Source organism: Pantoea rodasii, from assembly GCF_002095465.1.
In the GTDB taxonomy this organism is placed as follows: Bacteria; Pseudomonadota; Gammaproteobacteria; order Enterobacterales; family Enterobacteriaceae; genus Pantoea; species Pantoea rodasii.
Genome location: NZ_MLFP01000013.1, coordinates 1 through 115,343, shown reverse-complemented (window position 1 = coordinate 115,343; position 115,343 = coordinate 1). Strand labels below are relative to the sequence as shown.

The window sequence follows — 115,343 nt, the reverse complement described above, 5'->3', positions numbered from 1 at the left end:
AATGCATATTCGGCCGCGAGTGCGTCATCATGTTGCTTGTTGTTGTTCATAGGCCCACGCACTCCCGAAGATGCTCCATCGCACGACGGATCCAACTTTTCACTGACCCAACCGGCTGTTGTAACCAGGCAGCAATATCGCTGTGCGACATCCCCTGATAGTAAGCCAGCGTGACACTTTGCCGTTGCTCACTGCTGAGGTGCTGCAAGCAATGTTGTAAACGGGCCGCCTGCGAATCATCAAACGGCTGCTCTGTACTATCAGCATCCGTTTCCTGAGTGCTGTCACTGTATTCCTCTGACGCCAATGCTTCACGCGCCTGCCCGCTGCGCAACCAGTCGATACAGCGGTTACGCACAATATGCGTCATCCATGTCATGGGTGCGCTGAGTGCGGCATCATAGCTGTCGGCTCGGTTCCAGATAGTGAGGAAGCAATCATGCAGCACTTCTTCCGCCCAGGCTGGCTGGCGCAAAGTGCGCAATGCAAGTGCAAATAAATGCGGAGAAGTGAGTCGATACAGTTGTTCAAATGCCGGGCGATCGCCTTGCGCAATCGCCCGCAATAATTTCACCTGCTGTTGAGCCAAAACGTTATCCATGTTTTTCCCGGAAGGCATTGAAATGCCTTCCGAGTATAGCCAATTACTTAGGCATCAGGACGGTGTCGATGACGTCGATCACACCATTTTTCTGGTTTACATCATAAGTACTGATATTGGCCACATTGCCCTGGCCATCTTTCAACTGAATATTGTGAGGACCGTTGCTCATAATCCATAAAGGCTGACCGTTAACGGTTTTCAATTCCGCATGACCGCCGCCTTGTTTGATTTTCATTTCCAGCGCTTTCATATCGTATTTACCGGCCACGACGTGGTAAGTGAGGATGCTGGTGAGCTTGGCTTTGTTTTCTGGTTTCACCAGACTGTCTACGGTGCCCGCAGGCAATTTGGCAAACGCGGCGTTGGTTGGCGCGAAGACGGTAAAGGGACCTTTACCCTGCAGCGTGTCGACTAATCCCGCCGCTTTGACTGCTGCGACCAAAGTGGTGTGATCTTTTGAGTTGAGGGCATTTTCAATGATGTTTTTCTGCGGGTACATGGCGGCACCGCCGACCATGACAGAATCAGAATTCATGGCTGCGAAGGTGGTGGCAGTGAACATTAACGCGCCTGAGATGACGGCAGTGGTGATTAGCTTTTTCATCATAAATCCTCGTTGTAGGGGAGCGAAGGAGTTGCTCACAACGGGATATACGTAAGGAGGGGCTTAACTGGATGCAGGCTGGCGAAAATAATTTTAAAAAAATCACAAGACGGCCAAAACAGCCGTCATGTGTGCAGTTACCTGCGGTTAAATCTGGTCTTCAGGCTCAAGCGCGTCCTGAATCGCATCCGCCAGGTTGGAGATCTCATTAGCAACCGCCTGAAGATCCCACGACGCTTTTGAACCGCTGGCGGAGGTTGAGGCACTGACGGATTCCTTCGCCACAGCTAAAGCGGCCGCCACAGCGATGGTCCGCTTGTGTTGTTCCGGCGTCATACCCATTGGGGGTGGTGCAAAGTAGTCATTGACCATTTCATCTCTCCGTTTACAGCGTTCAGTAAAAAAATCCTGTGTGTATTATCAGGATATTGAGCGCGAGTGCGACTAAAAGTTCATACCGGGCTTCTGACAGTTGTGCAGAGTGGCGACATCACTTGCCATACATCCACAAATGAGCTCGCCAACACATTGATCTCTCTTGAGGCTCAATTTAAGAGCCAGTTACATAGATATAATTGCGCCAACAGAGTATCGACGGATGTAAAAAAAGCCGTATCCTCCAGGACACAGCTTTAATTGAAGCCTTAAATGAGTTTTCACGCGCCCTGTGAATGATTTGTTGCAGCGATTTACTCTGGAAATCTAATCTGCCGCACTCAGCGATTAAAATGCTGCCTGCAATAAACTGCTGTCTGTATGCGGCTTTTGATACGGTGTTTTGCGTGCTTAATCACTGCCATCCACATAGGGTGAGCGGTGTTTCTATTAAACTTTTCGAGAGCCGTGAGTAGTTCATCCCATTTCACGACCTGCTGTGCCTTGTCTTTGCCCAAAGTCTCTTTCATATGCTGTATAGTCGCATCCACCTGCATTTTTACTTCAGTAATACTTTTTCCTGACTGGTGAAAAGCCGCCAGTTTTCTCAACTGGACCGCATAAAACTCAACGTCTAAATCCAATGCGTTCAAACGCACCTCAACAATTATTTTTCTGAAATTAAGTTGTAGCTCTTTGTGGGTAATTTGAAAGGCTAACAGGAAAATAAATATCCTCAACATGTTTGTAGCATTGCTATTCAGAAAAACCAAAATTGTATGAACGTACAAACTTCAAGGTCTCTATCGAATAAAGCCAAATTGTACAATTCCGAACTGAATACCTTAAAAATTAACCACTGATAAAAAAAATTATTTTTTCTTTCCAATTCATCATGCGATCCATCAAAAAATGAGATAAAACGTCCATTATCACAACAAATGATTAATATCATTTCATTAAAACAAAAAGGTAAATAGAATACACCTCATACCACTCTGAATTTATCATTTATCGTTGTACAAGTTTAAAAATTCTGTATAAGTTTGTCGTGCGATTTAAATCGCTCGTAACGAATGATGCATTGCATCGCCTCTGTAAGTGTTTTTGGATTTCCACTTACAGAGGTATTTTTACACCGTGCGGTATCTTCGCCCGCCATGTCGAGCGTTTATAAAATTTATTATTTACAGCATGAGGCTTTATGGACATTACTGCGACACGTGAGTCTCAGCTCTTTGAAAACTCCAGTATAAACAGTGGGCAATATCATACCGAACTCGCTGTTTTGCATGAGGTTCGTCTGGAACTCACCTCAAGAAAAAACGCATTACGAATAAGGATATTATCCTTGCTCTTATTCTGAGGCTTGAAACAGAACATGATGAAGCCGTGCAGAATATTTACCGAAATGCACTGGAGATGGTTGTTTTGAGTACTCAGAACGACACCCAATCCTGAGATGTTTGTTGTGTAAAATTTTTAGTGAATAAGGACGTTTGTCTTCTCGTATACCAACAAAATTTGCCCCAGAGAACTGGGGCTTTTTGATCTGATTTAATCACTCATCAATTGCAGGCATCAACGTTCACTAATCCTTAAATAAGATTTTCGGAGCTTGCCGCCATTAAGCATTCCTGGATATTACTCTGCTATCACTTAACTTCGCTTAGCGAGTGTGATGGCAATAAACACGCTCATGATTTCGACTACTGACAGATTCTGTCACAACCCTCTCGTACTCTACAGCGGTAAACACACAAGGAGAAAAACCATGTTCACTGCTGATATGACCATTCTGTACGTCCCGAACGTTGTGAAGAGCGCCGACTTTTATGCATCGCTGTTTGATATCAAGCCAATTAATGTCACGCCCACTTTTGCGATGTTTGTTTTTAACAACGGATTCAAACTGGGTTTGTGGTCGAAATACACCGTTCTGCCGTCTGTGGATACCCAGCAGTTCACGCCCAACGGCGAAATCACTTTCAAGGTGCAACACAAAGCGGACGTGGATTTCCTTTACAACGAATGGGGCGCCTTCCGTGAGATCACCATTGTGCAGTCGCCTGCAGTGATGGATTTTGGCTACACCTTCACGGCCATCGATCCTGATGGACACCGTTTACGCGTGATGTGGTTGCAGCTGGAAGAGTGATGTTCTGGGGCGGCCATGCGGCCGCCCATACTCAAAGCTAACCTTGCGGCGGGATAAATGCCTGCACCGGCGTCAGTTCTCCGGCGTATTTGCGCACCTGAACTACGGTGATCTGTCCACTGCATCCCTGCGTCAGCGAGGACGTGCCAATATCCAGCGTCAGCACATTGGGGTTGCCGTGACGACATAACGGACGCAGCGCGGTGGGATCCACCGGATCGTACCAGGCACCCGTTGGCAACTGCACCACGCCCGGCATCACGCTATCGGTCACGCGCGCACTGGCCAGCACGTGGCCGCGCGGGTTGTACAGTTCGATAATCTCGCCGTCATTGATACCCAGCGATGCCGCATTATCAGGATTCAGGCTGCACACCTCACGGCCATCGCGTTTGCCGCTCAGGCTGTAATCACCGAAATCCAATTGGCTGTGCAAACGCGTGGCGGGCTGATTGGCGATAAGCCAGAACGGATGATCGGCATCGGGCTTTTGCTGCGGCTCTCGCCACACCGGATGTCCCGGACAGTTTTCATAATCAAAACTGGCGATGGTCGCCGAATAGATTTCGATTTTTCCGCTCGGGGTTGGCAGTGGTGATGCCTCGGGATCGGCACGGAAGGCATTCATCATCCGCCCACCGTCTTTGAGCTGCGGCAACTCCAGCACGCCCTGCTGCCAGAACTGTTCGAAATCGGGGATTTCAACCTGATGCATCGCCAGCTTTTGTTGTAACTGCGCGTAGTGATGTTCCAACCAGCCTCGCGTATCGCGACCTTCGGTAAACGCCTCTTCGCTGCCTAGCAGACGTGCCAGCTCGGTAAAAATCGTGTAGTCATCTTTGGCTTCACCGTGCGGCTGCGCGACCGGCTGCATGGCAAACAGATGACGATCGGTGGGCGCCCCGCCGACATCTTCGCGTTCTAAGGTCATGGTTGCGGGCAATACGATATCGGCATGGCGCGCGCTGGCGGTCCAGGCAATCTCATGCACAATCAACGTATCCAGCTGGCAAAATGCCTGGCGGAGTCGCGCCAGATCCTGATGGTGATGGAACGGATTGCCGCCCGCCCAGTAGGCTAAACGAATATGCGGATAGGTTAAGCGGCGGCCATTGTAATCGAACGGTTTACCGGGATTGAGCAGCATGTCCGAGATGCGTGCCACCGGAATCAGGCGATCGATGCCATTTTTACCCTGCGGCAAAGCGGGAAAACTCACCAGATTGTGGTGTTTGCCGTAATGACCCAACGCGCCCAGCGCATAGGTGTAACCGCCGCCCGGTAAACCCGGTTGACCCAGCGCGGCGGCCAGCACCAGCCCGAGCCACACCGGTTGTTCACCATGCTCAGAACGTTGTAGCGCATGCGCAACGGTAACCAGCACGCGTTTACCAGGTAGCTGGCGAGCAAAATCAGTGATAAATGCCGCGCTGACGCCGCAAATCTCCGCTGCCCAGGCGGCATCACGCTGTGTGCCATCCTCTTCGCCGCGGATATAGGCGACCATCTCCGGCCAACCCACGGTGTAGCGGCTGAGGAAGGCTTCATCCGTCAGCTGTTCATCAATCAATACGGATAAAACACCGAGAATAAATGCGGCATCGGTGCCTGGACGCAAGGCCAGCCACTCACCTTTGGCTTCCGCAGGGAGATCACTTTTTAGCGGGCTAACCGAGATAAAACGCGTGCCGCGCTGGGCGGCCTGCTGCATAAAGCCGCGCTCGGTGTGCTCGCTTAATCCGCCGCTCGCCACCTGTGAGTTTTTTAACGCCAGACCGCCAAAGGCGATGACAATTTCACTGTGCTGGGCAATCTCTTCCCAGCTCACGCCGCGTCGTGCAATCTCATTCATGTCGCCGACGATATGCGGCAGCAGCACCGAAGCAGAGCCGGAACTGTAGCTGTTGACGGAACGGACGTAGCCGCCCAGCGTGGTATTCAGAAAGCGGTGCACCTGACTTTGCGCATGGTGAAAACGTCCAGCGCTCGACCAGCCGTATGAGCCGCCAAAAATGCCTTCCGGCCCGTGAGTGTCGCCCACGCGCTTCAGCTCACGCGCCACTAATTCACAGGCTTGCTCCCAGCTCACGGCCACGTATTCGTCGTTGCCACGGCGCTGGTCGGGGCCTGGCCCATCTTCCAGCCAACCACGACGCACCATCGGACGCGAAACGCGCGCCGGATGATTAAGTGCCGTATGGAAATTTTGCAGCAGCGGACTGGGATCGGGATCGCCGGCGAAAGGTTTAATGGTGAGGCGATCGCCCGCTTGCTGGGCATGAAAAGCACCCCAGTGGGCGCTGTGCATTACCGGTTTTGCGTCATCACTGTTCCTGGCTATCAAAAATGAAAAACGGTGCTTAGAGCACCGTTGCAATAAAGTTTCTTACGCGCCCGTTTTCCGGGTCATCGAGGACTTGCTGGGTCGGACCGGCCGCCACGATTTTGCCGTCTTCCATAAAGACAATGTTATCGGCGACCTCGCGCGCAAAGCCAATTTCGTGCGTCACGATTACCATAGTGATGCCAGAGTGGGCCAGCTGTTGAATCACCTGCAATACTTCGCCCACCAGTTCTGGATCCAGTGCCGAGGTTGGTTCATCAAACAGCATTACGCCGGGATCCATCGCCAGCGCACGGGCGATCGCCACACGCTGTTGCTGTCCACCGGAGAGATTTTGCGGCCACTCATCTTCACGCCCTGACAGACCCACCTGCTTGAGCAGCGACAGCGCTTTGCTGGTCGCCTGCTGGCGGTTCTGTTTTTCACACGCATCGGCGCATCAACGATGTTTTGCAATACGGTGCGGTGCGGGAACAGGTTGAACTGCTGGAACACCATGCCAATTTGCGCGCGTTGACGCGCAATCTCACCGCTGCTTAACTCGTGCAGCGCCTGGCCTTTCTGTTTATAGCCAATTATTTCGCCACCGATGCGAATGGTGCCGCCATCCAGCTTTTCCAGATGGTTGATGCAGCGCAGCAAGGTGGATTTCCCCGAACCCGAAGGACCGAGGATCACCGTGACCGAACCGGCGGGAATATCCAGATTCACTTCATCGAGGATAGTGACGCCGGAAAAGCGTTTGGTGACTTTACGTAAGGCGATCGCTTCAGCCATTGCTTACGCTCCTTTCAGGTTTTTGCGCGCTAAAGCCCGGCAAGGATTTAAACAGGCTGCGTTTTTCGCGGCGCGTAACGCCACGGCCAAAATAGCGTTCAACATAGAACTGACCAATCGACAGGACCGAGGTCATCAGCAGATACCACAGTGTCGCCACCAGCAGCAGCGGGATCACTTCATAAGTACGCTGATAAATAATCTGCGCCGAGAACAGCACGTCCTGCAGTGAAATCACTGATACCACCGCGGTGGTTTTCAACTGGCCGATAATTTCATTACCGGCGGGCGGCATAATGGCGCGCATCGCCTGCGGCAACACGGTATGACGAAAAATCTGCGATGGACGATAGCCCAGCGCCCGCGCCGCTTCCAGCTGGCCGTTGCCGACACTCTGGATACCCGCACGCACAATCTCAGCAGCATAGGCTGACTGGTGCATCACCAGCGCGATCACTGCCGCACTGAATGGACTTACCAACGCATTGGATTGGGTGCTCCAAAGCTCGCCCAGTCCTGGGATAGAAAGTGAAATCGTCGGATAGAGCGCGGCGATGTTGTACCACAGGAACAGCTGCACCAGCATCGGTACACCCCGGAAGAACCAGGTGTAGAACCAACTGACGCCCACCAGCACCGGATTGGATGAAAGGCGCATCAGCGCCAACACCGTACCAAAGGCGAAGCCCAGCACCACCGAAATCGCCGTCAGCTGTAGCGTCATGAGAACGCCCTGCAGGATCGATTCGCCGGTGAAGTTTTCCGCAATCACACTCCATTCGAAGCGTGGATTGTTAATCATCGAGTGGGCCATCGCCACGACGCACAACAGTACCACCAGCGCACTCAGCCAGCGTCCGTAGTAACGTTTGCCGACGATCCGCAGATCGTCAGTGTGGTCACGAACATCACTCATTGAAAGATTTCCTGGTTACGTTTGGATTCTTTGACTGCGCCAAAACCGATGCCCCAGTTATCGAGGATCTTTTTGTAGCTGCCATCTTTGATCAGCGAGTTCAACGCGGCCTGCACGGCTGGCTCCAGCGCCGAGTCTTTCGGGAAGGCGACGGAAACCGGCGCGTCATGCACGGTGATTTCGCCGCTCAGCGTAATAGGCTTAATCACCTTCGCCTGCCACAGCAGACCTTCGTACGGGCCCAGGAACATCGGAACACGGCCACTGACTACGGCTTGCACACCGGCTGGACGATCCGGGAAGACTGATACTTTAATCGGCTGTTTACCCGCCGCTTCACAAGCTTTGCTGGCTTCTTCCAGACGCGTCACCTGCGTGGTGCCTGAACCGGCGCCCACTTCTTTACCGCAGACCTCGTCCAGCGTTTTGAATGGCGCAACGTTGGCATCTTTGCGCGAAATAATACCCAGCAGGCTGGCATCGTAATAACTTACGAAGTCGATGATCTTGGCGCGGGTTGGCGTGGCATTGATGTTGGACAGCGCAACGTCATAACGACCGGTTTTCAGACCTGGAATAATGTTGTCGAAACCGCCGGTGTCACGCCACTGGACCTGAATCCCTAAACGTTCGCCCACGGCGTTCATTACGTCGATTTCACGACCGGCCAGGGTTTTGTTGTCTTCTTTATAGAAGGTGGTCGGCGGCGTATTGGGGTTGGTTCCTGCCACGATGTAACCGCGCTTAACCACATCTGCTGGCAGCAGGCTTTTCAGCGCAGGATCGGCCTGAACATGGAGTGAGCTGTCGGTTGGAACGGATGGATCGGCGGCAAACGCGGTGTGCGCACTCAATGCGAGTGCAAGCAAGGTGATACCTTTGGCGAGTTTCACTGGAACCTTCTCCTGATATATATAAATGTTTCCCTAAAGGGAAAAGGCGTTGAGGTAGCGATGTATTTTTCTTCTCTCTCGCCTCACGGCGGAAAGAAATTTTCATCCTCTAAACGTCCCGCAGTCATTCTCAGTAAGATATGCAGCGATCACAAATGCGAAAAACGGATATCTATTGCCAGATTTCGGGAATAGCTCGTGACGCGCAGGATTACAGGGATGACCGCGCCAACGATGGCGCGGTGTCAGGTGAGGTATTCAGAATCAGTCAGGTGTTCAGAGACCTGCTTTAACCATGGCTTATGATCGTTTTCTTCTTAGCAAGACATTATCGTTCTAAGCGTTTGCGTATCGGCTCAAACTCTTTGGTTGCGTGGCGCGGAATGTTATCGGGTAAATTTTGCTCAGCGGCCTGCCAGTATTGCCACGGCACTTTCTTGTCGCCCAGTTCGTAATCCATGCCATCCCAGCTGTCTTCACGAAAACTGTAGAACGCCCAATGCGCCAGCTGCTGATCCAGCACCGTTAACACATCCTCCAGATATTGTGTGCAACCTGACAAGCTGCGTACACAACCGAACTCCCCTACCACCATTTGATGACGTGCCACGCCGTGTGCTTTTGCCCACTCGAACGGCAGCGCTAAATATTCTGCCACGCGTGGTGCATCCCACTGTTGCTGAGCCCCCGCATAAGGCACCTTGCCGGGATAGGGCCACGGCGTTGCCCGTTTGGCATTGGGCGCGCTGGTGGCCGAATAGGGTTCATACATATGCACGCTATACAGCACGCGCTTGTCCTCTAGCGCCTGAGGCCAATAACTGAAGGCATCGGCGGCGGCAAACCATCCGCTGTCCACCATCACCGGGGTGTAGGGATCCACTTCACGGATAGCCGCAATCACACTGCGATAAAACGCCGGTAAATCACGAGCCGATCCCTGCTGCTGCTGATACCAGCTTTTCATGGCGATCGCGGGCGCATGTTCATCGAGGCCGCTCATTTTTTCCGGGGCCGGCTCGTTGATAATGTTATAGGCCGCAATCGCCGGGTGGTCTTTCAACGCTGCCGCCAGATCTCGCCAATAACGCGCGCTTTGTTGCCAAAAGGCTTTGTCTTGCCACAGTCGGTCGTCGAACTGTCCACCGTTGTTTTGTGACCAGCGCATGCCCGGCAGCGATAACGGTGTAATGACGACTTTTAGCCCTGCTGCCTCGGCGTGGTCTAACACCGTTTTCAGCGTGGCCAAATCTTCCGACACAATTCCCTGATAACGGTCAGCATTGCCCAGCAAGAAATCGCGCTGTTGCGTTGGCCATTTATCCCAGGACAGACGTACCCAGGAAGCACCGTAACCCTGCAGCGCTTCGAAATACGGCTGCTGAGGCGGAATACGATTAAAACTGTTTCCGCCATGTTGCGGTTGCAACCAAAAATCCATCTTTTCGCTGGCTTTAACGAGGGAGATTGTCATGGAAATGACGAGCAAGAATGTAAAGGTTTGTATGACAAGGCGCACACTTTCTCCTTAATTATCGAGGATCCATCGCACCCTTTTTGGCGCGGACTCGACGTTAAACTCATTCCCAGATAGTTACTGTGCGTTACCACTGTTTTTAGTGAGCTGATTTGTAAGGAATTGATGACACTGTAATGAACTCCCTTGCCCTGGATTGCTTTCTGACACTTTTCACTCCTCCGCTTTACGTTTCTTCACGCTTCCTGCGCATTTAGTGCCAATCGTGGAGAAATAAAGGAGACGGCCTGTTCGTGGATATACAATGATAAGCATTCTCATTATCATGCGCATTTGCTTACATATGTTAATACTTCAGGGAGAAGATTTAAGTGAATGTAAACTTGTATGTCAGGAAACGTCCAATTGCGCTGTTTGTAGCGACCTTACTCACCTCACCGGCTTTCGCGGCAGAACCAACAGAAAAACTGGCTGACGATGAATCGATGATCGTCACCGCGGAACAGGGTTTGAAACAACAGCCTGGCGTTTCCACCATTACCGCTGAAGACATCAAGAAAAGCCCGCCGGTTAACGATCTCTCCGATATCATCCGCAAAATGCCTGGCGTGAATCTGACCGGCAACGGTGCCAGCGGCAGCCGTGGTAACAACCGTCAGATCGATATCCGTGGCATGGGCCCGGAAAATACCCTGGTGCTGGTAGATGGTGTGCCGGTGAGTTCCCGTAACTCTGTGCGTTACAGCTGGCGCGGCGAGCGCGATTCTCGTGGCGATACCAACTGGGTGCCCGCAGAGATGGTTGAACGTATTGAAGTGATCCGTGGCCCAGCGGCTGCGCGTTACGGTTCTGGTGCGGCTGGCGGCGTGGTGAATATCATCACTAAACGCCCGACCAATGACTGGCATGGATCGCTGTCACTGTTCACCAATCAGCCTGAGAACAATAAAGAAGGTGACACGCGTCGCGCCAACTTCAATTTGAGTGGCCCGCTGGCAGGTGATGCGTTAACCATGCGTCTGTATGGCAACATCAACCGCACTGATGCGGATGCTTTCGACATCAACACGGCAGAAAATGGTTCATACGCGGCCGGTCGTGAAGGCGTGCGCAACAAAGATATCAACGGTGTGTTGTCATGGAAAATCACGCCATTGCAGGTGATTGATTTCTCCTACGGCTACAGCCGTCAGGGCAACATCTACGCCGGTGATACCCAGAACAGCAACAGTAATGCCAGCACCGACGGATTAGTTGAATCACTTTACGGCGATGAAACCAACCGTCTCTATCGCCAGACCTACGGCATTGTGCATAACGGCATTTGGGATTGGGGCACCTCGAAATTAAACTTCAATTACGAGAAAACCAATAACACCCGCCTGAAGGAAGGCACGGCGGGCCGTACCGAAGGGATGATCAATACTGACGAGTATGCTACCAGCCGACTGGAAAGCTACCGTGCAGGTGGAGAAGTTAGCTTCCCTCTGCAACTGTTGGTGGACCAAACCGTGACGCTCGGAGCGGAATGGAACCGTGATGAGCTGAACGATCCGGCCTCAATGCTCACGCAAACCGCCACCGGCGTAACGCTGCCTGGCAGCTCAGGCGATCCGTCGCAGCGCAGCAGCAAAAATGACGCGACCATCAGTTCTCTTTTCTTTGAAGACAATGTCGCCGCCACCGACAGCACCGAGGTGATTCCTGGCTTGCGCTTCGATTATCACGACCAGTTCGGCGCAAACTGGAGTCCAAGCCTTAACGTGTCTCAGGGCTTAGGTGAAAACTTCACGCTGAAAGCGGGTATCGCGCGCGTCTTTAAAGCGCCAAACCTGTATCAATCAACGCCGGGTTATTTGCTTTCGACACGTGGCAACGGTTGCCCAATCGGTTTGACACAATGTTATTTGCTGGGTAATGGGGATCTCGATCCGGAAACCAGCGTTAACAAAGAGATTGGCATTGAGTTCAGCAACCAAGGCTATGTGGCGGGTATCACCTACTTCCGTAATGACTACAAAAACAAAATCGTCGCGGGCACCGATCCTGTCTATTCTGAGGCGGGCTACAACGTGCTGCGCTGGGAAAACGGCGGCAAGGCGATTGTGGAAGGACTGGAAGGCAACCTGACCATCCCATTAGTTGTCGATACGCTGGAATGGCGTACTAACGCGACCTATATGTTCCGTTCGGAAAGTAAGGACACCGGTAATCCGCTTTCTATCATTCCAGAGTTCACCATCAACTCTCAGCTGGAATGGCAAGCAACACAGGATCTGAGTGCCAACATTAACTGGACACAATATGGTCGCCAAAAGCCACGCCAGTTTGCGGAAACTAATACTGATGTAACGAACATGACCACGAAAGAGATCAAGCCGTACTCTGTGTTCGGTCTTAACGTTAACTATGACATCACGAAAAACTTGCGCGCTAATGCGGGTATCAACAACCTGTTTGATAAACAAATTTACCGCGAAGCTACCGGTGCTATTACCTATAACGAACCAGGCCGCGCCTATTACGCTGGCGTCACCATGTCGTTCTAAGCCCTGATGGGCGGCCTTCTCAAGGCCGCCCCAATTTGTTCTTGCGTCTCACATTCCTATCCCTCTGTTAACAAATCAATTACCACTCGAATCCTCACAAATATTTTTTGAAATTTAGCCTGCAAATTTTGATGGTTTTACGTCAAATAACCGCTCGCGGCAGTGAAATCCATCCGTTAATTTCATCGTTATCTCCCCTACAGGACATAACAAATGATCAAAGAAGCGTTTTATCGCGCCGGACAGCCCGCGCCTAAACTGGGCGTCAGCCCACTCTCCTGGGTGAACGAGGTTTTGCATTACCTCGGCGCGGGTACATCCGCCGCCACATGCTTACGCGAGGCCAAACAAGCCGGCTATCAGGGCGTGGAATTGAGTCGCGTATTTCCGCGTGAGCCAGGTGCATTAAAACAACTGTTGGCCGAGCATCAGTTGCAACTGGTTTCCGGTTGGCACGATGGATTCCTCACTGAACGCAGCGTTGAGCAGGAGTTAGATGCGGTGCATAACCATGCTGCGCTGCTGCAGGAAAACGGCGCGCAGGTGATGGTTTACGGTGAATGTGGCTGGATGGCGGATAACGCACTCGATGTGCCGCTGAATACCCGGCGCCTGCTGCCGGAAAATCAGGTCACCGCTTACGCCGCCCGCCTGTCACAGTTTGCCGATGTGCTGTTTGCGCAATACGGGCTGCGTCTCGCTTACCACCATCACCTGATGATGGTGGCCGAAACACTGCCGGAAATCCGTGCACTATTGAGTGCCTGTTCGCCCTCTGTTGGCCTGCTGCTGGACACCGGCCACGCCACCGCCGCCGGCTTCTCCTACACGCAACTGATCGATGAATTCGCCGACCGCATCTGTCACATCCATTTAAAGGATGTGCGACTGGATCGTCTGCAACAGGTGCGAGCCAGCGGCATGACCTTCAACGAAGCGGTGCTCAATGGGCTGTTTACCGTACCGGGTGATGGCGGCATCGACTACCGTCCGCTGGCTGAGTTTATCGCCCGCAGTGGCTATCAAGGCTGGATGGTGGTGGAAGCGGAACAAGATCCGGTAAAAGCGCCACCTCTTGAAACCGTCACTCGCGCGCAACGCTTTGTTGCACAGCATATTTTACCTGCAAACGCATAAGGAGCCGCTGATGGCTGGAAAAACACTGAATGTTGGCCTGATTGGATCAGGCTTTATGGGCCAGGCACATGCTGATGCATGGCGTCGTGCGGGATTACTCTATCGCAACCTGGCGCTACAGCCGGTTCTGCATACGCTGGCGGATGTAACCCCTGCGCTGGCCGAGGAAGCCGCTCGTCGGTATGGCTTCCAGCACAGCACGGCGGACTGGCAATCGATGGTGAACAATCCCGAAATCGATATCGTTGATATCACCACGCCCAATAGCATGCATTTCGACATGGCGCTGGCCGCGATTCGCGCAGGTAAACACGTTTACTGCGAGAAGCCGCTCACCGTCTCGTTGCAGGAGGCACAAACGCTGACGCAAGAGGCCGAACGGGCTGGCGTCAAAACGATCATGGCGTTCAACAACATCAAAACGCCGGCGGCGCAGTTAGCCAAACAGATGATTGAACGCGGTGATATTGGCACGCCGACCCGCTTTCGCGGCTGGTTCGATCAAGGCTTCTTCAACGACCCTAATCTTCCGTGGAGTTGGCGCTGTTCACGTGAGCAAGCCGGATCTGGCTCGTTGGGTGATTTAGGTTCGCATGTGGTGAGCGTGGCGCAATATCTGATGGGCCCGATTAAAAGTGTGGTCGGCCAGGAACAGTTATTTATCGAAACGCGCCCCGCAGCGGGCGGTGGTTCTGGTTACGGCGCTCAGGCGGATAAACAAGCTGCACAGCTCAACGTGGAGAACGACGACCAGTTCCAGGCGCTGGTCACTTTCGAGAACCGAGCAGGAGGAGTGATCGAATCTTCGCGCATCTCAGCAGGTAAAGTGTTTGGTATCGCATGGGAAGTATCGGGTACGGAAGGCACCATCATCATGGACGGCGAACGCTTTAACGAACTCAAGATTGCTCGCTATGGCGATGCGAAACACGATCGCGGCTTCAAAACCATTTATGCGGGCTCGCAAGTGGAGCAGTTTGGTGGCTTTTTCGGTTTCGATTTTGCCGGCGGGGGCCTGGGCTACTTCGATGTCAAAGTGATCGAAATTTACGATCTGATTAAAGGCCTCAGCAGCGACGCCGGTTGTTTCCCGGACTTCCGCTTTGGCCTGGAAAATCAGCAGATCATTGAAGCGATGGTACGCTCATCTGCCAGCGGGGAACGCGTGGAGATCGCCAGCCTGCGCAGTTAAGCAAAGAAGGCGTGCAGTGCCTCGGCCAGCGCCTGCGGTTGCTCATCCGGAATGAAGTGACCGCAGTGCGCGATTTTGATACCTGAAACCTCCGCCGCAAACTCTCTCAACGGGATCGCCATATCCGGAATGGATCCTTGATCGGCACTCACCGCCAACAATGGCACTGTCAGCTTGCCATTATCGCGTAACAGATCGCGATTCTGAGCCGCCGAGACACTCACTTCCCGATAGGCTGCCATGCCGGCACGCAATGCCCCATTTTGCTGGAGTAAACGCGTGTATTCCGCCATATCCTCATCGCCAAACACCATCGGACTGGCGGCTTTACGTTTCAGGAACCACTCAAGATAGATCTCTTCGCGGCCTGCAATCAAAGCTTCCGGCAGATCGGGCAACAAATGAAAGGCAAAATGCCAGGTTTTCCAGGCTTTCTCTGGGGTGGCAGGCAGCGCTTCAGGCAGGGTTACGCCGGGAATGCCCGCATCGAGCAACGCGAGTTTTATCACCTGATCCTGATACAGCGTGGCGAACGGCCAGGCAACCCAGGCACCGACATCGTGTGCCGCGAGATAATAGCGAGTAATCTCCAGTTGCTGCAGTAAACCCTGCACCGTCTGCGCCAGCGAGAAAGTGTCATATCCGCTGTAGGGTTTATCAGAGTCGCCCTGGCCTGGCAGATCCGGTGCCACAATAAAGTAGTGCTCTGACAACGTGGCCATGACGTGACGCCACGCAAACCAGCTTTGTGGAAATCCAGCTAGCAGCACCAGCGTCTCACCTTGTGTGTTTCCCCCGCTGACATAGTGCAGCCTTACGCCCTCAACCGATGCGTATGCGTGGGAAAATCCGGGTAATCCGCTGACGGGTTCAGACCAGCGCGAAGTCTGCTTCAGTTCCGATACGTTCATCCTATTCTCCATACATTTAGGAAATAATCATTTCCTTATTAGATAAAAAATTTAATCGAGTAGTTTTAGCGCGGTGTTTATCAGCTCATCATGCGCCGGTAAATTGTGCATTTTCCCCGCAACGCGCATCCCTAACACAATGCATAAAAGAATGCCGCTTAATGCCTCGACATCACGTTGCTGATTGATGGAGCCGTCTTGCTGGCCAACCTCAAGCAGTGAAATAATACCGCTTAAGTTACGTTGTAACGCCGCTCGTACTAATACAGCCAATTCTGCATCCAAAACTTGCAGTTCAATCGCACTGCCCACCACTAAACAGCCGCGACGTCCTTCAACATCGCTGGCGGATTCCAGGTAGAACCGCAATAGCTCAGCGATTTTCTCGCGCCCATTTGGCTGTTGCTCCAGCCTCTGGCGCAGATGCTGGTTACGCAACGAGGTGTAGCGGGCAAACACCTGCAAAAAAGACCGCGTTTATCGCTGAAGGCTTTATAGATACTGCCAGCGGTGAGATCCATCGCCGCGCCGAGGTTGTGAATAGACGCGCTATGAAAACCTTTTTCCCGGAACACCAGCATGGCGCGATCGAGCGCCCTATCCATATCGAACTGGCGTGGTCGCCCGCGTTCGCGCGGCGGGGTTTGCAACTGTGGCATGCAAAGTACCATTTAGGAAATGATTGATTCCCAAATGGTACAGGATTGCTTCAAGGATTGGCAAGCGGTGCGGATAGTGACTTAACCGTTGAACACTTAGCGCGTATCACGATACTGAACAAAATCTGTCTTCGTCGCCATCTGATCATATAGCGCTCGGGCGCGGTAATTGTTCTCACGCGTCATCCAATACACCTTCGAACAGTTCATCGCCTCAGCGGCTGTGTTCACGGCTTCAATTAGCGCGCGGCCCGTGCCTTTTTTGCGCCCATCGGCGCTGACGAACAGATCCTCCAGGTAACAATAGTCGCCGATGCTCCATGTGTTGCGATGACAAATAAAATGCACCAGGCCGGTCAGCTTGCCCTGCTCTTCTGCCACCAGGCAATACATCGGCTCGCCTTCTGTCAGCAAACGGCTGAATGTGGTGTTGGTGATCTCTTCCGAGATTTCGCTGACATAAAAATCCAGATAATCCTGCCACAGCGATTTCCATTGCGCGTAATCATTTTCAGTCAGTTTTCTAATCATCAAATCCATCTCTTTCTCTCCATTGTTGACGAGTGATCGTGAACATCAAACTGGCGGGGGGATCTTGCGGATTAAACACCCTTTCCCGTAACGTCATGCCGACCTTTTCGAGCACGCGGCGCGATGCGGTGTGATTCTCTCTCACCACGCCGACGATTTCGCCGAGCCTGAGTTCTTCAAAACCATATTGAAGGGCGCGGGAGGCAAGCTCAGTCGCGTAGCCTTTTCCCCATGCATCCGGTTCAAAACGATAGCCGAGGTTATTAATTCTCCGGCCGTTGAATTCGCTGACAAATACTCCACCAAATCCAATCACGTGTTGTGGCTCGCTTTTTTCGGCGATCGCCCAGTCATCAAAACCATGAATGGCCCGGTCTTTAATTCTACGTAATAGCACCTCACGCGCATGACCGATATTCGGATAGGGTCCGCGCGGATTAAACTGGTGCGTTCTGGCATCACCATAGATGCGAAACAGCGCCTGTAAATCCGACCGTATCACCGGTCGGTATAGCAGTCTTTCAGACTCCCAATACATACCATCCCTCGCCGATTTTTGCTGTGCAGCGAAGTAACATAGCACTGCCTCACCTCTCTGACTGTTAAGAATTTTTGTTATGATGTCAGCCTTTCTTTCTAATGATTGAAGCTTAACCATGCGAACATCGGACTCGTTGCGACTTCTGATGCTGGCGGCCATCTGGGGTGCCAGTTTTCTCTTTATGCGTATTGCCGTTCCGGCATTAGGTGCGGTGAATACCGCCTTTTTACGCGTGCTATTGGGTGCGCTGGGTTTACTTATCGTCATGGCGGTTTTGCGTATTCCGCGCCGTTTCGAGGGTAAATTAGGCTGGGCGATGTTGCTCGGCATGATTAACTCGGGTTTACCTTTCCTGATGTACTGCCTGGCCGCTCGGGTGCTGCCCGCGGGCTATTCCGCGATACTCAACGCCACTACGCCATTAATGGGCGTAGTGATTGGTGCGGCATTCTTTAATGAGAAGCTGACGATCAGCAAAGTGCTGGGCATGCTTGTGGGTTTTACCGGCATCATTTTGATCAGTACCACCGGTGAAATGGTGCTGTCGCACGCGCTGGTGCTCGGCATTGCAGCCTGCCTGGTGGCAACCACCTGCTATGGCTTTGCTGGATTCCTGGCCAAACGTTGGATTGGCGCGCGCGGTGGATTGGATGCCACCAAAGTGGCCCTTGGCAGCCAACTCGGCGCGTCTGTTTTCCTGTTGCCGTTCTTTGCCTTCAGTGCGCCGCAAACGCCCGTTGCCAACTGGCAGATACCTGAAGTGTGGGCGTGCATTCTGGCGGTGGGATTTATCTGTACTGCGCTGGCTTACATTATCTACTTCCGCCTGCTGGCTGATATTGGTCCGCTGCGCACCCTGACGGTGACTTTCCTGATTCCGCCTTTTGGTATCCTGTGGGGCTGGATGGTTCTGGGTGAAGAGATTAATCAGGGCTTTATTGGTGGTTCACTGCTCATTGCGCTTGCGGTGTGGCTGGTCACCCGCAGCGGTATCGCCAAAGCGACGACCGCCAGTCTCAGCAGCAAGTAACGTTATTTTTGCTGGTCGGCTTCAGCGATCGATTGAGATCCTGAATGCGTTTCATGGTTTCACCGTTCGCGACGACGTCGCTGAAGCCACCGACAGTATCAACATCTCAAGACACACCAGCACAGTGCCGTGCAGCGGCATGCGGCCATTTTCCCCTCCGCGCGGCACGTTAATGATCACATCCGCCTCTTTGGCGAAAGCCGAATCCAGCGCATTGGTCAGCAGAATCACCGGCATTCCTAAACGCTTTGCCTCTTTCAGCGTGGTGAGCCCTTCTTTGTGCGCTGATTTCTGCGCCATCATGATCAGCACATCGCCACGTTGCAGAGTGATCAACTGTTCCGCCAGGGCGATTCCCGAACGGTTCAATGTCACTGCGGGAATGCCGATGCGCGTAAACAAGCGGGCGCTGTAATCCGCCAATATTCCTGACGCATTGATGCCAAACAGCGCCACCTGACGCGCATCAATCAACATCGCCACGGCTTGTGCCACCGCCTGTCGGTTATGCGGTTCCGATAGCGCATCGCAGGCGCGTTTATGGCCGCCCAGCACAAAATCAATTCCGGAATTAATGTCGCAGGACAGCTCACTGACCGTCGCGCTCATCTTCTCTTCGGAATTCATTGCCGGACCAAACCAGGCCGTAAGCGTGGTTTTTAAATCGCGCAAACCGGCAAAACCCAAAGCCTGAACGGTGCGCACCACGGTGGCATCCGAGGTGTGAGTGGCATCGGCTATTTCCATCGCGGTGGCATCTAATATTGTCTCACGATTGTCGTGGATATATTGCGCCACCGTTTGCAGGCTGGAAGATAATGAGGGTGCACGTGCTCGATATCGTTCGCCTAATACATCTACCCGGTTTTTGATTTTATTCATCGCCATATTTTTCGCTGTTTCCCTTCTCACCCGGTAACGTGCCCCGACGCCTGACCTGAAGATGTAGTGACATTTTTGCATCCTTTCAGGCTTACAATCCGGACTCATGATGTCCCGCCTTGGAACAAATTCACAGGAATTCTCGTAGAAATAATACTAATTTCAATAATTTAAACTTACTTCTCGTGATGGCGAGTCGATAATTTCCGATGGAGCTTTGCTGTAGTATTCACACTTTTATTTCGATTTACTACTACATTTTTTCATGTTTGAATGATTCTCAATAACATTCCGAAGCCCGATTTGGCGCGGGATGATGCGCATAAGAAACAGCATTCAAAGCACATTTCATTGCTGCATACCGTAAACCCTAGCTTCGTTTCACGGACGAAACTTAATTCCGCACCAACACCAGGTTTATTTAAATGAATAACAACAAGCCGTTCGTTTTTAAAACTCAATGCCATCCGGCCATTATTGCCGCGATTTATGCCGTTAGCGTGTTAACCGCCGCCAGCAGTATGGCAGCGGATAACACCCTGACCGTTAATGCTCAGGAAAGCAGCCCACAAGGCTATAACGCCACCAGCAGTTCAGTCGCCAGTAAAACGCCGACGCCCCGCATAAATGAAGCGCAATCGGTTAGCGTGGTGACGCAACAGCAACTGGAGGATTATCAGGCGGCGAATCTTACTGATGCGATGCGTTTTGTCAGTGGCGTTACCGAAGGCAACACGCTGGCAGGCACCGAAGATGGCTTTGTGCGCCGCGGTTTTGGCAGCAACTCTGATGGTTCGATTTATCGTGATGGCATCCGCAGCAGCCAGGGATTGAATTTTGATGCCACCACCGAACGCGTGGAGGTATTAAAAGGCTCAGCCTCCCTGCTCTACGGCATCCAAAACCCGGGCGGCGTGATTAACCTGGTGAGCAAAAAACCCCAGTATGACTGGCACACTAAAATCAGCGGGCGCTCCTCCAGCGAAGGCGGTGGTGCCGGAACGGTGGATGTCACCGGCCCACTCGGCGATGGCTTTGCCTTTCGCTTGATTGCTGAAAAGCAGAATCAGGATTACTGGCGTAATTTTGGCAGTGAAAAACACACGCTGATAGCCCCTTCTCTGCAATGGTTCGGCGAAAAAGCCAGCTTCCTGATCAGTTACGAAGATTATCAATATGACATTCCCTACGATCGCGGCACCGCCTTTATCAACGGCAAACCGATTGATATAGGTTATAAAGATCGTCTGGACGACACAGCCAACCACGCCTGGGCCACAACAAAACCCTGAACGCGCATTACGATTGGCAGTTCAGCGATGACTGGAGCACGCGCGTGACGTTTGGCATGAATCAGCGTCAATATGACAACAACGAAGTGCGCGTGACGGCCATCAATCCAACCACCGGTGTGGTGACGCGTCGTGCCGATGCCAACCGCGGCTTCAACCACAAAACGAAATATGTTTCTTGGGATCTGCTCGGATCGCAACAGCTGTTGGGCATGACACACGATGTGGTGATCGGCACCGACTATGAGATGAACCAGACTTATCGCGCGCATCAGTATCAGGGCAAATCCAATACCGGGTTTAACTTTACCGATCCGCAATGCGATATCCTGTCACCGGTCACGGATAGCAGCACTGAAAACACCGCCAACGCCAATAACCTGAACCGTATCCACAGTCGTTCGGTTTATGCCAAAGACAGCATTTCTTTGACGGAACAATGGATTGCCGTGCTCGGGGGACGCTATCAACATTATGAGCAGCGTGCATCCAAAGGCTTTGATCCGGTGGTGGAAACGCTAAACAGTGAAGGTAATAAGTTTCTGCCACAGGCGGGTCTGATTTATAAAATCACGCCGGACGTTTCGCTTTACTCCAGCGTCAGCAAATCCTTCACGCCATCCACTGATGTCGACGATGACGGCAACGTCGGTAAGCCGGAACAGGGCACGACCTGGGAAGTGGGCAGCAAGTGGCAGATTTCGCCTAAACTGTTCGCCAGCGTTGCGCTGTACCGCATTGATGAACGCGATATGTCGCTCAGCATCAATGGCACCACGCGTGCGATTGATAAAGCGCGTTCTAGCGGTGCAGAGTTCGAACTGAACGGTGAAGTGCTGCCGGGTTGGGATTTGAGTGCTAATTACAGTTACGATAAAGCTGAAATCGTCGATGATGGCATCAATTCCGCGAATAATGGTAACCGTCTGCAAAACGCGCCGCGTCATTCCGGAGCACTGTATCTCAGCCACAATCTGAGTATTAACGGCATTCCAGGCGACTTCCGTGTGGGCGGCGGCGCACGATATGTCGGTTCGCGCGCGGGCGATCCTGAAAACAGTTTCACCATGCCGGATTACGTGGTGGCCGACAGCTTCGTTGCCTGGAACAATCAGCTATTTGGTGAAAAGACGCAGTTGAAACTGAATCTCAACAATTTGTTCAACAAACATTATTACACCTCCAGCGGCGGTAACTTGCGCGTGCGTGAAGGTGAAACCCGTAACTTGATGGTCGAGGCCAGCGTTGAGTTCTGATTCTGTTGTTAAAGCGGGCGCACGGCGCGCCCCTTTCCTGTTAGGACCTTTTTTGCGGGTGTTGGCCTGCTTTTTACTGGTGTTAAGCAGCGCTGCGCTGGCAAAAAACGTCACGGATATTGATGGTAATCAGGTTGAGATCCCCGACCATCCGCAGCGTATCGTGCTGGGTGAAAGCCGTATGCTTTACACCTTAGCGATGCTGGAGCCGGGCAACCCGTTTCAACATATCGTGGCGTGGCCGCAGGATCTGAAGAAATACGACAGCCAGACGTGGAATAGCTTCGCGCGTCAGTTTCCGCAAATGCTGAAGATCCCTTCGCTGGGTTCCGGGGGCCCCAATGCCATCAATCCAGAGCAAATCCTGTCACTCAAACCGGATGTGGTGATCTTACCAAGCCTGGCGCGATACGACGACGCTGACCTGCGCCTGGTTAGCATGTTGAAAGCTGCACATATTCCGGTGGTGAAGGTCGATTTACGCGTTCATTTGCTGAAAAACACCCGTCGCAGCGTTGAGATATTTGGCGAAGTGTTGAATCAGCAGGCGCGTGCACAGGCGTTTAACCGCTTTTATGATGCCCATATGCAGGTGATACGCGAGCGACTGGCGCGCTATGAAGGGCCCAAGCCTTCGGTATTGCTGCAACTTCACCTTGGCCGTCGTAACGAATGCTGCGTGACTGCGGTCAATGGCAGCCTTGGCGAATTGTTGAATGCGGCGGGCGGCGCAAATATCGCCGCGCAAACCCAACACGGGGTGTTTGGTCGCCTGAGTGAAGAAATGGTGATCGCAGCACAGCCAGACTATTACTTTGCGACCGGATTTGGTGACAGCCACGCCCAGGGATTATTGAAACTCGGCCCCGAGGTTGAGGCACCAGACGTGCAAAGCAGCTTTACTCAACTGACCTCTCAGCAAAACGGTTTACGTGAATTAAACGCACTGCGTAACGGCCACTCGGCAGTGATCTGGATGAATTTCTATCTCAGTCCCTGGCACATCGCCGCCACAGAATTCATGGCAAAAACGCTTTATCCACAACTGTTCGCCGATGTAGAGCCGGAGCAAACGCTGAAGCAAATCTTCCATGATTTCCTGCCGATACCTTACAGCGGGACGTATTTCATGCAGATCCCTGCCACTAAATAGCGCATGCTGATAATCGAAGCGTTAATTACGCTTCGATTTTATTTTGTTTAAATTATTAACACTCAGCAATTCATCCGGTTAACTAATTATATTGCGCTAATTCTTCCCAGCCTGATAAATTCGCTGCCGTCGCGCTTGTTAATATTGCCATCAGCACTAATCTTAATTCTGCAGTCTGGACATAACGTGTGACGTTAACCACGATTATGTAATCGCAATGCATGATGAGGACATTTTATGGCCGAGCATAGAGGCGGTTCAGGTAACTTCGCTGATGATAAACAAAAAGCATCTGACGCGGGTAAAAAGGTGGACAAAGCAGCAGCGGTGGGAATTTTAAAGATGACCGCGAGAAAGCTTCCGAAGCCGGTAAAAAAGGCGGAAAAAGCAGTAACAAAGGCTCGTAAATCCTAAAGGGCAACATCATCGCCCTACCGACAAGGACGCCGGATTGCTCCACTGGAAAAGAATAAGTGCAATGACGATATTTGAATGACGTCTTGCGCTTATTCTCTCACTTCATATTATTTCCATTCATCACCTGACGTAATAACTTCCCTCTTCAATTTCACGCTCATATTTCAACTGGTCAATTTTTGACGTGACATAACTCACATTTATGCCAGGCTTATAATATCAATCGTTCAGAACAAGGAGATCACGATGAGTTCATTTACTAACAAAACGCTGATTACGCATCAATATCCAACGCCTCCTTTTAAAAAACAATTACAGGAATTCCCTGGGCTGGCTAGCAAAATGGAACCTCGCCCGGATCACGGTGAATCCAGTTATCGCGGCACCGGTCGTCTAACCGGTCGTAAGGCGCTGATTACTGGCGGCGATTCAGGTATTGGTCGTGCAGTGGCGATTGCTTATGCGCGAGAAGGTGCTGACGTAGCGATCAACTATCTGCCAGAAGAAGAGCAGGATGCAACCGAAGTCATTCAGCTGATTGAAGCGGAGGGACGTAAGGCGATAGCCATCCCGGGCGATATTCGCTCCGAAGCCTTTTGCCAGCAGCTAGTAAAGGAAGCGGCCAGTAAACTCGACGGTTTGGACATTCTGGTTAACAACGCCGGTCGCCAGCAGTTCAATGAGTCGATTCGTACGCTTTCCACGGAAGATTTTGATGCGACGTTTAAGACTAACGTTTACGCCATGTTCTGGATAACCAAGGCGGCGCTAGAGTACCTGCCAGCGGGTTCATCGATCATCAACACCTCTTCAGTGCAGGCCTATGATCCTAGCGCTATCCTGCTGGATTATGCGCAAACCAAAGCCTCGATTGTGGCTTTCACGAAAGCGCTCGCTAAACAGTTGGGTAAAGATCAGATTCGGGTGAACGCAGTGGCGCCAGGGCCGTATTGGACTGCGCTGCAGGTATGTGGCGGACAACCGCAGGAGAAAGTGGAGAAATTTGGTGCCACTGCTCCGCTGGGACGTCCTGGTCAGCCAGCGGAAATTGCGCCTCTTTACGTGACGTTCGCGGAAACCACCAACAGCTTCACCTCCGGACAGGTCTGGTGTTCTGACGGCGGGACCGGCACGATTTAATTAACTTTTCCGCATGTTGTGGCGGCCCGCAGGCCGCCACATCGGATTATTGCTTTACGGTTTCAACCGCGGTGCACGAAACACCAACATAATCCCCAGCAGTATCGCCACCATCCCAAGCATGCCTGACCACGGTAACTTATTACCCAGCAGCAGATAATCCAGCACCGCCGTTATCACCGGCACCAGATAGAATAAACTGGTCACGTTAACGATGCTTCCGGCACTCAACAGTCGGTACAGTAACAGCTGCGCCACTACCGAAATCATCACGCCAAGAAACAGCGCCGAAATCCAAAAGTGCAGCGTAAATTCAATATGGAAGGGTTTGACGGGGAGCAGCAGCACGCACAGCACTAAGCTCACCGCATATTGCAGCGGCAGTATCTGCGCAGGATGCTGTGAGACTTTTTTCTGCATGATGGCGCCAAACGTCATACACAGCAGCGCCGCCAGCGCGAACACAATCCCGCTCAGGGGCAGTTGCGATGCCGCCAGACTGCGCCATACCAGCATAATTAATCCTGCCAATGCGATCGCTAATCCCAGCAATCGCATGCCCTGCATACGCCTTTCCACCACGCAGAGCGTAAGGATCGGTTGAATGCCCATAATGGTGGCGATTAATCCAGGCGTGACCCCTTCTGCCATTGCCTGGAAGTAGCACACGGAATAGGCACCAATCAAAATCAGCCCGGTGTAAACCACGGTTATACGGCTGCCGGCATCAGGTAACCAACGACGTCGAAACACACCCACCAGCAGCAAAGCCGTGAGTGCCACGCTGAAACGCACAATTAAGAGTGCCATCGGCGAAGCGTTGTCTAACCCGAGACGTGAAAAGATCGCCGCGCTGCCCCAAAGCAACACGAAGCCCGACGTCGCAGCTTGCGACGTCAAAGATGAAGAACGCATGAAAATGCTCCTAAAACAAACGTTGTAAAGTTAAGCGGGAAAAACTTTCGGTTCTTAGCGAACCGCAACGATTGCAGGAGGTGGCGGCGGACAGCAGATCGCATACAGGCCATGTTCGTATGACGTCGAAGGTGCGGCAGAAAGTGTCATTTACGCAGGCCTGTAGTGAAAATGGGGAGTTAAGAAACAAAAAGTTAACAGATCGTCGCAGCCCTGTCATCCATTGAGTCGTGCCGGAAAGACTTCTCGTAGCCAATCGATAAACACGCGTAGCCGTTGGGTTAAATGGCGGTTCTGCGGATAAACCGCGTGAAAAGGATAAGACGCGGGTTGCCATTCCTTGAGGATTTCCACCAGCGTTCCGGACGCTAAACTGTCGGCGGACGCATAACGAAACGTTTGGATGATACCCAATCCTGCTACCGCCGCCGCCAGATGGGCATTGCTTTCGTTAATGCCAATGCGATGATCGATTTTCATTTCCTGTTTTTGGTTGGCCTGCATGAAGCGCAGCGGAAATGCACGTCCGCTTTGTGGGGATAAATAGCTTATCCAGCGATGCCCATTTTTCAGCTCCTGCGGATAGGCTGGTACGCCATAGGTTTTGAGATAGCCGGGTGCCGCGCAGGTGATCATCTCTGCATCACCAAGATGACGCGCTACCAGCGATGAATCACCGAGCGGCCCGCCGCGAATTACGCAATCGACATTGTCGCTGATCAGATCCACAGCCCGGTCGGATACACCGAGGTCGAGGCGAACGTCTGGAAATCGCGCGACAAAATCGGGTAGCAATGGAATAAGCACATCTCGCGCCGTCGAACCTCCGACATCAATGCGCAAGTAGCCACGCGGCGCGCCATTTACCGCGCTAAACGCCCCGTCGATATCTTCTAAGTCCCGCACGATACGCAGCGCTTTGTCGTAATAATCACGTCCTTCAGGCGTGACGGTGACGCGTCGTGTGGTGCGCTGTAACAGGCGAACGCCAAGATGCCCCTCCAATTCCTGCACCAGTTTACTCAACGTGGCATTGGGCATATCCAGTGAATCGGCGGCTCGGGTAAAATTCCCCGCCTCCACCACGCGAGCGAATGCTTTTATAGCCAAAAGCTGATCCATTTTGATTATCCATGTACAGGAATAATGATTTCGATTTTACACCATTTATCACTAAGCCGCGCACGGTTACATTGCCTCCCATGCACTGCAACGCAGTCATCACACACTTAAATCCATTTGGGAGAATACACATGAACACATCATTAAACGGTAAAATTGCGTTAGTCACCGGCGGCACCAGCGGAATTGGTTTAGCTTCCGCTCAGGCGCTGGCAGCTCAGGGAGCGCGCGTGTTTATCACCGGTCGTCGCCAGCCAGAACTGGATGCTGCCGTCACACTTATCGGCGCACAGGCAACCGGTATTCGCGCTGATGCTTCTGTGTTGAGCGATCTGGATGCGGTGTATGCGCAGATTGCACGCCAGGCGGGTCGCCTGGACATTCTGTTCGCCAATGCTGGCGGCGGCGATATGTTACCGCTCGGTGCTATTACTGAAGAGCATTTCGACCGGATCTTTGGCACCAACGTGCGTGGCGTGCTGTTTACCGTGCAAAAAGCGCTGCCGCTGTTAAGCGACAAAGCCTCGGTGATTTTGACCTCTTCAACCACATCGATTCAGGGTACGGCAGGATTCAGTGTTTACAGCGCCAGTAAAGCCGCGGTGCGCAACTTTGCCCGTTCATGGGCGCTGGATGTGAAGGATCGCGGTATTCGTGTCAACGTGGTGAGCCCCGGTCCGGTGCGCACGCCAGGTTTGGGCGATTTAGTGCCCGAAGATCAGCGTCAGGGATTGTTCGATGCGTTAGCTGCTCAGGTGCCCTTGGGCCGACTGGGAGAACCCGGCGAGATTGGTAACGTTGTGTCATTTCTCGCATCCGATGCTTCCAGCTTTATTAATGCCACCGAACTGTTCGTGGATGGCGGCATGGCACAGGTATGAGTTGAAGATGAGGGAAAGACGTCCAGATTAGGGCAATTTTCCTGTAGCGAAGTGCGTAATGGATGACGCGCTTCGTCAGTTAATCCATTTGAATCTAATTATTCCTCGCACCCTTTCACATCCCCGCAAAAACACACATAATTCAGCGCTGTTTGAGCCTAAACAGTTTCAGAATACGCCAGGAAGGCTATCAGGCAGCGATGACTTGCTGTCTTTCAATATTTAGTTTTTGATATCTTTTATTGCCTTAAACCACTAAGGAAAGCGTGCAGTGAAGTTAAAGACTTTTGCGTTTATCGTTCTGTCATTGTGCACCGTGTTCGGCGCTCAGGCTGCTACGCGGGTCGAGTTGCTGGCAGGGGCCAATAATATCGATCTTAACCAGGATGGCGTCCCGGATTTGCTGGTCTCTGCGACCTTTGACAATAACACCTCGCATCCCAGCCAGACGCTATCTGCATTCATTAATAAAAACGGTAACTGGTATATTTTACCAGTCCCGGATGATGATGGTTTTACCTGGTCGGATTTTCGTCTGGCGGGTTCGTCTGACAAAATCATTGGCTTTGAACTGCATAATATTCAAGGCGTTTATTACCTGATTCGCGCGATGAAATTCTCATCAAATCAGGACAATGATGACATGACGGAGGCCGCGAAAATAAAATTCTCTCGCTATCGAGTGGCAGAAAGCAGCGAAGAGCCGGGCGCTCCTGTTTTTTATTGGCAACTGTCTGGCAGTTATACCACCTCACAAACGTATGACGATGTTGATCAGGCTTTCGCACAATTGAAAATAGATGAATTTAAATAGCACAGTACAGGCGTTAATCCGCCTGCTCATCAATCACGCACTTCGTACTGCACCGACAACTCACCCTTCTTTTCTTTCACGCGGGTAATCACGATGTCACCCACTTCGCTGGTGCGCTGCACGTGCGTGCCACCGCAGGCATAAGGTGTGAGTTCGCCCCAGCTGACCATTCTGCGTCCGGCATCATCTAGCAGTACACGCGCTAGATCCTGCGCCACCAGCGCGGCGACATCTTGAGCGAGTGCCTCTTCATCAACGGCTTGCGGCTCGCCCTGCGGTTTGAACACGATACGTCCATTGCCGGGCCGATGATCGCCTTTGTAACCTAACCAGCCAAACTTCTCGCCTGCGTAAGCAATCAGATGGCCCGCAGAATGGTAACGGGTATGCAACTTACGCAGTGCCGCATCAATGTGAATGTGCACGTGTCCCAACGCTACTTCGCGGTCGGTAATATGGATTAATTCACCGTCTTCCTGAATGAGCTGTAGCACGCTGGCATCGCCTATCGTGCCCTGGTCAGCGGGTTGCCCACCACCCTGCGGATGGAATAGCGTGGCCGACAATTGCACACGAAACTGCCCATCATCCTGCGCTTCACAACGCACCACTTCGGTGTCCATCTCCAGCAAATCGCTGAAATAATAGGTTCTTTCCGTCATCTCGACTCCAATAATCACTTAAAAGCTTGCAGCGCGTTAAGGGTTGCCGTGGAACCGCCACAGACGATAACCAACACGTTTTCGACACTCGCTAACGGCAATTTTTGTCCATACAGCAGCGCTAGCGCCGCGCCACAGGCGGGTTCAACCAGCGTGCGATGGTCATCAAGAAAAGCCAGACAGGCATCGACGGCTTCCCTATCGCTCACTTGTGTGCCCACCACAGTGCGTGTTTTGCTGACGTCAAATGCACGCTGGCAGACCTGACGTGCCCCCAATGACGTCGCAATACCGCTAAGATGGTCCACAGCAATGGGATGTCCGGCGACCAATGCCGCGTGATAAGACGCCATGCCAGTAGTTTCAGCGATATAAATCGGCACCTGATGTAATCCGTGCTGTGTTAATCCTTGATCAATCCCCGACAATAAGCTGCCGCCACCTACCGAGAGCACCACCGCATCAGGACGCACACCGCCCTCCACCACTTCATCGATCAACGCCGCAATGCCTTGCCACAACAATGCATCATCAAAAGGATGGATAAATGCGTCCTGTTCGGTCACCCATGACTGCGCCAACTGATTGGCGTCTGCCCAGGTTTTGCCATGGACTTTCACCTCTGCACCTTCCAACGCCAGCAGGTGAAGCGCACGATCGGACGTCGATTCCGGCACCACCACCACTGCCGGTATGCCAAGTTGACGACCCGCATAGGCCACCGCCAATCCCGCGTTTCCGCCCGATGAAGAGATAAAACGCTTCACCCCACGCGCAGCATGCTGCTGACAGGCAAATCCAATACCGCGGATTTTGAAGGAACCAGAAGGCTGCATCGCTTCCATCTTCAACCACACTCGGGTTTGATTGAGTTGGCTGAGCGGCAAAGATTCGAGCAAAGGCGTTTTAATGCTCAGCGATTCAGCTGTTTTCATTTTTGATTTCATCCAGATAGTTGTAGATGGTGTAACGTGTCACGCCGAGCGCCGCAGCGGCTTTCTCAACTCCGCCTTTAATCAGAAACAGCCCCTTCTCCTGCATATGCTTCACCGCGAGCAAATTAGCCCGCTTGGTGTCATTACGATTGTTACCGGGATGCTGTGCGGAGGTGGTGTTGATGATATCGCTCATCAGATCTTCGATAGTGTCATGCTGGGTTTCCGCTGCCGATTCGGCTACAGAGATCTGCACATCGGGTGGACAGATCGCGGTCATGGAGTGCAGCACGCGCAGTGCCTGCTCTATGTCTGCGTTATCGACGTTGATGCAGAGCGCAGCAAAGGGCACTCCGTGGCGATCGCGATAGATTGCTGTGCTACTGCGGAGCGGCTTGCCCTCGCGGGTAAAAGTGGGATAGTCGAGGAGCAGGGAAATGGCTTCCTCTTTTCGCTCCATCGCACTGATAAATGCCCGGTCGGTGCGCAATCCGGCTAGTACGGAATCACCCCGTTTGCGGCCTGTCACGCCAGCATTCACGATCTCAGCAATGGAATATTCCGGCTGACGCAGATCATGCAGTACCACTTCGGCATTACGCTGGATCACGCTGCCGATGACCTTGACTGCGCCAGCCAGCATGCGCATTAAGTCGGCAACATATTGCTCATCGGTAATTGAAGACATCCCGGCACCATTATCTCTACATTTTGTAGAAAAATAGCATTCTGGATATTATTGATCAACTTTTTGTTGATCAATAATTCTATTCCTCTTATTAAAACCGCCATGCCAGAAATAAAACACCGGTTAGCTGATTGGCTTGCTGAGTGACCGGGCTATCAGCTGCATCTGCCTGCAGTCGTTGTGCGCTGACGCGCGCACCTACCAGCCAGGATGGCGTCACTTCATAATCCATGCCGACATCCCAGCCAATCTTCTCAATACCGGCATCAGCCGTGTAACGTGACAGGCCGCTGCGCGCGGACTGTACTGCGGTAACACCATACTGCGTTTGCAGGTAATCACTGTCAGCCCAACTTAGCGTCGGGCCAGTGTAAAACCGCAGATTGTCCATTGGATGCCATTGCAAATGCGCATACGAGGCAAGTTTGAAACCCTGCTGGTTACCGCCAATATCTTGAGTGGCGATAATACCGCCTTTGAACCAGTCGTTTTCGTACGTGGCAGAGGTGAAGGCACGTGGCGTCATATCAATATCGCCAAGCCCGCGCAGATGTTCATCATCGGACTCCTCGCGTGGTGAGATATCCGTCCCCGCGCCCAGCGCGAAGGTCCAGTGTTCGGTTTTCAGGACATCCCAGCCTAAGGCAACCAGATCATCGACCCCACCGACGAATAACGGACCGTATGCCAGTTTGAAAGCAGGAATAAAATCCGTTTTAATATCTTTAGCTCCTGAGTAGTTCGGCTTCACGCCAACACCACCCCCTACGTAGCCAGAGAATTCATGGTTATCGTTTGCGGCTAGAGCAGATATCGGCGTTAAAGAGAGCAGGCAAAATAGCGTCACAGGTTGAGCCAGAGTGAAGCGCATCAAATTCATCCTTTGGTTGCAATAGGGCGTGAGTTAAGCCCAATGATTGCAACACTCCCTTGTAAATCCTGTTTTTATCCCCGGTAAAGTTATGTAACAGCGAGCGGAATGCGTACATTAAAACAGGCACCGCCCCCAGTACGATTCCTCAGTGTGATACTGCCTGCATGGTATACGGTGATTGAGCGAACTAATGCGAGACCTAAGCCGGAGCCGTTACCACTTCGGCTTAAACGATAGAACGGCTCAAAGACCTGCGCATGTTCCGCTTCCGGGATCCCTGGCCCACGATCTTTTACTTGTAGGATAAAGTGACCATCACCGTTGTCATTGAGTTCGACCTGAATATTACGTCCGGCGTAATGCACCGCGTTTTCGATCAAATTTCGCAGGAGACGCCGCAACAATCGCGCATCGACTTCAGCAACAATATGTGCGGCGTTCAATTCAACCTGCGCACGCGCGCACTCTTCAGCAGCAATGGCTGTCACATCAACACATTTCAGCTCACCGTTGATCACATTGGGCGATAACTCAAGGCGGCTTAATGTGAGAATTTCTTCTACCAGAGCATCTAATTCCCCCACGCTGCGTTGTAATTCACGTCCTGGGGCAGAATCAGTTTGCTCTAGCAGGGCTGCTGCCATTTGAATTCGCATCAAAGGCGAGCGTAGTTCGTGTGAGGCATTGGCCAACATGGTTTTTTGCGATTGCACCAGTTGTTCGATCTGGGTGGCAGAACGGTTAAAGCTCTCGACTAACTGCGCGACTTCGTCTCGTCCGGCCACAGACATGCGTGTTCGAAGATCCCCTTTACCCAGCGATTCAACACTGCGCTGCAGGGATTCCAGTCGCGCCGTTAAACGCCGGATGACTGGGAAAGAGATCAGTGCAACGCTGGCCGCGAGCAGCAACAGCATCAGGATAAAAAACCACGGGCGCTTCTGCCGGTCACTACTGAACTGAATGAGCAATACGCGTTTATCTTTAAGCTGCCAGACAAAGCGCATCCCGTACCAATCATCAAACAACCCGCCATGTAAGACACGTTTTGGAAATGACAGCGGGGGACTCAGCGGACGGCTCAATAGCGTGCCATCAGCGGCGAATAGCGCAAAGCGTGTATGAGCTCGTGCGATCCATTGGTCAATGGCGGCGGATTGCACCTCAGGAGAAGCGGTCGCAGGGGGTAAATTTTTCTCCACTAGCTCGGAAAAGGTGGCGAAGGCGTCGATATGGCGGTTGTTATCATCACTCCATAACCAGAGCGCAATAGTACATGCCACAACAAGCAACAGCGCGCAGCTGAAGGCGGTGAAAATTTGCAAATGAATGGGTAAATCGGTGATGCGCTTCATGCACCAGGCAACGCCGAAAATACATAGCCCACACCACGTACGGTGATAATACGTTTTGGCACACGTGGATCGTCTTCAATCAATTGCCGAATGCGGCCAATGTGCACGTCAATCGCACGGTCAAAACTTTCATAGCTTTCACCACGGACTGACTGCCAAATCTGTTCCCGGTTCAACACCCTGCCGGCATTCCGGGCTAATGAAACTAACAGGTCAAACTGCAATGAGGTCAGAGAACAGGTATTCTGATTCAACATGACCGTGCGCGCAGCAGTATCAATTTCCAGTGAGCCAGAACGAATTAAACCTGTTTCACGAACTCCGTTGCCCGACTTAATACGTCGCAGCACCGCACGCATGCGCGCCAGCAATTCACGGGGCTCAAAAGGTTTTGGTAAGTAATCATCTGCACCGACTTCTAGCCCGATAATCCTGTCTGCAGGGTCGCCTCGCCCCGTCACCATAATGATGGCGGGTTCATGCAAACACTGGCTACGAATGTCACGGCAAAGCGCCAGACCGTCAGCATCACCTAGCATCAGGTCTAACAGCACCACATCGTAAGCGTGCTGCTTCATTTTTAACTGCGCATCCTGCGAACTGGCACTGTGTTCAACCTTGAATTCATACTGCGTCAGATACGGCAGAATCATTCCCGCCAGCCTGAGGTCATCTTCTATCAACAGAACCGAGTTCATCGCTCATCACCCAATGTAGGTACACCGATGAGTTACAGACAGCAGTGCCAGTCTATAAGTTTCCTGTTTATCTCTGTACCGCTGGAATCTCATCGATATCGCTGAATATACTCAGCCCCAAATCCCTGGCGACTTGCACATCCTTATCCGCGCCTGTTGAGGCGCCTGGCATGCGTAAAATGGCATCACAGCTCTGAATTAAACGATGCGCAACGGGATAGAGGAAGGCTTCACTGATCTCATCACCGATTTGCTGCGAGCCGGCCGCGCTGGCAAGCGGTAACGCCAGCCACTCACCTATCACGGGAATATGACCTTTTTGATAAACCTGTAATGCCATGTGATCGAGTTTCTGCATGTTTTGCTCAATCAGTTTCAGGTCGCCGTTAGTGCCACTGCGAACCGGTCCTGCAATCAGGATCATCATTGCGCTTTCTCCTCAAATTGAATGTTCAACGCCAGGTGTTGAAGCAACATAATGGTTTTGGCATCTTCGATTTCGCCGTGACGAACCGCCGCCATGGCGCGAGCGAAAGGCCATTCCAATACTTCGATATCTTCCCCTTCTTCCTCCAGACCGCCGCCCGCATGCTTTCTGTCGCCTTCGGTATATTCCGCGATATAGAAATACAGCTTCTCCGTGACCGAGCCGGGGCTCATGTAGGCTTCCATTACCTTTTCAACATTTGTCACTGTGTAACCTGTCTCTTCCTGTGCCTCAGCAATAATGCGATCCTCCGGTGAAGCGTGGTCCAGCAAACCGGCTGCTGCCTCAATCAAAAAACCTTCATGCCCATTGATAAAGATGGGAAAGCGGAACTGACGCGTTAGCACCACCGTCTGTTTGTGGCGGTTGTAGAGAAGGATCACGGCTCCGTCGCCGCGGTCATAAGCTTCACGGCTTTGTTCTTGCCAACTGCCGTCGGCACGCTGTAAATCGAAGGTGTACTTTTTTAAGGTGTACCAGTTGTCGGATAACAGTTGCTCACGAATATTGCGCACTTTTTGCTGCATGTTTAATCTCCCGATGGCTGACAAAACAAACGCTATCATGCATAATCGTGCAAATACAAGCAAAAACACGAACGAGAAAATCATGCTTTCCAGTCAACGCAAACAGCAGATATTGACGATTCTTGCCGATGAACAGCAAGTGATGTCCAGTGAACTCAGCCAGCGATTCAAGGTCTCTGAAGACTCTATCCGCCGCGACTTAAGGGAGTTAGCCAGCGAGGGATTACTGCAACGCGTGCACGGGGGTGCGCTGCCGGTTTCTGCCGCTATCGCCCCTTTTGAAACACGCAAAAACGTGCAAATAAGTTCTAAGCGCCTGATCGCGCAAAAAGCCGTTCAGCTGATTCAGCCGGGACAGCTGGTGATCATCGATGGCGGCACGACCACCGCGGAAATGGTGCAACTGCTGCCCAAAGAACTGGCCTTTACCGTGGTGACGCACAGTCCAGGTATCGCTGTAGCACTGGTGGATTTCCCGTTAGTTGAGGTGATCATGATTGGTGGGCAACTTTATCGTCACTCGGTGGTGGCCGTAGGATCAGCGGTGCTCGAAGCCATCGCGCGCATCAATGCCGACCTGTTTTTTATGGGTGTCACCGGCGTGCACAAAACAGCAGGATTAACCACGGGCAATTACGAAGAAGCGGGTGTGAAGCGTGCCCTGGCGGCTCGAGCGGCAGAAACGGTGGTGATGGTCTCAAAGGAGAAACTCAATTCAGCATCGGCGTTTGCCATTGGCGATCTGTCACTGGCCAGCACGCTGATTGTTGATGGAGAACCTGACGCTGAAATGCAGCAACTGCTGCAACAAAAGCAGATCGCTCTGCTGTAAGCCGCCAGTTTTTGGCAGCCTTTGATGATGATTCCGCACCGCCATTTTTCTATCTGGCCGATGGCGCTCTCATCATTCAGTCACAATGCCAGGATGTAATAGTGGGTTTCGCTGACCCGAAGAGCAGCACAGGATAAACAGGAGAATAGCAACATGTCTGAGTTTCCAACCATTGCCCTTGTCGGACCGGGTGCCATCGGCACCACAGTGGCTGCCGCGTTGCACGAACGCGGGCGCACACCGGTGCTGTGCGGACGCACCGCCCATGCCCAATTACTCCTGCGCCATGATGACGGAGAAGTCGTGGTGCCGGGCCCGGTGCTGACCGATCCAGGCGAGATTGCTCAACCTTTCGATGTGGTATTCCTGGCCGTGAAAACCACGCAGGTCGCCGAAACCGCGCCATGGCTGGCGGCCCTTTGTGATGAAAATACCGTGGTCTGTGCGTTGCAAAACGGTGTGGAGCAGGTTGAGCAGCTTTCGCCCTACGTAAACGGGGCAACGGTGATCCCTTCGGTGGTGTGGTTTCCGGCGCAACGCCAGCCGGATGCATCCGTGTGGCTGCGCGCGAAACCGCGTCTGACTTTACCCGATGTCGCTAAGGCGCAGCCGATTGTGCGGGCATTACAAGACACGCGCTGCACGGTCGAGCTGGAAGTCGATTTCCTGTCGATCGCCTGGCGCAAACTTTTGCAAAACGCGGTCGCGGGCTTGATGGTGTTAGCCAATCGTCGAGCCGGCATGTTTCAACGCGAGGATGTGACCGCACTGGCGCTGGCATATTTGCGCGAGTGTCTGAGCGTTGCCCGCGCCGCAGGAGCCAACCTGAGCGATAGCGTGCCTGAGGAAATTGTCGATGGCTTCCATCGCGCCCCGGCAGATTTAGGCACATCGATCCTCGCCGACCGCCAGGCGGATCGCCCACTCGAATGGGATATTCGTAATGGCGTCGTCCAGCGTCGCGGCAAAGCGCACGGCATCGCGACACCCATCAGTGATGTGGTGGTTGCGCTGTTGGCAGCGGGAAGTGATGGACCGGGTTAATGGTCTGCATGCGTCAGTACAAATAGGTCATTGATTCTGGCGCATGCATTTTTTCAGTAGTGTTTACATTCACAATAGTGGCGCAAGGCTAGCTATCGGGATAAAAAATTTATACTCATCATCTTCAGTTTTGAGCGGGATAAAACCCATTTTTTCACAGTAGAATGGTATAAGGCTTTCATCCTTTGCTTCGACCATCACGGCATAAATCCCGACAGCGTCGGCAGCAGCGTAAGCAACTCGAAGAGCATGAAGCACGAGCTGTGTTCCAAATCCCCTTCCTGCAATACGTTCATCCACTGCCAGGCGGCCGAGCGTAATGCATGCTGTTTCACGATAGGGAACTTGCTTTTGATATTGACGCGTCATGGTGGACTTGGCATAACTGCCCCCCGAAACGGTGTAATATCCCATCACTTCAGGAGTAGGATCATTTGTCACCAGCAGGTAAGCTTTTAACACATTTGCCGTGTGTTGCCGGATAAGTTGTTTTTTTAAAAAAACGTCCAACTCTGGACGTCCGCAACGAAAGTTCTCTACATTAATCTGCATAGTCGGTGAGAACTTCACAATTTCTAGTTTTACCTTTCCCATTCCCAGGTTGACTCCTCACGACTGACAGCGGCCGCGCGACGGAGTCGTTCACTGGGCGCCGGTGGATTCTCAAGTGCTGCCATCACAGCATTCCATGAATCTTCAGACAGCTTAATACGACTGTGTTCGCTGATGACCGATTCTGCACGTTGCGCAGCTGAATCTGCGATGAACTGAGAGACGCTAACGCGGCTCAATTGTGCAGCAGTTTCAATTTCGTTTTTAATATCTGGACTGATACGTAATTCCAGTCTTTCAGTTTTAGCCGATGAGGCCATGCTGTGTTCTCCCGTTGTATCTCGTTTAAACGAGAAATTTTCGAACCGGTAGCATAGCAGGGTTCACTGCCTGTACGGGATAGTTCCGTACAGGCAGTATTGTATGTTTATTACTCGATAATTTCAATCCAGTGACTGATCATCATGTGTGAAGTCACACATCGCTGCGAGCCCTGCCTGAAATTTGGGATCAGATACCGCTAACGAACATTGGCGGGTCGAACGCGGTAATCGCTGGCAAGGAACCTTGCCAAAGCTCAATGTCCACCCAGCAGCTCTGGGCGCTACAGCCTTGTCCTAAGCGCGAGCTGCCGCGATCTTCGGTGAGCACATTGGGATTACCGTGCTTATCGAGTGAGTCCGGCTGTGTCGGGTCTTGTGGGTCGTACCATGCACCGGTGGACATTTGCACCACGCCTGGAAGGATATCTTCACTAAGATGCACGCCCGCCAGAATCGCGCCACGCCCGTTGAACACTTTCACCACCGACCCTTCGGTGATACCGCGCGCGGCCGCATCTGTTGGATGCAGCCACAACGGTTCACGACCCTGTATTTTGCTGCTGCGGCTCAGGCTGCCATGATCGTACTGACTGTGCAAACGGGTGCGCGGTTGGCTGGAGAGCAGATGCAGCGGCCAGCGGCGCGCCGTTTCCTGCTGTGCGATGGCTTCCGGCTCATACCAGAAAGGATGACCGGGACACTCTTCGTAACCGAAGTTAGCGACGGTTTGCGAGAACAACTCAATTTTGCCTGATGGCGTGGTCAGCGGCGCGGATTGCGGGTTGTCACGGAAGTCCTTGAGGAAAATATGCGGCGTTTCGGGGCGGTCATATTCAATCATTCCCTGCTGCCAGAAGTCGTCAAATGCCGGCAGTTCAATGCCGTCGGCCTCTGCGCGTGGGCGCGAAATCTCGTAAATATGGCGCATCCACTCTTCGGCAGTACGTCCCTCACTGAAGCTATCACCGAAGCCCATGTGCTCGGCCAGAGCGCGGAAGATGGCGTAATCATCACGCGCTTCTCCTTGCGCCTCGATGTGCTGGCGCATGGCGATCATATAGCCATCATTGCTGGAGCTACCGATATCATTGCGTTCCAGCGAGGTGGTCACCGGGAACACGATATCGGCAAATTTAGCCTGCGCGGTCCAGTATTGCTCGTGCACCACCACGGTATCGGGCTGGCGCCACGCTTCCACTAAGCGGTTGATATCCTGATGATGATGGGAAGCATTACCGCCGGCCCAATACACCACGCGGATATCAGGATAGGTACAATCTTCGCCATCGAATTGATATGCACCGCCAGGATTTAGCAGCATGTCAGACAGACGCGCCACCGGGATTTTTTCCTTTAAGGCGTTGCTGCCCGCCGGGAAGCGTGGACCGGAAAAGGTACGACGATCGGCGCCCGCAAGGTTGGTGCTGGCATAGGCAAATCCCAACCCGCCGCCCGGAGTGCCAATCTGACCAATCAGCGCGGCCAGTGCCACCGTTGCCCAAAACGTCTGTTCACCCTGGAAGGCGCGCTGCAGCGACCAGGCGATATTGATCATGGTGCGCTTTGCCACCATGCTGCGCGCCAGATCGCGAATCGTTTGGGCCTCCACTCCCGTGATGCTGGCCGCCCACTCTGGCGTTTTCACCACGCCATCTGTTGCGCCCATCAGATAATCACGATACTGAGCAAAGCCAACGGTATGGCTGCTGACAAAACTTGCGTTATACAGCCCTTCATCAATCAGTACCTGACTTAACGCCAGCAGCAGTGCCGTATCGCTGCCGGGTTTCAGCGGCAACCATTGATGGTTGCTGACACCGGAGAGATCGTTTTTCACCGGGCTGATATTGATAAACTTGATGCCGCTGTTCTGCATCTGCTCAAGCCAGTGTTTGAGCGCATGATCGTTAGCCGCGCCACCATTCACCTGTGAGTTACGCAGCGGTAAGCCGCCAAACGCCACAAACTGTTCGCAATGTTCCGCCAGTGAGGCCCAATGCGTATGCTGCTTTTGCAGCACATCCAGCTCACCGATGATATGCGGCAACACGCGCTCACCTGCCGCCAGGCTGTAGGTATTCGTACTATCGACATAGCCACCGAGCTGATTAAAGAAGCGATGCAGCTGACTTTGTGCGTGATGGAAGCGTCCGGCGCTCGACCAGCCATAAGATCCCGCATAAAACGCCTGATTGCCATGCGTCTGTTTCACCCGCGTCAGCTCATCAGCCACCAGCGCAATCGCGGTTTCCCAGCTCACTTCCACAAAGGGTTCTTTACCCCTTCCCTGACGCGCATCACGGCCGTGTTGCAGATAGCCGAGGCGGACCGACGGACGACGAATGCGGCTCGGTCCATCCACCGCACCGACCAGTGACTGACCGATTTTAGAAGGATTACGATCCCATTCAACCGGTTCAATCGCGGTTAATGCGCCGTCAGTCGTTGAGACGCGATAAGTGCCCCAGTGCATTACGGCAAGGTTGTGATGTTTGGTCATGAAGTGATTACGTCGCAGGCTGATTATGGTGTTAATGATGCGATAAATTACCACAACAGAAAATGCGCCGTAATCACCTTCATGGGCTAAAGACCGATTAATACTTAGCTTTCCACATCAACTTGCGAAGCCACTAAAAACGATAATTCACCGTCAGCGTGACATTGCGCGGTTCGCCATACAGCACCTGATTGTAGAAACCGTTCATCACCGTATAGCGTTGATCAAACAGATTATTAATGTTCACCGCCACATCCGCCTGCGGCGTCAGCGAATAGCGTGCCATCAGAGCCGCCAGCGCATAGGATTTTTGTGTTGCGCGCGTGCTGCCTGAAGGGCTGGTGGCGGAAAGCCAACTGCTGCTTTGCCAGTTGACGCCAGCGCCGACGGTCACAGGATAAAAACGCCCCGGTAGCTGCCAGGTGCTGAACAATCGCGCCGTGGTGCGCGGCAACTGTGGGTTCAGACGTGAGCCATCGCTTTCTGAGGCCGCATAATTCGCCAGTCCGAGCGACAAATTCCAACCGGGTAATAGCTCCCCTTGCACATCAACTTCAATCCCTTTTGATGTGGTGCCGTTGACCGCTTTGTAGGCCTGGCTGCCGTCTGGCAGCAGCGCGCCGCTATCTACCGTGGCAACGTTGTCGAGGTGCGTGTCGAACAACGACAGCGAAGCATTTAAACGTCCGTCAAGATAACGCCCTTTTATTCCGACCTCGCGATTGTTACCGCGCGTGGGTTTCAACACGTGGTTGTCACTGTCGCGATAGGTTTGGGGATTAAAGATGGTGGTATAGCTGGTGTAGAGGGAATAGGTAGGATTGAGTGCATAAACCACGCCGACATAAGGTGTGATGGCCCCTTTCTTCTCATCATTAAAATTCGTGCTGCCGTCGCTCTGGTTAATTTTGTATTGGCTGACGCGCGCACCGATAATCAGTTTCACCGGATCGGCCAGTGAGAATCGGAGTGCACTGTATACCCCGCGCTGGGTGATTTCAGTGTGCGTGCGGGTCCAGTTGGCCTGGCTAAAGTCCGGCTCCGGGTAATCACCGTTCCACTGATACAAACTGCCCATGGCAGCGGAAGGATAGACAAAGCCACTGCTGTTCTCGTCGGTAACACGTTTTGAGGCCATCACCCCCATCACCACTTCATGTTGACGTCCCAGCAAGGAAAAAGGGCCGCTGGCTTGCATGTCCAGACTGTTCTGTCGCGAGGTGGCGTTGCTGGCCAGCGCGATGGGAATCACCCCTTCGCCAGTGCTGCGATCGGGATAACCCAGGCTGGAGAACAGCTTTGCGTCCGAGTGGGTGCGTTGCTGCGTCAGGTTGGTTTTGAGCGACCAGCCGTTATCGAAATGCTGATCCAGGCTGGCAAAGGCGGTGCGCAAGGTGTTATTCCAGTGGCTCCAGTCGGCTGCCGAATTGACCGAGCGCGACCACTGGGTTTCTGATCCATCACTATACCAACGCGGCACGCCGCCCCAGGTGGTGCCCGTGGGTTTGATGATCTGCGCGTCGTAACCCACGCTCAGCGTGGTGTTATCGGTGAGATCGGCCTCAATCACCGCATAAAAGGCCTGCTTTTTTTGCTGATAGCGATCCAGCCAGCTATGCCGATCCTGATAACTGCCCACCACGCGCGCGCGGACCCGACCATCCTCCGTGAGCGGTGTAGAGACATCCATCATGCCGCGATAGTTATCCCACGAACCGGCACTGACGGATGCCTGCGCCTGAAAACTATCGCTGGGTCGCTTGCGCACCAGATTAACCGATGCGCCAGGGTTGCCGGCTCCGGTTAACAGTCCCGTCGCGCCACGCACCACTTCGATGCGATCGTAAAACGCGGTATCGAGAAAACTGGCACCGTCGACAAAACTGGTGGGCACGCCGTCGAACTGGAAACTGTCGATGCTGAATCCGCGCGAAAAGAAATCGACGCGCTCGCTGTCTAGCGTCCGTGAAGTGATACCGGTGGTGGCCTCCAGCGCAGATTGCACGCTGGTGAGCTGTTGATCATCCATACGTTGCCGGGTCAGCACTGTCACCGATTGCGGCGTTTCTTGTGGTGACAGCGCAAGTCCTGTCGCCGCGCGCGTTTCGCCGGTGGTATAGGAGAGCGTGTCTTCGGTGGTGGTGCCCAGTGAACCGCTGCCCTCCACCAGCAACGTGTTGTCATCAGCCATCGCCAGTGCCGAACTGGCCAGCAGCATAGCCGCGAGCGGTGCTTTATGCGGTAAATCCCAAAGTTGTTTCATCATTTTCCCGATTGGTGGCTCATTACAATGGTCCATACATTCAAACGAGAATCATTTTCATTTGTGACTGCAGGCGGGTAAATGCCGTGACAAGCACTTGATGAGTGCACCAAACGCACGCTTTTAATCGGATTGTTAACCCGCTGGCGTTCGCGTTAGGATGCGCCTTTCCCCTTTCGTGAGGCTGCGATGAAATACCCGGATCTTAATCTGCTTCTGGCGTTGGATATCTTGCTGGAGGAAGGCAGCGTGGCCGCTGCCGCGCGGCGAATGAATCTCAGTGCTCCGGCGATGAGTCGCACATTAGGACGTATCCGTGACACGCTGGGCGATCCGGTTTTTGTGCAGGCGGGACGAAAACTGGTGCCGACGCCACGTGCGCTGGCGCTACGCGAACAGGTGCGCAGCGCGGTAGAACAGGCCACACAAGTGCTGACGCCGGGTGAACATGTGCAGTTGCAGGAGATCACGCGTCGATTTAACGTGCGCGCCAACGATACCTTTGTCGGGTTGTATTCTGGTCGTTTGCTGGAGGCGATGGCGCAGGAAATGCCGCGCGCCGTGCTGCATTTCTCCCCGGAAGAAGATGATGTTGATGTGGAGACGCTGCGCAGTGGGCGCATCGATTTGTTCATCAGCGCCGCCCGCCAGCTGGGGCCAGAAATCCGCGTTCAGCCGCTGTTCACCACCCGTTTTGTTGGCATGGCTCGTGAAGATCACCCTATCTTTGCGCAGGACATCACGCCGGAGCAACTGACGCGCTGGGGGCACATCAGCATTTCCCGACGCGGCAAAGCCAATGGTCCAATCGATCGTGCGCTGGGAGAGATGGCCCTACAACGGCATGTGTCGCTGATTGTGGCGACCCCTTACAGCGCGATGTTTGCGCTGCAGGACACCGACCTGTTGCTGCCACTGCCTGAACATCTGGCGCGCAGCGCATTGTCGAGCGGGTTACGGGTCCGGCTGTTTGAACTGCCGGTGCCACTGGAAACCGTGCTCCTGACGCAAGCCTGGCATCCGCGATTTCAGCAAGATGCCGCCCACCGCTGGCTGCGTCAAACCATTCGGCAACTCTGTAGCGAGGATGATTGACCACGGGGCTACGCATCCTTGATGCGTGCATCAAACGCACGCATCAATTCTGAAAACCTCACTTTTCTGCATCATTCCCCTTCTTTACAGTGACGCCTCACTCACCAATGAAGGGAAGCCGATGAATAGCGCCCTGTATTTTCCAACCCCTAAAGTCCTTGCGCTGCTCAGGCATTGTGACCTCACGACGCCCCGCGCCACTTACGTGCTGCGCGCCTTACTGGCGGCCAACCTGGCGCTGGTGCTCGCCTATTGGCTGGAGTTAGATATGCCCTATTCGGCTGCGAGCACCGTATTACTGGTGCTGAATCCGGTACAGGGTGCCGTGTTGGGCAAAGGAAAATGGCGTCTGATTGGCACGCTAGTCGGGATGGTGGCGGCGCTGGTGATTATGGCGCTGTTTGCGCAACAGCCGTGGCTGTTCGCCCTCGCCGATAGTCTGTGGCTGGGGCTGTGTGTGATGGCAATGAGCGTGTTACGTCACTTTCGTGCCTCCGGTGCGGCAGTGGCAGGCTACACCATTGGGCTTGCCACGCTCGGCGCCATGCAATATCCCGATCTGGCGTTTGAACACGCCGTGGGACGCGCCTCCACGGTGGCGGTAGGCGTGATGGTGCTCGGGCTGGTCAGCGCGCTGTTTAGCCGCCGTAGCCTGAGCGTAAAGGTCGAAGCATTGCTGTGGCACCTGACGCAGCGCACCGCAATGTTACTCACCCAGCCCGACCGCGATCACGCACAGCGCCAGCTGCTGGCCGAACTGTACGGTGTGGATGACCTGCTGGCCGCGGCCCGTCAGGAATCGGCGTCGCTGGCGCAGCAGGCCCCTGCCATTCGTCAGGCCATGGATTTGCTGCTGGTGATCGCCACCACCGCATCCACAGGCGACTATCCGCACTGGCACAAAGTCTCGGAGGCACTGAGTCAGGGTCACGCGGGAAACGCTGAAGCGCAGTTACATCTGCGCTTGGCACTCCACAATAGCTCGATCCCTTCACAGGAAGCCGCGCAAATCGGCAACCTGCTGCGGGTACTAGCCATCCTCTCCCGCCTGCATCAAACACCGTCGCGCCAATCAACGCCCGCCATGGCCTTTCATCGTGACTGGCCAGGCGCACGACGCAACGGCCTGCGGGCAGCGTTAACGCTGCTGGCGGCTTCCGCACTGTGGATCGGCAGCGGCTGGCCCGCCGGAGATATCATGCTGTTAATCATGGCCCCTTACTTTGCCCTGCTCTCCACCTCGCCTCAACCCGTGGCGGGCGCGCGTAAATTCCTGCTGGGCACGCTGTTCGCGCTGCCGCTGGCATTTATCTGTACTTTTATGCTGCTGCCGCTGATCAACGGCTTGCCCCTGTTATTGCTGGTGTTAAGCCTGTTTTGGTTGCCCGGTATTTACGCCACCAGCATGCCGCAGCACATGCTCAGCGGGCTGGCGTATCTGGTGGGATTCAACACGCTGACGGCGGCTGCCAATCCGATGGTTTACGATGCCACGCAGTTCCTCAACTGGTCGCTGGCCTGGCTGATCGGTTGCGCCCTCACGCTGCTGGCCTTCCAACTGATGCCTCGTAACCCGGATCGTCATGCTGCACGCCTTCAGGCGCAGATTCGTGCCAGCCTGCTGGTGCTCTTCGCCGGAAAACAGGTGTCTGCATCGCGCTGGATCCAGCATCAACAGCATCGCGTGGCGCAACTGGCCGGTTTGCTGCGTGCACAGCCGGAGGTGCAAAAACGCGCCATTGAGCAAGGGCTGTTGGCGCTGAATCTCGGACGCGAATGGTTGTCGCTGGCTGACAGTGTTGTGCCACTGGAACAGCAGCCGTTTATAAAACTCGCCCGGCAGCGCATTGCCCAGCGCCTTCAGCAGCCGACACTGGCGGCGAAACATGCTGCTCGCGCCGCACGTCAGTTGGCAACACATCCATCCCCTGATAGCGCAAGTCTCGCCGCGCGCTTTCGGGCGATCGCCACTCTGCTGCGCAGTGATGCGGAGTACCTATCCGGGAGCAAACCATGTTGAGTGAAGTCGCGATTGCGGGCATCTATTTGCCGCCATTTTTATCTATCTCTGTGTCACCTTCCCGCTCTTCATTGGGGTGCGTTTCTGTCTGTTGCGCTGTGGCGTATTGCGCTGGGTCTGGCATCCCGCGTTAGTTGAATTTTCCCTTTCCTTCATTTTACTGGCGGTACTGATTCTCTATGTCTGATCTCTCTTTTAGCTGGAAAACGTCTTTAAAAGCGTTATTCACATTGGCGATGGTCGCCATCGCGATCATGTTGGCCACACTGCTGTGGCGCGCCTATGTGCTGGCACCCTGGACGCGCGATGGCCGGGTGAGTGCGCAAGTGATCCGCATCGCCCCGGAAGTATCGGGCACGGTGAGTGCAGTCGCGGTAACGGATAATCAATGGGTCGCCAAAGGGGCGGTATTATTCCGCGTCGATCCTGCACGCTTCGATCTGGCCGTGGCCGACGCGCAAGCCCAGCTGAATGAGGCCAATGCCACGCTGCAGCAAAAGCGTGAGGAGGAAAAGCACCGCCAGCAGATGGGCTCGCTGATGGCGGCGGAAGATATGCAACGCGCGCGTGAAGCGTCGTTGGTGGCGCAGGCACAGCAGCAACAGGCCGCAACCGCACTCGCACTGGCCCGACTCAATCTACAACGCGCCACGCTGCGCGCCCCCGTGGATGGTTACGTCACCCACCTGCGTTTACAGCCAGGTGATTATGTCGAAGCCGGCACGCCGGATATTGCACTGGTGGATGCCAACAGCTTTTGGGTGACGGGTTATTTCGAAGAGACCAAATTATCGGCGATGCGAATTGGCGATCGCGTCAATATCCGTTTGATGGGACAACAGGCGCTCCTGCATGGCCATATTGCTAGCTTTGGCCGTGGCATCAGTGACATCAACCAGTCATCGGACAATCAAGGTTTGCCCAGCGTGGAGGCAACCTTCAGCTGGATCCGCCTGGCACAACGCATTCCCGTGCGCATTGAATTCGACGCACTCCCCTCTGATCAATTACTTACCGCTGGCATGAGCTGCAGCATTGCGGTGGCAGACAGCACCACGCCACAAGGTCGTTTAACCTCGCTGCTGACACGCTGGCTCTAACCGAAACAAGGAGAAGTTATGCAACAAACCACCGAGACTTTTACCGTACTCAATGTGAACCGCTTTCCCATGGTGATCCTGAACCAGCAGGCCGTTCGTGATGGCTATGCCGATCAATGGGCGCAGGAAATGAAACAATTAATGGAACAGGGCGAGCCTTTTGTCATGGTTTACGACCACATGCGCGTTGATGAAAGCGATGCCGATCGCGAGCGACGTAGCCGCTGGCTGATACAGCATCGCAAAACCCTCAGTCAAATTTGCCGGGGCATGATCAGTATTGAATCCGATGCACAACGCTGTGAACAACTGGTGAAAATGCGCAAGCTGTTTGGCATTCAGCATCAGGTCGTGAGTTCAGAGCCGTATGCATTGGCGCTGATCCAACAGTGGCTGGCGAAGTAACAGCACCACGCGTTACTGCGCCAGCCAGCCGCCATCCATATTCCAGGCCGCACCGCGCACCTGCGCACCACCTTCACCGCACAGAAACAGCACCAACGCACCCAACTGCTCGGGCGTAACAAACGCCTGAGCAGGCTGTTTCTCAGACAATAACGCCAGGCGCGCGGTTTCAGCATCTTCTCCGGCCGCGATGCGTTTATCGATCTGCTGTTGTACCAGCGGCGTTAGCACCCAGCCCGGACAGATGGCGTTGCAGGTGATAGGTGATTGCGCGTTCTCCAGCGCAATCACTTTTGTCAGCCCGACCACCCCATGCTTCGCAGCAACATAGGCGGCTTTCTCTTTCGACGCCACCAGCCCATGCACGGAGGCGATATTAATAATGCGCCCCCAGTGACGTGCCTGCATGCCGGGTAAGGCGGCACGACTGGTGTGGAACACCGAGGAGAGGTTGATCGCAATAATGGCGTCCCATTTTTCTACCGGAAAAGACTCCACCGGCGCGGTGTACTGAATACCGGCGTTGTTCACCAGAATGGCGATCAGCGGATGCGGCAAACGAATATCTTCTGCCGTTTCTGGCTCATTCTTCAGGTTAGTGCCATAGGGTTCCTGGTTGGCCTGTGCCCGGCGACGTTGCCGATCCAGCCACAGCAATCCCACCACGATAATAAACAGCGTTCCGATCAATCCCAGCCACGGCGCAGCCCAGGCGTTGGTACCAAAGAAAATGCTGGGAATGCTGCATCAGGATTTCATTACCTTGCAGCGCCCTTCGGCGGTGCGTTTGCTGCTTGAGCAGTCACTGGCACAGGCAGGGAGAAGACTCGACGTCGCTTACGAGAGCCATCAATTGGTGACCGTGGGTAAAATGGTCGCCAGCGGTTTGGGGGCCAGCGCGGTGCCTGCGCTTTGTATTCAGCAGATGCGAGAGTTGGGCGCGGTTTGCGTGCCGCTGGTCGCGCCACAGATTGAACGGCGAGTGGGCATTTTGCGCTTAAAACAGCACCAACTCTCTCACGCTGCTGCCGCACTGGCACAAACCATGAGTGATGAATGCCGCTGGCCCGACTTGTAATCAAGGATATTTCAATACCTGGCCTCAACCCGGCCAGGTTTTTGGGTGGTGTTTAACACCTCAGATAAGTAAATAAAGAATGAAATAACCATTAATTATTAACAGAAAACCAAATGCCGAAAATCTAATTTGTTGATAAATCAGGGTAGACACAGTGTTCGCGCATTCAATTTGATTAATTTAATTAACTAAAATTCATACCGGAATGCTAATGAGATGTAAAAATCTTTTAAGGCCGGACATTTTATGATCAAATCCAGACCACATTAAGTGTAAGAATATTCCTAACGCAGAAAAATACGTGCTCTATCCGGTGAGCCTCAGGTTTAAATACTCTCTCCGCAATACACCCAAAGATTAAAGGCAATTTTCATTAGATGATAAACGATAATTCACCCTGCGCACTTCGCTAAAAAAACCAAAGAAAAACACCGAGCATCGCGAAATTATTTAGCAATTAATGCTATCTATTTTTTGATCCCAAAGGCTGAATTTTGTCATTAATCCTGGAGGGTTTAGAAAGTTCTTAACCCAATAGAGGTATGTCGTGATGAATTTCATGCCAAGTTGAGAAAAGACAATGAGATTTAAAATTTCAACATCTCGTGCAACCTAAGACTTTTCTGATGATAAGAAATGACTGAATTTCTTAACTCATTGAATAAGAACATTTATCCTGCCAGGATATCCGCAGCTCTTGAAGGAGCGGATGAGTTAGCTATGAGAAATACAACACGAGAGGACTTACGCTGTGCCAGCTGCCAATATGGCTGCCAGTTGACGAATCGAAACAACGATATTCTTAATCGCTGCCCGATACAAAAAATTGCGGTTTGGCCGGGGAATAATCATTTCCTGATAAAAGGCGTGCTGTCATTAGTGGCCGGTCGCTATGAAAGTATGTTTTGCCGGGGATGTATATTCGTTTGATTTTTCGCGAGAAACTTACGTTATCTCACCAATAATAACTGGATTGATTATTTAAAATCTACCGGACTCACGATCGTTCTGGTATGCGACCGTGCGTTGGCCGCTCTGGCTGCACATTGGATAAAGAGAGAGGGAATCCACTCTGTTATTCATTGTGAAGACCGGTTGGAAGACATCAAGAAGGTAATTAACAGTACCTATTATGGTTTAAAAGGAGGCGCAACAAGGAGAGTTAATGCACTGTCGAGTGAAGAAGTGACCTTTCTGGATTTAGCCTTAAAAGGAAATTCACTGTCTGCCATTTCGATTGCAATGAACCATGAGATGAAAAAGATATACAACATCAAAGATTCTATTCGACGAAAAACCGGTATCAGCCTCAAGCAGCTGATTTCGGGTCACTAAGTAAAAGGATTACACGAAATGACGCAAACACATAAAACGCTGCTTTCACTGGTTATCACCAGTGCACTGTTCTCGGCCTCTGCGGTTGCAGCGTCCGATAACACCATTAACTTCCAGGGTGAAGTCGCTGATGAAACCTGTTCCATCTCGGTGAATGGCAATGCGGCCTCACCGGTAGTGCTGATGCCAACCGTGAGTAAAGCCGATCTGGCCGCCAGCGGTGATGTCGCCGGGCAGACGGCCTTCACTGTCGGTCTGACAGGATGCACCGGTAACTCAGCTTCAACGACAAAAATTTCAACGGTATTTGTCGGCAATAACGTGACGGCCAATGGCAACCTGGCGAACACAGGTACTGCGCAAAACGTTGAAGTCCAACTGGTGGATAGCAAAGATGCAGTGATCAACCTGACCGGAGGCTATACCGGAGATGGCGACCTGACGCTTGCCGCCGATGAAACCGAATCCTCAGCCACGTATAACGCGCAATATTATGCCAATGGTGTTGCCGCCGCCGGAACCGTGGCTGCTTCATTACAATACGCGGTGACTTACCAGTAATAATTAATCAGCGTACGTTTGGCTATCCGGGCGTACGCTGCATGCCATGAGATCGTTTGTATGTATTTACGCAATGCCCTTGGCGCGTTATTTCTCAGCGTGATGTCAGCCACAGCAACAGCAAGCGTTACGCTATTGGGCAGTCGGATTATTTATCCGGCGCCAGCCAGCTCGATTAATATTCAATTTAAAAACGACGATAGCCTGCCATATGTTATTCAGACCTGGTTTGATGACGGCGATATGGATGCCAAACCACAGCAGATTAATCACGTACCCTTTGTGACCACACCACCGGTATTTCGTATTCAGCCGAAATCAGGGCAGGTTGCGCGTGTTGTGGTGAGCCAGCCAGACAAACTGCCTCAGGACAGAGAGTCAGTTTACTGGTTTAACATGCTGCAAATTCCGCCCGCATCCCAGGCTGCCGCCGATAAAAATGCCATGACGGTGATGCTGCGCAATCGGGTGAAATTGTTTTATCGCCCAGCGGCAATAGGCAAACCGGGCAATATTTTAACCGGCATTAAAGTCCGCAGTCTGTTTGATCCCCAAAAGGGCAGCGGATTACAGATCGATAATGCACAACCCTGGCATGCTTCATTTGTGGCGATATCCATGCGCATGACGGGAAAAACCTTTGAGTGTGAACCGGTGATGGTTGCCCCCTTTTCCACGCACACCTGCTGGTTCAGCCATACCAAACAACGCTTACAGGGTGTAGGCAGCGTCAAACTCGACGCGATTAACGATCAGGGAGCCAGAATAAGTGAAAGTTACCCCATCAACTCCCAGTGAATTGAAACTCCCCTTATTCTTTTTGACCGTTTCATTCTATTTCTCAACAGCCGCGCACAGTGAAGAATATTATTTCGATCCGTCGCTATTTAAAGGATCCGCCTTCGGTCAGACATCGCGCAATTTAACCAAAGCGAGTTGCCGGCGGGTCATTATCTGGTCGACGTTTATGTCAATAATAGACTCGTGTCATCCAGCGTGAAGCTGGAGTTTTTGCCCTCGATACAAGGAAAAGAGGTCGAGCCATGCTTGCCCTTTTCACTGGTGAAAATGTTGCAGTTAAAAAATGTCCCTACACAGCCAATAGACCGCGAGTGTGCCCCGCTCGCTGACTGGACTTCCCAAGGCAACTGGACTTTTGATGCCGCCGCGTTACGCCTAAAGATCACCTTGCCCATGTCAGCGCTTAACCGCACGCCGCGCGGTTATATTCCGACCGAACAGTGGGATGGCGGGATGACCGCGTTATTTCTGCGCCATAACACTAACTACACCTGGACGGAAAACAGCGCGGCCGCCTACCGCTATCAATATTTGTGGAGTGGGATCACCGCAGGTACCAACGTAGCCAACTGGCAGTTACGCCATCAGGGCAATCTTCGCTATCTCAACAGCAGCCAGGGGGGCAGCAGTTATCGCTATAACAAGGTGCGAACCTGGGTGCAACGGCCGTTGGCATCGATCAACAGCCAGATTTCACTTGGCGATAGCTACACGGACAGCTCGCTATTTGGCAGCCTGCCATTTAATGGCGTAAAGCTCGCCACTGACGAGCGTATGTGGCCGCAAGGCAGACGCGGTTATGCCCCTGAAATCCATGGCATCGCCTCCACTACGCCCGCGTGGTGGTGAAGCAGCTGAACAAGGTGATCTATGAAACCGTGGTGCCGCCCGGCCCGTTTATCATCGATGACCTGAACAACACCCGCAGCCAGGGGGATTTTGACGTCGAGGTGATTGAAGCCAACGGTAAAATCGCCACCTTTACGGTGCCCTACTCCTCGGTTCCCGATTCGGTGCGTCCCGGTAACTGGCATTACTCGCTGGCGCTGGGCCGTGTCCGCCAATATTACGCCGTTAATAATGCATTTTTTGAAGGCGTGATGCAGCGCGGTGTGAGCAACAGCTTGACGGCAACGGTCGGATCACGGTTGGCAGAAGATTATCAGCCTGGCTACTGGGCGGCGTCTGGGCAACCGGCGCGGGGGCATTAGGCTTGAACACCACCTTTTCGCAGGCTAAGGCAGAAAACGACCAGCGCACCTCAGGCTGGCGCGCAGAGTTGAGCTATAGCAAAACCTTTCAGACCGGCACTAATCTGGTACTGGCCGCTTATCGTTATTCGACCCGTGGGTTTCGCGACCTGCAGGATGTATTTGGGGTTCGACGCCAGCAACAAGCGGGCATCAGCTATTACTCAGACTCGCTCAACCAGCGTAATCGCTTATCGGCCACACTCAGCCAGTCAATGGATAAGTACGGTCTGGTGAGTTTAAGCGCCAGCACCGCCGACTATTACAACAATCAATCACGCATCACCCAGTTGCAGTTCGGCTATACCAACAGCTGGCGCAATATCAGTTACGGCATCAACGTGGCTCGTCAGCGCACGTGGTGGAATACCCAGCGTGATGATCTCAGCGTCAACGATAACCTCGATAGCAGTCGTCAGCAGCGATACAGCGAAAACACGGTGTCTTTCAATATTTCCGTGCCGCTCAACTGGGGCGCCGGTCTCTCGTCCGTGGCCTACAACTACAACCAATCTAAGCAGAGCCAGTCTTCAATGGTTTCGCTGACCGGGTCGGCAGGCGAACAGCGTGATTTCTCCTATTCGCTTTACGGGGGAACCGAACATTACCGCAATGGCGTGAGCGGAGAAGCCAACTCTTTTGGCGGCAACCTGCAACAAAACACCCGTTTTGGCGCCATCCGTGCCAACTACGGACAAGGTGATCGCTATCGGCAGGTCGGTTTAGGCACGTCTGGCACTTTACTGCTGCATCGCGGCGGTCTTACTGCGGGACCTTACACCAGCGATACCTTCGCGCTGATCCATGCGGAGGGCGCGCAAGGTGCAGCGGTACAAAACGGACAAGGAGCCGTGATTGACTACAACGGTTATGCGCTGCTGCCTTCACTCACTCCTTATCGTGAGAACACCGTCAGCCTTGATACGTTGCACATGCGCGCCGATGCCGAACTGAACGGGGGAAGCCAGCGTGTGGTTCCCTATGCCGGTGCCGTGAGTCAGATTAGCTTTGCCACCTTACGCGGCACCGCCGTGTTGATTTCCCTGAATACCACCGAAGGTCGTGCACCGCCGATGGGCGCCGAAGTGCGCGATGCCTACAACACCGTGATCGGCGTTGTGGGTCAGGGAAGCCAGCTGTATGCGCGTGTTCCCCATGACTCCGGCAGTCTGCACATCAGCTGGGATGGCAATGCCCAACGCTGCGCCGTCAGTTATCAAATCACCGGAAAGACGCAACAGGCGCTTATCCTCCTCAATGGTATTTGCAGGACGCTATAACTCGTGAAAATTAAATATCTCCTGGTTGTGCTGCTGATGCTGCCGCTGACGTTATGGGCAAATTGCATCAGAGTCACCAGCACCTCATCACTTTCTGCCGCCGCTAAAGCCGCGGGCTATACCGCATCATCCTGGACGGGTGCCTGTGATACGTGTTCTGGCAACGTGGGATTGCCTTCGGTGATCAGCATTAATAGCGGCACATCCTTTCAGCCCGCAGGATCTTTGCTGGCGAGTTCGGTGGGATCGTTTCTCAGCGCCGCCAGCAACAGCGCTTACAGCCCGAATCAGATCCTCTACCGCTGTGCGATGGCAGATGCGGGCAGTCTGTATGAGATGTACGCCACCAACGGTGACAGCGCTTATGCGGGCATGTATGCCAGCAGCGAGGTTAGCGGGGCTTATTACGATGTGGCAAAAACGTGGCGGTGCGCATGACCAATCTGACAACCGGTGAGTATTACAGCCGCTACTGGAAGTCACGCCAGTTTACCGCCGACAGTTGGTACTCCGACGGCACCTACATTTATATTCCGGCCAGCGCGTTTAGCAACGTGCTGTACGAGATGTTCAAGATCAGTTCCACCTCTTATTACGCCAATGGTGATAACCGTTACAGCGATCTCTGGACACAGCCGCGCGGCTATATTGCGTTTAAAGGCCCGGGTCTGGACACCAACAGTCTGGCGGTAGGCCAGGACAGCGCCAGCTATTGGTACGGATTTTACGGTAACTGGCCCGCCGCCTGGAGCACCTATCGCAACGTGACTTATGTGCGTGGCGCGCTCTGTGAAGTACAGAACTACCCTTCTGTGGTGCTGCTGCCAACCATTAACGTGAACACACTCAAGGCAGGCGGCAGCAGTCAGGTACCGTTTTCCATCTCATTGCAGTGCGAATCGGGCGCACGATCCAGCACCAGCACCTCCACCAGCAGTGCCGCCAATGTGGCGATGGGCTTGCTGGTGAATCAACCCAATGCGGTGTCACAGGCGACACAGCTAGGTTTGACCACCAGCGGCGGCGGATTAACCTGGCTGCTGGATAATCAATATGGCAGCAGCGGCGTGGCCTCTGGGGTGGGCATCAAAATTTACAACGCCAGTGGTTCTGCGATCAATTTACTGCCCAACCTTGCCAGCACCGGCAGCGGAAATACGCGCGGCTGGTATGCCTATACCGATCTCACCTCGCTGGTCTCTTCCGGCAGCAGCAATATTTACAGCGGTGATTTTTTGGCTTCGCTCGAAGCCTTAAGTGGACAAACAGTAACAGCAGGGACAGTCAATGCGCAGTTGCAAGTGGTGGTCAGTTTTCAGTAAAACATTGGCGTTGAGCAGCCTGTTATTGGCTGCTCACGCCATGCCCGTGGTGAATGTGGATAGAACACGCATCATTTTTAATGCTGGTGAAAGCAGCCAGACGCTGAATTTAAAAAATGGTGCGGAATATCCCTCCGTGGTGCAGATCTGGAGCGATGATGGCGATTTGATGCAGTCTCCGGAATTGAGTACTGCGCCTATCTTTGCCATGCCGCCGATGATGAAACTCTCACCCGATGAGCAGCGTGCGATTCGTCTGGTGCTCACTTCGCGACAGTCATTGCCCGAAGATCGTGAGAGTCTTTACTGGTTAAATATTTATCAGATTCCCGCTCTGACCAGGCAAACAGGCGGCGCTGAGCAAAAAATCCTGCTGCCGTTGCGGTTGCGGCTGAAGGTTTTTATTCGACCTGCGGCGCTGGGTGCGCCTCAGCCTGAGGATGTGCAGAAGTTGCGTTTTGTGGTTCGCGATCGTCAACTGACGGTAGAGAATCCGACGGCGTGGTATATGAGTCTGAAATTAAGAATCGCCAATAAGATTAAGGTGAATGATGTGCTGGTGGCGCCGTTTGCAAAGCAAATCATTTTTTCAAAGGAAACAGTACTTCCCAATGAGCAGGTCAGCTATGAAGTTATTGACAATAATGGCAATCCGGTGGATTTTATCACCCGCGCATTTGAACAGAACTAGCTCATTAATTTAGCGTTATCACTCTGTCTGCGGACGCTATCGTGCATTCTCGGTGCGCGACAATGATCCGCGTGATGTTTAGTGCACGGATTGCCCGATTAACACGAGCTTCACTAATCATTCTTCACAATTGGAGAAAACAAGCGGTAAAGCCTTAGAATAAAATATAAGTACGAAAAGACATATATTTACGACTACATTCCAAAGGTTGGCCATGTTCACAAAGCCATCATCCATGATGTTAAACAATTAACGTATCAGTTTATATTTATAAGCGATATATTTGTTTAGCTTAAGGCCTAAAGTAATAAATGTCGTTAGCGATGTTATCATGACAACCATCTTAGAGAGTTCATATTGTGGAGTGTAATCAATAATACCTGAAATGATGCAAGCTCCACTCAAAAACCAATTCCCAACGATAATGAATACAAATAAAATAAAGCACTTTGTTAATAAATACATAATCCACCTATTTGCACCCACTCAATGTGAGTGAAAAATTAACAGCTATCGATAACAGGAATTCTCCAATCTTACGGAATTACTGTTTCCAAAAAATTGGTCACCTCCTTCACTCCAAGTGAGAGAGACACTGCAACAACAGTAAAGCATTATTTAATAAGTTCTTGCAAACTAATATTAAATGCAATGGCTTCCATTATGTATAAAATCCAGCCAAAACCTTCAAGAATAAATAACCAAATTATTGATTTTAAGTACTTTTGTCATTATTTATTTACTGGGATAATTTATCCATTTTTGTATATGCATCACAAAACACTCTTTCCAATGGAGATGTAAATGATCACGGAAAATAATTTGCTGTAGGGAGTGCCATATTATACTTACCGATTCCCCTTACAGCGCTCAGTAAAACACCAGTCAATGAAAAACCCTCAACATAACAACCAATCATGGGAATAGCTGCAAAAAACCCTTTATTAAAATCCAATCATTCTATTAACAACGCTCATTCCGTTGGTTTTATACGACAATATTTTAATGAAGATGTTAATAGATTTTGATAGTTAACGTAGGCAAATAACGCATTACATCACTTGGATTGGAAAGACACACCGTCTTCGAGCGCAGGTTGTTGCAACGCGGCCAAAATATTCGGTGCCGTTACCGTTCCCATGCGGATGTGAGAAGCATCACTAACGCCACCAATATGCGAAGAGAGGATCACATTACTGAAGCCCTGCCAGCGGTTTGGTGTGGTTAACGGCTCAGCGCTGAAACTGTCCAGCCCCGCCCAATTTAGCCTGCCGGATTTCAGTGCATCCGCGAGTGACGTCTCATGGATTAATCCGCAGTCTATTGCACTTATTCCGGAGTCACTTGCTGATATTTCGTTGAACGATCGCAGTAGTGTAAATGCTCGTGGTGACTGTTAATTGAATTGTGATCTAAGGTCTTTAAAACGAAAAAACCTGCTTCGCTCCGTTAGGACGCTAAGCAGGTCATTACTGCGGGGACGGGCGGAAAATGCTATTGGCTTTCGGCTACGCCACACCAGCGCACCAGCGTCAGCGCTATGGCTTTGGTGCAGGCCACCAAATCGGCAATCGGTACATGCTCATTAGGCTGGTGTGACATGGCAGGATCGCCCGGTCCAAAGTTGACGGTGGGCGTCTGTCCTAGCGTGCTGGGTAGACCAATGTCACTATGCGCACCAAATCCCGCCAGCTGCGGATTGAGCGCGGCGTCATTCACCCCTTGCTGAAATGCCCCAACAAAAGGATGATCCGCTGGAATCTCCGCGCAGTCTGCATCCAGAATCCACTCCACTTTTGCCGGGTGCTTCGCCAGATACGGATCGAGCGCACATACTTTGGCCACGTGTTCTTCAATTTCGCGTTTCACCTTGCCGCCCAATCCCATCTCGTCTTTTTCGGCAGGGAGATATTGCACATCGATGACGATCTCCGCCCGACCGGCAATCGACGCTGGATGCTCGCCCACTTTCAATTGCGTAACGATGATCTGGTTCGGCATCTCCATCAGCGGATGATTTTTATCGGGCTGCGTTTGCCAGCGACGGTTGAGAACATCGAGACCATCCAGCATCTGACGGCACAGCGTCACCGCATCGACCGGCCCGCTGCTGTCCCAGCTGTTAGGCGTCAGTTCTGCATGTCCGCCAATGCCATCGAGAATAATGCGTGCCCAGAGAATGCCGTGGCAGATCGGTGAAATGCGGTTAGCTGTCGGCTCGGTCATGATACCGGCATCGGCTTTGAAGCCGCGATCCACCATCGCCAGTGAACCCATGCCACCAATCTCCTCATCTACCACCGTGGTGAATACCACGTCTCCTGCGAGGCGTATACCGAGGTCCTGCAATAACTCCACCGCCATCAACATGCAGGCCACGCCACCTTTCATATCGACCGCACCACGCCCGTAGACCGCATTGTTTTTGATCACCGGCAGAAAAGGATCGCTGTGCCAATGTTCTGCCGGACCCGGCGGAACCACATCAATGTGTCCAGTGAGCATCAGCGATTTGCCGCCGCCCGCGCCGGTTAGCGTGCCTCCGAGATTTGGACGCCCCTCAAACGTGCGGCCTTTATTGGCTCCTGGCCGCCCTTCATATTGGGCATACAAGGCCGGACCATCGGGATCCCATAAGTCGGTGGTCATCCCCAACGCGATGAGGCGTTGCTGCAAGTAAAGCTGGCAGTCGCGCTCTCCCGGCCCGGCTTCACGCGGGTCAACTTTGACAATTGAGGGGAAAGCGATCAGGTCGCACAACGTCTGCGCGATGCGCTCGGCGCTGGCATCAACGTGTGCGCCAATTTTTTCAGTCAGGCTCATAAATTATCTCCGATAGATGAAAAGTCGTTGTGCCATTAACACGATGATCAATAACAAGCCCACCACGCCGAGCTGCCAGACGCTGTTCAGTCCCAGCTGTAACATGCAGGTTTTGATGGTCACCAGCATCAGCGCTGCCGCCAATACCCCGACCACGCTGCCTCGCCCGCCGAAGATGGCGACACCGCCAAGCAACGCTGCAGTGAGTGATTCCAGTTCTAAATTGACGCCAATTTCCGGTCGTGCGCTGCCTAGCCAACTGAGCGAGATGAATCCGGCGCAGCCTGCTAACAGTCCACTCAGGCAGTAAACCAGCAGGCGCAGACGATCCACGGGAATCCCGACCAGTCGTGTCGCGTGCTCATTGAAACCACAGGCATAAATCCATTTCCCCCATGCGCTTTTGCTCAGAATTAACCAAGCGATAAAAAAGGCAGGGATGACACAGGTCAGAAACGGCACAGGAATCGCGAAGTTTGCTCCTCGGCCCCATTGCGTCAGTTCTGCTGGAACGCTTGAGATAGCCGCTCCACCGGTTAACGCTAACGCCAGGCCAGAAAACAGATAAAAACTGCCCAGCGTGACGATCAATGGCCATAACCGCAGACGCGCCACCAGCAGGCCATTCAGTGCTCCGGCGGCGGTTCCACTCAACATGCAAATCACTGGAAGCAATACCGGATTGATACCCTGTTGCAGCGCCAGCATGCCGACTACAGCGGAAAGTGACACATTGCCACCGACCGAGAGATCAATACCGCCGCCGCCCGCCATCACCACCAGCGATTGGCCCAATGCCACCAGAGCAAGCAGCGTAGCGAATTGCAGGATCGAGGTGATGGACCATAAAGCCAGCATCTGCGGTAATGCGAAGACAATCCCGATGCCGAGTAGCAGCCACAATGCGACGAGTAAGGTGAGGTCAGGCGATTTATGCATGATTTTCATGCCATCCTCCTGAATGTCAGTATCCGACCACTGGCGGCCTCACTGCTTAACACCAGCAGCAATACGGTGCCGGTGACGACCGTTTGCCATAAAGAGGGCACCCCCACCAACAGCAAACCGTTCTGCAGAATGCGCAGCAGCAATACGCCCAGCAAGGTTCCGAGCAGACTGCATGAACCGCCAGTAATGCGCGTGCCGCCCAGTACCACTGCCGCGATCGCCTCGAGTGCCAGGCTGCCGCCCACCGTCATTTCCACATTGCGATAGGTCGCGATATAACAGGTGGCGGCTAAGCCACACAGCACACCGCTAATCAGGAAAGTGGCGATGCGCACCTGAGTGACCGGGATGCCTGCCAGCCTGGCTTTCTCTTCTGAGTTCCCCGCGGCCAGTAACCACAATCCATAAGGCGTATGACGCAGTGCGAGCCAAACCAGCGCCCAGGCCAGCATGATCATCCATGCCATAACCGGAACACCAAGTAGCGTGTGCATTAGCCCACGGGTCAGATCATCGGGCAGTCCGGATAACCATTGCCCACCCAGCAGCACAAACAAAGCCGTGCGCCAGACGCCAAACAACCCCAGGGTGCCCACTATCGCGGGAATGCGCCCGACCACTACCACCAACGCGGTGAGCAGACCCGCCAGCAAGCCAATCAGCGGCCCCGCAAGTGCAGCCAGCCAGGGCGACTGCAGCATCAGCAGTTGTCCTACGCCCCATGTTGCGACCCCCATCACCACACCAACGGAGACATCCACCCCGCCCATGGCAATCACCAACGTCATCCCCAGCGCGATCAGCAGCAACTCACTGCTGTTGCGTAAGATGGTGAGCAGGTTATCCGCCGTGGCAAACCACGGCGAAAACCAGGAGAAACAGCCAACTGCCAGCAAGGCGATCGCCAATAAGGCAATCTCCCGTGAAGTCATGTGCATGTGTGGCCCCGTCAGAAGTTGAACTGATCGACGTTCTCTTTAGTGAACACGGCCGGGCTGCCCAGCAGCAGCACCCCGGTTTTGCTGTCAAACTTCACCGGCTCTGCAAAGCTCGGCACTTTGTTCTCTGCGGCAAACGCTTTGCCATCGATTAACTGCTTACCCGCCCACACCGTCAGATAACCGAGTTTTTCCGGGTCCCACAGTACGGTGTAGCCAAACGCCCCACTCTTCAGATAGGCACGCGCGGTATTCGGGCTGCAGAAGCCACTGCCGACCACTTTGCCGTTTTTCCCCGCGCTCTCGATGGCTTGTGCCACACCAGGGCAGGTAGTGGAAGCCATGGCGATTACCCCTTTGAGATCTGGATTCGCCGACATCAAATCTGTGGTGATCTGTGCCGCGCGACTGGCTGAGCCACCGGCATACTGCGGTTTAAGCAGCGTGATATGGGGATATTTGCTCTTCACGCGTTGCTGCATAAATCCGATCCAGCTATTGAGGTTGGATGCGGTGGCTTCGCCGGAGACAATGCCGATTTTTCCGTTCTCACCCACGCGCTTCACCATTTCATCGATGATGCTGTCACCCAGTCCTTCATCAGTAGCCTGGGCGACATAAACCGGACGTCCGCTATCGGGCGCATCGCTATCGCTGGTAAAGAGATGCACATTGCTGGATTTCGCCTGCGCCATTACCGGCGCAATACTGGAGGCATCCAGCACGCTGATACCGATAGCGTTGACCTTCTGCGCGATCAGGTTCTGCACAATTTGCAGTTGGTCCATTGGGTTGGTGTCTACCGGGCCGCTGTAAACAAACTCAACGCCCAAATCTTTCGCGGCGCGCTTACCGCCGGCTTCCATGGCCTGAAAATAAGGAATGCCAATGATTTGTGGCACAAAGGCGACTTTTTCCGCCGCCAGTGCACAACCTGAGACCAGCAGTGACAGAGAACAAACAGCCGTAGCAATTCGACGCATAATAATTTCCCCTGGTGTTAGGTGTTTTCAAAAATGCGCGCATCGGGATGCGCGCCAGTAATGAGTGAAACGATTTCGTCAGGTGTGGTGTCGGCATGGCGCCGTTCGGCAATTTTCCGGCCACGACGGAACACCACCATGCGGTCAGCCACGGCAAACACATCGCTGATGTTGTGGCTGATCAACACCACCGCACAGCCGCGTTCCGCCAGACGACGCGTGAGCTGCAACACCTTCTGCGTTTCGGCCACCGCCAGCGCGGCAGTGGGCTCATCCATGATCACTAACTGTGCGTTGAGGTTGAGCGCACGGCAGATCGCCACTGCCTGGCGCTGACCGCCCGACAAGCTGCCCACCGCCGCTTCGGCATCGGAGATATGTGCATCCAGATCTTTTAACAGCTGATCGACCTGTTCCCGCATCGCGCGGCGTTTCAGGAAAGGGATACCCAGTACCCGGCGCTTGAGTTCGCGCCCGAGAAATACGTTTTCAGCAATCGACAAGTTCTCCGCCAGTGCCAGCTCCTGATAAATGGTGGCGATACCGTGTTCCGCAGCCTGACGAGGGGAGGTGAATTTCACCGCTTTACCCTCGATCCACAGTTCCCCCTCGCTGGCGCTGTAGGCTCCCGACAGTACCTTGGTAAAGGTGGATTTCCCCGCCCCGTTATCACCGAGTAGTGCCAGCACTTCGCCGCGATGAATCGATAAATTGACCTGGCTCAGCGCAGTTAATGCGCCAAAGCGCTTACAGATGTTGCGCGCTTCGATGAAGCAGCTATTCATCTTCGCCCTCCTGATAGGCCGCAGTGTGGAAGTCGATTTCCCATTGCAGCACAGTGCCGTAAAGCGCGGAGAGCCGCTGTTTCTCCTCGGTGCTGAGGATTGATGCACACGCGTCCAGCTCGGCTTTGAGCCACAACGCCTGCTGGTGAAACTCCTCTTCGGCATGCATCTCTACCCAGCGACGGACGTCAGCATCCTGCTGGCTTTGCTCGCTGACGCGTTTGCACCAGTGGTAGTACATCCACTCGGCGCCAAACATCAGCGTAATGATCTCGGCATAGTTGCCCTGCTGAGCCACCCGCAGCATGCCATCACGAAACGTGGTGACGCCCGGCAAGTCATCGGGATACTCCTCAGGCTGGATATCGCGTCTGGCCAGCACCGCTTCGAACCAGGCAATCTGCGTATCCACCAGCGCGTTGAGCACGCCAATCAACCAGCGCTGTTGACGAATATCGGGCGCTTTGCTGACGGCCAGCGCAAAGATGGCAATCGCGGTGGCGACAAAGTTACCTTCGAACACCAGATAGCGGTTGAATACGCTGTCGGGCAGTTGATCCTGTTCGATATCCCGCACAAATCGATGCTGCTGCATCTCTTGCCACACCTGCTGATGCTGTTCGAGAAGTTGATCGGTAAAACTGACCATCACGCCTCCTCCAGCGCGGCCTGCGCCACCGACATAAAGTGTTTTACTCGCGCTAACTCCACCTCGTTCCACCACACGCCATCCACTTTCATGGTGCTGGCAACAATCACGCCTTGCGTACGCCCTAAAATCTGGCATACGTTAGCCGGGGTAACGCCCGAGCCCACCAGTAGCGGCAATTCGGTAGCGGCACGGATTTCATCAATTTCACTCAGCGTGGCGCTGTCGCCGGTGCGCTGCCCGGTGGCGATCACCGCATCAGCTTCAAAAAAGTCGACATCCCGCGTCAGTTCCTGGATGGAACGGTCGGCCACAATGGCATGGCTGCCGTGTTTGACATGGCTGTCTGCGAAGACACGAATGTGATCGGCACGTAACTGGCTGCGGTAGCGCAGCGCTTTAGCCGCCGCACCTTCAATAAAACCTTCGTTAGCGATATAGGCATTCGCCACTGATTGACGCGCACGAAACTCGCGCCCCCCGCTAACGCAGTGGCAATGGCGGGAATGGCGGCATTGGCTAATACGTTGATGCCAAGTGGTGCGCCAAAGCGTTCACGAATTTTTTCCGTGATAACCGCCAAAAATGCGGCTGTTTCTGGGCCAATATCTTCAGGTTTGGCAAAGGGAATATCGCCATGGTTTTCAACGATCAATCCATGTACGCCGCCTGAAAGGTAGTTTTCCGCGTCACGCAATGCGCGGTCGATAATATCTTTCACCGGCTTACCTCGATATTTCGGCGCACCAGGAAAGGCATCACAGTGAATAACGCCAATCACTGCTTTCTTACGTGAAAAAATATCTTGTATCGCGTTACTTTTTTCTGCTGATATAGAAGCCATCTCTTTCACCTTATTAACGAGAAACCTATGCGTGTCTATGTTGCAGGTAATATTGTGGTTGATGAAACCTGGTCCATTCATGAGTTGCCACAAAAGGCGCATCCATTCATGGCGTAAAAATATCGCAAGACATCGGCGGAAAAGGCGCCAATCAGGCGATTGTCATTTCCCGCTGTGGTATCGAAACACAATTAATTGCCGCCACCGGTGACGATATTAACGGTCAGTGGATTCGCAATTGCATGCACAACGAAACATTAATGTTACTGCCTGAAAATAATATTGCTGAACACAGTGACACCTCAATTATCTTTACCAGCGATGACGGCGACAATGCGATTATTACCACCATGGCAGCGGCCAATGCGCTGACATTGGATATTATCCTGGCGCACTTAGCGGATGCCTCAGCCGGCGATATTTTGCTGCAGCAGGGTAATTTCTCCGTTGAGAAAACCCGTGCACTCTTTAGCTGGGCGAAAAATCATGGGCTCATCACCGTATTTAATCCTTCACCCGTCAATCCCGACTTCGCCGATCTATGGCCGCTGGTGGATATTGCCGTGGTTAATCAACACGAAGCCGAACTGCTGCAACCTGCAGGTATCGCCACTTTAGTTATCACTCAAGGTGCCGCTGGTGCTGAACTGATCACCGATTCCCAGCACCATTTCTGCCCGGCAACACCGGTTCAGTCAGTGGATAGCACCGGTGCAGGCGATACGTTCCTGGCGGTGCTGCTCGCATCGGCCTTGCTACGCGGCGTCACACCTGATGCGCTCGCACTGCAGCATGCGAGCGCGGCTGCCGCCATCACCGTGAGCCGCACCGGAACATTTAAGGCCTTCCCCACTGAAGAAGAACTCTGTGCACTGCTGGCCGTGGGGCTTTAACGGTGGCCTTTCGGCCACCTCTCGCCATAACGTAATTACTTAAACAGCGGACGATAGGTATCTACGTTCGCTTTGGTCACCACGGTGGCCGGCACCAAAATTGTTTTGTTGACGGTTTTTCCTTCGGTAATGGTGTTAAGTGCTTTCAGCGCCTCTTCGCCCATTTTCTTCGGATCCTGTTGCAGCACCGCCGTCACATAACCGCCGTCAATCCCGCTGATGGCTTTTGCTGTCAGATCCCAACCAAACACCTTGATATCCTTCTGGCGCCCCTGGTTTTCCACCGCTGCAATGGCACCGAGCAGCGCCGGTTCGCCGGTAGCGTAAATCGCGGTGAGGTCCGGATTACCGGTGATCAGGTTTTCTGCGGCTGTCATCGCGTTATCCTGGATATTCTGACCATCCACTACGTCAGCCACGGTGATTTTGCTGTTACTTTTGATGGTGTCCTCAAACCCTTTCTGACGCTGGTTTTGAATCGCTGAGTTCAGCGCACCGACAATGCCTAATCGCGCTTTACCCCCCATCTCTTTTGCTACGTAATCGACAAAATATTTACCGAGGATTTTACCGCCTTCAAGATTATCCACTCCAACCTGCGACGCTTGCGGACCTGCCGGTAATACGGCATCAATCGCAATCACCGGGATTTTCGCCGCAGCAGCTTCTTTAATTGCCGGCATAATGCCGTTAACGTCGATGGCATCGACTAAAATGCCTTTCACGCCCTGTTGAATATAGTTTTCAATGGCATCGTTTTGCGCCACGGGATTATCGTTGGCGTTATAAATCACCAGTTCTTTACCACTGGCTTTAGCGGCTTCCTGAGCCCCTTGATTCATCAGGTTAAAAACAGCGCCTGTTGATTTATTTGTACTAAGGCATAAGTGGGCGCGGCCTGGGCTAATGTAAAAAGCGAACCTGATGAAAGTATTGCAGTGGCCAAAACTATTGAACGCAGTTTTCCGGTGAAAGATGACATCATGTGTTCCTCGTCGGGAATAAATAATAATCAGCGTTTCACAGCGCTATCACGCTGAGAGGTTATTTTGGCTGGCAAATATCGATGAAATAAAGCAGAACACAGCGTTAAGGCCATGTTTTTTCATGCCACCGGGTTCAACTAGTTCGGTATCCCATCCGCTGGGAGTACGGGGTGAAATAGTGTGAATCAGGCTGGGAAGTTATTCCCGGTACTGCGGTAAACGGTTTATACAATTCGCCCAGCCGATTTTTTTGTCAAGCGTTTATTTATCCGCTCGTGAAAAAGGAAAGCGCTGTATCAGTTACGCTTAACTGTGTTACAGATAGGCCACCTGGGGATTGAGGGCGAAATTCATGAGTACAAAACGCGTGTTGTTATCGGATGTCGCGAAACTGGCAGGCCTGTCAAAAGCCACGGTATCACGCTACATGAATCACAGTATTGTGCTGCCTCAGGAGACCATTGATCGAATCGAAAGCGCCATTCGCACCCTTGATTATCGTGGCAACAGTCTGGCGCGTCGTCTGAGCAAAGGCGGCAGTGAAACCTTAGGACTGGTGTTGCCAGATATCACCAACCCGTTCTTTGCTGAACTGGCTGATGCGGCCGAAGAAGCCGCCTCGGCGCGAGGGTACAGTCTGGTGCTTTGCATCACGCGTAATAATCCGGAAAAGGAGGCGCAGTTTATCCGCTGGCTGGATACGCGTCAGGTTGACGGCTTGCTGTTTACCACTAACCGTCCCGACAACGGCGTGTTACGCAATGAAATTCAGCGTCAGCATCATGTGGTATTGCTGGATGAAGATATTCCCGGCAGCACGGTGCCCAAAGTGTTTGCCGACAACGTGCAAGGTGGGCGCATGGCAACCGAACAACTGATTGCTGCCGGACACACGCGGATCGCCTTTATCGGCGGGCCGGAACAGTTGATGAGCGTCCGCGAGCGCTATCAAGGTTTTGCACTGCGATGCAACAGGCAGGATTAGCCATTCCCCCTGAATGGGTGATGTATGGCAACTATGCGCGCGAATTTGGTCAACAAGCACTCAACCATCTTTTCAGCTGCCCGCAGCGCCCTACCGCCGTATTCGCCGCCAGTGATTATTTGGTGCTGGGTTTACTTGATGGCTTACGGGCCAACGGCTTACAAGCGCCGGCTGCACTCTCATTAGTGGGTTTCGATGATGCCAACTACACCGATCTCACGCATCCCCGCATTTCCACTATCCGCCAACCCGCCCGCGAGCTGGGACACACGGCGGTGAGTATTATGCTGCGCCTGCTCAATGACGAAACCGATATCCCGATGGAAACGCGCTTGCCGGTGGAATGGATTGGTCGTGATTCGATTGGATTTGTTAACAGTGTCCCAAAATGATGCAAAAGCGCACAACAATGGCGCAAAAAGTGAGCTGAATTTTTTAATCGCGTTATAGTGAGTAAACCGGTTTACTTGATGATCACGAAACTCATGATGATTTACAACAAGTTAGCCGAAAGTACAGTGCCTGCCATGCAGGCTGGCATGGATGCTGCAATGTCATAACTGGCGAGTAAATATCATTGTAGCGTTTGTCCTGTTGGTTTTGACAAAAGTCTTATCTGGTAGGTAAACCGGTTTACTAGAAGGTAAATCGTGCCGGATCCGCACTTTTCCCAACAGGACAAATATTTCCCACTAGCGTTGATGGGAGTTGTCCAATGCAGCAATTACAAGCTCTTCCAGCCCGGGTCGAGATGGTCAATATCACCAAAACCTACGGTTCGATTCGCTCTTTGCGCGGGGTTAATCTTCAGCTTGCGCCAGGAGAAGTGCTCGGTTTGGTTGGCGATAACGGCGCCGGTAAATCGACACTCACCAAAGTCCTGTCCGGAGCGGTGATCCCCACCAGCGGTTCGATTCGCATCGATGGGGAACAGCAGCATTTCAGCAACCCTGCCGATTCACGCCGCTGCCATATAGAGATGGTTTATCAGGATTTATCCCTGTGCGACACCGTTGATGTGGCAGGTAATTTGTTCATGGGCCGTGAGCCGATGAAATCCGTGCTCGGCATTCCCTTTCTCGATCAAACCAAAATGCATGCGCAAGCACGTGAAATGTTGAAAGGCCTCGGGATCTCCATTCCCGATACCCGCCTGCTGGTGCGCAATCTTTCAGGGGGGCAGCGGCAGGCGATCGCCATTGCCCGCGCGGCCGCGTTCGAACCTAAAGTGCTGATCATGGATGAGCCGACCGCTGCATTGGCGGTAGCAGAAGTGGAGGCGGTGCTGGAACTGATTCGCCGTGTCTCAGCGCGCGGGGTAAGCGTGATTCTGATTACCCATCGTCTGCAGGATCTGTTCCTGGTGTGTGACCGCATCATGGTGATGTATGAGGGCACCAACGTGGCCGATCGGCGCGTGGCAGATACCAGCCTGAGCGACATCGTCAACCTGATTGTGGGTGAAAAATTTACTGCTCATTCAGCGGCAGCACACTGAGGAAACAGGATGAGTATCATGAATCTAAGCAGTTCACGCATGATCCAGCACTCGCTGCCCCGCCGCCTGTTGCACAACCACTCTGGTGTGGTGAGCATTGCGCTGTTTTTTATCTTTTGCTGCGTAGTGTTTTCGCTGATCACCAGTAACTTTCTCTCCAGCACCAACTGGCTGAATATCATTCGTCAAAGCGCCCCGCTGCTGATTGTCGCGACGGCAATGACGTTGGTGATCACCACCGGCGGGATTGATTTGTCTGTAGGATCGACACTGGCACTGGTCGGCGCGCTTTCAGCGATTGCGCTAAACAACTGGGGTCTGCCGTGGCCGGTGGTGTTGGTCGGTGGACTGCTTCTGGGAGGTTTGGTCGGGGCCATTAACGGCTTTTTTATCGCGTTTGAAGGAATTCCCGCTTTTATTGTCACACTGGCAACGCTGGCTGTGGTGCGCGGCATTGCGCTGCTGGTCACCCAGGGTTATTCGATCCCGGTTCCCGCTGACAGCCTGTTCACCTTTATGGGCCGCGCCTGGGTACTGGGCATTCCCATGCCTGCGCTGATCGGCATTGTGATTCTGCTGGCCGGACATATCCTGCTGAATCACATGCGCTTTGGTCGCTATGTCACGGCGATTGGTGCCAACGCAGAAGGCGCGCGCCGCAGCGGCATCAATACCAAAGCAGTGACCATGAAGGTCTACATCCTCAGCGGCATGGCGGCCGCAATGGCGGGCATGATTATCACTGCTCGTCTCGGCAGTGGATCGTCCAATCAGGGTGAAGGATTCGAATTGCAGGTGATTGCGGCGGTGGTTCTCGGCAGCACCAGTTTGTTTGGCGGATTTGGCACCATTATCGGCACCCTATTGGGAGCTTTATCGATTGCGGTGATTCAAAACGGCCTGATCTTGTCGCATATTTCTCCGTTTTATACCCAAATTGCGACTGGCACCATCATCCTGCTCGCCATTTGGCTCAACACCCGCATTCTCAACCCAACCCGCGCAACGGCAAAAGGATAGCTGATGAAAGGATCAATTTTCCGTCATGCCGACCCACTTCCTTTAGGGGTGAGCAGCGGGCATGTCATGACCGTGCTCGGTCCGCTACCTGTGTCAGAGATGGGTGTGACATTAATGCATGAGCACATCCTGTTAGATGCCTCCGGTAAGTGGGTCGCCCCCTGCTGTTGTAGCGATCGCCATATAGCCGAGATGCCGGTCAAGATGGAGAACCTCGGCGAGCTGTCGATGAACCCGTTGATGAGTCGTGATAATTGTCAGTTGTTTGATACTGACACCGCCATCGAAGAATTAATGAAATACCGCGCACTGGGTGGTGAAACGGTGGTGGACCCCACTAACATCGGTATCGGACGCGATCCCAAAGGGTTGCAGCGAATTGCGCGTTTAACCGGTTTAAACATCGTGATGGGCACCGGACTTTACCTGGAGCCTTCACATCCCGAATGGGTCAAAAGCATCAGCGTTGAGCAGCTGACTGACAAGCTCATCTATGATCTCGGTGGAGCAGATGAAAAACCTGACGTCATTGCCGGTTTGATCGGCGAAATCGGTATTTCCAGTCGCTTCACCCCGATGAAGAGAAGTCACTGCGTGCTGCCGGTCGCGCCAGCGCAGCCACCGGCGTCCCCATTCAGGTGCACTTACCTGGCTGGGAGCGGCTTGGCCACAAGGTGCTGGATATTCTTGAACACGAAGGCGCCGATCTGCGTCATACCGTGCTGTGCCATATGAACCCGAGTTTTTCTGATAAACCCTACCAGCGAGAACTGGCTGAACGCGGCGTATTTCTGGAGTACGACATGATCGGCATGAGCTATTACTACGCCGACGAATCCGCCCAATCGCCATCCGATGAAGAGAATGCGCGCGCCATCTGCGAACTGATTGAGGATGGTTATATTCAGCAGATTTTGATGTCGCAGGATGTGTTCCTGAAAACCATGCTGACGCGCTACGGCGGCCACGGTTACGGCTATATCCTCAAACATTTCGTCCCACGCCTTAAACGTCACGGTGTCAGTGGCGAACAACTCGAAACCTTAATGATTGGCAATCCGCAGCGCGTATTTGGCGGATAAACGGAGACGTGTCATGCAGAAGAAAGTACTACTGGTGGGAGAATCCTGGACCAGTACCTCAACCCATGTGAAAGGCTTTGATCAGTTTGCCACCGCTACGTGGCATAGCGGCGCAGTGGATTTTATGGCGGCACTGCAAGAGAGTGATTATGCGATTACCCATATGCCCGCCCATGCAGCCGCCACTGAGTTTCCTCTGGAACTTGAGGCATTACAGCAGTGGGATGTGATTATCCTCTCCGATATTGGCGCTAATACTTTGCTTTTACATCCGGATACGTGGATGAAAAGCCGTCGTACGCCCAACCGTCTTAAGTTGATTCATGATTACGTGGCTGCAGGTGGAGCCTTAATGATGATTGGCGGCTATTACAGTTTCCAGGGCATCAATGGCGGCGCTCGTTATCGTAATACGCTGGTAGAAAAAGTGTTACCGGTACGCTGCCTTGCCTGGGATGACCGCATAGAAACGCCGGAGGGTAGCTATGCAGAAGTGACAGCGTCACACAAAGTACTGACCGGTATTCCAGACGACTGGCCCTGGTTGCTGGGCTATAACGAGGTGGAAATGCAGCCTGAAGGCACACTGCTCGCCACCGTAGCGGGTACGACGCATCCTTTGCTGGCGGTAAGAGAATATCAACAAGGACGGTCGTTGGTTTGGACCAGCGATATGTCTGCGCATTGGTTACCGGAAGAGTTTTCTCAATGGAAAGGCTATCGCCAACTGTGGCTGAATTGCCTCGATTGGCTGACGGAGCGCGCCTGATATGCCACCAAAGTCGCTTGAACTCGCCCAGCAACTGCTGGGCTTTGACACCATCAATCCGCCTGGTAATGAAGTCGGCTGTATGCAGTACCTGGCAGACTGGCTGGCGGAGAAAGGTTTCGACATCACGCTCACGCAATTTGGTGCGGGTCGGGTCAATCTGATTGCCAGTATGGGTGGAACCTCCGCGGGTAAACCGCTCGCGTTTACCGGCCATCTTGATACCGTTCCGCTGGGTAATCAGCCCTGGCAATTTGATCCTTTTGGTCGCGATATCGACGGCGATCGCCTGTATGGGCGTGGCGCCAGTGATATGAAAGCCGCGGTGGCCGCTTTCGCCATTGCCTGCGTGGAGCAAGAAGCGGCAATTCAGGCAGGTTGCGGCGTGGTGTTGATGATTACAAGTGGAGAAGAAACCGGCTGTGAGGGTGCACGGGCGTTGATAACAGCGGGCAACTTGCCTGAAATCGGCGCTTTGATTGTCGGCGAGCCGACGGCCAACTATCCGGTCATCGGCCATAAAGGCGCATTGTGGTTGCGCTGTGAAACGCGCGGTAAAACGGCACACGGCGCGATGCCAGAACTGGGTATTAATGCCATTTATCTGGCGGCAGACGCGCTAGGGAAGATTCGCCACTTTTCTCCCGGTGCACCGCATCCTTTGATGAAGCAGCCCACATTAAATGTTGGGCGTATTCAGGGAGGCTTGAACATTAACTCCGTGCCGGACCGTACTGCCTTTGATGTCGATATTCGCAGTGCACCAAATTTGCAACACGCCACGATTCGGCAGCAGCTCACTGAACTTTTGGGGGAAGAAGTCACAGTGACCACGCTAGTGGATTTGCCCGCAGTGCTGAGTTCGGAAGCCAACCAGTGGATTAAATCGGTATACCAATCTTGCCAGCCGCTGTTTGAACAGCCACTTGAAGCTAAAGTGGTACCCTACTTTACCGATGCGTCGCTATTGTTGCCTGCACTCGGTAATCCACCGTGCATTATCCTTGGACCCGGTGAACCCACAATGGCGCATCAAACCGATGAATATTGTTTGTTGAGTCGCCTGGCTGAAGCTGAGCAACTTTATGGAAAGCTGATTAAAGATTGGGTGTAAGCAACCCACCATTTTCATATTTATGTGACCAATTGTTGCCACGCAATATATTGTGTGGCTTCAGGCCACGGTATTGAGGGTTGAATCGTTTAATGCAAATAATCTTTACAGCATAATTTACTGGCTAATCCACTGACACCGGATAATATGTTGAAAGATTAAATCACCACCACCACCCACAACACAATCAATTATATTGCATTCTATGCACTTTGACAGAATATCCCTTCATCGCTACGCTTTAATGCAACCATATATGTCACAAACTTGCACATCTTAAAAAGATTACCTAAGGTGTCCGCCTTTCAGCCTCTTATAGCTTTCATTTCCATTGGTGAATTATTCGGCTGCGAAAGCTATAAGATCGCTCTATTTTTACTCATGGAGGTTTATGAGCACCGGAACGATTTCTAAACAATCAGACTTAACCGTTGATGATATTACGGTTATCGATAAAAAATTACTTAAACGCGCCGTGAGTGCTGCTGCATTAGGCAACACCATGGAATGGTTCGATTTTGGCGTATATAGCTATCTCGCCGTGATTATTGGCCAGGTGTTTTTTCCCGGCGCCAGTAATACCGCGCAATTAATCGCCTCTTTCGGTACTTTTGCGGCGGCGTTTTTAGTCCGTCCTATTGGCGGCATGGTCTTTGGCCCCTTGGGGGATCGCTTTGGTCGGCAGAAAGTGCTGGCCTTCACCATGATCATGATGTCGATCGGCACCTTCTGTATCGGCCTGATCCCGAGTTACGCCAGCATTGGTATTGCGGCACCGATCCTGTTGCTGGCCGCTCGCTTGCTGCAGGGCTTCTCCACCGGTGGCGAATATGGCGGCGCAGCCACCTTTATTGCCGAATACTCCACCGATAAGCGCCGTGGTTTCATGGGCAGCTTCCTGGAATTCGGTACGCTGGCGGGTTATCTGCTGGGTGCCAGTCTGGTCACCGGGATGATTGCGGTACTGCCGCATCAATCGATGATGGATTGGGGCTGGCGCATCCCGTTCTTCCTTGCTGCTCCTTTGGGCTTATTCGGACTTTATATTCGTCTGAAGCTGGAAGAAACGCCGGCCTTTAAAGAGCACATGGATAAGCGTGAAGAGCTGGAACACAATAAGCCTCAGTTAGGCTTATTACAGATGCTGCGCGTACAAAGCAAACCGCTGATGAAATGTATTGGCCTGGTGCTGTTATTTAATGTGTCCAACTACATGTTAACCGCCTATATGCCCAGTTATTTAACCGGCGTGCTGGGGATGAGTGAATTATCCGGACTGATGCTAGTGATGGTGATTATGTTTATTATGATGCCATTGACGTTGATGTGGGGCCATTTAACCGACCGTATTGGTCGTAAGCCGGTGATTGGATTGGGTGCGCTGGGTTTAATATTGCTGGCTATTCCAAGCTATATGTTAATTGGATCTGGCAATATGATGCTGGTATTTGCCGGACTTGCGGTATTAGGTTTACTGCATACCTGCTTCAGCGGCACCATGCCCGCCACGTTACCTGCGCTGTTTGTGACCGACATCCGCTACAGTGCATTAGCGATTGGTTTTAATTTGTCCGTTTCACTGTTTGGCGGTACGACGCCGTTGATTACCGCATGGCTGGTTGACACCACGCACAACGCAATGATGCCCGCGTATTACATGATGGGGGCTGGAATCGTGGGTTTGCTTACCGTGCTCACACTGAGCGAAACGGCGCGCAAGCCGCTAAAAGGTTCGTCACCGGCTGTCGCCACCAAGGCGGAAGCGCACAAATTGATCGATAAACTGCGCAAGCAGCGTAGCCGTAAAACCCAGCAGCAAAAAACAGCGTAAAGACACAACAGGCGTCATGATCACAGGGGCTCACCACGGTGTGCCCCTGCACTCTTCATCCCCTCTCTTCCTGCCGCACAGATAACCGAAGCGTCAGGCTCCGGTAATTTCCGAAAGCCACCTGATTTCCTTTTGCATGCGCCAGAAAAGCGCAAAATATGGACTATGATTTGTTCTCAGTCCTTTCGTGCCGTCCCAAAGTAAACCGTACTCAGCCAAACATCTTTTAACGGAACGTGAACCGCTTGATGTCGTCCATTGCCCTTGCGTGGGCCAAACGAGGCAATTGAATGGAATTCAGATCATTTGAGAAATCCTGGGGTGCTGAGATGAGGGCGGATGGCAGCGTGCTGTTTCGCCTGTGGGCACCTGGTCAGCAACAGATTACCCTGCAACTCGCCGAGGCTGAGCATGCCATGACAGCCACATCTGATGGTTGGTTTGAACGGCAAATTCGCGATGTTCCGCACGGTACGCCTTACCAGTATCTGCTCGCCGATGGCACCGCAGTGCCCGATCCCGCGTCTCGTGCGCAACAATCCGAGGTGAATGGCCCTTCGCTGGTGTTCGATCCCCACCATTACGCGTGGCAGCACACCGACTGGCGTGGCCGCGCATGGCAAGAAACGGTGGTGTACGAACTGCACATCGGCACTTTTACACCTGAAGGCACCTTCCAGGCGGCGATAGCCAAATTGCCGTTTTTAAGCAGCCTTGGCATCACCATGATTGAAGTGCTGCCGGTGGCGCAATTTGGTGGCGATCGCGGTTGGGGTTATGACGGTGTGCTGCTGTATGCACCGCATTCAGCGTACGGATCACCTGATGATTTCAAAGCGTTTGTCAATGCCGCACATGCGCACGGTCTGTCTGTTGTCCTCGACATTGTGCTGAATCATTTTGGCCCTGAAGGCAATTATCTGCCGCTGCTGGCTCCAGATTTCTTCCATAAAGATCGCATGACGCCATGGGGTGCCGGTATCGCTTATGACGTAGATGCTGCGCGCCGATACATCGTAGAAGTGCCACTGTACTGGTTGCAGGAATATCACCTCGATGGCCTGCGATTCGATGCGATCGATCAGATAGAAGACACTTCCAGCAAACATGCGTTGATTGAAATTGCCGAGCGCATCCGCCGTGACATCACTGACCGGCCGATCCATCTCACCACCGAAGATAGCCGCAATGTCACCTTCCTGCATCCGCGTGACAAACAGGGCAATGCGCCGCTGTTTACCGGCGAATGGAACGATGATTTCCACAACGCGATCCATGTATTTGCCACCGGTGAAACGCACGCTTATTACCAGGATTTCGCCGAAGTGCCGGAAAAACTGATTGCGCGCATTCTCACGGAAGGCTTCGCCTATCAGGGGGAAATCTCACCGCAAAGTGGTCAGCGCCGTGGCGTGCCCAGTGCCGCTCAGCCGCCGGAAGCCTTTGTCGATTTCATTCAGAATCACGATCAGGTTGGCAACCGCGCCCAGGGCGAACGTTTGATTTCGCTGGCCGGTGCCGATAGCACCAAAGTCTTGCTGGCCATGCTTTTGTTGTCGCCGCACATCCCGTTGTTGTTTATGGGCGAAGAGTTTGGTGAAACCAACCCGTTCCTGTTCTTCACTGATTTCCACGGCGATCTGGCTAAAGCGGTGCGTGAAGGCCGTGCGCGAGAATTTACCGGTCATGCAGGACATGATGACAGCGTGCCCGATCCCAACGCAGAAGAGACCTTCAGCCGATCAAAACTCGACTGGAGCAAACCGGACAGTGAAGAAGGCAAAAACTGGCTGGCGCTGACACAACAACTGCTGCAACTGCGCCAGCGTTATATTGTGCCGCTGCTCGCCACGGCGGGCCGCCACAATGGCCAGGTGCTGAAAACCGGCAAAGGGTTCATCGCGGTGAGTTGGCACTTCCCCCAAGGCGAACTGTCACTGGCGCTGAATATCAATAAGCAGGCACAACCTTTACCCACCCTGGCGGGCGAAACGATCTTTGCCTGGCCGCAGGAAAGCGATGTATTGCAGCAGCATACGATAGTGGTGCGGCTGAAACAGGGAGAAAACGCATGACGATTCCTTCAGCGACATACCGCATTCAGTTCCGCAACGGCATGACGTTTGATCGCGCGATTGCACTGCTGCCTTACTTGCAACGGCTTGGCATCAGCCATTTGTATGCTTCGCCCATCTTCATCGCCACCCGCGATTCCACGCACGGATATGATGTTACCGATGCCAATGAGATCGATCCGGCTTTGGGTGGACGAGCAGGATTCGACCGACTGTCAGCTGCATTGCAGCAGGCTAATCTGGGTTTGATCCTCGATATCGTGCCGAATCATATGGCCGCATCGCTGGAAAATGCCTGGTGGCGAGATGTGATCGAACACGGCGAGGACAGCGCCTACGCGCGCTATTTCGATATCGACTGGTCGCGTCGCCTGACGTTACCGTTCCTTGGCGATGATTTTGATCGCGTGCTCGAAAACGGCGAGATAAGTGTCAAACCGCATCCGCAAACCGGTCATCCGGCACTGGCCTATTACGACAGCTTCTATCCGCTGCATCCTGCCAGCTGGCAAGGGCGCGCCGATGAGGTGCTGGCGATAGAGGATTCGGCGGAGATAGCCGATTTGCATCAGCAGCAGCACTGGGAGTTGATTAACTGGCGCGACGCACGGCGCGAACTCTCTTATCGCCGCTTCTTTGAAATCACGGGTCTGGTCGGCGTGCGAGTTGAAGATCAAGCGGTGTTTGACGCTTCACACGCGCTGATTCTGGAGTTGGTACACAGCGGAGCGGTGAGTGGATTGCGTGTTGATCATGTCGATGGCCTGGCCGATCCACAAGGCTATCTCCAGCGTTTACGTCAGGCCGCAGGCGAAGATTGCTATATCACGGTGGAGAAGATTTTGGCGGAAGGTGAGCCGATCCCGCCTGAATGGCCGATTTCCGGCACCACCGGCTACGAGTTCATCGCAGCGCTATCACACGCATTGATTGACGATGCGCAGATCGATGCACTGCATCTGGCCTATGAGGCGCTGACCGAAGAAAGGAATGACGTCAGTGCGGGTCTACGCGCTGCTCGCGAACTGATGGTCGATCGCAATTTCGCCGGTGAATTCGCGCGCCTGCTGGCACTGGCCACCGGCGTGGCGGGTTCTGAGCAGCGCAATTTCGGCGAAGCAGAACTGCATGTTGCGCTACGGGAAATGCTGATCGCCTTCCCGGTCTATCGTACCTACGGACGACCGGCGGGTATGCCGTTAGCAGGTGAGGAACTATTGCAACAGGTGCTGGAAGCGGTGAAGTTCAGTGCTTCGCCCGGTGCGCTGAGTTTCCTGCAAGCGATATTGCTGGGCGCGGTGTCCGAACACAGTGAACAACAGGCCGCGGAATTTCGCGCGCGCTTCCAGCAACTCACTGGCCCGTTAATGGCAAAATCGGTTGAGGATACGCTGTTCTTCCGCAATCACGCCTTTTTAGCCATCAATGAGGTTGGCGCCGAGCCGTTGCCGCATCCTTTTTCGGTTGCGCACTTCCACCAGGAAATGCAGTCTCGATTGCTTAACCAACCCGATGCGCTATCCACCACTTCAACCCATGATACCAAACGCGGGGAGGATGCCCGTGCCCGGCTGTATACGCTGAGTGAAGACCCCGCACTTTGGGCAGAAAACGTGACCCGCTGGCGGGAGATCAACCAGGGCAACGTGGTCAAACTTGGTGAAGGCCCCGCGCCCGAACCTGCAGTGGAGTGGATGCTGTATCAGGCGCTGGCAGGGGTGTGGCCGACCACGCAGTTGCCCACTGACGCCAGCGGATTAAACGCATTGCAAACACGTTTTCTCCCCTTCGTTGAGAAAGCGTTACGTGAAGCCAAACTGCGTACCGATTGGGCCAATGGCGACGAAAGCTATGAGAAGGCGGTTCTGGATTATGCTCGTCATCTCTTGTCGCCAGAAAATCAAACGTTCCTCGCAGACTTTAGCAGTAGCATCCAACCCTTTATGGCTGCCGGGCTGGTCAATAGCCTGACGCAGACGGTGATTAAACTGACCGCGCCAGGCATGCCGGATATTTATCAGGGCAGTGAAGCATTGGATTTCAGCCTGGTCGATCCCGACAACCGTCGCGAACCGGACTTCGCCAAACTGGAGCAGCAACTCGATTCGGACGCCCTTCCCGACTTCGCCCAAGTCTCTGACTGGCTCAGCGGAAAAGTAAAACAGCAGGTGACCGCGCGCCTGTTGCATCTGCGGTTGGATAAACCGCAACTGTTCCGCTTCGGTGATTATCAACCGTTGTTTGCCCGCGGTGCCGAGGCCGACCATGTGATTGCCTATGCACGCCAGGACAGCGACACCATCCTGATTGTGGTGCTGCCCCGCCTGGTATTGAAAAAACTGGATTGGGCGCAAACTTCGCTATTGCTGCCTGAATCGTTGGCACATCGTCATTATCGTGACCTGCTGAGCGGGAAAACCTTGCCGCTCAGCGAACAACTCTCATTGGATCACCTATCGCATCATGCGCCACTGGTGCTCGTTGCCAGTTAATAAAGCTGTATTTCTGTTCATGGGATGGAGAGGAATGAATGTCTAACGGTAAGCCTTTGGAAATAATCGCCGGTTCGGGCCAGGTGCTCGGCGCAAACTATGATGGTGAGGGCGTGAACTTTGCCCTGTTCTCCGCCCACGCGCAACGTGTTGAGTTGTGTCTGTATGATGAAACCGGTCAGCACGAAATTGCCCGGTTTGATCTGCCGGAATATACCCATGAAATCTGGCATGGCTACGTGCCGGGCCTGCAACCTGGCGCACTGTACGGTTATCGCGTCCACGGTCCTTTCGAGCCGGAAAACGGACACCGTTTTAATGCCAACAAGCTGCTGCTCGATCCTTATGCTCGCGAACTGCGGGGCAATATCGAGTGGAATGATGCGCACTTTGCTTACGACCTGCTTCATGAAGATAAAGATCTGACCTTTGATGAACGCGACAGTGCTCCGTTTACGCCAAAGTGCCGGGTGATCGATCCCAATGAATTTGACTGGCAGGATCGCAATCGCCCCGTGATTCCCTGGTCAAAGACAGTGATCTATGAGACGCACGTAAAAGGCTTTAGCCAGCTAAACCCGGCTATACCGCCTGAAATGCGCGGTACTTACGATGGCATGAGCAACAAAGCCACCGTTGAGTACATCAAAAGTCTCGGCATCACCTCGGTTGAGCTGCTGCCGGTGCACTGGTTCCCGGACGATCAGCATCTGCTGGACAGAGGCTGAAGAACTTCTGGGGTTATAACTCACTGGCATTTTTTGCTCCCGCCTCACGCTACTTTGGCCCGCGTGGCATTCAGGGCTTCCGTGACATGGTGCGCGCTTTCCATGATGCGGGCATCGAGGTGATTCTGGATGTGGTCTACAACCACACCGCCGAAGGCAACGAACTGGGTCCAACGCTGTCCTTCAAAGGCATCGATAACTTCTCTTATTACCGCACGCTGCCCGACCAGCATCGCTATTACATCAATGACACCGGCACCGGTAACACCGTCAACACATCCCATCCGCGCGTGCTGCAGATGGTGATGGATTCACTGCGCTATTGGGCAGAATCGATGCATATCGACGGTTTTCGTTTTGATTTGGGCACCATTCTCGGCCGTGAGCCAGAAGGCTTCGACCAGCGCGGTGGTTTCTTTGATGCCATGACGCAAGATCCGGTACTGTCGAAATTAAAACTGATTGGCGAGCCGTGGGATATCGGACCAGGTGGCTATCAGGTTGGCGGCTTCCCGCCTGGCTGGGCGGAGTGGAACGACAAATACCGCGATACGGTGCGTGAATACTGGAAAGGCGATAACGTCTCGACAGATTTTGCCGCTCGCCTGCTCGGTTCCGGTGACCTTTACGATCAGCGCGGACGTCGTCCATGGGCCAGCATTAACTTCCTGACCGCGCATGATGGTTTCACGTTGAACGATTTGGTGTCGTATAACGAGAAGCATAACGACGAAAATGGCGAAGATAATAATGACGGCCACAACGATAACCGCTCATATAATTACGGCGCGGAAGGCCCAACCGATGATGAAGGCATCAACGCAGTGCGCGAGCGGCAAAAGCGTAACTTCCTTGCCACACTGCTGTTTTCACACGGTACCCCGATGCTGTTGGCAGGCGATGAGTTTGGCCGCAGCCAGATGGGCAATAACAACGGCTACTGCCAGGACAGTGAAATCTCCTGGCTGCACTGGGAAAACCTGCCGGAATCCGCGGATGCTTTGCGGGAATTCACACGCCATTTGCTGACGTTGAGGGCAACACAGCCTTTGTTACGTCGCGAAAACTGGCGCGACGGCATGGATATCAAATGGTTTAACGCCGGTGGCGGTTTCCAGCAGGAAGATCAATGGGATGATGGCAGCACGCTTGGCGTGTACCTCGGCCGTTCCGATCTGCAAACCGAAGAAGGCATCTGGCATGACGTGCTGATGCTGTTTAATCCGTTTGAAGGCAACGTGCCTTTCCGCATCCCGCAATTTGGTGAAGGTGGCTGGGTGCTGGAACTCACCACCTCCGATACCGCTAAGAAAGGCTTGGTGATCACCAAAGAGAAGGATTTCGAACTGGAAGGCCGCAGTATGGCGCTGTTTAGAAGGCCTTAAACTTCACAGGGAGACTGGTTTCCAGTTTCCCTGTTAAACAGCAAAAGCGTCAGGGCCTTTTGCAGCGAGCGTATTGAGGATACGTAACGCCGGGCCACTGGGTTTAATTTCTCCGCGCTCCCATTTTGAAACACTATCGACCGTCATACCCAAGGTATATGCCAGCAATGCCTGGCTTAGGCCATATTGTTTGCGCATCAGTTTGATTTCCAGGCCTGTCATGTCATGCACAGCTGCCACACGCTGGCGATACTCACTGGCTGAGATACGGGTGGCAATCTGTACGACATCCTCATTAGAGAGTAAGCCTAATGCTCGCAGTTCTTCTGCATCTTCAATCATCTCATTCAATGTTGCTGGCGTAGTTTTCATCGCAGTTCACCTCTCTGAATGTTCCTCTATTTTTTAGTTGTAACAGATCTGCCGCCGTTGCTTGCAAGTAACCTTTGGCAAGGATTTTATACGTCGCCAAAACATCATCCTCTATCTCTTTAGCGCATTTCTTGTTCATCCCGCCTTTGGACCATCCATCATAAAAAAACAGCGTATTTCCCCTTTTGAAAAAAATCACTGACCGGACTCCCCCACTTTTACCCGCTGTCAGGGCTAAGCGTTTTTTAATCACACCTCCGCCCAGGTCAGCTTCAAACTCTCCTCTTTCAACCTCGGCGGCCGCGTGGCAAAGGTCATCATCATGAAGGCTAGCTTTTTAAAATTCCGATCAAAACGTTTATGAACATAAATCGCCATTCCTTAGCCCTTAATATAAACCCGTAATGATTATTATCATAACCATTACGACTCCTCGGCAACATCAGCTTGTAAAGACTTCTGGGGCCAGCTCACAACACAATTATCTGGTACTGCTTAACATCAATAAATTGGCTAAAAATGTTGCAACTTCGCTATGAGCAATTTGATCGCCATCACCCCTCGATAAAAAATAATTAACTAAATCTCGCATTCTGCCGATGGTTATTAATCTGCCCGACTCCCTGTTTTTCCTGAACCAGGGTGCTTTTAGATTAAGGATAATTAGATGAACATCTCCCAGCGTCTCTTGCTGACCCTTTCCATGCTGTTTGGCGCCATCATTTTGCAGGCGGTGCTTGCCATCTCACTGCTGTCAGGATTTCAGGACCGTTTTGAATTTGTGCAAACCAATGCCATTCCCTCGATTAAGGATATCGGTAAACTGCTCGACCAAAGCAATCAGCTCTCGATTACGTTGTATCAACACCAAAGTCAGCTTCACGACAGCAACATGCCCGCCGTGGAAAAACAGATCGATGAGCAAATCAATGGACTGAAGTCGCTTACCGATTACTACATGGCCAACGATATCTCCAATGAAGAAGATAAGCGCCTAACCCTTGTCGCGCTCGAAAACATTCAACGTGTGGCGACGCAGTTACCGGCTTTTCTCACAGCATCGCGTGCCCACCAAAATGAAGTGAGCCTCGGCTTGCTGGAAGGGAACAATGGTATTGGGGCGGCCATTCGCCAGATGATCGGTGATTTCCAGACTCAACTGACGCTCAACATCAGCGCGGGCGATGCATTGCGCGCCACCAATCGCAGCACCTTCCATTTTGTCTTCTGGGCGACCATTGCTGGCGTCGCGGCAACTGTGGTGATCTTCGGCCTCTTCTCGCTGTTTACCGTGATGCGCATTCGTCGCAGCTTGAGCGCCGTGGGCAAGGTGATGCTGACGGCCAGTGAGAACCTCGATCTGACGGTGAGCGCTGACGAGAGCCGCCGCGATGAAGTAGGCAACATGGCACACTCATTTAATCTCCTGATGCAGCGCGTCTCTGAAGCCCTCTCTTCGGTGCGTAAAGCCTCTCAGTCCGTGAGCAGCGCTTCGGTGCAGATCTCAGCGGGTAACGAAGACCTTTCTTCACGTACCGAACAGCAAGCGGCATCGCTGGAGCAAACCGCCGCCAGCATGACTCAACTCAGTGAGACCGTGCGTCAAACGGCCGACAACACGCGACAGGCGAGCCAACTGGCCGCCAATGCCAGTTCACTGTCGGAGAAGAATGGAACCTCGCTCAACACCATGATCTCGACCATGGATGAGATTCGTGGCAGCTCGCGTAAAGTCACCGAGATTGTCTCAATCATTGAAGGTATTGCCTTCCAGACCAACATTCTGGCCTTGAATGCCGCCGTTGAAGCGGCTCGCGCCGGCGAACACGGCAAAGGATTTGCGGTGGTTGCGGGTGAAGTGCGTAGCTTGTCACAGCGTTCAAGCAACGCGGCGCGTGAGATTAAGGTGTTGATTGAAGAATCACATCGTCTGACTGAATCGGGTGCCACTCAAGCGGGCGATGTGGGCCGCAATATGGACGTGATGAATGATGCCATTCACCAGGTGAGTCAACTGGTGAGCGAGATTGCCGCTGCCGCCGTGGAGCAAAGTCAGGGCATCGGGCAGGTTCAGCAGGCGGTGAATCAGATGGATGATGTCACCCAACAGAACGCCGCATTAGTTGAGGAGGCTGCTGCCGCGTCACAATCGCTGCAGGAGCAGGCAGGTAACCTGAATCAGCTGGTCGGCAAATTCCATGTCAGCGATGCCATTGATATGCCACAGCCCCTCTTGCGAACCCTGCAACAACCAAAACCTCAGCGTCTGACGGTAATCAACGACGCTGACTGGCAAAGTTTCTAATGCCTGACCGTCCTGCGCCGCGCGTGCAGGACGGCTTTCTGCTACCCTTTCCGCTAACTTATGGATGGGGAAAAATATGGATTTTCAGCAACAGCTTCGCGGTAAATGGGCGATTTACGGCCTGATGTTTCTGCCTGGTTTCACCTGGGCTTCTTGGGTAAGCCGCACGCCTTACATGCGCGATATTCTGCATGCTTCCACGGAAATGATGGGCATGATCCTGTTCGGCTTTTCCTGTGGCTCAATGTTATGTGTGCTGCTGGCAGGGAAACTGATTACCCACTTTGGGACCAGTCGCGTAATGCGCTACGGTTTTATCCTGCTGTTGGCCGGAATCGCTGTGATGTTGAACGCCTTACTGCTGCATAACGCTTACGGCGTATTCGCCAGCCTGGTGCTGCTCGGCGGCGGCACCGCGCTAATTGATGTAGTGATAAATGTCGAAGGTGCGGCGTTTGAGCGCCTGATTGGCAAATCGATCATGACCACCATTCACGGCTTCTTTAGTTTTGGCACGCTGATTGGCGCGCTATCAGGCTCGCCATGACCGCAGCAGATATCAGCATCACATGGCATTTCGCCCTTGTGGTGGTGGTGAACGTGCTCATCATATCCACCGCATTACGCCATCTACCCGCCACCAGCGACAGCGAGCGCCATGAACAGGCGCACAGCGGCGGCTTTCTCGCGCAGGTCGGACGCGAACTGCGCGATCGCCAGCTGCTGATCCTTGGCGTGGTCATTTTGGCGATGGCACTGGCTGAAGGATCCGCCAACGACTGGCTGCCGCTATTGATGATCGATGGTCATAACCTCAACCACACACAGAGCACGCTGGTGTACGCAGGATTCACGGCGGGCATGACCGTGGGTCGTTTCCTCGGCGGCTATGTCGTTGATCGCATTGGCCGCGTTTGGGTACTGCGCGCCAGCGCGTTTTCGGCCGCATTGGGCTTATCGATGGTGATTTTCTCCAATAATCAGTGGTTAGCGGCGGCGGCCGTGCTGTTCTGGGGCGTGGGCGCATCACTGGGTTTCCCGCTCACCGTGTCGGCGGCTGGCGATGGCAAAAACAGCGCAATTCGTGTGACCATCGCGGCCACCCTCGGCTATCTGGCGTTTCTCGTCGGTCCGCCAGGGTTGGGCTTTATCGGCGAACACGCGGGGCTGCGCATGGCGATGCTGCCAGTGCTGGTCATGGTGCTGCTGGCGCTGTTCTGCGCGGGGGCTGCGGGATCTCGAAATTTGAATAAGGCCGACCAATCCGTATAAAGATGGCGGCCTTAGGGCCGCCTTCTTTACAGGTGAGCGCCTCTGGCACGTCGAAAGGATTAAGATAAACCGACGCTATGCCGCCAGCATCAATGGACCGTGTTCATCGTTAGCGGCGAGCAAGTGCGGATCATTGATGCGATGCACGATGGTTAACAGAGTGCCACCCACCTCATCCGGTTTGACGAGAAAAGTCACATCACTTTCCAGATAGGGTGGCGCGTCATCACGCAACCGATAACGAATCGATTTACCGGGCTCGCAGGCAACGGGTTGCCCATCCGCTAATGCTGCGTTGGGCAGCCAAACTTCACGGTATTCCGCAATACTGATAGCGCGCCACACTTTCTCCAGCGGCGCATCCAGTCGATACTCTTGCACGAGCTGGTTGGATTTATCGACTCCACTCATTGATCCATCTCCTTCAGCAAATTGTTTAGCGCATCTATTCTCGTCGGCCAGAAGGCACGATATTTAGCTAACCAGTTAACCAGAAGCGTCATACCTACCGGGTCGACTTCATAGTTAACAAAGCGCCCTTGCCGCTCTTCCCGCACCAAACCCGCGCCGCGCAATACGGCAAGATGCTGAGACATCGCCGACTGGCTGATCTCCATGCCGTCTCGCAGTGATGTTGCGTTCATGCGCCCCACCGACAATTTTTCAAATATGGCTCGGCGGGTCGGATCCGCCAGAGCTTTGAATATCGCGTTTTCAATCATGCTGATGACATTAGCACTGGCTTATTTAAGCAGCAAGATAATGTGAGGCGATGTCTTGCTCGGTGACGATCACTTTCGATACCAAACCGTATTCCACTGCCTGCTCCGCACTCAACCAGAAATCACGCTGAGTATCTTGCTCAATTCTCTCAATCGCCTGCCCGGTGGCATCCGCGAAGATGTGATTAAGGCGATTTTTCATGCGCACGATTTCGTTGCTGTAAATTTGCATATTGCTGGCGGGGCCTTGCATTCCGCCGGACGGCTGATGCAGCAAGAAACGGGTGTTGGGCAACGCGTAACGATGAGCCTTGTTGGCGGCGGCGAAAATCAACGCCCCTGCGCTGGCCACACAGCCTGAGCCAATCATGATCACTTCGGGTGTGATAAAGCGTATAGCATCAAAAATCATATCGCCCGATTCCGCATGACCGCCGGGAGAGTTGATGAAGATTGTGATGGGTTGATTGTTGATCGCTGCAAGAATATGCAGATGCTGCACCACTTCTTTAGCCATTTTTTCATCCACGGTGCCGGTGATGAAGATTTTGCGGGCGTTGAGCAGATGTTCCATCAAAGATGGGTTAAGTGGCGCAGCAGAAGGCGGCTGAGAAGATTCGGTGTCATGGTAGCGCATGGGATCACTCCGCAAATAGGATAGGAACCCACATACATTAGCAGTCACTTATTTGTTGGGCGAGCAATTATCAAAATAATCAAAAAATTTTGTGGTTTACCATACGTCTTCATCAGGGCACTACCAATGTGCCCTGACTCTCATTTGTCGGGAAAATTATTTCTTGCTGCTGTTGGTGCTCTCGAATTGCTGGGTGAGATAGGTACTGGTGTTGTTTAACACGCTGACCACTTTATCCAGATTGGTGAACTGCGTTTTGTAACGCGCGATCTTGTCATCAATGCGTTTACTGGTGGTGTTGTACTGATCGGTCAGCTGATTCAGTTTTTTACTGATGCTGTCGGTCGCTCCCTGAATCACCCCTTTACTGCTCAGGAAAGCCGTAAAGGTGGTGTCTAACACCGTGGTCACCCCGGTTTTCTTGCCATCACCGGAAAACATGTCACGCACCGCATCCGGTCGGACCTGCAGCGCGCTGGTCAGCTTATCAGCATCCAGCTTCAGTTTACCGTCATTGGGATCGGTGGTAATGCCCGCCTGGCTCAGCGTTTTGTATACGGAAGAACCTGAAGAGTTAGCCAGAATGCTTTTCAGCTGGGTTTGAATGTTGCGCAGCGTGCCATCGCCCAACAGTGCACCGTTTTTGCTGTCCTGATCTTTGCCTGCATCCACCGCCGTGTATTTGGTTAAGGTGCCGATGGTGTCCTGCAGCGAGTTATAAGCATTGACCCATTCGGTGATGGCAGTTTTTGCCTTGCCGGTGTCACTGCTGACCGACAGGGTCTGATTACCGCTGGTTTTGTCATTCAACTTCAGCGTGATGCCTTCCACCGCATCGGTGATGGTATTGCTGCTGCTTTCAATCGCGACATTGTTAACGGTCAGGCTGGCATTCTGCGCCTCCACACTCTGCGTCATGCCACTGTTGGCAGCATCTGCGGCATCGAACCCAATAAACCCGTGCAGCGTGTCATCGCCAGTAATGCTTAACGATTTCACTGCATGTTCAGTTCCGGTGGCGGTTGAAGTCAGTGACAAGCGAAACTCGCTGCTGGATACCTTAATCAGGCTGGCGCTGATGCCCACGTTGGATTTGTTGATGGTGTCACGTAAAGCCGAGAGCGAGGTCTGATCTTTAGTCAGCGTGATGCTCTTCTCTTTGCCATCTGCCGTGACAAATTTCAGGATGCGCGAGTCACTGCCATCGCCCATCGCTGCTTTGACATCCGCCTTAGGCAAGCTGGTCAGCGTTTGTGATTGCGCTAAATGATCCACACTGATGGTGTATTTGCCCGCCAGCGCGCTGCCGTTAGAATCGGCGCTGAATGCGCTGGAACTGGAAGTGGTGCTGGTTGCGGTATACAACCCCGCATCTTTTAGTTTGGTGTTAGCGGTCTGAAAAGCCTGAATCGCGGTTTTAAGTGTGCCGTAAGCAGAAAGCTTCGCCGTTGCGGCGGACTGCTGCTTCGAAATCGGTGCCAGCGACTGTTTTTCCGCAGCGGTCAGCTTGTCCAAAATGGTGCTCAAACCCAATCCTGAACCCACACCTAATGTTGAAATCCCGGCCATGTACGTAACTCCTGTTATTTTGACGTTACGGTACTATCGGCGACTTAAGGCAAACCTTTAAGAAAACCTGATCATTTCTTTACGTTATCCTTACGCAAGGCCTTACACTTTGCACAACATCAGTGCAGACGCGGTGTTAAGGCTATTTTCCTTACTTTTGAATCATCCCGCTGCTTCGCAATAAAACATGACGCGTCTCACATTTAACTGTCAGTATGCTTGTCGGAATCGCTGAGCGGCTTATGATCCAGCCAGATTGTTACTGCGTTCTACGCAGGCAAAACCTGACACGCCGCCCTCCCGGTGGGTCAGGTTTTTTCTTTTCAGGGCAGATAAAAATGAAAATCGCGAAGATCCTCAATAACAATGTCGTGGTGGTGCTGGGCGAGAACGGCAAAGAACAGGTCGTAATGGGTCGCGGGCTGGCTTTTCAAAAACGCGCAGGTGATGAACTGGATGCGCAGCAAATTGAGAAAGTCTTCGCTCTGCAAAGTGACACCCTGACCGGGCGTTTAAGCGAACTGCTGTCTGATATTCCGCTGGAGGTGATCACCACCAGCGAGCTGATCATCGCCAACGCGCGTCAACAGCTGGGACAACCGCTGCACGAAAGCCTCTCGATTGCTTTGTGCGATCACTGTCATTTTGCGATTGAACGCCACCAGCAAGGCATCCCGATTCGCAACGTGCTGAAGTGGGAAATCAAAACGCTCTACCCGAAAGAGTTTGCGCTGGGCATTGAGGCACTGGCATTAATCCACCATCGCTTGGGTGTGGTGTTGCCTGAGGATGAAGCGGGCTTTATCGCCCTGCATTTGGTTAACGCGCAGCTGGGCAGTGACTTTGCTGATGTGTCACACGTGACGCAATTTATGCAGGAGATTTTGCATATCGTGAAGTATCGGTTGCAGCTGGATTACCGCACCGACAGCCTGAGCTATAACCGCTTCGTCAACCATCTGAAATTTTTGCGCAACGCATGCTGGGCAAGCGCGGCGTGTGCAGTGAAGATGAGTCATTGCATGATGTGGTGCGCGATAAATACCCGATTGCCTATCAATGCGCCGTGAAGATCGACAACCACATCCAACAAAAATACCTTTATGCCCTTTCCACTGAAGAGCGCATGTTTCTGACCATTCATATTGAGCGAGTGCGTAAAGAGACGCTGGCGTTGCAGGAAGATGCGGACGAGGCTTAAAACCGGGCGCGACGGCGCCCGGTAACATCGTTTACTTCAATGCTGCACCGTGGCTGCGAATCACGTCCTGATACCAGAAGAAGCTCTTTTTACGTGAACGCTCCAGCGTGCCGTTGCCCGCGTCATCGCGATCGACGTGAATGAAACCGTAACGCTTCGAGAACTCTGCTTTAGAGGCGCTGACCAGGTCAATCGGTCCCCAGCAGGTGTAGCCCATCACATCCACACCATCTTCAATCGCTTCGCGCACCTGCACTAAATGGTCATTCAGATACTGAATGCGGTAGTCATCATTGATGCTGCCGTCGGCCTCGACTACATCTTTGGCGCCCAGACCATTTTCAACGATAAACAACGGCTTCTGATAGCGGTCATACAAGATATTAAGCAGGATGCGCAGGCCTTCCGGATCAATCTGCCAACCCCATTCCGAGCTGGCGAGATGCGGATTGGGCACCATCGACAAGATATTGCCCTGCGCTTTCTGGTTCTCTTCTTCATTGGTGGTAACGCAGCCGGTCATGTAGTAGCTGAAGGAGATGTAATCCACGGTATTTTGCAGGTCGCGTTTGTCTTCATCAGTGATGGTGACGGTGATGCCGCGATCGGCGAAAAAGCGTTTCATGTAGGCCGGATAAGCACCGCGCACCTGCACATCGCCGAAGAATAACCACTCGCGATTCTGCTGCAGCGTTTCCAGCACATCGGCCGGACGGCAGCTGAGCGGATAAAGCAGCGCGCCGAGCAGCATGTTACCGATCTTGCCGTCCTTCACGATTTCATGACATGCCTTCACGGCACGTCCGCTCGCCACCAGCTGATGATGAATCGCCTGATAGATCGCTTGTTGATCGCTCTCTTCTGGCAAGCCGACGCCGGTAAACGGCGCGTGCAGCGACATATTGATTTCATTGAAGGTTAGCCACAGCTTCACTTTATGCTGGAAGCGGGTGAACACGGCACGGGCATAGCGTTCGAAACAATCAATGGTGATGCGATTACCCCAGCCACCGTATTGATTGATTAAGCCGTAAGGCATCTCGTAATGCGACAGCGTGACCAGCGGCGTGATGTTGTACTTTGCCATCTCATCAAACAGGCGATCGTAAAAGGCCAGCCCCGCTTCGTTTGGCTCCGCTTCATCACCCTGCGGGAAAATACGCGTCCAGGCAATCGAGGTGCGCAGCACGGTGAAGCCCATTTCAGCGAACAGTTTAATGTCTTCCGGGAAGCGATGATAGAAGTCGATCGCGGTATCTTTGATGCCAAAATCATCGCCGCTGCGTTCAACGCGTGCGCCAAAAATGCCTTTGGGTTGCAGATCCGAGGTCGACAGCCCTTTGCCGCCTTCCTGCCATGCGCCCTCAACCTGATTGGCAGCGACGGCGCCGCCCCATAAAAATGCGTCCGGGAAACGTGTGGTCATTTGCTTGCTCCTTGGTTATTTCAGCACGGCCAGCAGCGGTGAGCCTTCACTCACCGCGCTGTTGTTCAGGGTTAACACATCAATAAAATCGTCACTGTTACTCACCAGAACCGGCGTGGTGAGGTCAAAACCAGCGGCTTTTATGGCTTCAATATCAAACTCCAGCAGCACGTCGCCCACTTTCACCGGCTGATCGTTCTGCACCTGAGGATGGAAATATTGCCCATCGAGTTTGACGGTATCGAGTCCAACATGAATCAGCACTTCAGCGCCTTGATCTGACGTCAGTCCAATTGCATGTCCGGTACGAAACATCGAAGAGACGACGCCGTTGATCGGTGACACTACGCGTCCGGTTTGCGGCACGATGGCGGCCCCTTTACCGAGCAGACCGCTGGCAAAGGTTTCATCGTTAACCTGGTCTAACGGCAGCACTTCACCGGCCATGGGGCTGACCACGCTTTCACGGCGCGTCAATGTCACGGGCGCGGGGGCGGCTACCGGCTCCTCTACAGCGGGTTGCGGTGCGGTCTCCTGCAAGCCAAACAGATAGGTCGCGATGCAGGCGAACAGCAAAGCGACCGCTGCACCGGCGAAAGATGCCAACACGCTGGCATCAATCCCGGTAGTGGGCACGACCTGAATAAAGGTGAAAATGCTCGGGAAACCGAAGGAGTAAATGGTGGTGTGCCAATAGCCGAGGATCGCCGCACCCAACGCGCCGCCAATACAGCCAAAGATAAACGGCCGACGACGCGGAAGCGTCACGCCATACACCGCGGGTTCAGTAATGCCAAAAATGCTGGCGGTGAACGCCGAACCGGCCATCGCTTTAAGTTTTGCTTCGCGAGTGCGCAGGAAGATGCCTAATGTCGCGCCCGCCTGGCCCAACACCGCGGGCATCAGCAATGGCAGTAAAGTGTCGTAACCGAAGTTGGCGAGGTTATTGAGCATGATCGGCACCAGGCCCCAGTGCAAACCAAAAATCACACAGATTTGCCAGATTGCGCCCATCACCGCACCCGCAATCATCGGGCTAAGGCTGTAGATCCACAGATAGCCTTCAGCCAGTAAGCGGCTGAGCCAGGTCGCCGCCGGGCCAATCGCCAGGAAGGTCAGCGGCACGGTGATTAACAAGCACACCAACGGCGTAGTGAAGTTACGCACCGCTGATGGTGAACGCGGGTGTACCCAGCGCTCAATCAGGCTCGATACCCACGCGGCAAAGATAATGGGGATCACCGATGAGCTGTAGTTGAGGATTTCTAACGGGATGCCAACAAACGTCAGTGGCTTACCAGCCTGTTGTTGTAGCGCATCAAGAATCAGCGGATGCACCAACGCGGCGGCAATCGCCATGCTGACAAACGGATTGCCGCCATATTTTTTCCCGGCGCTGTAGCCAAGCAGGATCGGCAGGAAGTAAAACAGACCGTCACTGGCGACAAACAGGACTTTGTAGCTGCCGCTGGTCGCGTCCATCACGCCGAGCACTAACGCCAATGCCAGCAGACCTTTGATGATGCCTGTGGCGATCATCACACCGATAAACGGCGTAAAAATGCCGGAGACCAAATCAATAAAGCGGGCAAACAGGTTTTGTGGCTCAGCCTCCTCAGCGGCGTGTTGATCATCCAGCGCATGGCGTGCGGTCAGCGCACGATAGACATCCGCCACTTGATTACCAATCACCACCTGATACTGGCCGCCGCTCTCCACCACCATGATCACGCCAGGATTGTTTTTCAAAGCGGCCGTTTGCGCTTTGTTGCTCTGCTTCAATTTGAATCGCAGGCGCGTTGCACAGTGCATTACGCTGATAATATTCTCTTTACCGCCTACGCCCGCTACGATGTCATCTGCCAGTTGCTGATATTCCATCTTCCCTTCTCCTGCAAAACGCCCCGAATTTCGTGCAAAAAAAACCTGAGGCGCGCCCTCTTCAATCGAAAAAGGGCGCGCCTCAGGTTTTGCCTGCCGAACAGTAACAATCCTTAACGCGAGCTATCTTGCTGAGCATTGCCGGAAAGTGGCAAGCAGTTTTCTAAAAGGGCGCTGAGAATTGTGAAGCGCGTCAACAATTTTCAGGAAGGCAACACATGTCCCGACCGTTGCAGTGCCGATAACGCCAGCGCACTGAGCATCACACCGATAACGATCAAAAACTTATAGCTCAGCGTCTGAAGCAGGAAAATACCCAGCACGCCACCGAGCAGAAAAGCCATCACCGTGAAGAAATGCAATTTCAACCGTTCGATGTAGAGCGGTGCGTCTTTTGGGGACTCTTTGCGGCGCAAGACGTCAAACAGCATGGCCAGTTCAATGCCGATATCGGTGGCGGTACCGGAAACATGGGTGGTGCGCACGCGCGCGTTAGAAATGCGCGTCACCACTGCATTTTGTAATCCCATCAAGAAACTCAGGCTCAATATCAACAACACGCCTGATTCACTGAAGCTAAACCAGCTTTCGATTACGCCTAGCGCCAGCAGTGCCAAGCCTTCCAGCAGGATATTGATGGCATAAATACCGCGAATCTGCTTTCTGCGGCCGGAGTTGATAATCAGGGTTGAAACCGAGGAACCCGCAACAAACAGCAGCACAATGAGCAGAAAAAACAACCCCACGTGCAGGTTGGCTTTCGCCAGATGATCGGAGAGGGACGAAACGTTGCCGGTCATATTGGCCGAGAAAAAACCCACCGTTTCAAATGCAGCGGTGTTAAGCGCGCCCGCCACGGCCGCCAGCGTGCAGGCAAGTCGAATATCGGTATTAAAGGTGCGCGTATTCTCAGAAGTGATCAGCATGGCAATTTCCGGCCCTGGCAAAGAGCCACATTTTCCTCCTGCGATCGAAAATGCACAAGCGTCAGGCAGCGCCATCGGTATAGGAACGGGTGACTTTAGCGGAATAGTTCAGCGTGGTATTTAAACAGCTCAAGGTCGCTATTGATGCCAAGTTTTTTCATTCCAGCCTGTTTATGGCCACTGATGGTTTTACGACTGCGCTTTAATTTCTCGGCGATTTGGTTATTTTGCATACCTGCCAGCACGCATCGAATCACTTCGGCTTCACGTGGAGAGAGCTGTGTTTCCAGCCGAGGACAAAGGGGCTGATTTGATGTGCCGACGGGGATAACCCGCTCGGCAGAATCGCGGGCGCGCATAGGTATTTTGGTCAGTTCAATTTGAATTTGTTCTGGAATAAAACGCTGTCCACGACTGACAACGCGAATGGCATGCAAAAAGGTATCCGCCGGTTCTCGTTTGCTCAGATAGCCTTTAACCCCGAGCTGCAATGCCGCACGGATAACCGCAACATGTTCCATGGAAGAGTAAAGTAGGATGTTCAGGTCAGGATGCCGGGAGAGGATTTGTTTGATCAGCGACAGACCATCCAGCTCATCGCTGCCGAGAATATAATCCAGCACCAGCACATCCATTGGATGCTGCTGAAGCGATGTGAGCAGCTCGCGACTGTGACCAAAACTGCCACTCATTTGCATATCCTGTTGATTGCCGATGACGATTTCCATGGCCAGTCGAATCATGGGATGATCGTCCAGTAATGTTACTGTCGTTTTAGCATCTGTTAAGCACATCACCCAAATGTCTCCCGTTAGCCGCTGACTTCAACAATCCCGGCGGTATGATCGGGTTTACATCACCGCAGGGCTAGCGTGAAGCGACGGGAATAGCGTCATCCTATGCTATTTAGCGTGTAGGGAGTGACTGAAGCACTAATATCCAAATGAGTGGATTAAAAGAGAAGAGAAATCATGTTAAATGGGTTCGATTAAAACCATACTGCATCAGCCGCTCATGAAACTGGACATTATTCTCGCAGTGCAGCTTTGAATAGATCGAGCGTTTATAATGGCTGATGGTTTTATTATGCAACCGGACACGCAACGCAATTTCTTGCTGACTGCTAAAACGAGCAAACCATTTTAGCATGTTGAATTCCTGCTGAGAGAGCGCAGGCAAACTGCTGCGTGGCAGCATTTTATGAGGCAGTTCCGTTGTCAGATTTAAGCTACTTAGGATCTTATTCAACGACGCTTTCTTGGTCATTACCTGAACCGCGTTGATTTCATGCGTAAAGAAATTCAGCAGCGCCGCATCCGTTATCGCTGTCAGCACCCGCACCCGCACTTGTGGATAAAGTGCCTGTATCAGGCGCAGAAAGGCGTAGATTGATTCAACGTCATCAACCTCCGTTTTTAACTCAATGATAATCGCATCAATATGTTGATAGATTAAAACTTGTTTCGCCTTACCGAGTGAAGCACATGAAATGAGTTGATGATGAGGTTTTAATAATTCTTGCAGACCCAAAGCGACCCAGTTATTAGCATCAATGCTTAGTATATTCATATTAGTTAGCTGAACGATTAAAAACCCATTTAATCGTGATGACCAGGATTTTAACATCGGACAATAATTCTTTTTTTGTACGATAACGCCTACAAAATTTTAATTCGCCCTCACTGGCGAAGCCGCAACCGCGCACTAGAATTATGGGGTGACTAGCTAGTCCTTATCTCTCACGGAACATTGATATGAGGTCTTCCTATGAAACAACAGAGCTACAGAGGCGGTGCAGGGAATTTTGCCAACGATCCGGCACGAGCAAAAGAAGCTGGAAAAGCGGGAGGCAAAGCCAGTGGAGGCAACTTCAGAAACGATCCTGAACGCGCCGTTGAAGCGGGTCGGAAAGGAGGCAAGATAAGTCGCCGTCCTCCAACAAAGTCTGAGTAAAGCGCTTTAGGGATTTTTTCTGCCAGGGACTGGCGTCTTTACCTTAATGAATGCGGCCTATGCGATTCAGCCTCAACCCGGTTGGCCACTGCCCTTCCTGCTTCTCCATGCTAAACCAAATGGCGACAGCCTTACCCACCAAATTGCGCTCGGGCACAAATCCCCAATAGCGGCCATCGTAACTGTTATTGCGATTATCACCCATCATGAAGTACTCGCCAGCCGGCACCACCCACTCGCCTACCTGTTGCCCCGATTGATGGAAGAATTGTTGGCTAGCAATCACTGAGTCAGGTTTCTGCAAAATGCGGTGAGTGACACCGGCCAGGGTTTCAGTGCGCATCAGCAATCTCTGCTCTGCGGCAGTTTCCTGTCCGAAAGGCCTGACATAAAAGCCCGGTTGCGCCCCGGCAGTTTCAACAAATTCGCTGGGTTTGAGCGCGCTGTAACGCGTAGTTAAGGTCGATGCGCAGGGCTCAGGTCCCTGACAAGCGGGGAAAATGGTCAGTTGTTGCGTGGCTGGATTAAACACCACCTTGTCCCCCGGCAGGCCAATCACTCGTTTAATAAAGAGCTGGGATTCATCCTGTGGGAAGGTGAAGATAGCAATGTCGCCGCGTTGAGGATGGCCAGTGGCGATCAGCGTTTTCTGATTAAACGGATTGCGTAATCCATACGAATATTTATCCGCCAGCACCCAGTCGCCGGTTAGCAGCGTCGGCATCATCGAGCCAGAGGGAATGCGGAATGGCTCCCAACCAAAAGCCCGAACCAGCAATACCACCGCAAGTAATGGAAAAAGTGACGCCGAAGTATCCAGCCAGCCAGGAAGTCGTGCTTTCGCGGTGGGTTTTAAGGCTGCTGAGCCTCGATCCAATCCTTCACTGCTCGTGGGTGAAGCCTTGACCAATACCCGGTAACCCCAGCTCAACCCAGTGAAAACCACGGCAATAGTCAAAATCAGGGCGAAAATGTTCATCATACGTGCGTTCCAAGGGTGCCCTGCAGTGGCGGTAAGTGAATATTCTTCATTAATGTGCGTGCTCAATATATATCAGGCATCATGCGCGGACTCACCCTTACGTGCTTTGCGGCTCGCTTAATTTAGTCGGAAAGCTGAGGCTTGAGTTATACGCATATCAATGCGATATTCTCCCTATTATCAATATCTAATCAATCAATACGTTTATTGCCGGGAGTGATCATGTCAGCTGAAGAGAGAATAAAGGTACTCGAAGATATCGTGCTGCGCTTGAAAGTTGAAACTGATGTACTACGCGAACTCATGATTAAGCAGGTTGCGTTGAATAATATCTCATTCAAGGGCAAGTATGACGAGGTGATTATAAACATGGCGAAGGAGTACGAAGAGCGAGGTCTTGATGTCGCACGTAACCGGGCGATGCATGAAGCGATGCGGCAGTACATTAATGATGATGCTTCACCGAACGATTGACCACGTTAAAACCGTCTGTGCAACGCTGTAAAAGAGCCGCGTTCGCGGCTCGGTTTTAAGAATCAGATAGTGGGTTTTTGATCATCGGGTAAATCCCGACCGTCGTTCTCATTATCATCTTCATCGGGTAAGGGTAAATCGTCGCCAGGCAGTGGCTTAACATCATCTGGACGTTCTGACATATATACCTCCATTCACCCTGATTGGGTCTTTATAGTTTAGTGACGTGATAATTTAACGCGGTGGCGAATAATTCATTCTGTGAATCAAGCGTAAGATATTTTTTAAAACGTTTGCGCCTATAGCCCTGCTGGGCTTTATCAGCTACGGGCTTCGCTTAGTGATCAATAATTCAATAAATTACTCATTGCTGCATGCAGTTTAAACATAATGATGCCCTGCCTTCAGGGTGATGCGTGAGGAAATATTGCCATGCATGCGGAGAGGAATAGAACGATCCCATAAATGTGCGCTTTTCAAATGCCGGGGCCCATTTACAGTGCGTACGATGCAAGTTGCAGCAACCATCAGCGTCTTGTTGGCTAAAAACAAAGAAATCCGTAGACGTTAAGTTCATGGGAGATACCTCATATTGGGAATTAACGGCATCAGCTTGTGATGCTTTGGGTTGCCCATTAGATGAACAGCGATACTCTGAACTGGCATTCTTATTATAGTTGACGAAAACATCATCTCTAATTTTAAGTTGACCTAATCTTCTGATTGCCGATCCGTTTTACGATTCCCGAGCCTTGATGCCAAACGTTTAATTAAGCGAGGCGGTTAAGAAATAATGCCGTTTGATCCCCTTAGTGCCATTGAGATTATTCTTAAATATCGAAGCAGACCGTTCAAAATCCGATTATTAAGTAAACTTAAATCTCAACCAGCCGGGAGGATAAGTCATGGCCAGCTATACCATCAGGGTCGAGTTAAACTCGCCAACACCAGATGCACAATCCGAACTGCTTTATATTATGTTAGAGCACGGTTTTTCTCGCTGTGTTGTTTGTGAGAAAGGCAAAACATTCGTATTACCCTCTAATGAGTTTGTTTATGTAGGGTACGAAAATTTAAGAACTTTAACCGACAGAGTGGCAACACTCATCGATAGCTTCAGCCCTAATCCTCTGGTGCTGGTCACCCAATCCGCAGAGCGCTGTTGGTCGGGTTTAAATGGCGTTAAATTGGCGTGAGGGCTGAGGGCAAGAGCTATCCATGTGCAGGTAGCTCATTTTTTAAGTTTACTTTCATAAACCCTTTTCTTGTTCTTAATCTCCCATTGCCATAGCGAGTGAGTGCTTGTAGCTGTTTTTTTGCGAATTGATGAGCCTTAATTTTATCAAGCACCCCCTCATTCATATAATTCTGGATGAGGTTAAGCCTTCAAGCTTGCGTGATAATATTTCCACATATCGTTTAAAAAAATGGGGTTATCCTTGAATTTATAAAGCCATCAAAATGTAACAAATAACAATATGATATTAACGGCCTCGCTTATTTACCTCCCTGCCAGATTAATCTGTAAAGCTCGCCTGATGAAATAATGGCACCTATTTAAAAGGCAAGGCTGTGCCATACTGTTGGCACCGAATTTAACAGGGAATTGGCATGTTTCACTTTATTTTGTCCCTTTTTAGCAGCCCAGAATCACTGCTACAAGTCATGAGCCAGCAGGATATGCAAGAATCCATTCAGGAAGGTGACAGAATCATCATTGATGAAGATGGTAACGCTTCGGTTAATCCCCTCAGCCCCAAAGTTCAGCGCGATTTTTCCCACCACGTCAAAACCTTGAAGGATATTTAAATGGGCACGGCAATATTTATGGTGCTGATGGTGTGTGGCTATTGGTATACCAGTCGTGACATGTCGAGTCGGTTGAAGATCAAACGCTCCTTTGGCTGGGATGTGTATTTTTTGATCGCCCTTTATGGCTGTATTTTTGTTTTGCAGGGCGTGCTGGCTACCGGAATTGTCTGGCTACTGTTACTCGCCGCTTCTGCCCTCAATAATACGTTTGCATTAAGCAGCCTCGTCCATGCGCGCTGGCATGTGGACTTTATGACATGGAGTTTCTTGGGTATTCAGGCACCGGTGGTGATTATGCTCGCCTTCGCCGTGCTGTTTTGTGTTTATCGTTCAAATTGGGCAGGCAGTGCTCGTTTGACTGCCAGCAGCCGCAGAGACCTGTATCAGCATTTATCACGCTCAAATGGTATTGAGCAGATGCTGTTGCAGTGCATGGAGGAAGGAGAATTGGCGTGGGTTACGCTGAAATCGCGTCGCATCTATATTGGCATGATCCATGCGGCCACCTTTGAGCATGTCAGCACCGCCAACATCGTTTTGATCCCAATGCTAAGTGGATATCGCGATGCCCGCACGCTCAGTCTCGCCGTTGAGCATAATTACAGCCGCTGGTATCACCAACACAGCATTGATTTTATGTCTAAGCCCAAAACGGCGCTGGAGTTTCGGAAGGTGATTATGGTGGACCAAATCGAAAGCCTGTCGCTGTTCGACCCCGCCAGCGCTAGCGCACTGGCGATGAGTGACATAGAGACGGATGACGTGAAAACTGAGGCATCAAGCTAACTTCCATTTTAGCCAGTTATCCAGTTCGCTTTCAGGCAAGGGGCGGGAATGAAAGAATCCCTGCGCCTGATCGCAACCAAACTCTTTTAACGCCTCCAGCGTCTCAATATTTTCCACCCCTTCTGCCAGAACCACATAATCGAGTTCTTTCAACATGCCGATAATGCTGCGTGTGATGATGCGTGAGGCTGTATCCGTGGCGAGCCCACCGATGATTGATCGATCGAGTTTCACCACATCCAGAGGCATTTTGCGCAGATAGCTGATATTGCTGTAACCAGTGCCGAAATCATCCAGTGCAATACCAAAACCACGCAGTTTTAGCATTTCCAGACCCTTAATGGCAGCGGCGCTTTCGATGATGCGTTCGGTTTCCAGACATTCGATACCTAACAGGCTTGTCGGCAAGCGCGCCTTGATCATCTTATGCTCTAACCTGTCGGCAAAATTCTCCTGACTAAAGTCACGCACGCTAACGTTCACCGTGACAGGCAACTGTATAGCCTGTCCCGTAAGCCGTTTTAAACGCTCAATGGTTCGATCAATCACCCATTCGGTGATCTCTTGCAGCAGCGTCGTTTGTTCTGCAAGCGGAATGAACATCGCAGGAGAGAGTTCACCTCGCGTGGGATGGCGCCATCTGATTAACGCCTCAAGACCGATGGGCAAACCGCTGCTCAGGCAGATTTTGGGCTGGAAGACCAGATACAGCCCATGATTGTGCCGAACCGCAGTGGCCAAATCGTTGACCAGGGTGAAATCGTCTGTGCGGCGCTCATCATTTTTTCGCTGAAGCTCATGCAGGGGATCCCACGGCAAATGGCTTCATGCAGCGCGCTGACGGCGCGACGCAGCACTTCCTGAGCAGAGGTTTCCGTAGGCGAAAACAGGGTCTCGCCAGTGCGCGTGGCCAAATCTACCGACAATCCCTCGCCTATCTCAGCGCGAACACCCTCCATACGTTGGGCAACCCACTCAGCGCTGAACTGCGTGTCATGTTTAGAGAGCAGCGCAAAGCGACCGGTAGCCACGGTATAGAGCAGTTCATCTTTGCCAGGGCGAAGCCGTAACGGCAGTAGCGTTGCCATATCTTTGAGCAGCCCTTCAACCGGCGCCATGCCCAGCGAGCGCGCCAATTCATAGGCACGTGGCATATCAATACAATCGATTAACACCAGTCGACGTGAGGAACTGTCACCCGCCGCGCGCAGCGACTGAAGGTCACGCATCAGCTGCTGGCGGTTGGGTAATCCCGTCACCAGATCGGTAAAGCCAACGGAATGCCAGGCTTCGAGAAACGAGATCACCAGTTGGGAAAGCAAGGTCATGGTCGCCAGCTTTTCCGCGCTGAATGCCCGCGGTTCACCATCAACTACGCATAACGTCCCTAATACCAGCCCTTCCCGACTTTTAAGCGGCACGCCAGCATAAAAGCGAACAAAGGGTTCGCCGATAACAAAGGGGTTGGTTGCAAAGCAGGCATCCTGTCGAGTATCAGGAACGACCAGTGGATTGTCTCCTTCGACCACATACTGGCACAGCGAATCAGCACGCAGCGTTTCACCGACGCTAAAGTTATGTGCCGCTTTAATGTATTGGAAGTCATCGTCCATGACCGAGATAAAACTGCTGGGTACATCCAGCGTTTTGCTCACCAGATCGGTGAATTTGCTCAGTACATCATCACGGCAAATATCCGGAGTCCGAAGCGCCTGCAGCGTTATGCAGCCCGGCTTATATTCGTTAATGTCGCTCATAAGCACGCATCCATTCCACTGGCACTGATTGCAGCTGAGAACTTAACAGAATAACTTCATTATCATTAGGGAGAATATCCGCCATTTTGCGTCTATTTTGCTCATTATTAACCTGTGAGTAGCAACATACTAAGCCTGCCGTCACAATTTGTCATGCTTAATTATCCTCACAAAAACCTTACAATAGTGTTGATAAAAACCGTCCCTGAAGGATTTAAAGCGAAGCGTTTTAAAAACATAAATATAAAAATGCAAGAAGTCGCAAAACATAGCAGGCTAATTAATAAACCTTTTGAATTATAACACCGTATTCAATGGGTTATTTGCCTTCCAAACAGATCCAGACGACACATTGCAGATCGAGTGATAAAGGATTATCGCATCATATCTCACAGGTAATTATCCTTACCGCCATCTTCATATTTGCGCTTCGCTTATTATTAGCCCGCGTTTACCCGCTGCACTTTTATTTTAACTTATTATGATCACACCCGAACCTTCATTACTTTACCTGGTCTGACAGACAGAGATATTTCTCTGTAACGAATTTTTTCCCGCCGCGTGCGGGTATTTTTTTGTCCTCAATGTAGGCAAATCTAAGGTGATCACTTTCACGCTTATTAGGTAAGAAATCCGCATTGGCAGCAACGGCTTCAAAATTTCCCTTTCCTCAGTGCACGGCCCGGCGTAACCTATATACAAAACACATGCGTTTCATATACGGACTGTACAATGGGTATCGTAAAAATTTCGGACCTGATGCATGAGAACCTGCGTATCGCCAGCACGGCGTTAAGCCGCTCCATCAACGCGCAGGCAGAACACTGGATGAAAATCGGCATGCTGGCCGAGCTTTATCCAGACCTTAATCTTCAGGAACTGACGCGCCAGCTGATGCGCGTCGAACGTGACGGCGGCGCAGATTTAGCACAGCTGCTCGACCAGCCAACATTAACTTCGCAGGGAATCGCGCAATGACCATCAAACTTCACACCGCACAAGAGATCGAACTGGCTCGTGCGGCCGGACACGCTGCAGCTAAAGTGCTGGAAATCATCACCCCGTTCGTCAAACCGGGCGTGACCACGGATGAGCTAGACGCGATTTGTCATGACTATATCGTCAATCAATTGAAAGTGGTGCCGGCCAATATCGGCTATCACGGTTATACGCGCACCACCTGTACTTCGATTAACCATGTGGTGTGCCATGGCATTCCTGGCGATAAAAAGCTGAAGAACGGCGATATCGTCAATATTGATGTCGCCATTATCAAAGATGGCTGGTACGGCGATACCAGCAGAATGTATTACGTTGGCGAGCCTTCGGTGCGGGCCAAACGATTGGTCGAGATCACCTATGAATCCATGGTGGCGGGCATTAACGTCGTTAAACCTGGCGCCACATTGGGCGATATCGGTGCGGCTATTCAGCAGGTCGCCGAGAAAGCTGGTTTCTCCGTGGTACGTGAATATTGCGGCCACGGCGTCGGTGAGGTGTATCACGGCGATCCTCAAATCTTGCATTACGGCACACCGGGCACGGGTCTCGAACTGCAAGCGGGGATGATATTCACCATTGAGCCGATGATTAATGCCGGTAAAGCGGGCACCAGCGTGCTGTCTGATGGCTGGACGGTGGTGACCAAAGACCGCTCGCTGTCGGCGCAATGGGAACACACCGTTGCCGTGACCGAAACCGGCTTTGACCTGCTTACGCCATGGCCAGAAGGCACCGGCGATTACACTGCGATTTGATATCGCTATCGTGAGCTATGACGATTTGCTCGATATCCACTTCGCGACTCATGACGCGACACAAGAAAACAGCAAAGACGGTGTAATCCGTTCCCGTTATCGCTCCGCGCTGTTTCCCACCAGCGAGGCACAACGCATCGCCGCTGAACAAGGCATCGCTCGCGCCGCGTCTGAACTCGGCAAACCGTTAGTGACGAAATTGGAACCGTTAGCCGAATGGTACGCAGCGGAAGACTATCACCAAAACTTCTGGGAAAAAGAGGGGCAGGAAAACGCCTTCTGCATGATGAATATCCCCGCTAAACTGCAGAAATTACGCAATAAATTCCCAAAAATAGCTTCTGATAGCTAACGCGACATCGCTTCAATGACTTCAGTGAAGCGTTTGCCGCGTGGCATCGACCTTTAATTTATTGCGTGCGCCACATGCGGTATTGGCCCCAGAAGCCCACTTCAGTGGCGTACTCTTGCGGCGTGCCATCTGCAACGATATCCAGTGACTTACGCATGCCCATGCTCAGTACGGTGCAATCATTGCTGACTTTTAACTTATGCAGGCCATTATTTAAATAAGCGGTGATAAATTGATTTTGCTTCAGCATCGCCACATCTTGATTATCAATGTTGATGACAAATTTGCACGTGCCACCACTTCCACCGCCGATAAACTGCTTAAGCCGTGTGACGGTAACCTTCGTTTGTTGCTTGGTCGCATCAGGTGTCACCATTTGGTGATTAATCACCGTATCTGCGGGTCCATAAGGCCTGGCGCATCCTGCGAGAGTTAAAACGGCAAACGCTATCAATAGTTTCTTCATCATTATTTCCCTGTATCCTGCTGCTCCATGCAGCACTACGCGAGACGCTTTATCGGCACGCCTTACAAAATCTTCAGTAACGTTCCCGCGTCCCACGTAAACCGCTGTGGCGGGCTTTGTGCCTTAAGCGCTTTTTTGCAGCGTAAACACGCTAACGCTGTTCACCATGTTCGCCGCCTGCTCACTCAGCATCGCCGAAGCCGCTAAGGACTGCTCTACCAGCGAAGCATTTTGCTGAGTGGTGATATCAATCTGGCTGATCGCCGTGTTGATTTGGCTGATGCCATCCGCCTGTTCGGTGCTGGCCTGATTGATCTGTGACAGCACCTCTTTCATGTTGACCACGTTGGTCATCATTTCCGCCATCAGTTTGTTGGCATCCGCGACCATGTCACGCCCATCGACAATCCGCGTTGATGACTCTTCAATCAGATGACGAATTTCATGCGAAGAGGTTGCGCTCTTTTGAGCAAGCGCACGCACTTCTTGCGCCACCACGGCAAAACCACGCCCGTGCTCACCGGCTCGAGCAGCTTCTACTGCCGCATTCAGCGCCAGGATATTGGTCTGAAACGCAATTGAATCGATCAGGTTAATGATGTCCGCCATGCGTCCTGCTGAGTCATGAATTTCTGCCATCTTGGTCGAAACGTTGTTCATCATGGTGGCATTCTGCCCTACCGCATTTTCCGCTTTCTCTGACAGGTCTGCTGCAAAATGGGTGTTATTACGCGTGTTGCTAATGGTCGCGGTGAACTCCTCAACCGATGCCGCGGTTTGTTCCACCGAACTGGCTTGTTCTTCGGTACGTGCCGCTAAATCATGGGTACCGGACATAATTTCACTGGCCCCACCGGAAATTTGTTCCGCGCTAATGCGAATATGGCTCACAATAGTCGACATCTTTTCCTGCATTTGCTGAATGGCATTAATTAACTGCCCCATTTCATCTTTGCGCTTTTCAACATACCCCGTACTGAGATCGCCATCCGCAACACGACCTAAAAAGGCAATCACGTTTTTTAATGGCACGGTGATAGATCGAATAATAACCCAGCCAATCAGCGCAGAAATAATAATCGCGATAATGAAAATCCCCACCATGGAAATTTTAGTGGTGTGATAGGAACTCATAAAGTGCGTGTAGGAGCCGTTCATTTGTTGCTCTTGCAGAGCGATGAAGCGTTGTACTTCACCCGTATAATCAATTTGCTTACTTGCCAGCGTCGTCAAGTAGTAATCCAGAGCTTTCCCGGTATCATTACTGACAATCTGCAGAAACTCATTTCTCGCCTGTAAATAAGCCTTACGCCTTTCATCCAGACTTTTGAGATACACAATGGAATCATCGTCCGTTGCCAGCGCATTCAGCTTACGATAAATCTCCGTTATCTGCCCTGTCGAGCCCTGCAGGCCATTCATGATGCTCGCTCGCCGCTCAGCATTGATAGGACTGAGCAACAATGCCTGCTGCTGAATGGTGGTATTGATCTCATCGATAAGCTGATTGCCCAACGCAATGGTCGGGTAATCATCCTTCATCATGCCGTTGACACCGGTTTGCGCCAAAAATAATGAATTTAAGCCCAGCGAGGCCACCAGCAGTAACATGGCGATGTTGATGAGTGAAGAAATAATAAGTTTGGTACGCAACTTTATATTACGTGAAAATCCTTGAACTACGTCCATTTAGAAACCTCAATGATTTTTATTGGTGAGTCATAAAATCCAGGTGTTTATAAAACAAAGAAGAGATGACACTGCGAGGCTATGCCGGCAGCATCCCTGCTGTTATCGTCAGCATGTGAATTAACCTTAGTGGTTTTACTTAAATGTAACTTACTTATATAAGACCATTCACTTTGCGAGAGATTAATTAAATAATCAATTTGATCAGTTATATTAAATTGTTTGCAATAATAGTTACCAGAGTGATCATTGTGCTTTACTTATAAAACTGTTTTCAATCCGATTAATCGCAAGCTTGTCTAAGTAAAACCGCTTTTTTATGCAGCTTATGCAATTGTCGTTAGCGAACAATGATTAATTATCCATGTTCATTTCTCTGCGGGCAGCCAGTTGGCTACCCACAGAAAACACTAGATCGCGTCTGATGCTTCTGCTTCGGTAAGCTTATCGATAGACTCGTTTGCCGCTTCCGGCAGATGTAACAGTAACCAATCCGCCATTTGTACTTCCTGTTGCAATATCCGCTGAAAAGCGTTTTTCCCTGCGCTGTCGTCAGCTTGCTCGGCTGCGGCCACCAGCGTGGTGTAAGTGGCGACTTTATAACTACAAAAGACGTACCCACTCACGGCAATGCGTACACCCATCTCATCGCGCAGCATATCGCTAGCCGCCTGCCCAACCGCAGACATCCGGCCCAGCGTATCCTTGAGTATTGACCAACTGCCGTCATAGCTTTTGAGAACATCCTTCACCAGCTGTTGCTGTTCTCGAATCTGTTCAAGATATTGCGTGATACGCATTTTCATCGATGGATGATCGTTCAAACGCTGCACTGCGGCCTTTAACAGTGTTTCGCTATGTAACTCCATCGCGTGAGCATCACGTAGCCAATCCAGATATACCGATTCCCTCATCATTCATTCGCTCCTGGTCGATGTGCTGTTAGTGAACTACCTTAGGGGGTGCATCACAGATGCTTAGCAAGCTAACCGCTTCAACACTGCCGCTAAAGGAATTATCTGGAAATAAGCGAAGCGTTAATTAACAGCCGAGCCATCATCTTAATTAAACGTAGCAAGCAAGTCCCTCTGCGCAAGCCAGACGCAGCAAAAATGAGAACAGCATTAATAGTACAGCCTTACCGCTTCGCTTATATTTCCGCACAACAGACTTTACTCAACAACTGAAATGCGCTAACAATCATTTTTTTGCACTGCCTTCATTAATGTTTCGTTGAAAATTGGCTCATACTTAAACAACTGGCACCCGAATAATAAAACTTAAGATTAATCCTGACTTGATTATGGTAAAAACAACGCTACATTTTATTTTTGCTTTATGTTGGTACAAATATAATGAGGAGAACGCATGACGGACCCTAACAAGCATCCTGAAGAGGAAGAGAAAAAGACGCAACGTCGTGGGGGCACAGGGAACTTCGCCGAGGATAAGGATCGTGCAGCCGAAGCAGGCCGCAAGGGCGGACAGGTGAGCGGCGGCAATTTCAAAAACGATCCGAACCGCGCCGTAGAAGCCGGCCGGAAAGGAGGAAAGATCAGCCGCCGTAAATAACATCATCTTTAATTCAACACAGGGTTACGTTCGCTAACCTGCAACACAGCACTCTTCTGACGTGTATTAGCGCTTCGCTTAAATGCGAAAGTAGCTACGTCAGAAGAGTTATTCCCTTCGTTATGAACAAAAAATCGATCATTTCTTGATCAATCGTGCGCGTTTTACCGCTTCGCTTACCCTGGTTTTTTCCTATATATATTAATGATCAAGTTAGATCCGAGAATAAATAATCAAACACGAATTAACCAACATATTTGTACACTGAAATATAAGTTGTACACCTTAAGGTTAATTAACATTGGTCGTGATTAAGTTAATTACAAAACCTGGAGCGACTGGCCTCAAACACTATTGTCACGCCGTTAATCGCTATTCGACAGGATACAGATAACAAAAAAGGCTGCTATTCCTCACGAAATAGCAGCCCTGGTCAGCCAACAGATTCAGCGTTCAGACATCTGTGCTGGCAGCTTTAGTTGCGCGCGCCCTTTTGTGACTTCATCCGTTGTCACTGGTTTAGCCGCATTCCCCCAGCTATTGCGAAGATAGGTCGCCGTTGCTGCAACCTGCTCATCAGACAACTTCCAGGCAAATGAAGGCATCGCCCCGCTGGTGGGATTGCCATTCGTTACCGCACCGCGTCCGCCTTGCAGCACGGTGGTGATGATTGATGAGGCATCATCCGCTAACAGGCCGGGGTTATTTGCCAGGCTCGCCGCGAGGTTTGGAATCCCTTTACCGTCGCTGTTATGGCAGGCAGTGCAGTTGGCTGAATAGACTTTTTCACCCATCTTCATTTGCGCATTGTCCATCGATATTGGTTGTGGCAACGTCGTGGTGGATGCTGGCACTTGCTTGAGATACACAGCAATCGCGCGTAAATCAGCATCGGTTAAATGCTGCGTGGAGTTGTTGACAGCCTCTGCCATAGGGCCAGAAGCAACCGCTACGTGGTTACTGCCAATCTTGAGGTAATCCACCACCTGCTGCTCTGACCAACTTCCAATGCCAACGTGCGGATTGGGCGTGATATCAGGTGCGTGCCACTCGCCAAGATTACCGCCTTGCAGATAATCGCTGCTGTCGCCGCCAATCAGATTCTTGGCGGTATGGCATGCTGCGCAGTGTTCAGGTCCTTCCACCAGATAGGCACCACGATTCCATTCGGCACTTTTACTGTTGTCGATCTGGAAACCTTCGTTTTTGAAAAACAGCAGGTTCCATCCCATCATCGCCAGACGGATATTGTACGGAAAACCTAAACTGGTTTCCGGCACCTGATAGTGAATGGGCTTAACCGAGCGCAGGTATAACCACAGATCATGCATATCCTGATCGGTCAATTTGACGTAAGCGTTGTAAGGCATGGCAGGATAAAGATGTTCGCCCTCCTTACCCTTGCCGTGACGCACCGCACGGAAAAAATCCCGCTCCGTCCAGTTGCCGATACCGGTTTCCCTATCCGGCGTGATATTGCTGGCGTAAATGCCGCCAAACGGCGTGCTGATGGAGTAGCCTCCAGCCAACGGGAGTTTACTCTCCGGCATGGTGTGGCAGGCAGTACAGTCGCTGGCAACTGCCATATACCGTCCGCGTTCAATCGCGGCACTGTCTGCCGCCGTTGGCGGTTGGCTGGTGAGTACGTTGTTGCTGGCAACATCATCCGCTGACGTGTCGCCATTCATCCACAGCATGCCTGCTGCCACGGCCGCAGCGATCACCGCCACGCCCGCAATGAGTTTGGTCTTTTTCATCTCACACCTTCACCAACGGACCTGGATTTTTCAGGTACTGCTCGATAATGGCTTTCGCCGTCCACAAACTCAGTGCACCAATGGTGCCCGTCGGGTTGTATCCCGCATTGTTTGGGAAGGAAGACGCCCCCAGCACAAACACGTTGTGCGCATCCCAGCACTGCTGATAACGGTTAAGCACCGAGGTTTTTGGATCGGTGCCCATGACCGCGCCGCCAATGGTGTGGTCGCTGGCAAAGTTATAGGGTGAATAGGCACCTGAGGCAGAGTTGGTACCGATAACGGTTTCAGCGCCCATCGCCTTACCGATCTCGACACTCTTCTCTTCAATGAACTTCGCAGAAAGACGGTCGTTATCGTTGTAATCGAAAGTCACACGCAGCAGTGCATTGCCGTTGTTATCTTTGTATTCAGGATCGAGGTCCAGGTAGTAATCTTCGTGAGAGAAGCTGGTGCCCTGGCCAAAAATGAAAGTGGTATTCTGGAAAGCATGGGTATAGGCCTTTTTCCAGTCTTTACCCCAACGCGGCGAGCCGGGAGGAAGTGCATCGGCGTTACCGATTGGACGGGCACCACGCGCCACCACCAAAATCCCTGCGCCCCCGATAAAGCCAAGCCCCGTATGGTCAAAGTTATCGCCGTTCCAGTCATCCACCTGTGAGGACAGAGCACCGGCACCAATATACTGGTTCAGGTTCTCATCTTTAAAGTGCAGTGCAGCGCCCGATACCGTCTGGAAGCTGTAAGCACGTCCGACCACGCCTGTTTTCGTCACCGGGTTGTAAGGCACGCCGATTTTCGACAACAGTAATAGACGTACGTTTTGCATCTGGAATGCCGACAAAATCACAATATCCGCCGGTTGAACCCACTCTTTCTTGTTCTTGTCGAGATAGGTCACGCCGGTAGCGGTTTTGCCGTCTTCTGCCTTATTCACGCGTACTACCGCTGAATCCGTCAGCACCGTGAAGTTCTCACGCTGCATCAACGCCGGGATGACACAAGCATTAGGGCTGGATTTAGAGAAGTTACCGCAACCGTAGTAAAGGCAATAGCCACAATAGGTACACGGCCCCATGCGCACCCCGAGCGGGTTAACGTAGGCGCGTGAAGCCTGACCTGCAGGCACCATAAACGGATTAAGCCCTATCTTTTTTGCACCCTCGGTGAAGATATCGGTCAGGCGCATGCTTTCAAGTGCCGGCAACGGATACTCAGTGCTGCGGTTGCCTTCAAACGGGTTGCCGCCTTCAATGGTTTCGCCATTTAGCTTGCCGGCTTTACCCGAGACACCGGCGATCTTTTCAAAGCGGTCGTAGAAAGGCTCCAGCTCATCGTAGGTCACGCCCCAGTCTTGCAGGATCACGCCTTTGGCAATTTGCTGCTTGCCGTAACGTTTCACCGTCTGGCTGTAGGGCTCAAAATCGAATGGGGTGAATCGCCAAGCCATTCCGGCCCAGTGCGTACCTGAACCCCCCACATTGTAGCCCAGCTCATTCAGGTTCCACTCGCGGGTCGGTAATGCGGTTTGTGCAATGGTATTGCGGAAAGTGGTCGTTTCAACGGCGGGCGGCAGCAGCATACTGCGGCGTGTATCCCAACGCAGTTCATCGGTGTCGACCGACGGCGGAAAATCAGTCGCAGTTTCAAACCACGGGCCACGTTCAATGGCAACGACATTCAGACCGGCGCGGGTCAGCTCTTCAGCGATCAAAGAGCCGCACCAGCCCAGGCCGACGATGGCGACATCAGCTTTTGGACGGACGTTATTCATAGTTTATTGCTCAGCAAACAAATTAAAGGGTGTTATCGATCAGGCTGGTGGGGATGATGTTGAGCTTCTGTCCTTTTTTCGGCAGCAGATCGCGGAAGTCATAGCGAGCACCGGGGAAGCCAATCATTTTCCAACTGGTCATATCTTTGTTGCCACCGTAAATCGGATCGGCCAGGAAGCCTTCACGCACGTTCTGCAGTAGCAGTTCAAAGAACACTTTGGTTTCGACCTCTTCACCGAGATCAAGGCGGTTATTTTCCATCGCCGTCAGAACCTCGTCCTGTTGATCGCCGCTCAGCGCAAGAAAGTCTTTGCCGTACTGTTGCTTTAACGCGTTGTCCAGAGCAGCAATCCCCAGACGATAACGTTGCGCCGGGGTCAGCGATGATTGCGACCCCTGCTCAGGCGTGCCCTTCACGAACTTGCCGAGGCGATAGATCGCCACTGCGTTACCGTAATCACCGGCGAGTTGGCGGTCGATAAAGATGGCGCATCCCGCCTCTTTGCCACTGAGGCTGGTTTCATCGGCCGGGATAAATCGTTCAGCGATGGCACCAACCGTATCAAATTCATGCTGAGTGAGGTATTGCAGCCCCCCTTTCCTGGGCGGCGCGGGCGGCGTCTGGATCTTGCCGGGTTCCCAGGGCTGGCCACCATTCACCACATCAGCCTGCGCCAATGTCGGGATCGTGGAAGCTACCCCCAATGCGGTGATGGAAGTGAGAAATTCTCTGCGTTTCATGTTTTCCCTGCTTTCACATTGCAAACCAGGTCAAATAACAGACGTATTTGTGCCTGGCTTTGAGCCAAATAAATAAGGTTTATTGGATAGATAGTGACGCTGCCCGGTGGGCTTTTATTAGATAAATACTGAGGTAAGTTTTACATTCGAATCACGTAATTAATTAAATATTAACAACGCAGCAAAGAGTAATGACTCACCCTTCGCTTTGAAAGGTTTTTGTTGATGGTTTCCCATCATTTAAGTTTTTAATAAGCACAACTTGACGATGTAGAGTAGGGTTTCGTCTCGCAACATTTAACATCTTGCCAGTTACGAAACGTTGAGCATAATACGGCGAAAATAGACGCCAGGCTGTGATCTGAGGCGCACTCCGCCTTGATGAAAAAGTAGACATGATTTTTTACTGGGGCTTAGAAGAAGAATGAAAAAACTCACCCTGATTAAAGTGGCTGAACTGGCCGGGGTTGGGATCGCAACGGTTGACCGCGTATTGAATGAGCGCGGTGGGGTTCGTCCGGAAACCGTGCGCAAAGTATTACGGGCTGCGCGTCAGGCTGGGTTGCAGCGTTTACTGCCGGATGACACGCAGCATCCCTGGCAGATTGAGGTATTTCTGAGCAGCAATGGCACCTGGTTTTTTCAGCAGTTAGCGGAGGAGTTTGCCAACATAGCCGACCGGCTTGGCTATCGAAAGATTAAATTATTCCGCACGTTGGTGAGTGAAAACCCACCGGAAAAACTGGCGGAAAAGATTAAAAAAAGCGGTGAGTTACGCGACGGTATTATTGTTTATGGACATGACTACCCCGTTATTCATGAAGCCTTATCCTGGTGCAAAGATAAAGGTGTGCCGGTAGTTACGCTGGTTTCTGATTTACCGGATTCGCATCGATTCTGTCATGTTGGAATAAATCAATATCAGGCAGGACGCACCGCTGGCTTATTAATGAGCCAAACCATGACCCACGAGGGTGACGTGATAATGGTCAGTGGACGTTTTGATTTCAGTGCGCATATCCAACGTATTTCAGGATTTCGTGATGCGATAACCCAGCGAGCCCCTTGGTTGCGTTTGCGCGAAGTATTGGCGGGGGAAGATGAACGACATAAAATCCGCACGCTGCTGAATCACACGTTGCAGCAATCGAATAATGTGGTCGGTTTGTATAACTCTGGCGACAATAACAGCGATATCAGTGCCGTGTTGCAGCAACACCAGTTACTGGGCCGATGCTGCTATATTACGCACGAACTGTACGATGTGACGCAAGATCTTCTGCAAACCGGCGCGCTTTCCTACACGCTGGATCAGAACGCCCGCCAACATGCCGTACTGGCAACTGAACTGCTGATCCGGCATCTGGAACAGGGACATATTCCTGATTTGTATAAAGACGGCCGCGTCGAACTGCGAATTGTAACAGCAGAGAATCTCGATTAGTCAGCCATCACGCCTTCAACAAACGCAGCAAACTGGCGCGCTTTCGCCGTGGCCATGCGCCCGCCGGGAAAAACCGCCCACAGGTCGATGTCCGGCAAAGCCCAATCGCTGGCCAGACGCTCGACGGTTCCGTCAGCGATTTCCTGTGAAAACATCCAGTCAGAAGCCACCGTGATCCCCATGTGCGCCAGCACGGCGGAGCGAATACCCTCCGCAGCGCTGAGATGAAGTCGCCCCTTCAACACTACATTTTCAACTTCAGCTGCACGCTTAAACTGCCAGGTATCATTGAGCTGGCTAAAAATCAGCGCCTCATGCTGGCTGAGTTCAGCGGGATGCTGCGGATGCCCATGGCGCGAAAGATATTCAGAGGTGGCCAATGCAGAACGTCTTGAGGTGGCGATTTTACGCGCCACCGCGCCAGAATCTTGCAGTGTGCCCATGCGCAGGCAAATATCGATCCCTTCGGCAATCAAATCGATGGGACGATCGTCGAGTCGAATATCCACCTTGAGTTGCGGATGCTGCTCCATGAATTGGGCGAGATAAGGGATGACATGCAACCGGGCAAAAGTCGGAGCTGCCGCCACGCGCAGAATACCGGTAAGTCCCTTATCCGCACCGCGCGCTGCCATCTCCGCTTCATCTGCCTGCTGCAGGGTAATTCGTACACGCTCATAAAATCGCTGCCCCGCCTCAGTGGGCGTGAGTCCATGGGTGGTGCGCAGCAGTAAACGGACATCCAGATGCTTTTCCAGCTGGGCGATAGTCTTTGATACCGCCGGTTGCCCGATATTCAAAATGCGCGCTGCCGCAGAAAACGACCCCGCATCGACCACCTGCACGTACATCTGCATCGCCTGAAAGCGATCCATGGTATTCCTCCTGGGAATAGCAATTATAGTTTTTGGCCCTCTGCCATTACCCACCGACATTAGCAGATACTCCATATCAACAACAGCGGGCAAGCGTTACTGCCCAGTGAAACAGTCAACTCAGGAGCCGGATAATGTACGAACTTTATGCCTTTGCTACTCCCAACAGCATTAAACCCGCCATCTTGCTGGAAGAACTCGCACAGCCGTGGCAGCTGCGTGCCGTAAACATCCGCCAGGGCGAACAGCACGGAGCAGACTTCTTACAGTTAAATCCAAACGGCAAAGTGCCGGTGCTGGTGGATAGCGACAACGGTGCAGTGCTAAGTGAGTCTGCTGCCATTTTGGTTTATCTGGCCGAAAAGCACGGGGGTTTGTTGCCTGCTAACGGACTGACTCGCGCCAAGGTGTTTGAGCAGCTTTTCTTCCACGCCTCGGGCATCAGCCCCGCTTTTGGACAAGCCGGATTCTTTACCCGTCTGGCGAGTGAACCTCAACCCCTGGCGCAGCAGCGCTTTAGCACTGAAGCCAATCGGCTCACCAGCCTGCTTGAACGTCAATTAGAGAAAACGTCCTGGCTGGCAGGGGATGAATACACCATCGCGGATATTGCGCATTTCGGCTGGATGTGGCGACGCGAGTTCGCTGGCGTCAGCCTTGAAACGCAGCCCAACCTCAGCCGCTGGTTTGCCGCCGTCTCTGCACGCCCTGCGGTCATGCGTGCCATCACCAAATTAAATGCCTTAATCGAAAACTAATCATCCAAAAGGAAATCACTATGTCTCGCTTCGAAAACTATCGTCACAGCTTTAACAACGCCCGCCTTACCCGCTCAACCAGCGGAGTATTGGAAGTGATGTTTCATACCGATGGCGGCTCACTGTTGTTCAATGGGCATACTCACGAAGAATTCGTTGAACTGTTTCATCAGATTGGTTCCGATCCCGATAATCGTGTGGTGATTCTGACCGGTGCCGGTGAGGCTTTTATGGAGAACATCAGCCCGGAAGGTTTTGATTTCTTCACGCCACGCGGTTACGACAAAATTTTCCGCGAAGGCAAAAAAGTGCTGATGAATCTGCTGGATATTGAAGTGCCGGTCATCGCTGCGTTAAACGGACCAGTCCGCCTGCACTCAGAATACGCTTTGCTGGCGGACATCGTGCTGGCAACACCCGATACCGTTTTCCAGGACAAACCCCATTTCGACTTCGGTATCGTCCCGGGGGATGGCGTAAACCTGTTGTGGCCAGAGGTCATCGGCAGCATACGTGGCCGCTATTTCCTGTTAACGCGCCAGGAATTGGATGCTGAAACCGCCAAAGACTGGGGTGTGGTTAATGAAATTCTGCCACGCGATACCTTGCTGACACGCGCTCATGAGCTGGCCGAATCGCTCGCGGCGTTACCTCCACTCACCAGCCGCTATACACGCATCGCGCTGACGCAAAAATTGCGTCGCATCATTGATGAAGGTGCGGGCTTCGGCCTCGCATTGGAGGGCATTAGTGCGGCCGATGTCGCTCTGCAAGCGGCTTCAGCCTCTTAAATCACCCTTAACCGTTTATTCTCTCCGGCGCAGACCTCTGCGCCGGTTTTTGTCGTTTAACGCAGGAGTAAAATATGCAACCGCAAAGAACATTTTTGATTACCGGTGCCAGCAAAGGGATTGGCCTGGCTTTATCACAGCGTCTGTCTGACGCGGGCCATCTCGTGATCGGTATCGCAAGACATCAGCCTGAGCAAAGCTTCCCGGGGCATTTTGTCTCACTCGACCTCGCAGATACGCTCGCGACAAAAAAGAAGCTGGAGCAAATCAATGCGGAGTTCAATGTGGATGGCATCATTAACAATGTCGGTTTAGTGCGTCCGCAGTGGTTACCCGAAGTCTCGACGGCAACACTGGATGAAGTACTGCGCGTCAACTTGCATCCTGCCCTGTTAGCGGTGCAAACCGCCTTACCCGGCATGCAAGCCCGCGGCTGGGGAAGAGTGATCAATATTGCCAGCCTGACCGTCCTCGGCGTTCCGCAGCGTACGTCCTATGCGGCCGCCAAGGCAGCTTTAATCAGCTTCACTCGCAGCTGGGCGCTGGAACTGGCAACTCAGGGGATTACCGTTAACGCTGTTGCGCCCGGCCCGACAGAGACAGAACTGTTTCGCGCCAGCAACGCGCCGGGCAGTGAGGGTGAACAGCGTTATCTCGATAGCGTACCCATGAAGCGTTTCGGCAAGCCGGAGGAGATTGCCGCCACTATCCAGTTCCTGTTATCTGAGGACGCGGGCTTTATGACCGGACAAACACTGTATGTTGATGGCGGTGCTTCTGTAGGGGTTTCTCAGATTTAAGACGTATAAGCCAGTGCGGAACCGCACTGGCTTGATAGTGATTTTAGAGCCTGGAGAAAGGTGATTGAGGCGGGCGTGTATTGATCGAGACAAAAGCGGCCAGACGGCCGCTCCTCTGAGGGTTAACTCGCGTTGTTAATGCGCATACGCTGGAAAATCGGTATAGCCTTTGGCATCTCCACCGAAAAATGCGTCACGTTGATAGTGAGCTAACGGATAGCCATGTTGAATCCTTGCAGGCAAATCTGGATTGGAGGTAAACAAACGACCAAATGCGATCAAGTCTGCCTCACCCGCTTCCAACATCTTTTCCCCCGCCTCAGGCTTGAAGCCTCCCGCCGCGATAAGGGTGCCATGGTAAAACTCACGCAGTTGTCGGCTAGCAACCGGTTCCTCATAGTGCCCGCTTTCCCTT

94 protein-coding genes and 20 pseudogenes (1 of these 114 running past the window's edge) are annotated in these 115,343 nt (G+C 52.4%); 54 read left to right on the top strand and 60 right to left on the bottom strand.

The genetic code is table 11. The features are described 5' to 3' along the window. The 5 genes and pseudogenes from HA45_RS29345 to HA45_RS16540 all read right to left on the bottom strand — a co-directional run. Window positions 1-50: pseudogene (locus tag HA45_RS29345) on the bottom strand (anti-sigma factor); it reaches 597 nt to the left of the window's first position. Next, a complete protein-coding gene (locus HA45_RS16560) occupies window positions 47-601 on the bottom strand; it encodes an RNA polymerase sigma factor (protein WP_100704175.1) in 555 nt (184 codons plus the stop codon). The pseudogene HA45_RS29345 and the gene HA45_RS16560 overlap by 4 nt, the downstream one beginning before the upstream one ends. 43 nt (window positions 602-644) lie before the next feature. Continuing rightward, window positions 645-1,208 (bottom strand): fasciclin domain-containing protein, encoded by a 564-nt coding sequence (locus tag HA45_RS16555; RefSeq protein ID WP_100704067.1) that lies wholly within the window; start codon window positions 1,206-1,208, stop codon window positions 645-647. A 147-nt stretch (window positions 1,209-1,355) separates the two neighbouring features. After that, the gene (locus HA45_RS16550; protein WP_100704068.1) at window positions 1,356-1,580 is read right to left on the bottom strand and encodes a hypothetical protein; all 225 of its coding nucleotides are present in this window, start codon (window positions 1,578-1,580) and stop codon (window positions 1,356-1,358) included. Between the two features lie 344 nt (window positions 1,581-1,924). Further along, window positions 1,925-2,326 (bottom strand): hypothetical protein, encoded by a 402-nt coding sequence (locus HA45_RS16540; protein ID WP_100704069.1) that lies wholly within the window; start codon window positions 2,324-2,326, stop codon window positions 1,925-1,927. Between the two features lie 586 nt (window positions 2,327-2,912). Here HA45_RS16540 and HA45_RS29090 point away from each other — a divergent pair. Together HA45_RS29090 and HA45_RS16530 are read left to right on the top strand one after the other, a co-directional pair. Continuing rightward, window positions 2,913-3,044, top strand: a complete 132-nt coding sequence (locus HA45_RS29090; protein WP_128598979.1) for a biofilm development regulator YmgB/AriR family protein — start codon at window positions 2,913-2,915, stop codon at window positions 3,042-3,044. 313 nt (window positions 3,045-3,357) lie between these two features. After that, window positions 3,358-3,741, top strand: a complete 384-nt coding sequence (locus tag HA45_RS16530; RefSeq protein ID WP_100704071.1) for a VOC family protein — start codon at window positions 3,358-3,360, stop codon at window positions 3,739-3,741. 37 nt (window positions 3,742-3,778) lie between these two features. Here the strand turns inward: HA45_RS16530 and HA45_RS16525 are convergent, their stop codons facing one another. The 5 genes and pseudogenes from HA45_RS16525 to HA45_RS16505 all read right to left on the bottom strand — a co-directional run bounded on the left by HA45_RS16525 (window position 3,779) and on the right by HA45_RS16505 (window position 10,145). Beyond that, entirely contained in the window at window positions 3,779-6,049 is a 2,271-nt protein-coding gene (locus HA45_RS16525) for a molybdopterin-dependent oxidoreductase (protein WP_128598978.1), read from the bottom strand. 52 nt (window positions 6,050-6,101) lie between these two features. Then, window positions 6,102-6,862: pseudogene (locus HA45_RS16520) on the bottom strand (amino acid ABC transporter ATP-binding protein). After that, complete coding sequence (locus HA45_RS16515; RefSeq protein WP_100704074.1) at window positions 6,855-7,778, bottom strand: amino acid ABC transporter permease; 924 nt, start codon at window positions 7,776-7,778, stop codon at window positions 6,855-6,857. Before HA45_RS16515 ends, HA45_RS16520 begins: the two are co-directional and overlap by 8 nt. Then, complete coding sequence (locus tag HA45_RS16510) at window positions 7,775-8,671, bottom strand: ABC transporter substrate-binding protein (protein WP_100704075.1); 897 nt, start codon at window positions 8,669-8,671, stop codon at window positions 7,775-7,777. Before HA45_RS16510 ends, HA45_RS16515 begins: the two co-directional genes overlap by 4 nt. A gap of 328 nt (window positions 8,672-8,999) precedes the next feature. Next, window positions 9,000-10,145 carry a glycoside hydrolase family 5 protein gene (locus tag HA45_RS16505; protein ID WP_100704176.1) on the bottom strand — a complete coding sequence of 382 codons (1,146 nt, stop codon included), beginning with the start codon at window positions 10,143-10,145 and terminating at the stop codon, window positions 9,000-9,002. Between the two features lie 386 nt (window positions 10,146-10,531). On the opposite strand from HA45_RS16505, the gene HA45_RS16500 reads away from it, so the two are divergent. The 3 genes from HA45_RS16500 to HA45_RS16490 all read left to right on the top strand — a co-directional run bounded on the left by HA45_RS16500 (window position 10,532) and on the right by HA45_RS16490 (window position 15,026). Further along, complete coding sequence (locus HA45_RS16500; protein ID WP_205960985.1) at window positions 10,532-12,697, top strand: TonB-dependent siderophore receptor; 2,166 nt, start codon at window positions 10,532-10,534, stop codon at window positions 12,695-12,697. 213 nt (window positions 12,698-12,910) lie between these two features. Continuing rightward, entirely contained in the window at window positions 12,911-13,834 is a 924-nt protein-coding gene (gene iolE, locus HA45_RS16495) for a myo-inosose-2 dehydratase (RefSeq protein ID WP_100704077.1), read from the top strand. A 10-nt stretch (window positions 13,835-13,844) separates the two neighbouring features. Beyond that, window positions 13,845-15,026, top strand: a complete 1,182-nt coding sequence (locus HA45_RS16490; protein WP_100704078.1) for a Gfo/Idh/MocA family protein — start codon at window positions 13,845-13,847, stop codon at window positions 15,024-15,026. Here the strand turns inward: HA45_RS16490 and HA45_RS16485 are convergent. From HA45_RS16485 to HA45_RS16470, 4 genes and pseudogenes are all read right to left on the bottom strand, one after another. Then, complete coding sequence (locus HA45_RS16485; protein ID WP_100704079.1) at window positions 15,023-15,937, bottom strand: alpha/beta fold hydrolase; 915 nt, start codon at window positions 15,935-15,937, stop codon at window positions 15,023-15,025. The genes HA45_RS16490 and HA45_RS16485 overlap by 4 nt on opposite strands. A gap of 51 nt (window positions 15,938-15,988) precedes the next feature. Beyond that, a pseudogene (locus HA45_RS16480) lies at window positions 15,989-16,608 on the bottom strand (TetR/AcrR family transcriptional regulator). Between the two features lie 84 nt (window positions 16,609-16,692). Further along, on the bottom strand, window positions 16,693-17,136 hold the full coding sequence (locus HA45_RS16475) for a GNAT family N-acetyltransferase (RefSeq protein ID WP_240629294.1): 444 nt from the start codon (window positions 17,134-17,136) through the stop codon (window positions 16,693-16,695). Beyond that, window positions 17,120-17,665, bottom strand: coding sequence for a GNAT family N-acetyltransferase (locus tag HA45_RS16470; protein ID WP_100704178.1), 546 nt, complete (start codon window positions 17,663-17,665; stop codon window positions 17,120-17,122). Before HA45_RS16470 ends, HA45_RS16475 begins: the two co-directional genes overlap by 17 nt. Window positions 17,666-17,783: 118 nt before the next feature. Between HA45_RS16470 and HA45_RS16465 the strand changes: the two genes are divergently transcribed. Beyond that, a complete protein-coding gene (locus HA45_RS16465; RefSeq protein ID WP_100704081.1) occupies window positions 17,784-18,698 on the top strand; it encodes a DMT family transporter in 915 nt (304 codons plus the stop codon). Here HA45_RS16465 and HA45_RS16460 read toward each other — a convergent pair. Next, window positions 18,685-19,586, bottom strand: a pseudogene (locus HA45_RS16460) (MurR/RpiR family transcriptional regulator). The gene HA45_RS16465 and the pseudogene HA45_RS16460 overlap by 14 nt on opposite strands. Window positions 19,587-20,005: 419 nt before the next feature. Here HA45_RS16460 and HA45_RS16455 point away from each other — a divergent pair. From HA45_RS16455 to HA45_RS16440, 4 genes and pseudogenes are all read left to right on the top strand, one after another. Further along, window positions 20,006-22,128: pseudogene (locus HA45_RS16455) on the top strand (TonB-dependent siderophore receptor). 61 nt (window positions 22,129-22,189) lie between these two features. After that, window positions 22,190-23,281 carry an ABC transporter substrate-binding protein gene (locus tag HA45_RS16450; RefSeq protein WP_420849081.1) on the top strand — a complete coding sequence of 364 codons (1,092 nt, stop codon included), beginning with the start codon at window positions 22,190-22,192 and terminating at the stop codon, window positions 23,279-23,281. Between the two features lie 237 nt (window positions 23,282-23,518). Continuing rightward, window positions 23,519-23,688 (top strand): annotated as a pseudogene (locus tag HA45_RS16445) (con-10 family general stress protein). Window positions 23,689-23,944: 256 nt separating this feature from the next. Further along, entirely contained in the window at window positions 23,945-24,838 is an 894-nt protein-coding gene (locus HA45_RS16440; protein ID WP_100704086.1) for an SDR family oxidoreductase, read from the top strand. A gap of 54 nt (window positions 24,839-24,892) precedes the next feature. On the opposite strand, the gene HA45_RS16435 is transcribed toward HA45_RS16440, so the two are convergent. Both HA45_RS16435 and HA45_RS16430 read right to left on the bottom strand, forming a co-directional pair. Beyond that, entirely contained in the window at window positions 24,893-25,759 is an 867-nt protein-coding gene (locus HA45_RS16435) for a DMT family transporter (RefSeq protein ID WP_100704087.1), read from the bottom strand. A gap of 210 nt (window positions 25,760-25,969) precedes the next feature. Continuing rightward, window positions 25,970-26,875, bottom strand: a complete 906-nt coding sequence (locus HA45_RS16430) for a LysR family transcriptional regulator (RefSeq protein ID WP_100704088.1) — start codon at window positions 26,873-26,875, stop codon at window positions 25,970-25,972. Between the two features lie 131 nt (window positions 26,876-27,006). Here HA45_RS16430 and HA45_RS16425 point away from each other — a divergent pair, with 131 nt between their 5' ends. Together HA45_RS16425 and HA45_RS16420 are read left to right on the top strand one after the other, a co-directional pair. After that, entirely contained in the window at window positions 27,007-27,756 is a 750-nt protein-coding gene (locus HA45_RS16425; RefSeq protein WP_100704089.1) for an SDR family oxidoreductase, read from the top strand. Window positions 27,757-28,072: 316 nt separating this feature from the next. Continuing rightward, window positions 28,073-28,570, top strand: a complete 498-nt coding sequence (locus HA45_RS16420) for a carbapenem self-resistance protein CarG family protein (protein WP_128598977.1) — start codon at window positions 28,073-28,075, stop codon at window positions 28,568-28,570. 29 nt (window positions 28,571-28,599) lie between these two features. Here the strand turns inward: HA45_RS16420 and HA45_RS16415 are convergent, their stop codons facing one another. From HA45_RS16415 to HA45_RS16380, 8 genes are all read right to left on the bottom strand, one after another. Continuing rightward, entirely contained in the window at window positions 28,600-29,232 is a 633-nt protein-coding gene (locus HA45_RS16415) for an alanyl-tRNA editing protein (RefSeq protein WP_100704091.1), read from the bottom strand. Between the two features lie 14 nt (window positions 29,233-29,246). After that, complete coding sequence (locus HA45_RS16410; protein ID WP_100704092.1) at window positions 29,247-30,167, bottom strand: pyridoxal-phosphate dependent enzyme; 921 nt, start codon at window positions 30,165-30,167, stop codon at window positions 29,247-29,249. Continuing rightward, window positions 30,154-30,855 carry a helix-turn-helix transcriptional regulator gene (locus HA45_RS16405; protein WP_100704093.1) on the bottom strand — a complete coding sequence of 234 codons (702 nt, stop codon included), beginning with the start codon at window positions 30,853-30,855 and terminating at the stop codon, window positions 30,154-30,156. The genes HA45_RS16410 and HA45_RS16405 overlap by 14 nt, the downstream gene beginning before the upstream one ends. A gap of 91 nt (window positions 30,856-30,946) precedes the next feature. Further along, on the bottom strand, window positions 30,947-31,726 hold the full coding sequence (locus HA45_RS16400) for a MipA/OmpV family protein (protein WP_100704094.1): 780 nt from the start codon (window positions 31,724-31,726) through the stop codon (window positions 30,947-30,949). A gap of 89 nt (window positions 31,727-31,815) precedes the next feature. Next, the gene (locus HA45_RS16395) at window positions 31,816-33,084 is read right to left on the bottom strand and encodes a sensor histidine kinase (protein ID WP_100704095.1); all 1,269 of its coding nucleotides are present in this window, start codon (window positions 33,082-33,084) and stop codon (window positions 31,816-31,818) included. Beyond that, window positions 33,081-33,782: a winged helix-turn-helix domain-containing protein gene (locus tag HA45_RS16390; RefSeq protein ID WP_100704096.1), complete on the bottom strand. Its 702-nt coding sequence runs from the start codon at window positions 33,780-33,782 to the stop codon at window positions 33,081-33,083. Before HA45_RS16390 ends, HA45_RS16395 begins: the two co-directional genes overlap by 4 nt. Before the next feature lie 67 nt (window positions 33,783-33,849). After that, complete coding sequence (locus HA45_RS16385) at window positions 33,850-34,209, bottom strand: DUF4406 domain-containing protein (protein ID WP_100704097.1); 360 nt, start codon at window positions 34,207-34,209, stop codon at window positions 33,850-33,852. Continuing rightward, window positions 34,206-34,796: an NUDIX domain-containing protein gene (locus HA45_RS16380; protein ID WP_100704098.1), complete on the bottom strand. Its 591-nt coding sequence runs from the start codon at window positions 34,794-34,796 to the stop codon at window positions 34,206-34,208. Before HA45_RS16380 ends, HA45_RS16385 begins: the two co-directional genes overlap by 4 nt. Before the next feature lie 82 nt (window positions 34,797-34,878). Here HA45_RS16380 and HA45_RS16375 point away from each other — a divergent pair, with 82 nt between their 5' ends. Together HA45_RS16375 and HA45_RS16370 are read left to right on the top strand one after the other, a co-directional pair. After that, the gene (locus tag HA45_RS16375) at window positions 34,879-35,628 is read left to right on the top strand and encodes a DeoR/GlpR family DNA-binding transcription regulator (RefSeq protein WP_100704179.1); all 750 of its coding nucleotides are present in this window, start codon (window positions 34,879-34,881) and stop codon (window positions 35,626-35,628) included. Between the two features lie 153 nt (window positions 35,629-35,781). After that, window positions 35,782-36,672, top strand: coding sequence for an oxidoreductase (locus tag HA45_RS16370; RefSeq protein ID WP_100704099.1), 891 nt, complete (start codon window positions 35,782-35,784; stop codon window positions 36,670-36,672). Window positions 36,673-36,741: 69 nt separating this feature from the next. On the opposite strand, the gene HA45_RS16365 is transcribed toward HA45_RS16370, so the two are convergent. The 4 genes from HA45_RS16365 to HA45_RS16350 all read right to left on the bottom strand — a co-directional run bounded on the left by HA45_RS16365 (window position 36,742) and on the right by HA45_RS16350 (window position 42,310). Continuing rightward, window positions 36,742-37,266: a GNAT family N-acetyltransferase gene (locus HA45_RS16365; protein WP_128598976.1), complete on the bottom strand. Its 525-nt coding sequence runs from the start codon at window positions 37,264-37,266 to the stop codon at window positions 36,742-36,744. Beyond that, window positions 37,254-37,544 (bottom strand): type II toxin-antitoxin system TacA family antitoxin, encoded by a 291-nt coding sequence (locus tag HA45_RS16360; RefSeq protein WP_100704100.1) that lies wholly within the window; start codon window positions 37,542-37,544, stop codon window positions 37,254-37,256. The genes HA45_RS16365 and HA45_RS16360 overlap by 13 nt, the downstream gene beginning before the upstream one ends. A 190-nt stretch (window positions 37,545-37,734) precedes the next feature. Then, on the bottom strand, window positions 37,735-40,047 hold the full coding sequence (locus HA45_RS16355; RefSeq protein WP_100704180.1) for a molybdopterin-dependent oxidoreductase: 2,313 nt from the start codon (window positions 40,045-40,047) through the stop codon (window positions 37,735-37,737). 133 nt (window positions 40,048-40,180) lie between these two features. After that, window positions 40,181-42,310 (bottom strand): TonB-dependent siderophore receptor, encoded by a 2,130-nt coding sequence (locus tag HA45_RS16350; RefSeq protein ID WP_205960983.1) that lies wholly within the window; start codon window positions 42,308-42,310, stop codon window positions 40,181-40,183. A 189-nt stretch (window positions 42,311-42,499) separates the two neighbouring features. Between HA45_RS16350 and HA45_RS16345 the strand changes: the two genes are divergently transcribed. From HA45_RS16345 to HA45_RS16325, 5 genes are all read left to right on the top strand, one after another. Next, window positions 42,500-43,405 (top strand): LysR family transcriptional regulator, encoded by a 906-nt coding sequence (locus HA45_RS16345; RefSeq protein WP_100704101.1) that lies wholly within the window; start codon window positions 42,500-42,502, stop codon window positions 43,403-43,405. Between the two features lie 121 nt (window positions 43,406-43,526). Continuing rightward, window positions 43,527-45,425: an FUSC family protein gene (locus HA45_RS16340; protein ID WP_100704102.1), complete on the top strand. Its 1,899-nt coding sequence runs from the start codon at window positions 43,527-43,529 to the stop codon at window positions 45,423-45,425. Window positions 45,426-45,501: 76 nt separating this feature from the next. Beyond that, window positions 45,502-45,612 carry a DUF1656 domain-containing protein gene (locus HA45_RS28265; RefSeq protein WP_244563463.1) on the top strand — a complete coding sequence of 37 codons (111 nt, stop codon included), beginning with the start codon at window positions 45,502-45,504 and terminating at the stop codon, window positions 45,610-45,612. Then, entirely contained in the window at window positions 45,605-46,525 is a 921-nt protein-coding gene (locus HA45_RS16330) for an efflux RND transporter periplasmic adaptor subunit (RefSeq protein ID WP_100704104.1), read from the top strand. The genes HA45_RS28265 and HA45_RS16330 overlap by 8 nt, the downstream gene beginning before the upstream one ends. An 18-nt stretch (window positions 46,526-46,543) precedes the next feature. Continuing rightward, a complete protein-coding gene (locus HA45_RS16325; RefSeq protein WP_100704105.1) occupies window positions 46,544-46,930 on the top strand; it encodes a hypothetical protein in 387 nt (128 codons plus the stop codon). 12 nt (window positions 46,931-46,942) lie between these two features. Here the strand turns inward: HA45_RS16325 and HA45_RS16320 are convergent. Then, window positions 46,943-47,473 (bottom strand): annotated as a pseudogene (locus HA45_RS16320) (3-hydroxybutyrate dehydrogenase); the annotation flags it as partial. Window positions 47,474-47,672: 199 nt separating this feature from the next. Here HA45_RS16320 and HA45_RS16315 point away from each other — a divergent pair. From HA45_RS16315 to HA45_RS16280, 7 genes and pseudogenes are all read left to right on the top strand, one after another. Beyond that, a pseudogene (locus HA45_RS16315) lies at window positions 47,673-48,008 on the top strand (LysR substrate-binding domain-containing protein); the annotation flags it as partial. Window positions 48,009-48,644: 636 nt separating this feature from the next. Beyond that, window positions 48,645-49,343 (top strand): annotated as a pseudogene (locus tag HA45_RS29425) (LuxR family transcriptional regulator). An 18-nt stretch (window positions 49,344-49,361) separates the two neighbouring features. Next, a complete protein-coding gene (locus HA45_RS16300; RefSeq protein WP_100704107.1) occupies window positions 49,362-49,904 on the top strand; it encodes a fimbrial protein in 543 nt (180 codons plus the stop codon). 60 nt (window positions 49,905-49,964) lie between these two features. Next, window positions 49,965-50,702 (top strand): fimbria/pilus periplasmic chaperone, encoded by a 738-nt coding sequence (locus HA45_RS16295; RefSeq protein ID WP_100704108.1) that lies wholly within the window; start codon window positions 49,965-49,967, stop codon window positions 50,700-50,702. 1 nt (window position 50,703) lies between these two features. Then, a pseudogene (locus tag HA45_RS16290) lies at window positions 50,704-53,235 on the top strand (fimbrial outer membrane usher protein). Window positions 53,236-53,271: 36 nt separating this feature from the next. Next, window positions 53,272-54,557 (top strand): annotated as a pseudogene (gene stbD, locus HA45_RS16285) (fimbrial usher protein StbD). Next, the gene (locus HA45_RS16280) at window positions 54,523-55,248 is read left to right on the top strand and encodes a fimbria/pilus periplasmic chaperone (protein ID WP_100704111.1); all 726 of its coding nucleotides are present in this window, start codon (window positions 54,523-54,525) and stop codon (window positions 55,246-55,248) included. The pseudogene stbD and the gene HA45_RS16280 overlap by 35 nt, the downstream one beginning before the upstream one ends. 1,057 nt (window positions 55,249-56,305) lie before the next feature. Here HA45_RS16280 and HA45_RS16275 read toward each other — a convergent pair. The 8 genes and pseudogenes from HA45_RS16275 to HA45_RS16240 all read right to left on the bottom strand — a co-directional run bounded on the left by HA45_RS16275 (window position 56,306) and on the right by HA45_RS16240 (window position 63,218). Beyond that, complete coding sequence (locus HA45_RS16275; RefSeq protein WP_276308782.1) at window positions 56,306-56,557, bottom strand: NAD(P)-dependent oxidoreductase; 252 nt, start codon at window positions 56,555-56,557, stop codon at window positions 56,306-56,308. A gap of 185 nt (window positions 56,558-56,742) precedes the next feature. Then, window positions 56,743-58,071: a M20 family metallopeptidase gene (locus HA45_RS16270; RefSeq protein WP_100704113.1), complete on the bottom strand. Its 1,329-nt coding sequence runs from the start codon at window positions 58,069-58,071 to the stop codon at window positions 56,743-56,745. Between the two features lie 3 nt (window positions 58,072-58,074). Beyond that, entirely contained in the window at window positions 58,075-59,019 is a 945-nt protein-coding gene (locus tag HA45_RS16265; RefSeq protein ID WP_100704114.1) for an ABC transporter permease, read from the bottom strand. Continuing rightward, on the bottom strand, window positions 59,016-59,957 hold the full coding sequence (locus tag HA45_RS16260; protein WP_100704115.1) for an ABC transporter permease: 942 nt from the start codon (window positions 59,955-59,957) through the stop codon (window positions 59,016-59,018). Before HA45_RS16260 ends, HA45_RS16265 begins: the two co-directional genes overlap by 4 nt. An 11-nt stretch (window positions 59,958-59,968) precedes the next feature. After that, on the bottom strand, window positions 59,969-60,940 hold the full coding sequence (locus tag HA45_RS16255; RefSeq protein ID WP_100704116.1) for an autoinducer 2 ABC transporter substrate-binding protein: 972 nt from the start codon (window positions 60,938-60,940) through the stop codon (window positions 59,969-59,971). Between the two features lie 17 nt (window positions 60,941-60,957). Then, complete coding sequence (locus HA45_RS16250; protein ID WP_100704117.1) at window positions 60,958-61,725, bottom strand: ATP-binding cassette domain-containing protein; 768 nt, start codon at window positions 61,723-61,725, stop codon at window positions 60,958-60,960. Then, window positions 61,718-62,374, bottom strand: coding sequence for a TenA family protein (locus tag HA45_RS16245; protein WP_100704118.1), 657 nt, complete (start codon window positions 62,372-62,374; stop codon window positions 61,718-61,720). The genes HA45_RS16250 and HA45_RS16245 overlap by 8 nt, the downstream gene beginning before the upstream one ends. Further along, window positions 62,374-63,218: pseudogene (locus HA45_RS16240) on the bottom strand (BtpA/SgcQ family protein). The gene HA45_RS16245 and the pseudogene HA45_RS16240 overlap by 1 nt, the downstream one beginning before the upstream one ends. A 27-nt stretch (window positions 63,219-63,245) precedes the next feature. On the opposite strand from HA45_RS16240, the pseudogene HA45_RS16235 reads away from it, so the two are divergent. After that, a pseudogene (locus HA45_RS16235) lies at window positions 63,246-64,111 on the top strand (PfkB family carbohydrate kinase). 35 nt (window positions 64,112-64,146) lie between these two features. Here HA45_RS16235 and HA45_RS16230 read toward each other — a convergent pair. Next, window positions 64,147-65,096, bottom strand: a pseudogene (locus HA45_RS16230) (ABC transporter substrate-binding protein). Window positions 65,097-65,449: 353 nt separating this feature from the next. On the opposite strand from HA45_RS16230, the pseudogene HA45_RS16225 reads away from it, so the two are divergent. The 10 genes and pseudogenes from HA45_RS16225 to glgX all read left to right on the top strand — a co-directional run bounded on the left by HA45_RS16225 (window position 65,450) and on the right by glgX (window position 80,076). Further along, window positions 65,450-66,474: pseudogene (locus HA45_RS16225) on the top strand (LacI family DNA-binding transcriptional regulator). A 359-nt stretch (window positions 66,475-66,833) separates the two neighbouring features. After that, window positions 66,834-67,580: an ATP-binding cassette domain-containing protein gene (locus HA45_RS16220; protein ID WP_162288452.1), complete on the top strand. Its 747-nt coding sequence runs from the start codon at window positions 66,834-66,836 to the stop codon at window positions 67,578-67,580. Window positions 67,581-67,598: 18 nt separating this feature from the next. Further along, window positions 67,599-68,600 (top strand): ABC transporter permease, encoded by a 1,002-nt coding sequence (locus tag HA45_RS16215; RefSeq protein WP_162288451.1) that lies wholly within the window; start codon window positions 67,599-67,601, stop codon window positions 68,598-68,600. Between the two features lie 3 nt (window positions 68,601-68,603). Continuing rightward, window positions 68,604-69,682: pseudogene (locus HA45_RS16210) on the top strand (phosphotriesterase family protein). A gap of 13 nt (window positions 69,683-69,695) precedes the next feature. After that, window positions 69,696-70,451, top strand: coding sequence for a glutamine amidotransferase (locus tag HA45_RS16205; protein ID WP_100704126.1), 756 nt, complete (start codon window positions 69,696-69,698; stop codon window positions 70,449-70,451). Window position 70,452: 1 nt separating this feature from the next. After that, window positions 70,453-71,565 carry a M20 family metallopeptidase gene (locus HA45_RS16200; RefSeq protein WP_100704127.1) on the top strand — a complete coding sequence of 371 codons (1,113 nt, stop codon included), beginning with the start codon at window positions 70,453-70,455 and terminating at the stop codon, window positions 71,563-71,565. Window positions 71,566-71,956: 391 nt separating this feature from the next. Then, the gene (proP, locus tag HA45_RS16195; RefSeq protein ID WP_100704128.1) at window positions 71,957-73,396 is read left to right on the top strand and encodes a glycine betaine/L-proline transporter ProP; all 1,440 of its coding nucleotides are present in this window, start codon (window positions 71,957-71,959) and stop codon (window positions 73,394-73,396) included. Between the two features lie 290 nt (window positions 73,397-73,686). Next, window positions 73,687-75,471 carry a malto-oligosyltrehalose trehalohydrolase gene (gene treZ / locus HA45_RS16190; RefSeq protein WP_100704129.1) on the top strand — a complete coding sequence of 595 codons (1,785 nt, stop codon included), beginning with the start codon at window positions 73,687-73,689 and terminating at the stop codon, window positions 75,469-75,471. Next, window positions 75,468-77,963, top strand: coding sequence for a malto-oligosyltrehalose synthase (gene treY, locus HA45_RS16185; RefSeq protein WP_100704130.1), 2,496 nt, complete (start codon window positions 75,468-75,470; stop codon window positions 77,961-77,963). The genes treZ and treY overlap by 4 nt, the downstream gene beginning before the upstream one ends. 38 nt (window positions 77,964-78,001) lie before the next feature. Beyond that, window positions 78,002-80,076: pseudogene (glgX, locus tag HA45_RS16180) on the top strand (glycogen debranching protein GlgX). A gap of 33 nt (window positions 80,077-80,109) precedes the next feature. Here the strand turns inward: glgX and HA45_RS16175 are convergent. Continuing rightward, window positions 80,110-80,448, bottom strand: coding sequence for a helix-turn-helix domain-containing protein (locus HA45_RS16175; protein ID WP_240629298.1), 339 nt, complete (start codon window positions 80,446-80,448; stop codon window positions 80,110-80,112). Next, window positions 80,420-80,722, bottom strand: a pseudogene (locus HA45_RS16170) (type II toxin-antitoxin system RelE/ParE family toxin); the annotation flags it as partial. The pseudogene HA45_RS16170 and the gene HA45_RS16175, both read right to left, overlap by 29 nt. Window positions 80,723-81,115: 393 nt before the next feature. Here HA45_RS16170 and HA45_RS16165 point away from each other — a divergent pair. The 3 genes from HA45_RS16165 (at window position 81,116) to HA45_RS29080 (ending at window position 84,025) form a co-directional block, all read left to right on the top strand. Next, a complete protein-coding gene (locus HA45_RS16165; RefSeq protein ID WP_100704134.1) occupies window positions 81,116-82,753 on the top strand; it encodes a methyl-accepting chemotaxis protein in 1,638 nt (545 codons plus the stop codon). Window positions 82,754-82,829: 76 nt separating this feature from the next. Further along, on the top strand, window positions 82,830-83,300 hold the full coding sequence (locus tag HA45_RS29085) for an MFS transporter (protein ID WP_366557347.1): 471 nt from the start codon (window positions 82,830-82,832) through the stop codon (window positions 83,298-83,300). Next, a complete protein-coding gene (locus HA45_RS29080; RefSeq protein WP_366557346.1) occupies window positions 83,297-84,025 on the top strand; it encodes an MFS transporter in 729 nt (242 codons plus the stop codon). The genes HA45_RS29085 and HA45_RS29080 overlap by 4 nt, the downstream gene beginning before the upstream one ends. Before the next feature lie 75 nt (window positions 84,026-84,100). On the opposite strand, the gene HA45_RS16155 is transcribed toward HA45_RS29080, so the two are convergent. From HA45_RS16155 to fliD, 4 genes are all read right to left on the bottom strand, one after another. Next, on the bottom strand, window positions 84,101-84,436 hold the full coding sequence (locus HA45_RS16155; protein WP_100704136.1) for an SRPBCC family protein: 336 nt from the start codon (window positions 84,434-84,436) through the stop codon (window positions 84,101-84,103). After that, a complete protein-coding gene (locus HA45_RS16150; protein WP_100704137.1) occupies window positions 84,433-84,747 on the bottom strand; it encodes an ArsR/SmtB family transcription factor in 315 nt (104 codons plus the stop codon). The genes HA45_RS16155 and HA45_RS16150 overlap by 4 nt, the downstream gene beginning before the upstream one ends. 25 nt (window positions 84,748-84,772) lie before the next feature. Further along, on the bottom strand, window positions 84,773-85,384 hold the full coding sequence (locus HA45_RS16145) for an ATP-dependent Clp protease proteolytic subunit (protein ID WP_100704138.1): 612 nt from the start codon (window positions 85,382-85,384) through the stop codon (window positions 84,773-84,775). Window positions 85,385-85,540: 156 nt separating this feature from the next. After that, complete coding sequence (gene fliD, locus HA45_RS16140; protein ID WP_100704139.1) at window positions 85,541-86,953, bottom strand: flagellar filament capping protein FliD; 1,413 nt, start codon at window positions 86,951-86,953, stop codon at window positions 85,541-85,543. Window positions 86,954-87,291: 338 nt separating this feature from the next. Here fliD and licT point away from each other — a divergent pair. Further along, window positions 87,292-88,154 (top strand): annotated as a pseudogene (gene licT / locus HA45_RS16135) (BglG family transcription antiterminator LicT). Window positions 88,155-88,185: 31 nt separating this feature from the next. On the opposite strand, the gene HA45_RS16130 reads toward licT, so the two are convergent. From HA45_RS16130 to HA45_RS16110, 5 genes are all read right to left on the bottom strand, one after another. After that, the gene (locus HA45_RS16130; RefSeq protein WP_100704141.1) at window positions 88,186-89,580 is read right to left on the bottom strand and encodes a glycoside hydrolase family 1 protein; all 1,395 of its coding nucleotides are present in this window, start codon (window positions 89,578-89,580) and stop codon (window positions 88,186-88,188) included. A gap of 15 nt (window positions 89,581-89,595) precedes the next feature. Then, on the bottom strand, window positions 89,596-91,461 hold the full coding sequence (gene bglF / locus HA45_RS16125) for a PTS beta-glucoside transporter subunit IIABC (RefSeq protein ID WP_100704142.1): 1,866 nt from the start codon (window positions 91,459-91,461) through the stop codon (window positions 89,596-89,598). Window positions 91,462-91,664: 203 nt separating this feature from the next. After that, window positions 91,665-92,387: a YoaK family protein gene (locus tag HA45_RS16120; RefSeq protein WP_100704143.1), complete on the bottom strand. Its 723-nt coding sequence runs from the start codon at window positions 92,385-92,387 to the stop codon at window positions 91,665-91,667. 95 nt (window positions 92,388-92,482) lie between these two features. Then, complete coding sequence (locus tag HA45_RS16115) at window positions 92,483-93,181, bottom strand: response regulator transcription factor (protein WP_100704144.1); 699 nt, start codon at window positions 93,179-93,181, stop codon at window positions 92,483-92,485. Between the two features lie 175 nt (window positions 93,182-93,356). After that, a complete protein-coding gene (locus HA45_RS16110) occupies window positions 93,357-94,013 on the bottom strand; it encodes a helix-turn-helix transcriptional regulator (protein WP_100704145.1) in 657 nt (218 codons plus the stop codon). 141 nt (window positions 94,014-94,154) lie between these two features. Between HA45_RS16110 and HA45_RS16105 the strand changes: the two genes are divergently transcribed. Then, complete coding sequence (locus HA45_RS16105; RefSeq protein ID WP_084931166.1) at window positions 94,155-94,340, top strand: con-10 family general stress protein; 186 nt, start codon at window positions 94,155-94,157, stop codon at window positions 94,338-94,340. 43 nt (window positions 94,341-94,383) lie between these two features. Here the strand turns inward: HA45_RS16105 and lepB are convergent, their stop codons facing one another. After that, window positions 94,384-95,322 (bottom strand): signal peptidase I, encoded by a 939-nt coding sequence (gene lepB / locus HA45_RS16100; RefSeq protein ID WP_100704146.1) that lies wholly within the window; start codon window positions 95,320-95,322, stop codon window positions 94,384-94,386. 222 nt (window positions 95,323-95,544) lie between these two features. Here lepB and HA45_RS16095 point away from each other — a divergent pair, with 222 nt between their 5' ends. From HA45_RS16095 to HA45_RS16075, 4 genes are all read left to right on the top strand, one after another. Then, window positions 95,545-95,796, top strand: coding sequence for a hypothetical protein (locus HA45_RS16095; protein ID WP_100704147.1), 252 nt, complete (start codon window positions 95,545-95,547; stop codon window positions 95,794-95,796). 905 nt (window positions 95,797-96,701) lie between these two features. Next, window positions 96,702-96,992: a hypothetical protein gene (locus HA45_RS16085; RefSeq protein WP_100704149.1), complete on the top strand. Its 291-nt coding sequence runs from the start codon at window positions 96,702-96,704 to the stop codon at window positions 96,990-96,992. Between the two features lie 415 nt (window positions 96,993-97,407). Next, a complete protein-coding gene (locus HA45_RS16080) occupies window positions 97,408-97,605 on the top strand; it encodes a hypothetical protein (protein WP_100704150.1) in 198 nt (65 codons plus the stop codon). Further along, window positions 97,606-98,394, top strand: coding sequence for a hypothetical protein (locus HA45_RS16075; protein WP_100704151.1), 789 nt, complete (start codon window positions 97,606-97,608; stop codon window positions 98,392-98,394). On the opposite strand, the pseudogene HA45_RS16070 reads toward HA45_RS16075, so the two are convergent. After that, a pseudogene (locus HA45_RS16070) lies at window positions 98,386-100,151 on the bottom strand (sensor domain-containing phosphodiesterase). The gene HA45_RS16075 and the pseudogene HA45_RS16070 sit on opposite strands and share 9 nt — an antisense overlap. A 732-nt stretch (window positions 100,152-100,883) precedes the next feature. Here HA45_RS16070 and HA45_RS16065 point away from each other — a divergent pair. Genes HA45_RS16065 through HA45_RS16055 form a run of 3 tightly spaced genes read left to right on the top strand, consistent with a single transcriptional unit; the run spans window position 100,884 to window position 102,260 of the window. Beyond that, a complete protein-coding gene (locus HA45_RS16065; protein WP_100704153.1) occupies window positions 100,884-101,129 on the top strand; it encodes a ParD-like family protein in 246 nt (81 codons plus the stop codon). Continuing rightward, window positions 101,126-101,908 (top strand): type I methionyl aminopeptidase, encoded by a 783-nt coding sequence (gene map / locus HA45_RS16060; protein ID WP_100704154.1) that lies wholly within the window; start codon window positions 101,126-101,128, stop codon window positions 101,906-101,908. Before HA45_RS16065 ends, map begins: the two co-directional genes overlap by 4 nt. Continuing rightward, window positions 101,856-102,260, top strand: coding sequence for a peptide-methionine (S)-S-oxide reductase (locus HA45_RS16055; protein WP_240629299.1), 405 nt, complete (start codon window positions 101,856-101,858; stop codon window positions 102,258-102,260). Before map ends, HA45_RS16055 begins: the two co-directional genes overlap by 53 nt. Before the next feature lie 58 nt (window positions 102,261-102,318). Here HA45_RS16055 and HA45_RS16050 read toward each other — a convergent pair whose 3' ends face one another. From HA45_RS16050 to HA45_RS16040, 3 genes are all read right to left on the bottom strand, one after another. Continuing rightward, window positions 102,319-102,729 carry a hypothetical protein gene (locus HA45_RS16050; protein ID WP_240629300.1) on the bottom strand — a complete coding sequence of 137 codons (411 nt, stop codon included), beginning with the start codon at window positions 102,727-102,729 and terminating at the stop codon, window positions 102,319-102,321. Between the two features lie 120 nt (window positions 102,730-102,849). Next, window positions 102,850-104,379 carry a methyl-accepting chemotaxis protein gene (locus HA45_RS16045; RefSeq protein WP_244563461.1) on the bottom strand — a complete coding sequence of 510 codons (1,530 nt, stop codon included), beginning with the start codon at window positions 104,377-104,379 and terminating at the stop codon, window positions 102,850-102,852. Between the two features lie 446 nt (window positions 104,380-104,825). Then, window positions 104,826-105,332: a DUF892 family protein gene (locus HA45_RS16040; protein ID WP_100704156.1), complete on the bottom strand. Its 507-nt coding sequence runs from the start codon at window positions 105,330-105,332 to the stop codon at window positions 104,826-104,828. A 451-nt stretch (window positions 105,333-105,783) separates the two neighbouring features. On the opposite strand from HA45_RS16040, the gene HA45_RS16035 reads away from it, so the two are divergent. Continuing rightward, complete coding sequence (locus HA45_RS16035) at window positions 105,784-105,987, top strand: con-10 family general stress protein (protein WP_100704157.1); 204 nt, start codon at window positions 105,784-105,786, stop codon at window positions 105,985-105,987. Between the two features lie 446 nt (window positions 105,988-106,433). On the opposite strand, the gene HA45_RS16030 is transcribed toward HA45_RS16035, so the two are convergent. The 3 genes from HA45_RS16030 to HA45_RS16020 are packed head-to-tail and all read right to left on the bottom strand — an operon-like array spanning window position 106,434 to window position 110,260. After that, window positions 106,434-107,744: a c-type cytochrome gene (locus HA45_RS16030; RefSeq protein WP_100704158.1), complete on the bottom strand. Its 1,311-nt coding sequence runs from the start codon at window positions 107,742-107,744 to the stop codon at window positions 106,434-106,436. 1 nt (window position 107,745) lies between these two features. After that, window positions 107,746-109,518 (bottom strand): GMC family oxidoreductase, encoded by a 1,773-nt coding sequence (locus HA45_RS16025; RefSeq protein ID WP_100704159.1) that lies wholly within the window; start codon window positions 109,516-109,518, stop codon window positions 107,746-107,748. Between the two features lie 22 nt (window positions 109,519-109,540). Then, window positions 109,541-110,260, bottom strand: a complete 720-nt coding sequence (locus HA45_RS16020; protein WP_100704160.1) for a gluconate 2-dehydrogenase subunit 3 family protein — start codon at window positions 110,258-110,260, stop codon at window positions 109,541-109,543. Window positions 110,261-110,684: 424 nt separating this feature from the next. Here HA45_RS16020 and HA45_RS16015 point away from each other — a divergent pair, with 424 nt between their 5' ends. Further along, the gene (locus tag HA45_RS16015) at window positions 110,685-111,704 is read left to right on the top strand and encodes a LacI family DNA-binding transcriptional regulator (RefSeq protein ID WP_100704161.1); all 1,020 of its coding nucleotides are present in this window, start codon (window positions 110,685-110,687) and stop codon (window positions 111,702-111,704) included. Here HA45_RS16015 and HA45_RS16010 read toward each other — a convergent pair. After that, the gene (locus HA45_RS16010; protein WP_100704162.1) at window positions 111,701-112,579 is read right to left on the bottom strand and encodes a LysR family transcriptional regulator; all 879 of its coding nucleotides are present in this window, start codon (window positions 112,577-112,579) and stop codon (window positions 111,701-111,703) included. The two genes, HA45_RS16015 and HA45_RS16010, sit on opposite strands and share 4 nt — an antisense overlap. 134 nt (window positions 112,580-112,713) lie before the next feature. Between HA45_RS16010 and HA45_RS16005 the strand changes: the two genes are divergently transcribed. The 3 genes from HA45_RS16005 (at window position 112,714) to HA45_RS15995 (ending at window position 114,928) form a co-directional block, all read left to right on the top strand. Next, entirely contained in the window at window positions 112,714-113,337 is a 624-nt protein-coding gene (locus HA45_RS16005) for a glutathione S-transferase family protein (protein ID WP_100704163.1), read from the top strand. 20 nt (window positions 113,338-113,357) lie between these two features. Beyond that, window positions 113,358-114,128 carry an enoyl-CoA hydratase/isomerase family protein gene (locus HA45_RS16000; RefSeq protein WP_100704164.1) on the top strand — a complete coding sequence of 257 codons (771 nt, stop codon included), beginning with the start codon at window positions 113,358-113,360 and terminating at the stop codon, window positions 114,126-114,128. Between the two features lie 74 nt (window positions 114,129-114,202). Continuing rightward, the gene (locus HA45_RS15995) at window positions 114,203-114,928 is read left to right on the top strand and encodes an SDR family oxidoreductase (protein ID WP_100704165.1); all 726 of its coding nucleotides are present in this window, start codon (window positions 114,203-114,205) and stop codon (window positions 114,926-114,928) included. A gap of 135 nt (window positions 114,929-115,063) precedes the next feature. On the opposite strand, the gene HA45_RS15990 is transcribed toward HA45_RS15995, so the two are convergent. Beyond that, window positions 115,064-115,343: oxidoreductase (locus HA45_RS15990; protein ID WP_495524943.1), on the bottom strand; the 280-nt coding region annotated here is incomplete at its 5' end.

What these genes read in the sequence shown, in the direction of transcription:
- HA45_RS16560 (WP_100704175.1), bottom strand. Translation starts at nt 601, where the DNA reads ATGGATAACGTTTTGGCTCAACAGCAGGTGAAATTATTGCGGGCGATT.
- HA45_RS16555 (WP_100704067.1), bottom strand. Translation starts at nt 1,208, where the DNA reads ATGAAAAAGCTAATCACCACTGCCGTCATCTCAGGCGCGTTAATGTTC.
- HA45_RS16550 (WP_100704068.1), bottom strand. Translation starts at nt 1,580, where the DNA reads ATGGTCAATGACTACTTTGCACCACCCCCAATGGGTATGACGCCGGAA.
- HA45_RS16540 (WP_100704069.1), bottom strand. Translation starts at nt 2,326, where the DNA reads ATGTTGAGGATATTTATTTTCCTGTTAGCCTTTCAAATTACCCACAAA.
- HA45_RS16530 (WP_100704071.1), top strand. Translation starts at nt 3,358, where the DNA reads ATGTTCACTGCTGATATGACCATTCTGTACGTCCCGAACGTTGTGAAG.
- HA45_RS16525 (WP_128598978.1), bottom strand. Translation starts at nt 6,049, where the DNA reads ATGCACAGCGCCCACTGGGGTGCTTTTCATGCCCAGCAAGCGGGCGAT.
- HA45_RS16515 (WP_100704074.1), bottom strand. Translation starts at nt 7,778, where the DNA reads ATGAGTGATGTTCGTGACCACACTGACGATCTGCGGATCGTCGGCAAA.
- HA45_RS16505 (WP_100704176.1), bottom strand. Translation starts at nt 10,145, where the DNA reads ATGACAATCTCCCTCGTTAAAGCCAGCGAAAAGATGGATTTTTGGTTG.
- iolE (WP_100704077.1), top strand. Translation starts at nt 12,911, where the DNA reads ATGATCAAAGAAGCGTTTTATCGCGCCGGACAGCCCGCGCCTAAACTG.
- HA45_RS16490 (WP_100704078.1), top strand. Translation starts at nt 13,845, where the DNA reads ATGGCTGGAAAAACACTGAATGTTGGCCTGATTGGATCAGGCTTTATG.
- HA45_RS16485 (WP_100704079.1), bottom strand. Translation starts at nt 15,937, where the DNA reads ATGAACGTATCGGAACTGAAGCAGACTTCGCGCTGGTCTGAACCCGTC.
- HA45_RS16475 (WP_240629294.1), bottom strand. Translation starts at nt 17,136, where the DNA reads ATGGATTTGATGATTAGAAAACTGACTGAAAATGATTACGCGCAATGG.
- HA45_RS16470 (WP_100704178.1), bottom strand. Translation starts at nt 17,665, where the DNA reads ATGTATTGGGAGTCTGAAAGACTGCTATACCGACCGGTGATACGGTCG.
- HA45_RS16465 (WP_100704081.1), top strand. Translation starts at nt 17,784, where the DNA reads ATGCGAACATCGGACTCGTTGCGACTTCTGATGCTGGCGGCCATCTGG.
- HA45_RS16440 (WP_100704086.1), top strand. Translation starts at nt 23,945, where the DNA reads ATGAGTTCATTTACTAACAAAACGCTGATTACGCATCAATATCCAACG.
- HA45_RS16430 (WP_100704088.1), bottom strand. Translation starts at nt 26,875, where the DNA reads ATGGATCAGCTTTTGGCTATAAAAGCATTCGCTCGCGTGGTGGAGGCG.
- HA45_RS16425 (WP_100704089.1), top strand. Translation starts at nt 27,007, where the DNA reads ATGAACACATCATTAAACGGTAAAATTGCGTTAGTCACCGGCGGCACC.
- HA45_RS16415 (WP_100704091.1), bottom strand. Translation starts at nt 29,232, where the DNA reads ATGACGGAAAGAACCTATTATTTCAGCGATTTGCTGGAGATGGACACC.
- HA45_RS16410 (WP_100704092.1), bottom strand. Translation starts at nt 30,167, where the DNA reads ATGAAAACAGCTGAATCGCTGAGCATTAAAACGCCTTTGCTCGAATCT.
- HA45_RS16405 (WP_100704093.1), bottom strand. Translation starts at nt 30,855, where the DNA reads ATGTCTTCAATTACCGATGAGCAATATGTTGCCGACTTAATGCGCATG.
- HA45_RS16400 (WP_100704094.1), bottom strand. Translation starts at nt 31,726, where the DNA reads ATGCGCTTCACTCTGGCTCAACCTGTGACGCTATTTTGCCTGCTCTCT.
- HA45_RS16395 (WP_100704095.1), bottom strand. Translation starts at nt 33,084, where the DNA reads ATGAAGCGCATCACCGATTTACCCATTCATTTGCAAATTTTCACCGCC.
- HA45_RS16390 (WP_100704096.1), bottom strand. Translation starts at nt 33,782, where the DNA reads ATGAACTCGGTTCTGTTGATAGAAGATGACCTCAGGCTGGCGGGAATG.
- HA45_RS16385 (WP_100704097.1), bottom strand. Translation starts at nt 34,209, where the DNA reads ATGATGATCCTGATTGCAGGACCGGTTCGCAGTGGCACTAACGGCGAC.
- HA45_RS16380 (WP_100704098.1), bottom strand. Translation starts at nt 34,796, where the DNA reads ATGCAGCAAAAAGTGCGCAATATTCGTGAGCAACTGTTATCCGACAAC.
- HA45_RS16375 (WP_100704179.1), top strand. Translation starts at nt 34,879, where the DNA reads ATGCTTTCCAGTCAACGCAAACAGCAGATATTGACGATTCTTGCCGAT.
- HA45_RS16370 (WP_100704099.1), top strand. Translation starts at nt 35,782, where the DNA reads ATGTCTGAGTTTCCAACCATTGCCCTTGTCGGACCGGGTGCCATCGGC.
- HA45_RS16365 (WP_128598976.1), bottom strand. Translation starts at nt 37,266, where the DNA reads ATGGGAAAGGTAAAACTAGAAATTGTGAAGTTCTCACCGACTATGCAG.
- HA45_RS16360 (WP_100704100.1), bottom strand. Translation starts at nt 37,544, where the DNA reads ATGGCCTCATCGGCTAAAACTGAAAGACTGGAATTACGTATCAGTCCA.
- HA45_RS16355 (WP_100704180.1), bottom strand. Translation starts at nt 40,047, where the DNA reads ATGACCAAACATCACAACCTTGCCGTAATGCACTGGGGCACTTATCGC.
- HA45_RS16350 (WP_205960983.1), bottom strand. Translation starts at nt 42,310, where the DNA reads ATGAAACAACTTTGGGATTTACCGCATAAAGCACCGCTCGCGGCTATG.
- HA45_RS16345 (WP_100704101.1), top strand. Translation starts at nt 42,500, where the DNA reads ATGAAATACCCGGATCTTAATCTGCTTCTGGCGTTGGATATCTTGCTG.
- HA45_RS16340 (WP_100704102.1), top strand. Translation starts at nt 43,527, where the DNA reads ATGAATAGCGCCCTGTATTTTCCAACCCCTAAAGTCCTTGCGCTGCTC.
- HA45_RS16330 (WP_100704104.1), top strand. Translation starts at nt 45,605, where the DNA reads ATGTCTGATCTCTCTTTTAGCTGGAAAACGTCTTTAAAAGCGTTATTC.
- HA45_RS16325 (WP_100704105.1), top strand. Translation starts at nt 46,544, where the DNA reads ATGCAACAAACCACCGAGACTTTTACCGTACTCAATGTGAACCGCTTT.
- HA45_RS16300 (WP_100704107.1), top strand. Translation starts at nt 49,362, where the DNA reads ATGACGCAAACACATAAAACGCTGCTTTCACTGGTTATCACCAGTGCA.
- HA45_RS16295 (WP_100704108.1), top strand. Translation starts at nt 49,965, where the DNA reads ATGTATTTACGCAATGCCCTTGGCGCGTTATTTCTCAGCGTGATGTCA.
- HA45_RS16280 (WP_100704111.1), top strand. Translation starts at nt 54,523, where the DNA reads ATGCGCAGTTGCAAGTGGTGGTCAGTTTTCAGTAAAACATTGGCGTTG.
- HA45_RS16270 (WP_100704113.1), bottom strand. Translation starts at nt 58,071, where the DNA reads ATGAGCCTGACTGAAAAAATTGGCGCACACGTTGATGCCAGCGCCGAG.
- HA45_RS16265 (WP_100704114.1), bottom strand. Translation starts at nt 59,019, where the DNA reads ATGAAAATCATGCATAAATCGCCTGACCTCACCTTACTCGTCGCATTG.
- HA45_RS16260 (WP_100704115.1), bottom strand. Translation starts at nt 59,957, where the DNA reads ATGCACATGACTTCACGGGAGATTGCCTTATTGGCGATCGCCTTGCTG.
- HA45_RS16255 (WP_100704116.1), bottom strand. Translation starts at nt 60,940, where the DNA reads ATGCGTCGAATTGCTACGGCTGTTTGTTCTCTGTCACTGCTGGTCTCA.
- HA45_RS16250 (WP_100704117.1), bottom strand. Translation starts at nt 61,725, where the DNA reads ATGAATAGCTGCTTCATCGAAGCGCGCAACATCTGTAAGCGCTTTGGC.
- HA45_RS16245 (WP_100704118.1), bottom strand. Translation starts at nt 62,374, where the DNA reads ATGGTCAGTTTTACCGATCAACTTCTCGAACAGCATCAGCAGGTGTGG.
- HA45_RS16220 (WP_162288452.1), top strand. Translation starts at nt 66,834, where the DNA reads ATGGTCAATATCACCAAAACCTACGGTTCGATTCGCTCTTTGCGCGGG.
- HA45_RS16215 (WP_162288451.1), top strand. Translation starts at nt 67,599, where the DNA reads ATGAATCTAAGCAGTTCACGCATGATCCAGCACTCGCTGCCCCGCCGC.
- HA45_RS16205 (WP_100704126.1), top strand. Translation starts at nt 69,696, where the DNA reads ATGCAGAAGAAAGTACTACTGGTGGGAGAATCCTGGACCAGTACCTCA.
- HA45_RS16200 (WP_100704127.1), top strand. Translation starts at nt 70,453, where the DNA reads ATGCCACCAAAGTCGCTTGAACTCGCCCAGCAACTGCTGGGCTTTGAC.
- proP (WP_100704128.1), top strand. Translation starts at nt 71,957, where the DNA reads ATGAGCACCGGAACGATTTCTAAACAATCAGACTTAACCGTTGATGAT.
- treZ (WP_100704129.1), top strand. Translation starts at nt 73,687, where the DNA reads ATGGAATTCAGATCATTTGAGAAATCCTGGGGTGCTGAGATGAGGGCG.
- treY (WP_100704130.1), top strand. Translation starts at nt 75,468, where the DNA reads ATGACGATTCCTTCAGCGACATACCGCATTCAGTTCCGCAACGGCATG.
- HA45_RS16175 (WP_240629298.1), bottom strand. Translation starts at nt 80,448, where the DNA reads ATGAAAACTACGCCAGCAACATTGAATGAGATGATTGAAGATGCAGAA.
- HA45_RS16165 (WP_100704134.1), top strand. Translation starts at nt 81,116, where the DNA reads ATGAACATCTCCCAGCGTCTCTTGCTGACCCTTTCCATGCTGTTTGGC.
- HA45_RS29085 (WP_366557347.1), top strand. Translation starts at nt 82,830, where the DNA reads ATGGATTTTCAGCAACAGCTTCGCGGTAAATGGGCGATTTACGGCCTG.
- HA45_RS29080 (WP_366557346.1), top strand. Translation starts at nt 83,297, where the DNA reads ATGACCGCAGCAGATATCAGCATCACATGGCATTTCGCCCTTGTGGTG.
- HA45_RS16155 (WP_100704136.1), bottom strand. Translation starts at nt 84,436, where the DNA reads ATGAGTGGAGTCGATAAATCCAACCAGCTCGTGCAAGAGTATCGACTG.
- HA45_RS16150 (WP_100704137.1), bottom strand. Translation starts at nt 84,747, where the DNA reads ATGATTGAAAACGCGATATTCAAAGCTCTGGCGGATCCGACCCGCCGA.
- HA45_RS16145 (WP_100704138.1), bottom strand. Translation starts at nt 85,384, where the DNA reads ATGCGCTACCATGACACCGAATCTTCTCAGCCGCCTTCTGCTGCGCCA.
- fliD (WP_100704139.1), bottom strand. Translation starts at nt 86,953, where the DNA reads ATGGCCGGGATTTCAACATTAGGTGTGGGTTCAGGATTGGGTTTGAGC.
- HA45_RS16130 (WP_100704141.1), bottom strand. Translation starts at nt 89,580, where the DNA reads ATGACCACACGTTTCCCGGACGCATTTTTATGGGGCGGCGCCGTCGCT.
- bglF (WP_100704142.1), bottom strand. Translation starts at nt 91,461, where the DNA reads ATGGAATATCAGCAACTGGCAGATGACATCGTAGCGGGCGTAGGCGGT.
- HA45_RS16120 (WP_100704143.1), bottom strand. Translation starts at nt 92,387, where the DNA reads ATGCTGATCACTTCTGAGAATACGCGCACCTTTAATACCGATATTCGA.
- HA45_RS16115 (WP_100704144.1), bottom strand. Translation starts at nt 93,181, where the DNA reads ATGTGCTTAACAGATGCTAAAACGACAGTAACATTACTGGACGATCAT.
- HA45_RS16110 (WP_100704145.1), bottom strand. Translation starts at nt 94,013, where the DNA reads ATGTTAAAATCCTGGTCATCACGATTAAATGGGTTTTTAATCGTTCAG.
- HA45_RS16105 (WP_084931166.1), top strand. Translation starts at nt 94,155, where the DNA reads ATGAAACAACAGAGCTACAGAGGCGGTGCAGGGAATTTTGCCAACGAT.
- lepB (WP_100704146.1), bottom strand. Translation starts at nt 95,322, where the DNA reads ATGATGAACATTTTCGCCCTGATTTTGACTATTGCCGTGGTTTTCACT.
- HA45_RS16095 (WP_100704147.1), top strand. Translation starts at nt 95,545, where the DNA reads ATGTCAGCTGAAGAGAGAATAAAGGTACTCGAAGATATCGTGCTGCGC.
- HA45_RS16085 (WP_100704149.1), top strand. Translation starts at nt 96,702, where the DNA reads ATGGCCAGCTATACCATCAGGGTCGAGTTAAACTCGCCAACACCAGAT.
- HA45_RS16080 (WP_100704150.1), top strand. Translation starts at nt 97,408, where the DNA reads ATGTTTCACTTTATTTTGTCCCTTTTTAGCAGCCCAGAATCACTGCTA.
- HA45_RS16075 (WP_100704151.1), top strand. Translation starts at nt 97,606, where the DNA reads ATGGGCACGGCAATATTTATGGTGCTGATGGTGTGTGGCTATTGGTAT.
- HA45_RS16065 (WP_100704153.1), top strand. Translation starts at nt 100,884, where the DNA reads ATGGGTATCGTAAAAATTTCGGACCTGATGCATGAGAACCTGCGTATC.
- map (WP_100704154.1), top strand. Translation starts at nt 101,126, where the DNA reads ATGACCATCAAACTTCACACCGCACAAGAGATCGAACTGGCTCGTGCG.
- HA45_RS16050 (WP_240629300.1), bottom strand. Translation starts at nt 102,729, where the DNA reads ATGATGAAGAAACTATTGATAGCGTTTGCCGTTTTAACTCTCGCAGGA.
- HA45_RS16040 (WP_100704156.1), bottom strand. Translation starts at nt 105,332, where the DNA reads ATGATGAGGGAATCGGTATATCTGGATTGGCTACGTGATGCTCACGCG.
- HA45_RS16035 (WP_100704157.1), top strand. Translation starts at nt 105,784, where the DNA reads ATGACGGACCCTAACAAGCATCCTGAAGAGGAAGAGAAAAAGACGCAA.
- HA45_RS16030 (WP_100704158.1), bottom strand. Translation starts at nt 107,744, where the DNA reads ATGAAAAAGACCAAACTCATTGCGGGCGTGGCGGTGATCGCTGCGGCC.
- HA45_RS16025 (WP_100704159.1), bottom strand. Translation starts at nt 109,518, where the DNA reads ATGAATAACGTCCGTCCAAAAGCTGATGTCGCCATCGTCGGCCTGGGC.
- HA45_RS16020 (WP_100704160.1), bottom strand. Translation starts at nt 110,260, where the DNA reads ATGAAACGCAGAGAATTTCTCACTTCCATCACCGCATTGGGGGTAGCT.
- HA45_RS16015 (WP_100704161.1), top strand. Translation starts at nt 110,685, where the DNA reads ATGAAAAAACTCACCCTGATTAAAGTGGCTGAACTGGCCGGGGTTGGG.
- HA45_RS16010 (WP_100704162.1), bottom strand. Translation starts at nt 112,579, where the DNA reads ATGGATCGCTTTCAGGCGATGCAGATGTACGTGCAGGTGGTCGATGCG.
- HA45_RS16005 (WP_100704163.1), top strand. Translation starts at nt 112,714, where the DNA reads ATGTACGAACTTTATGCCTTTGCTACTCCCAACAGCATTAAACCCGCC.
- HA45_RS16000 (WP_100704164.1), top strand. Translation starts at nt 113,358, where the DNA reads ATGTCTCGCTTCGAAAACTATCGTCACAGCTTTAACAACGCCCGCCTT.
- HA45_RS15995 (WP_100704165.1), top strand. Translation starts at nt 114,203, where the DNA reads ATGCAACCGCAAAGAACATTTTTGATTACCGGTGCCAGCAAAGGGATT.